General features: G+C 64.1%; 107 protein-coding genes, 2 tRNA genes and 1 pseudogene (2 of these 110 running past the window's edge). 51 read left to right on the top strand and 59 right to left on the bottom strand.

Annotation, left to right across the window (positions count from 1 at the left end):
- From ACFPFW_RS08010 to rpoZ, 12 genes are all read right to left on the bottom strand, one after another.
- On the bottom strand, positions 1–145 hold the start of the coding sequence (locus tag ACFPFW_RS08010; protein ID WP_114956484.1) for a putative quinol monooxygenase. It extends 146 nt beyond the left edge of the window; the window shows 145 of its 291 coding nt (coding positions 1–145); it begins with the start codon at positions 143–145; the stop codon falls past the left edge of the window.
- 14 nt (positions 146–159) lie between these two features.
- The gene (recO, locus tag ACFPFW_RS08005) at positions 160–885 is read right to left on the bottom strand and encodes a DNA repair protein RecO (RefSeq protein ID WP_114956485.1); all 726 of its coding nucleotides are present in this window, start codon (positions 883–885) and stop codon (positions 160–162) included.
- Complete coding sequence (era, locus tag ACFPFW_RS08000) at positions 886–1,803, bottom strand: GTPase Era (RefSeq protein ID WP_114956486.1); 918 nt, start codon at positions 1,801–1,803, stop codon at positions 886–888. It lies immediately after the preceding gene.
- Positions 1,796–2,515: a ribonuclease III gene (rnc, locus tag ACFPFW_RS07995; protein WP_114956487.1), complete on the bottom strand. Its 720-nt coding sequence runs from the start codon at positions 2,513–2,515 to the stop codon at positions 1,796–1,798. Before rnc ends, era begins: the two co-directional genes overlap by 8 nt.
- Positions 2,515–3,261, bottom strand: coding sequence for a signal peptidase I (lepB, locus tag ACFPFW_RS07990; RefSeq protein WP_114956674.1), 747 nt, complete (start codon positions 3,259–3,261; stop codon positions 2,515–2,517). Before lepB ends, rnc begins: the two co-directional genes overlap by 1 nt.
- A gap of 85 nt (positions 3,262–3,346) precedes the next feature.
- Positions 3,347–3,763 carry a holo-ACP synthase gene (gene acpS, locus ACFPFW_RS07985; protein ID WP_114956488.1) on the bottom strand — a complete coding sequence of 139 codons (417 nt, stop codon included), beginning with the start codon at positions 3,761–3,763 and terminating at the stop codon, positions 3,347–3,349.
- Positions 3,760–4,518 carry a pyridoxine 5'-phosphate synthase gene (locus tag ACFPFW_RS07980; protein ID WP_114956489.1) on the bottom strand — a complete coding sequence of 253 codons (759 nt, stop codon included), beginning with the start codon at positions 4,516–4,518 and terminating at the stop codon, positions 3,760–3,762. The genes acpS and ACFPFW_RS07980 overlap by 4 nt, the downstream gene beginning before the upstream one ends.
- Positions 4,515–5,054 carry a DUF2062 domain-containing protein gene (locus tag ACFPFW_RS07975; RefSeq protein ID WP_114956490.1) on the bottom strand — a complete coding sequence of 180 codons (540 nt, stop codon included), beginning with the start codon at positions 5,052–5,054 and terminating at the stop codon, positions 4,515–4,517. The genes ACFPFW_RS07980 and ACFPFW_RS07975 overlap by 4 nt, the downstream gene beginning before the upstream one ends.
- 31 nt (positions 5,055–5,085) lie before the next feature.
- Positions 5,086–5,685, bottom strand: coding sequence for an orotate phosphoribosyltransferase (gene pyrE, locus ACFPFW_RS07970; RefSeq protein ID WP_114956491.1), 600 nt, complete (start codon positions 5,683–5,685; stop codon positions 5,086–5,088).
- A 23-nt stretch (positions 5,686–5,708) separates the two neighbouring features.
- Positions 5,709–7,916 carry a RelA/SpoT family protein gene (locus ACFPFW_RS07965; protein ID WP_114956492.1) on the bottom strand — a complete coding sequence of 736 codons (2,208 nt, stop codon included), beginning with the start codon at positions 7,914–7,916 and terminating at the stop codon, positions 5,709–5,711.
- 86 nt (positions 7,917–8,002) lie between these two features.
- The gene (locus ACFPFW_RS07960; RefSeq protein WP_114956493.1) at positions 8,003–9,205 is read right to left on the bottom strand and encodes a benzoate/H(+) symporter BenE family transporter; all 1,203 of its coding nucleotides are present in this window, start codon (positions 9,203–9,205) and stop codon (positions 8,003–8,005) included.
- Between the two features lie 75 nt (positions 9,206–9,280).
- Positions 9,281–9,664, bottom strand: coding sequence for a DNA-directed RNA polymerase subunit omega (gene rpoZ, locus ACFPFW_RS07955; RefSeq protein WP_114956494.1), 384 nt, complete (start codon positions 9,662–9,664; stop codon positions 9,281–9,283).
- A 248-nt stretch (positions 9,665–9,912) separates the two neighbouring features.
- Between rpoZ and ACFPFW_RS07950 the strand changes: the two genes are divergently transcribed.
- Both ACFPFW_RS07950 and ACFPFW_RS07945 read left to right on the top strand, forming a co-directional pair.
- Positions 9,913–10,506, top strand: a complete 594-nt coding sequence (locus ACFPFW_RS07950; RefSeq protein WP_114956495.1) for a LabA-like NYN domain-containing protein — start codon at positions 9,913–9,915, stop codon at positions 10,504–10,506.
- 3 nt (positions 10,507–10,509) lie between these two features.
- The gene (locus tag ACFPFW_RS07945) at positions 10,510–11,142 is read left to right on the top strand and encodes a uracil-DNA glycosylase (RefSeq protein WP_114956496.1); all 633 of its coding nucleotides are present in this window, start codon (positions 10,510–10,512) and stop codon (positions 11,140–11,142) included.
- 146 nt (positions 11,143–11,288) lie between these two features.
- Here ACFPFW_RS07945 and smpB read toward each other — a convergent pair whose 3' ends face one another.
- Positions 11,289–11,765: an SsrA-binding protein SmpB gene (gene smpB / locus ACFPFW_RS07940; protein ID WP_114956497.1), complete on the bottom strand. Its 477-nt coding sequence runs from the start codon at positions 11,763–11,765 to the stop codon at positions 11,289–11,291.
- Entirely contained in the window at positions 11,762–12,649 is an 888-nt protein-coding gene (gene dapA / locus ACFPFW_RS07935; protein ID WP_114956498.1) for a 4-hydroxy-tetrahydrodipicolinate synthase, read from the bottom strand. Before dapA ends, smpB begins: the two co-directional genes overlap by 4 nt.
- A gap of 258 nt (positions 12,650–12,907) precedes the next feature.
- Here dapA and ACFPFW_RS07930 point away from each other — a divergent pair, with 258 nt between their 5' ends.
- On the top strand, positions 12,908–15,061 hold the full coding sequence (locus ACFPFW_RS07930) for a lytic transglycosylase domain-containing protein (protein WP_114956499.1): 2,154 nt from the start codon (positions 12,908–12,910) through the stop codon (positions 15,059–15,061).
- A gap of 463 nt (positions 15,062–15,524) precedes the next feature.
- On the opposite strand, the gene ACFPFW_RS07925 is transcribed toward ACFPFW_RS07930, so the two are convergent.
- The 3 genes from ACFPFW_RS07925 to ACFPFW_RS07915 form a co-directional block, all read right to left on the bottom strand.
- Entirely contained in the window at positions 15,525–16,790 is a 1,266-nt protein-coding gene (locus ACFPFW_RS07925; protein ID WP_114956500.1) for a porin, read from the bottom strand.
- Between the two features lie 347 nt (positions 16,791–17,137).
- On the bottom strand, positions 17,138–20,212 hold the full coding sequence (locus ACFPFW_RS07920) for an efflux RND transporter permease subunit (RefSeq protein ID WP_114956501.1): 3,075 nt from the start codon (positions 20,210–20,212) through the stop codon (positions 17,138–17,140).
- 3 nt (positions 20,213–20,215) lie between these two features.
- The gene (locus ACFPFW_RS07915; protein WP_114956502.1) at positions 20,216–21,337 is read right to left on the bottom strand and encodes an efflux RND transporter periplasmic adaptor subunit; all 1,122 of its coding nucleotides are present in this window, start codon (positions 21,335–21,337) and stop codon (positions 20,216–20,218) included.
- Between the two features lie 223 nt (positions 21,338–21,560).
- Between ACFPFW_RS07915 and ACFPFW_RS07910 the strand changes: the two genes are divergently transcribed.
- Positions 21,561–21,634 (top strand) — tRNA-Gln (locus ACFPFW_RS07910).
- A 66-nt stretch (positions 21,635–21,700) separates the two neighbouring features.
- Here the strand turns inward: ACFPFW_RS07910 and ACFPFW_RS07905 are convergent.
- Together ACFPFW_RS07905 and ACFPFW_RS07900 are read right to left on the bottom strand one after the other, a co-directional pair.
- Positions 21,701–21,850, bottom strand: a complete 150-nt coding sequence (locus ACFPFW_RS07905) for a hypothetical protein (protein WP_379770192.1) — start codon at positions 21,848–21,850, stop codon at positions 21,701–21,703.
- Between the two features lie 33 nt (positions 21,851–21,883).
- On the bottom strand, positions 21,884–22,288 hold the full coding sequence (locus ACFPFW_RS07900; protein ID WP_114956503.1) for a hypothetical protein: 405 nt from the start codon (positions 22,286–22,288) through the stop codon (positions 21,884–21,886).
- Positions 22,289–22,545: 257 nt separating this feature from the next.
- On the opposite strand from ACFPFW_RS07900, the gene ACFPFW_RS07895 reads away from it, so the two are divergent.
- Both ACFPFW_RS07895 and ACFPFW_RS07890 read left to right on the top strand, forming a co-directional pair.
- Positions 22,546–23,724 carry an efflux RND transporter periplasmic adaptor subunit gene (locus tag ACFPFW_RS07895; RefSeq protein WP_162799625.1) on the top strand — a complete coding sequence of 393 codons (1,179 nt, stop codon included), beginning with the start codon at positions 22,546–22,548 and terminating at the stop codon, positions 23,722–23,724.
- A 9-nt stretch (positions 23,725–23,733) separates the two neighbouring features.
- Positions 23,734–26,901, top strand: coding sequence for an efflux RND transporter permease subunit (locus ACFPFW_RS07890; protein ID WP_114956505.1), 3,168 nt, complete (start codon positions 23,734–23,736; stop codon positions 26,899–26,901).
- A 212-nt stretch (positions 26,902–27,113) separates the two neighbouring features.
- On the opposite strand, the gene ACFPFW_RS07885 is transcribed toward ACFPFW_RS07890, so the two are convergent.
- On the bottom strand, positions 27,114–28,430 hold the full coding sequence (locus ACFPFW_RS07885) for an MFS transporter (RefSeq protein ID WP_379771426.1): 1,317 nt from the start codon (positions 28,428–28,430) through the stop codon (positions 27,114–27,116).
- A 190-nt stretch (positions 28,431–28,620) separates the two neighbouring features.
- On the opposite strand from ACFPFW_RS07885, the gene cyoA reads away from it, so the two are divergent.
- The 5 genes from cyoA to ACFPFW_RS07860 all read left to right on the top strand — a co-directional run bounded on the left by cyoA (position 28,621) and on the right by ACFPFW_RS07860 (position 33,545).
- A complete protein-coding gene (cyoA, locus tag ACFPFW_RS07880) occupies positions 28,621–29,754 on the top strand; it encodes a ubiquinol oxidase subunit II (RefSeq protein WP_114956508.1) in 1,134 nt (377 codons plus the stop codon).
- A gap of 11 nt (positions 29,755–29,765) precedes the next feature.
- A complete protein-coding gene (gene cyoB / locus ACFPFW_RS07875) occupies positions 29,766–31,769 on the top strand; it encodes a cytochrome o ubiquinol oxidase subunit I (protein WP_114956509.1) in 2,004 nt (667 codons plus the stop codon).
- Between the two features lie 2 nt (positions 31,770–31,771).
- On the top strand, positions 31,772–32,404 hold the full coding sequence (gene cyoC / locus ACFPFW_RS07870; RefSeq protein ID WP_379770186.1) for a cytochrome o ubiquinol oxidase subunit III: 633 nt from the start codon (positions 31,772–31,774) through the stop codon (positions 32,402–32,404).
- Positions 32,401–32,778 (top strand): cytochrome o ubiquinol oxidase subunit IV, encoded by a 378-nt coding sequence (gene cyoD / locus ACFPFW_RS07865; protein ID WP_114956510.1) that lies wholly within the window; start codon positions 32,401–32,403, stop codon positions 32,776–32,778. Before cyoC ends, cyoD begins: the two co-directional genes overlap by 4 nt.
- Positions 32,779–32,867: 89 nt before the next feature.
- Positions 32,868–33,545, top strand: coding sequence for an SURF1 family protein (locus ACFPFW_RS07860; RefSeq protein ID WP_114956676.1), 678 nt, complete (start codon positions 32,868–32,870; stop codon positions 33,543–33,545).
- On the opposite strand, the gene ACFPFW_RS07855 is transcribed toward ACFPFW_RS07860, so the two are convergent.
- Positions 33,524–36,439: an ATP-binding protein gene (locus ACFPFW_RS07855; protein ID WP_162799626.1), complete on the bottom strand. Its 2,916-nt coding sequence runs from the start codon at positions 36,437–36,439 to the stop codon at positions 33,524–33,526. The genes ACFPFW_RS07860 and ACFPFW_RS07855 overlap by 22 nt on opposite strands.
- A gap of 225 nt (positions 36,440–36,664) precedes the next feature.
- Here ACFPFW_RS07855 and ACFPFW_RS07850 point away from each other — a divergent pair, with 225 nt between their 5' ends.
- Entirely contained in the window at positions 36,665–37,078 is a 414-nt protein-coding gene (locus tag ACFPFW_RS07850) for a hypothetical protein (protein ID WP_114956512.1), read from the top strand.
- A gap of 400 nt (positions 37,079–37,478) precedes the next feature.
- On the opposite strand, the gene ACFPFW_RS07845 is transcribed toward ACFPFW_RS07850, so the two are convergent.
- Positions 37,479–37,943, bottom strand: coding sequence for a DUF2272 domain-containing protein (locus ACFPFW_RS07845; protein ID WP_379771423.1), 465 nt, complete (start codon positions 37,941–37,943; stop codon positions 37,479–37,481).
- Positions 37,944–38,287: 344 nt separating this feature from the next.
- On the opposite strand from ACFPFW_RS07845, the gene ACFPFW_RS07840 reads away from it, so the two are divergent.
- Positions 38,288–39,856, top strand: a complete 1,569-nt coding sequence (locus ACFPFW_RS07840; RefSeq protein ID WP_114956514.1) for a hypothetical protein — start codon at positions 38,288–38,290, stop codon at positions 39,854–39,856.
- Between the two features lie 55 nt (positions 39,857–39,911).
- Here ACFPFW_RS07840 and ACFPFW_RS07835 read toward each other — a convergent pair whose 3' ends face one another.
- Positions 39,912–40,553, bottom strand: a complete 642-nt coding sequence (locus ACFPFW_RS07835) for a L,D-transpeptidase (RefSeq protein ID WP_379770182.1) — start codon at positions 40,551–40,553, stop codon at positions 39,912–39,914.
- Between the two features lie 297 nt (positions 40,554–40,850).
- Here ACFPFW_RS07835 and ACFPFW_RS07830 point away from each other — a divergent pair, with 297 nt between their 5' ends.
- A complete protein-coding gene (locus tag ACFPFW_RS07830; RefSeq protein WP_114956516.1) occupies positions 40,851–41,846 on the top strand; it encodes a murein L,D-transpeptidase family protein in 996 nt (331 codons plus the stop codon).
- 26 nt (positions 41,847–41,872) lie between these two features.
- Here ACFPFW_RS07830 and ACFPFW_RS07825 read toward each other — a convergent pair whose 3' ends face one another.
- Both ACFPFW_RS07825 and ACFPFW_RS07820 read right to left on the bottom strand, forming a co-directional pair.
- Positions 41,873–42,769 (bottom strand): fructose bisphosphate aldolase, encoded by an 897-nt coding sequence (locus tag ACFPFW_RS07825; RefSeq protein ID WP_114956677.1) that lies wholly within the window; start codon positions 42,767–42,769, stop codon positions 41,873–41,875.
- Positions 42,770–42,872: 103 nt separating this feature from the next.
- Positions 42,873–43,082: a hypothetical protein gene (locus ACFPFW_RS07820; RefSeq protein WP_114956517.1), complete on the bottom strand. Its 210-nt coding sequence runs from the start codon at positions 43,080–43,082 to the stop codon at positions 42,873–42,875.
- Between the two features lie 202 nt (positions 43,083–43,284).
- Here ACFPFW_RS07820 and ACFPFW_RS07815 point away from each other — a divergent pair, with 202 nt between their 5' ends.
- From ACFPFW_RS07815 to uxuA, 6 genes are all read left to right on the top strand, one after another.
- Positions 43,285–44,121, top strand: coding sequence for a substrate-binding periplasmic protein (locus ACFPFW_RS07815; RefSeq protein WP_114956518.1), 837 nt, complete (start codon positions 43,285–43,287; stop codon positions 44,119–44,121).
- A 66-nt stretch (positions 44,122–44,187) separates the two neighbouring features.
- Complete coding sequence (locus tag ACFPFW_RS07810) at positions 44,188–44,853, top strand: amino acid ABC transporter permease (protein WP_114956519.1); 666 nt, start codon at positions 44,188–44,190, stop codon at positions 44,851–44,853.
- Positions 44,850–45,509 (top strand): amino acid ABC transporter permease, encoded by a 660-nt coding sequence (locus tag ACFPFW_RS07805; protein ID WP_114956520.1) that lies wholly within the window; start codon positions 44,850–44,852, stop codon positions 45,507–45,509. Before ACFPFW_RS07810 ends, ACFPFW_RS07805 begins: the two co-directional genes overlap by 4 nt.
- The gene (locus ACFPFW_RS07800) at positions 45,506–46,273 is read left to right on the top strand and encodes an amino acid ABC transporter ATP-binding protein (RefSeq protein WP_114956521.1); all 768 of its coding nucleotides are present in this window, start codon (positions 45,506–45,508) and stop codon (positions 46,271–46,273) included. Before ACFPFW_RS07805 ends, ACFPFW_RS07800 begins: the two co-directional genes overlap by 4 nt.
- 10 nt (positions 46,274–46,283) lie before the next feature.
- Positions 46,284–47,006 (top strand): GntR family transcriptional regulator, encoded by a 723-nt coding sequence (locus tag ACFPFW_RS07795; protein ID WP_114956522.1) that lies wholly within the window; start codon positions 46,284–46,286, stop codon positions 47,004–47,006.
- 22 nt (positions 47,007–47,028) lie between these two features.
- Positions 47,029–48,225 (top strand): mannonate dehydratase, encoded by a 1,197-nt coding sequence (gene uxuA, locus ACFPFW_RS07790; protein ID WP_114956523.1) that lies wholly within the window; start codon positions 47,029–47,031, stop codon positions 48,223–48,225.
- A 250-nt stretch (positions 48,226–48,475) separates the two neighbouring features.
- Here the strand turns inward: uxuA and ACFPFW_RS07785 are convergent, their stop codons facing one another.
- On the bottom strand, positions 48,476–49,993 hold the full coding sequence (locus ACFPFW_RS07785; RefSeq protein WP_379770173.1) for a UxaA family hydrolase: 1,518 nt from the start codon (positions 49,991–49,993) through the stop codon (positions 48,476–48,478).
- A 95-nt stretch (positions 49,994–50,088) separates the two neighbouring features.
- Between ACFPFW_RS07785 and ACFPFW_RS07780 the strand changes: the two genes are divergently transcribed.
- The 5 genes from ACFPFW_RS07780 to eda are packed head-to-tail and all read left to right on the top strand — an operon-like array spanning position 50,089 to position 55,296.
- Positions 50,089–50,802, top strand: a complete 714-nt coding sequence (locus ACFPFW_RS07780) for a GntR family transcriptional regulator (RefSeq protein ID WP_379771420.1) — start codon at positions 50,089–50,091, stop codon at positions 50,800–50,802.
- Between the two features lie 12 nt (positions 50,803–50,814).
- Positions 50,815–52,221 (top strand): glucuronate isomerase, encoded by a 1,407-nt coding sequence (gene uxaC / locus ACFPFW_RS07775; protein ID WP_114956526.1) that lies wholly within the window; start codon positions 50,815–50,817, stop codon positions 52,219–52,221.
- A complete protein-coding gene (locus ACFPFW_RS07770) occupies positions 52,218–53,714 on the top strand; it encodes a mannitol dehydrogenase family protein (protein WP_114956527.1) in 1,497 nt (498 codons plus the stop codon). Before uxaC ends, ACFPFW_RS07770 begins: the two co-directional genes overlap by 4 nt.
- Positions 53,711–54,658 carry a sugar kinase gene (locus tag ACFPFW_RS07765; protein ID WP_114956528.1) on the top strand — a complete coding sequence of 316 codons (948 nt, stop codon included), beginning with the start codon at positions 53,711–53,713 and terminating at the stop codon, positions 54,656–54,658. The genes ACFPFW_RS07770 and ACFPFW_RS07765 overlap by 4 nt, the downstream gene beginning before the upstream one ends.
- Positions 54,655–55,296 carry a bifunctional 4-hydroxy-2-oxoglutarate aldolase/2-dehydro-3-deoxy-phosphogluconate aldolase gene (gene eda / locus ACFPFW_RS07760; protein ID WP_114956529.1) on the top strand — a complete coding sequence of 214 codons (642 nt, stop codon included), beginning with the start codon at positions 54,655–54,657 and terminating at the stop codon, positions 55,294–55,296. The genes ACFPFW_RS07765 and eda overlap by 4 nt, the downstream gene beginning before the upstream one ends.
- Before the next feature lie 11 nt (positions 55,297–55,307).
- On the opposite strand, the gene ACFPFW_RS07755 is transcribed toward eda, so the two are convergent.
- Positions 55,308–56,012 (bottom strand): GntR family transcriptional regulator, encoded by a 705-nt coding sequence (locus ACFPFW_RS07755; RefSeq protein WP_114956530.1) that lies wholly within the window; start codon positions 56,010–56,012, stop codon positions 55,308–55,310.
- A gap of 109 nt (positions 56,013–56,121) precedes the next feature.
- Between ACFPFW_RS07755 and ACFPFW_RS07750 the strand changes: the two genes are divergently transcribed.
- From ACFPFW_RS07750 to ACFPFW_RS07725, 6 genes are read left to right on the top strand one after another with little or no spacing between them, the layout of a single operon-like run.
- Positions 56,122–57,099: a TRAP transporter substrate-binding protein gene (locus ACFPFW_RS07750; protein WP_114956531.1), complete on the top strand. Its 978-nt coding sequence runs from the start codon at positions 56,122–56,124 to the stop codon at positions 57,097–57,099.
- Positions 57,100–57,158: 59 nt separating this feature from the next.
- Entirely contained in the window at positions 57,159–57,695 is a 537-nt protein-coding gene (locus tag ACFPFW_RS07745) for a TRAP transporter small permease (RefSeq protein ID WP_379770167.1), read from the top strand.
- A gap of 4 nt (positions 57,696–57,699) precedes the next feature.
- Entirely contained in the window at positions 57,700–58,983 is a 1,284-nt protein-coding gene (locus ACFPFW_RS07740; protein ID WP_114956532.1) for a TRAP transporter large permease, read from the top strand.
- A gap of 35 nt (positions 58,984–59,018) precedes the next feature.
- The gene (gene kduI, locus ACFPFW_RS07735; RefSeq protein WP_114956533.1) at positions 59,019–59,858 is read left to right on the top strand and encodes a 5-dehydro-4-deoxy-D-glucuronate isomerase; all 840 of its coding nucleotides are present in this window, start codon (positions 59,019–59,021) and stop codon (positions 59,856–59,858) included.
- Positions 59,855–60,613 (top strand): 2-dehydro-3-deoxy-D-gluconate 5-dehydrogenase KduD, encoded by a 759-nt coding sequence (gene kduD, locus ACFPFW_RS07730; RefSeq protein ID WP_114956534.1) that lies wholly within the window; start codon positions 59,855–59,857, stop codon positions 60,611–60,613. Before kduI ends, kduD begins: the two co-directional genes overlap by 4 nt.
- Before the next feature lie 17 nt (positions 60,614–60,630).
- A complete protein-coding gene (locus ACFPFW_RS07725; RefSeq protein WP_114956535.1) occupies positions 60,631–60,963 on the top strand; it encodes a cupin domain-containing protein in 333 nt (110 codons plus the stop codon).
- Positions 60,964–60,966: 3 nt separating this feature from the next.
- Here the strand turns inward: ACFPFW_RS07725 and ACFPFW_RS07720 are convergent, their stop codons facing one another.
- The gene (locus ACFPFW_RS07720) at positions 60,967–62,010 is read right to left on the bottom strand and encodes an HD domain-containing phosphohydrolase (RefSeq protein WP_114956536.1); all 1,044 of its coding nucleotides are present in this window, start codon (positions 62,008–62,010) and stop codon (positions 60,967–60,969) included.
- A gap of 356 nt (positions 62,011–62,366) precedes the next feature.
- Between ACFPFW_RS07720 and ACFPFW_RS07715 the strand changes: the two genes are divergently transcribed.
- The 4 genes from ACFPFW_RS07715 to ACFPFW_RS07700 all read left to right on the top strand — a co-directional run bounded on the left by ACFPFW_RS07715 (position 62,367) and on the right by ACFPFW_RS07700 (position 64,110).
- Positions 62,367–62,492, top strand: coding sequence for a hypothetical protein (locus ACFPFW_RS07715; protein ID WP_379770160.1), 126 nt, complete (start codon positions 62,367–62,369; stop codon positions 62,490–62,492).
- A 123-nt stretch (positions 62,493–62,615) separates the two neighbouring features.
- Entirely contained in the window at positions 62,616–62,771 is a 156-nt protein-coding gene (locus tag ACFPFW_RS07710; RefSeq protein WP_162799628.1) for a hypothetical protein, read from the top strand.
- A gap of 79 nt (positions 62,772–62,850) precedes the next feature.
- Entirely contained in the window at positions 62,851–63,723 is an 873-nt protein-coding gene (locus ACFPFW_RS07705) for an aldose 1-epimerase family protein (protein WP_114956537.1), read from the top strand.
- A gap of 51 nt (positions 63,724–63,774) precedes the next feature.
- Positions 63,775–64,110, top strand: a complete 336-nt coding sequence (locus ACFPFW_RS07700; protein ID WP_114956538.1) for a hypothetical protein — start codon at positions 63,775–63,777, stop codon at positions 64,108–64,110.
- A 109-nt stretch (positions 64,111–64,219) separates the two neighbouring features.
- On the opposite strand, the gene ACFPFW_RS07695 is transcribed toward ACFPFW_RS07700, so the two are convergent.
- A complete protein-coding gene (locus ACFPFW_RS07695) occupies positions 64,220–64,783 on the bottom strand; it encodes a type 1 glutamine amidotransferase domain-containing protein (protein ID WP_114956539.1) in 564 nt (187 codons plus the stop codon).
- Between the two features lie 58 nt (positions 64,784–64,841).
- Positions 64,842–65,837, bottom strand: coding sequence for a threonine ammonia-lyase (locus ACFPFW_RS07690; RefSeq protein WP_114956679.1), 996 nt, complete (start codon positions 65,835–65,837; stop codon positions 64,842–64,844).
- 72 nt (positions 65,838–65,909) lie between these two features.
- Here ACFPFW_RS07690 and ACFPFW_RS07685 point away from each other — a divergent pair, with 72 nt between their 5' ends.
- Positions 65,910–66,788, top strand: a complete 879-nt coding sequence (locus tag ACFPFW_RS07685; RefSeq protein WP_114956540.1) for a MurR/RpiR family transcriptional regulator — start codon at positions 65,910–65,912, stop codon at positions 66,786–66,788.
- Here ACFPFW_RS07685 and ACFPFW_RS07680 read toward each other — a convergent pair.
- From ACFPFW_RS07680 to ACFPFW_RS07665, 4 genes are all read right to left on the bottom strand, one after another.
- Positions 66,785–67,213 (bottom strand): CBS domain-containing protein, encoded by a 429-nt coding sequence (locus ACFPFW_RS07680; protein ID WP_114956680.1) that lies wholly within the window; start codon positions 67,211–67,213, stop codon positions 66,785–66,787. The genes ACFPFW_RS07685 and ACFPFW_RS07680 overlap by 4 nt on opposite strands.
- Positions 67,214–67,289: 76 nt before the next feature.
- A complete protein-coding gene (locus ACFPFW_RS07675) occupies positions 67,290–67,811 on the bottom strand; it encodes a Dps family protein (protein ID WP_114956541.1) in 522 nt (173 codons plus the stop codon).
- A gap of 161 nt (positions 67,812–67,972) precedes the next feature.
- Entirely contained in the window at positions 67,973–68,872 is a 900-nt protein-coding gene (locus ACFPFW_RS07670; RefSeq protein ID WP_114956542.1) for a c-type cytochrome, read from the bottom strand.
- A 57-nt stretch (positions 68,873–68,929) separates the two neighbouring features.
- Positions 68,930–69,787, bottom strand: a complete 858-nt coding sequence (locus ACFPFW_RS07665; protein ID WP_114956543.1) for an isoaspartyl peptidase/L-asparaginase family protein — start codon at positions 69,785–69,787, stop codon at positions 68,930–68,932.
- Positions 69,788–69,918: 131 nt separating this feature from the next.
- Between ACFPFW_RS07665 and ACFPFW_RS07660 the strand changes: the two genes are divergently transcribed.
- From ACFPFW_RS07660 to ACFPFW_RS07650, 3 genes are read left to right on the top strand one after another with little or no spacing between them, the layout of a single operon-like run.
- Positions 69,919–70,506, top strand: coding sequence for a PadR family transcriptional regulator (locus ACFPFW_RS07660; protein ID WP_114956544.1), 588 nt, complete (start codon positions 69,919–69,921; stop codon positions 70,504–70,506).
- A complete protein-coding gene (locus ACFPFW_RS07655; protein WP_162799629.1) occupies positions 70,506–71,672 on the top strand; it encodes an efflux RND transporter periplasmic adaptor subunit in 1,167 nt (388 codons plus the stop codon). The genes ACFPFW_RS07660 and ACFPFW_RS07655 overlap by 1 nt, the downstream gene beginning before the upstream one ends.
- On the top strand, positions 71,669–74,791 hold the full coding sequence (locus ACFPFW_RS07650) for an efflux RND transporter permease subunit (RefSeq protein ID WP_114956546.1): 3,123 nt from the start codon (positions 71,669–71,671) through the stop codon (positions 74,789–74,791). The genes ACFPFW_RS07655 and ACFPFW_RS07650 overlap by 4 nt, the downstream gene beginning before the upstream one ends.
- 121 nt (positions 74,792–74,912) lie before the next feature.
- Here ACFPFW_RS07650 and ACFPFW_RS07645 read toward each other — a convergent pair whose 3' ends face one another.
- The 5 genes from ACFPFW_RS07645 to ACFPFW_RS07625 form a co-directional block, all read right to left on the bottom strand.
- Entirely contained in the window at positions 74,913–75,641 is a 729-nt protein-coding gene (locus ACFPFW_RS07645) for a sulfite exporter TauE/SafE family protein (protein WP_114956547.1), read from the bottom strand.
- A gap of 22 nt (positions 75,642–75,663) precedes the next feature.
- Positions 75,664–76,551, bottom strand: coding sequence for a CDP-diacylglycerol--serine O-phosphatidyltransferase (pssA, locus tag ACFPFW_RS07640; RefSeq protein WP_114956548.1), 888 nt, complete (start codon positions 76,549–76,551; stop codon positions 75,664–75,666).
- Between the two features lie 50 nt (positions 76,552–76,601).
- Positions 76,602–77,306, bottom strand: a complete 705-nt coding sequence (locus ACFPFW_RS07635; RefSeq protein WP_114956549.1) for a phosphatidylserine decarboxylase — start codon at positions 77,304–77,306, stop codon at positions 76,602–76,604.
- Between the two features lie 237 nt (positions 77,307–77,543).
- The gene (locus ACFPFW_RS07630) at positions 77,544–79,541 is read right to left on the bottom strand and encodes an ABCB family ABC transporter ATP-binding protein/permease (protein WP_114956550.1); all 1,998 of its coding nucleotides are present in this window, start codon (positions 79,539–79,541) and stop codon (positions 77,544–77,546) included.
- 214 nt (positions 79,542–79,755) lie between these two features.
- On the bottom strand, positions 79,756–80,922 hold the full coding sequence (locus tag ACFPFW_RS07625) for a LysM peptidoglycan-binding domain-containing protein (protein WP_162799630.1): 1,167 nt from the start codon (positions 80,920–80,922) through the stop codon (positions 79,756–79,758).
- Between the two features lie 152 nt (positions 80,923–81,074).
- Here ACFPFW_RS07625 and ACFPFW_RS07620 point away from each other — a divergent pair, with 152 nt between their 5' ends.
- Positions 81,075–81,680 carry an LOG family protein gene (locus ACFPFW_RS07620; protein WP_114956552.1) on the top strand — a complete coding sequence of 202 codons (606 nt, stop codon included), beginning with the start codon at positions 81,075–81,077 and terminating at the stop codon, positions 81,678–81,680.
- Positions 81,681–81,763: 83 nt separating this feature from the next.
- Here the strand turns inward: ACFPFW_RS07620 and ACFPFW_RS07615 are convergent.
- The 4 genes and pseudogenes from ACFPFW_RS07615 to cysS form a co-directional block, all read right to left on the bottom strand.
- Positions 81,764–82,143, bottom strand: a pseudogene (locus ACFPFW_RS07615) (endonuclease domain-containing protein).
- Positions 82,144–82,240: 97 nt separating this feature from the next.
- Entirely contained in the window at positions 82,241–83,842 is a 1,602-nt protein-coding gene (gene cimA / locus ACFPFW_RS07610; protein WP_114956555.1) for a citramalate synthase, read from the bottom strand.
- The gene (locus tag ACFPFW_RS07605; RefSeq protein WP_114956556.1) at positions 83,839–84,318 is read right to left on the bottom strand and encodes a GFA family protein; all 480 of its coding nucleotides are present in this window, start codon (positions 84,316–84,318) and stop codon (positions 83,839–83,841) included. Before ACFPFW_RS07605 ends, cimA begins: the two co-directional genes overlap by 4 nt.
- Positions 84,315–85,652: a cysteine--tRNA ligase gene (gene cysS, locus ACFPFW_RS07600; protein WP_114956557.1), complete on the bottom strand. Its 1,338-nt coding sequence runs from the start codon at positions 85,650–85,652 to the stop codon at positions 84,315–84,317. Before cysS ends, ACFPFW_RS07605 begins: the two co-directional genes overlap by 4 nt.
- A 297-nt stretch (positions 85,653–85,949) precedes the next feature.
- Between cysS and ACFPFW_RS07595 the strand changes: the two genes are divergently transcribed.
- Positions 85,950–87,155 carry a DUF2865 domain-containing protein gene (locus tag ACFPFW_RS07595; protein ID WP_114956558.1) on the top strand — a complete coding sequence of 402 codons (1,206 nt, stop codon included), beginning with the start codon at positions 85,950–85,952 and terminating at the stop codon, positions 87,153–87,155.
- Positions 87,156–87,167: 12 nt separating this feature from the next.
- Here the strand turns inward: ACFPFW_RS07595 and ACFPFW_RS07590 are convergent, their stop codons facing one another.
- Together ACFPFW_RS07590 and ACFPFW_RS07585 are read right to left on the bottom strand one after the other, a co-directional pair.
- The gene (locus tag ACFPFW_RS07590; RefSeq protein WP_114956559.1) at positions 87,168–88,835 is read right to left on the bottom strand and encodes an NAD+ synthase; all 1,668 of its coding nucleotides are present in this window, start codon (positions 88,833–88,835) and stop codon (positions 87,168–87,170) included.
- 55 nt (positions 88,836–88,890) lie between these two features.
- Positions 88,891–89,520 (bottom strand): flavodoxin family protein, encoded by a 630-nt coding sequence (locus ACFPFW_RS07585; RefSeq protein WP_114956560.1) that lies wholly within the window; start codon positions 89,518–89,520, stop codon positions 88,891–88,893.
- Between the two features lie 85 nt (positions 89,521–89,605).
- On the opposite strand from ACFPFW_RS07585, the gene ACFPFW_RS07580 reads away from it, so the two are divergent.
- Positions 89,606–89,977 carry a winged helix-turn-helix transcriptional regulator gene (locus ACFPFW_RS07580; RefSeq protein ID WP_114956681.1) on the top strand — a complete coding sequence of 124 codons (372 nt, stop codon included), beginning with the start codon at positions 89,606–89,608 and terminating at the stop codon, positions 89,975–89,977.
- Positions 89,978–89,984: 7 nt separating this feature from the next.
- Here the strand turns inward: ACFPFW_RS07580 and ACFPFW_RS07575 are convergent, their stop codons facing one another.
- Positions 89,985–90,383, bottom strand: a complete 399-nt coding sequence (locus ACFPFW_RS07575) for a winged helix-turn-helix transcriptional regulator (protein ID WP_114956561.1) — start codon at positions 90,381–90,383, stop codon at positions 89,985–89,987.
- 127 nt (positions 90,384–90,510) lie between these two features.
- Here ACFPFW_RS07575 and ACFPFW_RS07570 point away from each other — a divergent pair, with 127 nt between their 5' ends.
- Positions 90,511–91,524, top strand: coding sequence for a zinc-binding alcohol dehydrogenase family protein (locus tag ACFPFW_RS07570; protein WP_114956562.1), 1,014 nt, complete (start codon positions 90,511–90,513; stop codon positions 91,522–91,524).
- 7 nt (positions 91,525–91,531) lie between these two features.
- Here the strand turns inward: ACFPFW_RS07570 and ACFPFW_RS07565 are convergent, their stop codons facing one another.
- From ACFPFW_RS07565 to gor, 4 genes are all read right to left on the bottom strand, one after another.
- A complete protein-coding gene (locus tag ACFPFW_RS07565) occupies positions 91,532–93,121 on the bottom strand; it encodes an FAD-dependent monooxygenase (RefSeq protein WP_379770141.1) in 1,590 nt (529 codons plus the stop codon).
- A 71-nt stretch (positions 93,122–93,192) separates the two neighbouring features.
- Entirely contained in the window at positions 93,193–94,578 is a 1,386-nt protein-coding gene (locus ACFPFW_RS07560) for a class II 3-deoxy-7-phosphoheptulonate synthase (protein WP_114956564.1), read from the bottom strand.
- 154 nt (positions 94,579–94,732) lie between these two features.
- The gene (locus tag ACFPFW_RS07555) at positions 94,733–95,791 is read right to left on the bottom strand and encodes a methyl-accepting chemotaxis protein (protein ID WP_114956565.1); all 1,059 of its coding nucleotides are present in this window, start codon (positions 95,789–95,791) and stop codon (positions 94,733–94,735) included.
- Positions 95,792–95,910: 119 nt separating this feature from the next.
- Positions 95,911–97,299, bottom strand: coding sequence for a glutathione-disulfide reductase (gene gor, locus ACFPFW_RS07550; protein WP_114956566.1), 1,389 nt, complete (start codon positions 97,297–97,299; stop codon positions 95,911–95,913).
- 162 nt (positions 97,300–97,461) lie between these two features.
- Here gor and ACFPFW_RS07545 point away from each other — a divergent pair, with 162 nt between their 5' ends.
- Genes ACFPFW_RS07545 through ACFPFW_RS07535 form a run of 3 tightly spaced genes read left to right on the top strand, consistent with a single transcriptional unit; the run spans position 97,462 to position 100,424 of the window.
- Positions 97,462–98,415, top strand: a complete 954-nt coding sequence (locus ACFPFW_RS07545; protein WP_114956567.1) for a Bug family tripartite tricarboxylate transporter substrate binding protein — start codon at positions 97,462–97,464, stop codon at positions 98,413–98,415.
- Positions 98,415–98,900, top strand: a complete 486-nt coding sequence (locus tag ACFPFW_RS07540; RefSeq protein ID WP_114956682.1) for a tripartite tricarboxylate transporter TctB family protein — start codon at positions 98,415–98,417, stop codon at positions 98,898–98,900. The genes ACFPFW_RS07545 and ACFPFW_RS07540 overlap by 1 nt, the downstream gene beginning before the upstream one ends.
- Before the next feature lie 9 nt (positions 98,901–98,909).
- Positions 98,910–100,424 carry a tripartite tricarboxylate transporter permease gene (locus tag ACFPFW_RS07535; protein ID WP_114956568.1) on the top strand — a complete coding sequence of 505 codons (1,515 nt, stop codon included), beginning with the start codon at positions 98,910–98,912 and terminating at the stop codon, positions 100,422–100,424.
- Between the two features lie 36 nt (positions 100,425–100,460).
- Here ACFPFW_RS07535 and ACFPFW_RS07530 read toward each other — a convergent pair whose 3' ends face one another.
- From ACFPFW_RS07530 to ACFPFW_RS07520, 3 genes are all read right to left on the bottom strand, one after another.
- Positions 100,461–100,997, bottom strand: a complete 537-nt coding sequence (locus ACFPFW_RS07530; protein WP_162799632.1) for a DUF2059 domain-containing protein — start codon at positions 100,995–100,997, stop codon at positions 100,461–100,463.
- A 21-nt stretch (positions 100,998–101,018) separates the two neighbouring features.
- Positions 101,019–101,711 carry a ribose-5-phosphate isomerase RpiA gene (gene rpiA / locus ACFPFW_RS07525; protein ID WP_114956683.1) on the bottom strand — a complete coding sequence of 231 codons (693 nt, stop codon included), beginning with the start codon at positions 101,709–101,711 and terminating at the stop codon, positions 101,019–101,021.
- Positions 101,712–101,895: 184 nt separating this feature from the next.
- Complete coding sequence (locus ACFPFW_RS07520; RefSeq protein ID WP_379770134.1) at positions 101,896–102,267, bottom strand: hypothetical protein; 372 nt, start codon at positions 102,265–102,267, stop codon at positions 101,896–101,898.
- An 84-nt stretch (positions 102,268–102,351) separates the two neighbouring features.
- On the opposite strand from ACFPFW_RS07520, the gene ACFPFW_RS07515 reads away from it, so the two are divergent.
- Both ACFPFW_RS07515 and ACFPFW_RS07510 read left to right on the top strand, forming a co-directional pair.
- On the top strand, positions 102,352–103,035 hold the full coding sequence (locus ACFPFW_RS07515) for an HAD-IA family hydrolase (RefSeq protein ID WP_114956571.1): 684 nt from the start codon (positions 102,352–102,354) through the stop codon (positions 103,033–103,035).
- Positions 103,032–103,157 carry a hypothetical protein gene (locus tag ACFPFW_RS07510; RefSeq protein ID WP_379770131.1) on the top strand — a complete coding sequence of 42 codons (126 nt, stop codon included), beginning with the start codon at positions 103,032–103,034 and terminating at the stop codon, positions 103,155–103,157. Before ACFPFW_RS07515 ends, ACFPFW_RS07510 begins: the two co-directional genes overlap by 4 nt.
- A 56-nt stretch (positions 103,158–103,213) precedes the next feature.
- Here the strand turns inward: ACFPFW_RS07510 and ACFPFW_RS07505 are convergent, their stop codons facing one another.
- From ACFPFW_RS07505 to ACFPFW_RS07490, 4 genes are all read right to left on the bottom strand, one after another.
- A complete protein-coding gene (locus ACFPFW_RS07505; protein ID WP_114956572.1) occupies positions 103,214–103,555 on the bottom strand; it encodes a hypothetical protein in 342 nt (113 codons plus the stop codon).
- A 192-nt stretch (positions 103,556–103,747) separates the two neighbouring features.
- Complete coding sequence (locus ACFPFW_RS07500) at positions 103,748–104,416, bottom strand: outer membrane protein (RefSeq protein WP_114956573.1); 669 nt, start codon at positions 104,414–104,416, stop codon at positions 103,748–103,750.
- A 107-nt stretch (positions 104,417–104,523) separates the two neighbouring features.
- Positions 104,524–104,868, bottom strand: a complete 345-nt coding sequence (locus tag ACFPFW_RS07495; protein WP_162799633.1) for a thermonuclease family protein — start codon at positions 104,866–104,868, stop codon at positions 104,524–104,526.
- A gap of 277 nt (positions 104,869–105,145) precedes the next feature.
- A tRNA-Val gene (locus ACFPFW_RS07490) sits at positions 105,146–105,220 on the bottom strand.
- 290 nt (positions 105,221–105,510) lie between these two features.
- Here ACFPFW_RS07490 and ACFPFW_RS07485 point away from each other — a divergent pair.
- The 3 genes from ACFPFW_RS07485 to ACFPFW_RS07475 all read left to right on the top strand — a co-directional run bounded on the left by ACFPFW_RS07485 (position 105,511) and on the right by ACFPFW_RS07475 (position 109,733).
- Entirely contained in the window at positions 105,511–106,092 is a 582-nt protein-coding gene (locus tag ACFPFW_RS07485) for a L,D-transpeptidase (RefSeq protein ID WP_114956575.1), read from the top strand.
- Between the two features lie 263 nt (positions 106,093–106,355).
- Positions 106,356–108,302, top strand: coding sequence for a PAS domain-containing protein (locus ACFPFW_RS07480; protein WP_114956576.1), 1,947 nt, complete (start codon positions 106,356–106,358; stop codon positions 108,300–108,302).
- A 93-nt stretch (positions 108,303–108,395) separates the two neighbouring features.
- Positions 108,396–109,733 (top strand): PQQ-dependent sugar dehydrogenase, encoded by a 1,338-nt coding sequence (locus ACFPFW_RS07475; RefSeq protein ID WP_114956577.1) that lies wholly within the window; start codon positions 108,396–108,398, stop codon positions 109,731–109,733.
- Here the strand turns inward: ACFPFW_RS07475 and ACFPFW_RS07470 are convergent.
- Together ACFPFW_RS07470 and ACFPFW_RS07465 are read right to left on the bottom strand one after the other, a co-directional pair.
- Positions 109,730–110,740, bottom strand: a complete 1,011-nt coding sequence (locus ACFPFW_RS07470; RefSeq protein WP_379770124.1) for an ABC transporter ATP-binding protein — start codon at positions 110,738–110,740, stop codon at positions 109,730–109,732. The genes ACFPFW_RS07475 and ACFPFW_RS07470 overlap by 4 nt on opposite strands.
- A protein-coding gene (locus tag ACFPFW_RS07465; protein ID WP_114956578.1) for an ABC transporter permease crosses the window boundary here: on the bottom strand, positions 110,737–112,235 show its 3' portion. It continues 13 nt past the right edge of the window; only the last 1,499 of its 1,512 coding nucleotides appear in the window; its start codon lies beyond the right edge, outside the window; its stop codon occupies positions 110,737–110,739. Before ACFPFW_RS07465 ends, ACFPFW_RS07470 begins: the two co-directional genes overlap by 4 nt.

Below are 112,235 nucleotides of genomic sequence, written 5' to 3'. Positions count from 1 at the left end.
CCCAGATAACGTCCGAACTTTCGGCGTCCTTCGCCACGATATAGCTGACGCAACCGGGCATTCCGGCGCTGCCGGCGAGAACCAGGTCGATCAGCGCGTCCCTGTGGCCGGGAACCGCGATCATCTTGGCGATCAGACCGTACATTCGAACCCCCTCTACTAAACCATGGCCGCGGCTGCGATATATGCTGCCCTTACGTCGGGAACAGGAATACCGCGCGGTTCATAGACATCGCGCGACAGGAAAAAACCGGTGAGCTGAAAACCGGCGTCTATGTCCTTGTCGTCAGGCGCGGCATTGCCGCCCGAGCCGACCAAGAAATCCGGAAGCTTCAGGAGGCGGTCCGCATAGGGAGCGCCGGCCATAGCGCTGACGGCCCTGCCCGACTTCGGGGACACCCAGACCAGATCGGCTGATGTACCGGTCGCGGCACATGACGACAGATCAAGACCGAAGCCGAGCTCCGACAGCATGGCCAGTTCGAACCGGATCAATAGCGCCGGAGCGATCTCGTTGTCTTCGAGATGGTCGAGGACGAGGCCAAGCGTTTCGAACACGGCCGGATGCGGGTCGCGCTCGGGGAGCAATCGCGTGAGCGACGACAGCCAGGAGAGGCCGAATACGGAAGCGCGTGCCTCCATCAGCCGGGCGGCCCTGAGCGTCAGGCCCTCCAGCGCGAAATTGCCAAGATGCTCGTCGAGCCGAGCCCGCCATTCGGCTCGGACCAGATTGCCCGGCTGAAGCACCGGCCGCTGGGTGCGCGAACGACCGCCTCTGACGAGACCGAGATGGCGGCCGTGGTCGCGCGTCAGAAGTTCGACAATGACGCTGCTCTCGCCGTGGGGACGGGCGGAGAGAATTACGCCTTCGTCGGTCCAGTGCATCTAGCGCGGGAACTCCAGTCCCATTTCTCGGTAACGTTCGGGATCGTCCGACCAGTTCTCGCGCACCTTCACGAACAGGAACAGGTGGATCGGCTGCTCGGCGATTTCGGCGATCTCGTCGCGCGCGGCCATCGAGATCGACTTGATGGTCTGGCCACCCTTGCCGATGACGATCTTCTTTTGGCTTTCGCGCTCGACATAGATCGTCTGCTCGATCCGCGCCGAGCCGTCCTTGCGGACCTCCCAGAGCTCGGTCTCGACGGTCGAGGAATACGGCAGTTCCTCGTGCAGACGCAGGAACAGCTTTTCGCGGGTGATCTCGGAGGCCAGCATACGCAGCGGCAGATCGGAGAGCTGATCTTCCGGGTAAAGCCACGGCCCTGGCGGCATCTCGCCAGCTAGCCATTGCTTGAGATCGTCGACGCCGTCGCCGTTCTGCGCCGAGATCATGAAGACGCGAACGAAGGGATGCTTTTCGCTGGCATCCTGGGTGAGCTTCAGGAGTTGCTCGCGTTTCACGAGGTCGATCTTGTTGAGGATGAGGAAGACCGGCTTCTTCACCTGTCCAAGCCGTTCGAGGATTTCGAGCGCTTCGTCGTCCAGCCCCTTGCGGGCGTCGACGAGGACACCGGTCAGGTCGGCGTCCTTCGCACCGCCCCAGGCGGTTGCGACCATGGCCCTGTCCAATCGCCGCTTCGGCGCGAAGATGCCGGGCGTATCGACGAAGATGATCTCGCTGTTGCCCTCGATGACGACGCCGCGCACCAGCGCACGCGTCGTCTGCACCTTGTGCGTGACGATCGACACCTTGGCGCCGACAAGGGCGTTCAGGAGCGTGGATTTGCCGGCGTTCGGCGCGCCGATGAGCGCGACGAAGCCGCATTTCGTATCTGCAGGCGGTGTCTCGATGTCAGTCATGTACCGCCTCGTTGGTCCAAATTCCCTCGCGGATCAAGAAGGCTTCCGCGGCTGCCTTCTCCGCGACGCGCTTGGTGCGCCCCTCTCCCCTCGCCGGTTCCCCGCCGCTGACGAAGACCTCAACCTGGAAGACCGGATGGTGATCCGGGCCGGTGCGGCCGATCTCGCGATAATCCGGCGTCGCCAGCCCCCGGCCGTGCGCCCATTCCTGCAGCGCCGTCTTGCCGTCACGCAGATGCTTGCGCGGACGGAGCATGCGGCCTTGCCAGTTGCGATGGATCAAATCTCGCGCCGGCTCAAGTCCACCGTCGAGATACACGGCCGCTATCACGGATTCGCAGACATCCGCCAGCAGCGCCTTCTTCTTGCGTCCACCGCTGCGAGCCTCGCCCTCGCCCAGCTTGACCGCCTCTCCAATACCAAGTTCGGCGGCAACCTGAGCGCATGTCTCCGCGCTGACGAGTTCCGACAGACGCTGCGACAGCTCCCCTTCCGGAACATCGGGAAAGGTCTTGAACAGCAGCTCGGCCACGACGAGACCAAGGACACGATCGCCGAGAAACTCAAACCGCTGATAGCTGCCCGTCCGCGGATTGTCACCCTTCACCGCCGAGACATGCGTCAGCGCATGGTCGAGGAGTGCAGGATCGGCGAACTGGTAGCCGAGCCGCGCCTCCAGACCCGAGCGGGCGGCGGCACGAGGGTTCTTCATCAGAGCGTATTGAAGATCCGCGACCAACGGACAGTCCAGGGCCAATTCCAGAAAGCCCAGGCATGTTGTCCCTCTTCCACCGAGAAGAAGATGACCTGCGCCTTGCCGACCAGGTTCTCGTAGGGGACGTAGCCGACCGCCGAGAGGACACGGCTGTCGGTCGAGTTGTCGCGGTTGTCGCCCATCATGAAGTAATGGCCTTCCGGCACCTCATAGACGGGCGTGTTGTCGTAGAAACCGTTTTCGACGAGATCGAGCGTCTCGTAGACGACGCCGTTCGGCAGCGTCTCCTTGTAGCGCGGAACGCGGATCGGACGGCCGGCGTCGTATTCGACGTAGTCGTCGATCCGCTCCTTCGGTACCGCCTTGCCGTTGATGTGCAACACGCCGTCGAGCATCTGGATCTTGTCGCCCGGCAGGCCGATCACGCGCTTGATGTAGTCGGTCGAATTGTCGGTCGGCAGCTTGAAGACGACGACATCGCCGCGCGTCGGTTCGGCACCCCAGATGCGACCCGAGAAGATCGGCGGCGAGAACGGGATCGAGAAGCGGCTGTAGCCGTAGGAGTATTTCGAGACGAACAGGAAGTCGCCGACAAGCAGCGTGTCCTTCATCGAGCCCGACGGAATGCTGAAAGGCTGGAACAGGATCGTCCGGATGATGACCGCGATGATCAGCGCATGCGCGACGACCCGGAGGGTTTCGAGGATCCCCCCCTCGCTCTTCTTCTCGGTAGTCACGCTCATATCGCCTCGCATCACGCTGCTCGCATTCTCAGGGGTTCGAGACGGCCGCACCACGCCGGTCTCTGATAGACGTTTGCAATCCGCCTCACAACGATTCGGCCGTTTCGGCTGGTACGGCGCTGATCATCACGAACGCCTGCGCCATCGGGAATTCGTCCGTGATGGTCACATCTATCCGCGCCCGGTAGCCCGGGGGAATCATTCTTTCGAGATGAGCCCGCGCGCCGCCGGTCAATTCCATGGTGGGCCGGCCGCTCGGAAGGTTCACGACGCCCATATCGCGCCAGAACGTCCCGCGACGAAAACCGGTGCCGAGCGCCTTCGAGCAAGCTTCCTTGGCGGCGAAGCGCTTGGCGTAAGTGGCGATCCGCTCGGCACGGCTCTCGGCCTTCTTTTGTTCGAGCGGCGTGTAGATCCGCTGGATGAAACGGTCGCCGAATTTCTCGATCGTCTTCTCGATGCGGCGGATATCGACGAGATCGGAGCCGATACCAAGGATCACGCGGCGGATCCCAACCGGGCACGGCCAGCGTTCATGGCGGAACGCATGCGGGCAATGGAATTGCCGAGACCGACGAAGATGCCCTCTCCGATCAGGTAATGGCCGATATTCAGTTCCGCGATGTCCGGAAGCTCGGAAATGGTCTCGGCCGTCGCATAGTCGAGGCCATGACCGGCATGAATTTCAAGCGACAGTTCAGCGCCTAGGAGCGAAGCGCTCTTGATCCGCTCGAACTCGGCAGCAGCCTGCGCGGTATGGCCTGCGACCACCGCCTCGCACCACGTTCCGGTATGCAGTTCGACGACCGGCGCCCCGAGTTCGGACGATACGCGCAGCACGTCGGGGGATGGCTCTACGAACAGCGAGACTCGGATGCCGGCCTTGTTGAGCGCGGCGATGGCAGGGGCCAGCGAATTTCGCTGTCCGATGACATCGAGCCCGCCTTCAGTCGTCCGTTCCTCGCGTCGTTCGGGGACGAGACAGCAGGCGTGCGGCTTCAGACGCACCGCGAGAGCGACCATTTCGGGCGTCGCGGCCATTTCCAGGTTGAGCGGCGCGGACAGTGCGCGAAGCCGCTCGATATCGTCGTCACGGATATGCCGACGGTCTTCGCGGAGATGAGCAGTGATGCTGTCGGCACCTGCCTGAATCGCCAGAGCGGCTGCGCGGACGGGGTCCGGCAATGATCCGCCACGCGCATTCCGTATGGTCGCTACGTGGTCGATGTTGACGCCGAGGCGGATGGGTCTGGTCATGCAGCCCCCCGTGCGCGAATGGCGCGAAGAGCGAGCTTCCTGTCGTGCTGAACAGTCATGAGCGAGCGAACGATGAAATAGGTCACGGCGCCAAGCACCGCGCCGAGGATGACGCTGCCGATCAGAAGCGGCGCGATGAACGGCTCGAGCGCCGCCCATGAATGCTGTTCGATCAGGTCCTTGGCGGAGAAATGATGTGCGCCGTGGACAAAAAGACGACCGACTTCATATGACGCGGCCCAGAACAACGGAAGCGTCAGCGGATTTGCCAGCGTCGTCACCGCAGCCGCGGCAATGATGCTGCCACCAAGCACATAAGCGACCGCGCAGGCGATCACGTAATGCAGGCCGAACAATGGGCTGAACGCCGCGAAAATGCCGGCAGCCGTTCCAGCAGCGACGGCATGTGGAGATCCCGAAAGCCGCATCAGCTGAAGGCCGCGATATTTCAAGGCTCGTTTCCACCCCATGCGCGGCCAGACCGCGTCCTGAACGCGGGCCGAGAACGGCTTCTTGGTGCGGCTCTTGAATTTCATCGCGGGTCTATGCGGGCCGCCGGTGTCAAAGTCATGGCGCGAACGCGCTCTTGCCAAGCCCGCGGCTACCGGGCTTCGTCGCCGGGATCGCGGCCAGTTCGGGCGGCAAGTCGTCGGCGTGATAGGTCGGGATTTCCAGCGTCGCCAGCGCGACCAGCGGCACGCCGAGGTCGGCATTGCCGCCCGAGCGATCGATCAGGCAGGCCGCGCCGAGGATACGGCCGGGCGTGTCGCGGATCGAAGCCAGGCATTCGCGAGACGACAGGCCGGTCGTGACGATGTCCTCGACCATGACGACGCGCGCATCGCGCCGGATCTCGAAGCCGCGACGAAGGCGGAACACGCCGTCCTCGCGCTCGACGAAGACCGCCTTGGCACCGAGATGACGCGCGGTCTCGTAACCCGGAACGATGCCGCCGACCGCCGGTGAGACCACGACGTCGACCTTGCCGAAGGCAGCCTCGATCTTCCGGGCCAACGCCTTGCAAAGGACTTCGGTACGGACCGGGTCCTGGAAGATGAACATCTTCTGCAGGAAGACCGGGCTGTGCAGGCCCGAGGACAGGACGAAATGTCCTTCGAGAAGCGCGCCCGCCTCCCGGAAATTCTGCATCACTTCGTCCTGCGTCATCGCTCTTTCCCGTCTTTGCCGCGTTAGCCGTTCACCCGCTCGACGCTGCTGATCACAGTCGAGCGTTTGAGATCGCGGACGATGTCGTTGAGGTGCTTCAAGTCGTGCACACCCAGATCCAGCGTGATCTCATGGAAGTCGGACGAGCGCGCGACAAGTGAAATATCGTCAATGTTGCCGTCGTTCTGCGCGATCGTGCCGGTGATATAGGCGAGCGAACCCGGCTCGTTGATGCAGGTCACCAGCAGCCGCGCCGGGAAACGCAGGATCGACGCCGCATCCATGTCCCAGCGCACGTCGAGCCAGCGCTCGGGCTGGTCTTCGTATTGGGCGAGGACCGGCGACTGGATCGGGTAGATCGTCACGCCCTCGCCCGGCGTCATGATGCCGACGATACGGTCTCCTGGAACGGCGCCGCCATCCGGGGCGAAACGAACCGCGATGTCGGTACGCAGGCCCAGGATGGGCAACATCGAACCATTGTGGCCCTCGATCCGGCCGGGCTCGATCGAACGCAAAGTCGAGCCGTGCTTGACCGCCTGCGCTCCGGGGACTTTCGAGGTGCGGCGCGCGGCCGGACGATCGGCTTTCACTTCGGGATAGACGGCGCGGACGACATCGTTGGCCAGCATCTCGCCGCGCCCGACTTCCGACATCACCTCCTCGACCGAATGACGCGCCAGGCGCGGCAGCGCGAGCTTCAGCATGTCGTCCGAATAGGCCTTCTCGGCGCGCTCGAAGGCGCGTTCCACGATCTGGCGGCCGAGACCGGCATATTGGGCGCGGACGGCGGCCTTGGTGGCGCGGCGGATGGCGGCGCGCGCCTTGCCCGTACGTACAAGCGATTCCCATGCCGCCGGTGGCTGCTTTGTCGCGGCGCGGATGATCTCGACCTCGTCGCCATTCTTCAGCTCCGAAACCAGCGGCGCGTTGCGGCCGTTGATCTTGCAGCCGACGCAGGAATTGCCGACGTCGGTGTGGACCTCATAGGCGAAGTCGATCGGCGTCGCGCCGCGCGGCATGGCGATGAGGCGGCCCTTCGGCGTGAAGCAGAACACCTGGTCCTGAAAGAGTTCGAGCTTGGTGTGCTCGAGGAATTCTTCCGGGCTGTCGCCCTCGGCGATGATCTCGATGGTCCGCCGCAGCCATTCATAGGCGCGGCTGTCCTTGGTCAGGGCGGCGCGATCCTCGTCGGTCGTTCCGTCCTTGTAGAGCGGATGCGCGGCGATGCCGTATTCGGCGACCTGATCCATGTCCTCGGTGCGTATCTGCAGCTCGACGCGCTGGTGGCCGGGTCCGATGACCGTCGTGTGCAGCGAACGGTAATCGTTCTGCTTCGGCGTCGAGATGTAGTCCTTGAAGCGGCCGGGCACAGTCGGCCAGGTCGTATGGACGATACCGAGCGCGCGGTAGCAGTCCTCGGTCGAATCCGTGATGACGCGGAAGGCAAAGATGTCGGAGAGCTGCTCAAAGGCGATCGCCTTGCGCTCCATCTTGCTCCAGACCGAATAGGGCCGCTTCTCACGTCCCTTGATCTCCGCCTTGATACCGTATTCCGCCAGTTTCTTGTCGAGCGCGCTCTCGATCTTGGCGATGAGATCGCTCGACTTCTCGCGAAGCGTGAGGAGCCGCTCGGTGATGGTCTTGTGTGCTTCCGGAAAGAGATGCCGGAACGCCAGATCCTCCAGTTCCTCGCGCATTTCCTGCATGCCCATGCGACCGGCGAGCGGCGCATAGATGTCGAGCGTCTCCTCCGCAATGCGGGCGCGCTTCGCCTCCGGCACGTAATGCAGCGTGCGCATGTTGTGGAGACGGTCGGCGAGCTTCACCATCAGGACGCGAACGTCTTCCGAGATGGCGAGAAGGAGCTTGCGGAGATTCTCGGCCTGCGCTGCCTGCTTGGAAACGAGATCGAGCTTCTTGAGCTTGGTCAGGCCATCGACCAGACGGCCGATCTGCGTGCCGAACAGCCGATCCACCTCATCCTTGGTGGTATCTGTGTCTTCGATCGTGTCGTGCAGGAGGGCCGCGACGATCGACGCGTCATCAAGCCGGAATTCGGTGAGAATGCCAGCGACTTCAAGGGGATGGGAGAAGTACGGATCGCCCGATGCGCGCGTCTGACCGCCGTGGGCCTTCATCGCATAGACATAGGCGCGGTTGAGAAGCGCCTCGTCCGTATGCGGGTTGTACTTCCGGACGCGATCGACGAGTTCGTATTGACGGATCATACCTTACCTGGCGGCATAACCCGCCGCCGCATCTCCCGGTCGTATATGAGGTTTCGCCAGAGCCTTCGGCAAGGGCAAACACATGGTCAGACGGCAGACCTTCGTTTGGCAAGGAGCGCACGGGCTCCCAGCGCAATAAATCCGACAACGAGCCCCCAGAAGGCCGAGCCGATGCCGAACAGAGCGACACCGGACGCGGTTGCCGCAAAGGTAAGGACCGCCGCCTCGCGATCCTCGGGCACGGCGACCATGTTGACCACCGCATTCGTCAACGGACCGAGCAGAGCGATGCCGGCGATCGCGGCGATGGTCTCGGGACGCATGGTCATGAACAGGCCGATCAGCGGCGCGGAGAAGAGCGCGAGCAGGACATAGAAGCCCGAATAGATGATGCCGACGACCCAGCGGCGTTGCTTGTCGGGATGAGCGTCCTCGCCCGTGCAGATCGCGGCGGTGATGGCGGCGAGGTTCGTGCTGTGGGCGCCGAAGGGTGCGAGCACGAGCCAGAGCAGGCCGGTCGTGAGCAGGATCGGCTCCGGGCGCGGCTTGTAGCCGGCGGAGCTCAGCACGACGAGGCCAGGCAGGTTCTGCGAGACGAGCGTCACCAGGAACAACGGCACGCCGAGGCTGATGATGGCGCGTGGATCGAATTCGGGCGTCGTCCATTCCAGCATGCCGAACAAAGATGATGAGGACAGCCCGCTCGCATCCCCTCGCCCGATGACGATGCCTACGGCGACGACGAGCACGATTAGCATGGCGTAGATCGGCAACCGCTGGCGCACCACGACGAAGACCAGAAGCAGGGTCACCGCGACCAGGAGATCCGACTGCAGGGTGCGGAACAGATTGAGGCAGAACGGGAGGAGCACTCCTGCCAGCATTGCGGCGGCGATCGAGGACGGAATACGCGCCGCGAGCCGCCCCAAAGCGGGGATGAAGCCGAGCAGCACCATCAGCGTCGCCGCAAAGACGAAAGCGCCTATCGCGACCGGCCAGCCGGGACTGAGCGTGCTCGCGGCGATGAGCGCAGCACCCGGCGTTGACCAGGCGAGAACGATCGGCATGCGGAAGAACAGGCTCAGCCCGCTTCCGGCGATGGCAATTCCGAGGCAGAGCGCGGTAATCGAGGACGAGATGTCCGCCAGGCTGCCGCCCATGGCTTGCGCGGCCTGGACGTTGATGGCGACCGTACTGCCGAAGCCGACCAGAGCGGCGACGAGCGCTGACGTGAACGCCGAGAGCGGAACCAACCCGCCTGCCCTCTTGTCTTCTGCCTCGTCAGCCATGGCGAATGACCCAAAGCCGCCATAAAAAAATGTCCCCGCCGATGGGCGGGGACATGACGTTCAGTTCAGGACCGACTAGTCGGCGCCGTCGTCGTCGTTGCTGGTGTCGACCGGCGGGGCCAAGCCTTCGAGGCCGCGGAGAAGGTCTTCCTCGGTCATGCGATCGAAAGCGATATCGTCGTTGCCGCCGGCGGCAAGCATCGGAACGGGCTCCGGCTCGGGCTCGTCCACCTCAACATGCTTCTGCAGCGAATGGATGAGATCTTCCTTGAGATCCTCGGCCTTGATGGCGACATCGGCGATCTCGCGGAGTGCGACGACCGGGTTCTTGTCGTTGTCGCGGTCGACCAGCAGCGGCTGGCCGCCTGCAATCAGACGAGCGCGGTGGCCGGCGAGCAGGACCAGCTCAAAACGGTTTTCGACCTTGTCGATGCAATCTTCGACGGTAACGCGGGCCATGGGCGGCCTTTCTCAGGATTCGGATCGGGAGATTGACTCGTCACATAACCTGCATCTGCGTCAGGTTCAAGGCTGACGGGATAAGCCTGCCGCGCGCTTGACACATCTCGACGCGAGATCGACATCTTCAGAATGATTTCAAATCACGGACGCGGATTTTTCGTCCGACGGTTTTTCAGGCGATCCTTTTCTATTTGGTTGCGCTGATCTCGTCTCAAGGCCGCGTCCGGTAAACCATTGCCGGGACCATGACCCACAACGTGCCCAGGATCGCCCTGTTCATCGACGGCGCCAATTTCTATTCCAGCGCGAAAACTCTCGGCTTCGATATCGATTATCGCAAATTGCTCAAGGAGTTCGGCAGCTACGGCCAGCTGATCCGAGCCTATTATTACACCGCCATGGTCGAGGATCAGGAATATTCCTCGCTCCGGCCGCTGGTCGATTGGCTCGACTACAACGGCTACACGGTCGTGACCAAGCCGACCAAGGAATATGTCGACGGCTCGACGGGTCGCCGCAAATTCAAGGGCAATATGGACGTCGAGCTGACGGTCGACGCGCTCGAGATCGCTGAACGCGCGGATCACATCTATCTGTTCTCTGGCGATGGCGACTTTCGTTCCCTGGTGGCGGCGCTCCAGCGCAAGGGCGTACGGGTGACGGTCGTCTCCACGGTGGCGACCCAGCCGCCAATGATCTCCGACGACCTCCGCCGTCAGGCCGACGAGTTCCTCGATATCTCCGAGCTCAACACCAAGATCGGCCGACCTCAGGCCGACCGTCCGGATCGGCTGCCCCGCTTCGTGCGCGGGCCCTCGGCGGACGATGTCGAGGACTGACCCATCACTCCCGTTCAGCCACCGCACGATTGTCCGCTCTGCCCGCGTCTCGTTGCCTTCCGCGAGACGTGGCGCGAACGCGCGCCGACCTGGCACAACGCACCGGTCCGGAGCTTCGGGCCCGAAAATGCCGAGCTTCTGATCATCGGCCTCGCGCCGGGATTGCAAGGCGCGAACCGCACCGGCCGCCCTTTCACCGGAGACTGGGCCGGCGATCTGCTTTACGCGACGCTGCTGGAATTCGGCTTCGCCACGGGTGTTTACGACGAGCGGCCGGATGACGGGCTCGAACTCGTCGGCGCGCGGATCGTCAACGCCGTGCGCTGCGTGCCGCCGCAGAACAAGCCGGTCGGCGCCGAGATCAATACTTGCCGCCAGTTCCTGACCGGCGAGTTCGAAGGACTGCCGAACGTGAAGGCCGTCGTTCTACTGGGGCGCATCGCTCACGAGAGCACGCTTCGCGCGCTCGGTGCACCGATGAATGCCGCCAAGTTCGGTCATGGCGCCGAGCACGATATCGGCCGGATCAGGCTTTTCGATAGCTATCATTGCTCCCGTTACAACACGAATACCGGCCGGCTAACCACCGATATGTTCAGGGCGGTGTTCGCCCGGGTGCAGGAGTATCTGTGCTGAGGGAGTTTCGGTTTCGGTTAGTTCACCCAAACCTATGGATGATTCAGGACCGGGAGAGCGCCCGCTAGTTTAGTGGGCAAGAGCAATTCCCTCCCTGTTGCTCTTCTTGGCAGAAGCCCCGCCCCGCCTCCCGGCGGGGCTTCTTTTTAGCCTCGGTCCCTGAGCACTCGTGCTTTTTCGCGGTTCCAGTCGCGCTTCTTCTCGGTTTCACGCTTGTCGTGCAGCTTCTTGCCCTTGGCGAGCGCGATCTCGACCTTCGCCCTGCCCTGCTCGTTGAAATAAAGCTTGAGCGGAACGACCGTCATGCCCTCGCGCTGGACGGCATTGGCAAGCTTGGCGATCTGGCGGCGATGCAGCAGCAGCTTTCGCGGCCGCTTGGCCTCGTGATTGAAGCGGTTGGCCGCGAGATATTCCGGGATATAGGCGTTGTAGAGCCACATATCGCCATTCTTCTCGGCGGCGTGGCTCTCCGCGATCGTCGCCTTGCCGGTGCGCAGCGATTTGACCTCGGTGCCGGTCAGCACGATGCCGGCCTCGAAGACCTCGCCGATCTCATAGTGGTAGCGGGCCTGACGATGGTCGGCGACGAGTGTGCGCTTCTGCTCCGCCTTGGCGGCACTCATCCGTTTAACACGCCCGCATGCACCATCGCCTTACGGACGGCCTCTTTTGCTCCGACGGTGGCGGGCATCAGGGGCAAGCGGACTTCGTCAGCGACCCGGCCGAGAATCGACAGGCCGGCCTTGGCACCGGCAACGCCCGGATCCATGAAAACCGCGGCGTGGAGCGGGATGAGCTTGTCCTGGATATCAAGCGCCTTGGCGTAGTCGCCAGCCTGCGTCGCGAGCTGGAGCTCCGAGCAGAGGCGCGGCGCGATGTTCGACACGACGGAGATGCAGCCCTGCCCGCCGGCGGCGTTATAGGCGAGCGCGGTCATGTCCTCGCCCGAAAGCTGGATGAACTCCTTGCCCATCGCGGCGCGCTGCTGGCTGACGCGAGCGAGATTGCCCGTCGCGTCCTTCACGCCGACGACGTTCTTCAGCTCGAACAGGCGGGCCATGGTCTCGACCGAGATATCGACGACGCTGCGGCCCGGTATGTTGTAGATGAAGATCGGAATGCCGATGGCGTCGTTGATCGCCTTGAAATGCTGGAACACGCCTTCCTGCGTCGGCTTGTTGTAATAGGGCGTGACGACGAGAGCTGCCTGGGCACCGGCCTTTTCGACATAGCGGGCGAGCTCTACGGCTTCCGCTGTGGAATTGGAGCCCGCACCGGCGATGACCGGCACTCGACCGCGCGCTTCGTCCACGCACATGCGGATGACGGCACGGTGCTCCTCATGTGTGAGTGTCGGCGTTTCTCCGGTGGTGCCGACGGGAACGAGGCCGTGGGTGCCTTCCTCGATCTGCCAGCTCACCAGCTCACGGAACGCTTTTTCGTCGACGGCGCCGTCGCGAAAAGGCGTGACCAGAGCAGTGAAAGAACCCTTGAACGGGTGCGACATCTCGATGTTCCTCAGAATGGGCGGTAAGCTTTAATCCCGCCGAGCTTCCGGGGGAAGCCCCTCGCCGCTGAGGTGTAGGGTCACGCTTTTGCCCGCATTGCGGCCTACCTGACCGTGGCGGTTAGCGTTTCGTAAACAATCGCGCGTAAGACTTGGGGGCATCTACGGAGATATCGCGTGAGATCGAGACCGCTCGTTACCGGCCTCTCAATTCTGCTTTGCTCCACCGTGCTCGCCTCTGCGGCTGAGCGCGTTCCCATGCCCGCGCCCCGCCCCTCGACCGAGGCGACCTCATCGATTCCCGCGGCCACCACTCCGTCTGCCGTGGCTCCGCTGCCAACGCCCGCGCCGCGCCTGCAATCAACCGCATCACAGCCCGCTCCGGGCCCCGGCTCGCTCGGCATTCCGGCCCAGCTGTTCACGGCGCCGCCCGTCCAGGCCAACGCCTTCGCACCGAGTTCGCCCGCCGTCAGCAACGGTTTGTCGTCGCTGCTCGGCGCCTCGCGCGATTCCTCGACCGGCATCAACCAGTCGGACGTCGTGCTGATCAAGACCGCGATCGCCTATCTCGACGGCGGAAAGCTCGGCGATGCCCAGCCGATCCGCGACCAGCTTCGCGATCGCGCCGCCCGAACCTTGTTCGACTGGCTGACGATCCGTGCCGCGTCGCGCCAAGTCGGGTTCTCGGCCATGGCCGGCTTCCTGAACGACAATCCCGACTGGCCGGCCCGCGCGCTGATCACCCGTCGTGCTGAGGAAGCGCTCTACCTCGAGAACCTCGACGCGGGCACGATCCGCGCCTTCCTCAGCGGCCGCACGCCGCAGACCGGTCTCGGCAAGCTCGCCCTCGCCCGCATCTCCGACCGCAACGGTGCCGCGCGCTTGGTCAAATCGGTGTGGCGAGAGGAAGACCTGACACCGGACATTGAGTCGAAGGTGCTGGACGAGTTCGGTGGTTTGCTGACCGCCGACGACCATGGCGCCCGGGCCGACCACTTCCTCTACGACGGCGAGACCGCCAACGGCATGCGCAACGCGGCGCGGGCCGGCTCCGGCTATCAGGCGATCGCCAAGGCTCGCATCGCCGTGGCGCGCAAGACGAAGGACGCCGCGTCTCTGATGGCGGCGGTTCCTTCCAATCTGCGCAAGACGCCGAGCTACCGCTTCGCCCAGATCAACCTGCTCCTCGCGCAGAACAAGGACGAGGAAGCGGCAAAGCTGATGGTCGAGGTGACGCGCGATCCGATCGCGCTCGTAGACGAAGGCGCGTGGTGGGAAAAGCGCCGCTGGCTCGCCCGCGATATGCTCGATCTCGGCGATGCGAGAATGGCCTACCGCGTCGCCGCCGGGCACGGGAACGTCAAGTCGGCGGATATCGCCGACGCCGAATGGCATGCCGGCTGGATCGCTCTGCGTTTCCTGAAGGATCCCACGCTCGCCAAGAAGCATTTCGCTGAGATCGCCCGTGTCGGCCTGACGCCGATGACAAAGGCGCGCGGCGATTACTGGCTTGGCCGCGCCGAGGAAGCGTCCGGCAATATGGGCGCGGCGCAGTCCTACTTCGCGTCGGCGGCCCGCTACGGCACTTATTATTACGGCCAGCTCGCTCGCGCCCGGCTCGGCGGCAATCATCCCCCGATCCAGGCCATGCAGCCGTCGGCGCAGGCCCGCGACGCGTTCAACCGCAATCCGGGCGTCCGCGCCATCCGTATCCTTTATGCGGCGGGTGCGCGCGACAAGGCTATCCCCCTCTTCAAGGAAACGGCCGACGCACTTCGCGACACGGCCAGCCTGACGCTGTTGGCGGAAATCGCCGAGAGGAACAACGATCCGCGCGCCCAGCTTCTGGTCGGCAAGGCGGGCATCCAGAACGGCTTCCCGGTCGAGGTCGCGGCCTGGCCGACGAATGGCGTTCCCAAGTTCCAGCCCGTCGGCATGCCGGTCGAACTTCCGGTCGTCCACGCGATCGCGCGGCAGGAGAGCGAGTTCAACGCCAGCGCGGTCTCGCACGCCAAGGCCCGCGGGCTCCTGCAGATGCTGCCGGAGACGGCCAAACGCACTGCGGCCAAAGTCGGCGTGCCGTTCGATGCGAGAAAGCTGAACGACGCCACGTTCAACGCGACCCTTGGCGCGGCGCATCTCGGCGAGCTGATCGACAATTACGACGGCTCCTACATCATGACCTTCGCCGCCTACAACGCCGGCCCCGGCCGCGTGAAGGAATGGGTGGCGCGCTACGGCGATCCGCGCGACCCCAATGTCGACCCGGTCGACTGGGTCGAGCGCATCCCGTTCACCGAGACCCGCAATTACGTTCAGCGGGTGATGGAGAACGTGCAGGTCTACCGCATGCGGTTCGGAACGCGCGCACCGCAGAACATCGAAGCTGATCTCCGCCGCGGGCGGAGCTGATCTCTTTTCACATGACAGAGCCGTCATCCTCCGGCTCGACCGGAGCATCCATGTTGCGAGCTCCTGTGGATCCTCCGGTCAAGCCGGAGGATGACGAGCAATGGGCGCTGCAATAACCGCCGGCGGACGATGCAGGCGAGCGATACTCCGCTGCGTTCCCCGGACAAGTGCGCGGAGCGCACGCCGATCCGGGCCCAGTGCATGAGTGGCCGCAGGCGCTCAATAGCTGAAGTGCGGCTTCGCCGCGAGGAACGCTGGGTCCCGGTTCTCAAGATGCAGCTTTGCTGCACCCGGACCGGGACACGGCTGGTGTACGCGCACTCCTAGTCCTCCCCCATTGCATGAGGGGTGAGTGGCCTGCTTGGGCATCATGATGTCGAGGGACAAAAGAAAACCCCGGCGGTTGCCCGCCGGGGTTCTTGAACCTTGATCGGTTGGCTGATCGTGAGATCAGCCCGCCAGATCAGAAGTTGCGCTGGATACGCGACTGGATGCGGAGATCGTCTTCTTCGAAGTCGGTCGGGAAAGCCACGCCAGCGACGTCGAGACCGGTGAAGTCCGTGTGATCCACCGTGATGTACTCGCCTTCGAGGAAGATGTTCAGGTTCTCGACCGGCTTCCAGAGGATACCAACAGCAGCCTGGATCGCTTCGAACGAGCCTTCGAGACCGTCCTTACCATCGTAGTCGATGTAAGCAGCCGAACCGTACAGAGCAACGGTTTCCGTCGCCTGGAAGTTCACGCCACCGCCGACAGCCCACTGCTCAGTGGATTCGCCATCAAGATCGAAGTCCGCACGCGGAGTGAGCGTCTGCAGGAAAGTGCCGAGATAACCGTAGTCAGCGGCGCCCTCAGCGTAGGTGCCCTGCGCCCAAACGTAGGAACCTTCAACAGCGGTCGGCAGGTTGATGGCAACACCTGCCTGAACGGCCCAGCCGATATCGGCTTCGTCGGTCGTGACGATGTTGTCGTCGCCGGCGTTATCCTTGACAGCAGCCGACAACTGAGCCGAACCCCAAGCCTGCTCGACGCGAAGAGCAGCAATACCTGCCGGCGCATCGCGGGTGTTGTCCGTTCCCTCGATTCCATCGCCGAGGGGGGAGAAGTCGATAAGGGTAACCGGGCCGAGGAAGCGGCTAGCCGCGTTCTCGATACCGACCGTCGCCGAGAAGCCGTCGCCGAACGACCACGTATAGGCAACAGTATTGACCTGGTTATCCGAGAAGAAGTCGGCGACCGTAGCCGTCTGCACGAAGTCGTAGAACGACGAGGTGCGACCAACCGTGAAGCCGGCGAACTGGATGTAGGCGCTTTCGACGAAGTCGTTGCCGTCGCCACCGTTCTGGAACTCGTCGGAGTCAGCGTCCGAACGGAATTCGAGGAACGAACGCAGCGTGCCCCACTCGGTCTCGCTACGGGCATCGAGCTTGATCGAGAGACGGGCGCGGTTGCTGTAACGCTCCGAAGCTTCGTCGCCCGCGAACTCGTCTTCATCGAACGGCGAGAACGAGTCGCGATCGCCGAAGTCATAGCGCTGGTCGAAACGGACGAAGCCGCCGACCTTCAAGCACGTGTCCGTGCCCGGGATGTAGAAGAAGCCCTTGCCGTACGTGTCGCAGATCCTCACGTACTCGACCGGTTCCGCCATCGGAAGGTCGGCTGCCTGTGCCCCGGTGAACGCGACGAATGCTGCCGCCGAACCGAGAAGAAGGCTTTTCACCGTCTTCATATTAGTCCTCCAAAAGTTTCGAGACCCTCAGGGAAGCGGCTGGTCCGTCTCAGTGGATCCTGCCGTTTTCCCCCCGTATCCCACCTGACTGCACCAGGGCCACCAGACGAGACGACCCGGGGCAAACCCCTTCGTCGTGTGAGGACCATGACTTTTCGCTTGCCGCGTCGCAACAGGTTCCGCCGTCTCTTTGCCTCATTTGGGACGGGGTGTTGCACTGATGCCACTGTAGGTTTTCGGGGCGATTTGGAGGAGTTGCAGGCTGTCCCGTACGGACAGACCCGCTCGGAGAACCGCGCCGGAACCCAGCCGGCGTAATTGAAATAAGGCACTGAAAAAGCTGCGTTTTACTCGGCAGGCGCCGCGTGCTCGATGCCGGCTTCGGCCTCATGCCTGTGGCTACGCCCTATCAGCGAATAGACCGTCGGGACCACGAAAAGCGTCAACATTGTGCCGAGCGTCATGCCGCCGACGATGACCCAGCCGATCTGCTGGCGGCTCTCCGCGCCCGCTCCCGTGGCCAGCGCAAGCGGTACCGCGCCGAGCACCATGGCGCCCGTGGTCATGAGAATCGGCCTGAGTCGCAGCACCGCCGCCTCGACCACCGCCTCGATTCGCTCGCGACCGGCTTCCTGCTGCTGGTTCGCGAACTCGACGATGAGAATGCCGTGCTTGGTGATCAGGCCAACGAGCGTGACGAGACCGATCTGCGAATAGACGTTCAGCGTTCCTCCCGCGAACCACAGCGCGGCGAGAGCACCCGTCATCGAAAGTGGCACGGTGAGCAGGATGATGAACGGGTCGACGAAGCTTTCGAACTGCGCCGCCAGCACGAGGTAGATGAAGAGAATCGCCAGCACGAAGACGAGCGCGAGACTCTGGCTCGACGACCGGAATTCGCGGCTCTGGCCGCTGTAGTCGACCTGGGTGCCCCTCGGCAGGATCTCCTGCGCGGCGCGCTCGACGGCCTGGAGCGCACTGCCGAGCGTCGAACCAGGCGCGACGTTCGCCGTGATCGTGGCGGCGCGAAGCTGGTTGAAGCGGCGCAGCTCGCGCGGCGCGACCGATTCCTTCACCTGCACGATGTTGGAGAGCTGCACCATGTCGCCCGAGGCGGTGCGCAGATAAATGGTCGACAATGTCGACGGCGAGCCGCGGTCCTGGGCCGCGAGCTGGACCATGACGTCGTATTGCTCGCCATCCTTGTCGAATCGGGTGACCTGACGGCCGCCGAGGAGCGATTCCAGCGTGCGGCCCGCGACGGAAACGTCGATTCCAAGATCGGCGACCTTGGAGCGATCGAGTGCGACCTGGATCTCCGGCTTGTTGAGGACGAGATCGCTCTCGACGTTCTCGACGCCCGGCTCGCTTTCGAGCCGCGTCACCAACTGGTCCGCCATCTGGCGGAGGTCTTCATAGGTGCCCGAGCTCTGGATGACGAAGTTGACCGGCTTGTTGCCTAGCCCCTGCCCCTGGCCGAGCGAGGGCGGGTTCGATGCGAAGGCCTGCACGCCGGCGATCCGGCCGAGCTTGCGCTGGAGTTCGCTTGTGATCACCTGCTGCTTGCGATCGCGGTCGGCCCAGTCGTTCAACAGCACGAACCCGAACATATTGGTTACTTCCGGCGAGCCCGAATTGACCAGGAAGGCGCGGACATCGGCGGTTTGACCGAGGATACCTTCGACCTGACGCCCATAGCGGGACGTAAAATCGATCGTCGAACCCTCCGGCCCGCGTCCGAACAGGCGAATCGTGCCCCGATCCTCGACCGGCGCCAGTTCCTGGGACAGGTTCGTAAAGAAGTAGACACTGCCGCCGGCAACGACGACGCCTGCTAGGATGATCAGCGGCCGGACGCGCAGCGAGCCGCGCAGCACGGCGCGATAGCCATGCTCCACGCCGTCGAACACCCGCTCCAGCATGTTGAATATGCGGCCGTGTTTGGCCTGATGCTTCAGGAGCTTCGAGCACATCATCGGCGTCAATGTCAGCGCAACGAAGCCCGAGACCAGAACGGCGCCGGCAAGCGTCAGCGCGAATTCGAGGAAGAGGCGGCCGGTCCGACCCTCGGCAAAGGCGATCGGCGCGTAGACGGCGGCGAGCGTGATCGTCATCGCGACAACCGCGAAGCCGATCTCCTTGGCGCCCTTTAGAGCCGCCGGGACCGGCTTCATGCCCTCTTCGATGTGGCGATAGATGTTCTCCAGAACGACGATGGCGTCGTCGACGACGAGGCCAATCGCCAGCACCATCGCGAGCAGCGTCAGTGTGTTGATGGTGAAGCCCATCACATACATGATCGCAAAGCTCGCGATCAGCGAGACGGGAATTGTCACGATCGGAATGAGCGAGGCGCGGACCGAACGCAGGAAGAACACGATGACGAGGACGACGAGGAGCACCGCCTCGCCGATCGTGTGGAACACCGATTCGATAGAGCGGTCGATGAAGACCGAACTGTCGTAGCCGATCTCGACGTTCATGCCGGCCGGCAGGCTCTCACGCATGGCCGGCAGGATCTCGCGAACTCCGTTCGAGACATCGAGCGGATTGGCCGTCGCTTGCTTGATGATGCCGACCGAGATCGCCGATTTGCCCATGAAGCGGCTGGCGCGACGCTCGTCCTTGGCGCCGAGTTCGACGCGGGCGACGTCGCGCATCTTGACCTGATAGCCGTCGGCGAGCTTGACGACGATCGCCTCGAACTCCGCCGGCGTCTCGAGACCCGTGCGCGACAGGACGTTGAATTCGCGGTCAGTGCTTTCGATACGGCCGGACGGGATTTCGACGTTCTGGGCGCGCAGGGCGTCCTCGACGTCCTGGACCGTCAGGTTGTAGGCGGCGAGACGGGCGCGATCGACCCAGATGCGCATGGCATAGCGGCGCTCACCATAGATCTGGACGTCGGCGACGCCGTTGAGATTCTTCAGCCGGTCGACGACGAAGCGGTCGATATAGTCGGTGATCTCCAGCGGCCCTTCGCGGTCGCTGGTGAACGACATGAACATGATCGGCTGAGCATCGGCCTCGACCTTGGCGACGGTCGGCTCGTCGATCTCGTCCGGCAGATTGCGACGGACGCGGGAAACACGGTCGCGGACATCGCTCGCGGCGACATCGGGATCGACGTTCAGGTTGAAGCGGACGGTGATGCGGCTCGTCTCGGAACGGCTCTGCGATTCGATCGTGTCGATGCCGGCGATGCCGGCGATCGAGCCTTCGAGGATCTGAGTGACCTGGGATTCGATGATCTCGGCGGACGCGCCGGTATAGGTCGTCTGCACCGAGACGACGGGCTCGTCGATGTTCGGATATTCGCGGACCGATAGCCGGTCATAGGAGACGATGCCGATCAGCACCATCAAGAGCGTCATCACCGTCGCGAAGACGGGACGCTTGATGCAGATTTCCGAGATCCGCATGGCTCAGCTCGGCTCCGCCGCGGCGGCGATGACCTCGACGACCGCACCATCGCGCAGGCGGCCCTGGCCGGCGACCACCACCATGCTGTCGGCGGTCAATCCTTCAACCACCTCGACCTGTCCGGCGCGACGCTCGCCGAGCTTGACCTTGGATTCGAGCGCTTTGCCGCCCTCGACGCGGTAGACAAAGACGTCGTTGCCGCGCGGCACGATCGCGCCTTCCGGCACGACGACGACATTGCCGCGACTCGCGCCGGTGACGGTGACACGGGCGAACAGGCCGGGACGCAGCCGGTTGCCAGGATTCTGCAGGCGGGCGCGGATCTTCAATGCGCGGCCGTTGACGTCGAGTAGCGGATCGATCGCATAGACCTGCCCTTCATAGGTCTGGCCCGGATAGGCATCGACCGTGATCAGGACCGTCTGGCCAACATGGACGTCGCGCAGATTGATTTCCGGTAGGCGGAAATCGAGCTTAAGCGTGTCGATCTTCTCCAGGTTCATCAGCGCCTGGCCGATCTGGGCGTAAGCGCCGACCGAGACCGTGCGGATGCCGACCGTGCCGTCGAAAGGCGCGCGGATATTCATCTTGTCGAGCCGCACGCGCGCGAGCTCGACCGCGGCGCGGCCGGTTTCAAGCGCGGCAAGCGCTTCATCACGGGCGCGCTCGGTGCCGGCGCCGGACCGCGTCAGGGTCGTGGCGCGATCATAGTTCGATTGGGCGAGCCTCAGATTGGCCTCGACATTGGCCATCTCGGCGCGGGCGAGTGCGTCGTCGAGCTGGACGAGCGTGTCGCCCGTCTTCACCGCCTCGCCCTCCCTGGCGCCGATCGAGGCGATGCGGCCGGCGATCTCGGCGGCGACGCTGACCGACTCATCGGATGACAGCGAACCGACTGACTGCAGTTCGGTCATCGCAGGGATGGAGCGCGCCTTGGCGGTTTCGACCGGGGCGCCCTGTTTCGGCGCGGACGCTGTCGTCACCGGAGCAGCCAGGGCGGGCCCCTCGGTCGCCGTGGCGGTCCTCCAGATGCCCTCAAGGCCACCTTCGGTCTGCGACAGGCCATAAACGCCCGTCACCACGACGGCCAGTCCACCCAAAGCGATCAGTGATGCACGCTTCACCAGTCCAGCCCTTCCCGTCAAAAATCCCTCAGCCGCAACGCAATGGCCGAGCCATTTGACACGCGGATGATAACTCAGCCTTGAGCATTATACGCGGGCGAAGACGGTTCCCTGCGCGAGATTTAGTTCAATCTTCCGCGCGGGCTTGCAATGCCAAGCACCTCCGGTTATGTCCCCTGCGCTGGCCGGCCGGGCCTAGCGATTTGCGCGCCCGGCTCCCTGTTGGGGAATAGTTCAACGGTAGAACAGCGGACTCTGACTCCGTTAATCTTGGTTCGAATCCAGGTTCCCCAGCCAACTTCTATCGCCGGCTCCGGTCGCGATAGCGGCGGCCCAACTCGCCGCATAGCCTAGCTTTTCTCCTTAGCCGAACCTTCCGTGACCAAGAGGGTTGCGAAGCCGCAATCCGATCAGCACGCCGCCGGTGCAGAAGACCAGGAATAGACCTCCGGCAACTGCGCCGGCCTGGATGCCCGACAAGAGTACGCCGATCGTGCAACCGAGCGCGGTCATCGCGCCCGCCCCATCCCATGAATACGCCGCCGATCAATCCGCTGCCGATCTGCCTGCCGGTCGGCAAGGTCGGCTTGAACTGGCCGGCAGCGAAGGCCGCGGTCCAGGGCCGTACAGCGTGTCGGGCAACAGTCCCGCCGCCCCGCTCGCCGCCGTGCCGATCTGCGAGGTGACGCCAAGCGGTGCGAAGCGCAGGTAGGCGAATGTGCCTATGGCGGCGACAAGCACGCCGCTCAACACCGCCGGCCAGCGATGGACGAAGACCGCATTCAGGCTCGACCGAATCGAAAGCCGGTCGGCGGCTACGGTCTCGACCCGGCTGCGCGACAGGATCAGCAATGCAAGCCCGCCGAGAAGCGAGAGGCTCAGCACGAGCGAGCCTCCGTAACCGAGGTGATGCGGCAGCCAGAGCACCGGCCCCTTTGCGAGATCGGCCATGAAGAGCGAATTCCAGGTGAGAAAGCCGGATCAAGGGACACAAGAAGGAAGCGGCCGATAGCGGCGGCTCCTGAGAGCGCGAAATTGTATCGAAACGTATTCGTGGCCCCTGCCGCGACAGCCGACGACAATTTCGTGGTGCTCCTGGGAAGCCTCCGCGACATCAGCCGCTTAGTGTCATGAGGCGTGGGCGAACGTGCGGTTCCCCCTTGCATTGCCTCGACGCAGCCATCCGGCCGCGTTCAAAGGAGCACCGGATGGCGCGCATGCGTAGCATCGCGGCCGGCGGGATACTGATTGCGGCAGTATCCGGCGGGTCGATCTTCGGCTGGTATTCTTCCCAGACCTCTGCCTCGGCTACGATCGCCGCGGCCCCTCCTCCCTCGGTGGTCGTATCGGTTCCCCTGAAGCGGGAGATCACCGACTGGAACGAATTCGCCGGCCGTTTCGAGCCGAGCGCGAGCGTCGATATCCGGGCGCGCGTGACGGGGTATCTCCGGTCCATCGATTTTCAGGACGGCCAGATCGTCGAGGCGGGGCAATTGCTGTTCGTCGTCGACCAGCGTCCCTACCAGACTGCCCTGGCACAGGCGCGCGCGCAGAGGTCGAGCGCCCAGGCTGCCGTCGAACTTGCGAGCCTCGAACTTCGCCGCTCCGAACAATTGGTCGGCAGCAATGCAGTATCGCAGGCCAGCCTGGACCAGCGGCGCCAGCAGAAGAAGGACGCCGATGCGTCGCTGGAACTCGCCGAGGCTGCCGTCGCTCGCGCCCAACTCGATCTCGATTATACCGAGATCCGTGCCCCCATCGCTGGCCGCGTGTCCAACCGTCGGGTCGATCCAGGCACCCTGATCACCGACAGCGTGCTTCTCACCACGATCGTCGCGCTCGATCCCATCTACTTCGTCTTCGACGTCAGCGAACGCGACCTCCTTTCCTATCAGCGAGGTCTGAAAAAGGGCGAGATCGCACCGCTGAGGGACAAGAGCATGCCTGTCGAAGCGCGGATGCAGGGCGACGAGGACTGGCCTTATCGGGGCTCCATCGATTTCGTCGACAATCGACTGGAAGCGGGCTCCGGCACCATCCGCGCCCGCGCGACACTTCCCAATCCCGACCTCTTCATCACACCGGGGCAGTTCGGCCGGCTCCGAATGCCGCTGACCCGGCCTTACGAGGCGCTGCTCATTCCGGAGACGGCGACACTCAGGGATCAGGCGGACCGGGTCGTCCTCACGGTTGATGCCGACAACAAGCTGAAGGCAACCAAGGTCGAACTCGGTTCCAGCCAGGGACGCGGCCTGCGCGTCGTGCGTGGCGGCATCGGGCCGCAAGACCGCATCGTCATCAACGGCCTGATGCGCGCTCGCGCCGGTCAGGCCGTTTCTCCGCAAGCCGGCGAAATCGAGCCCAGCTCGACCGCGCTCGCGAACTGAGGCGGCGCCATGCGGATCGCCCATTTCTGCATCGAGCGTCCGATCTTCGCGGCGGTGATGTCCATCCTCGTCGTGCTGATCGGACTGGCCGGCTATACGACGCTTTCGGTCGCCCAATATCCGGAAATCGCGCCTCCGACCGTCGTGATTCAGGCGCAGTATCCGGGCGCATCGGCCGAGGTCATCAGCAACACGGTGGCGACGCCGATTGAGCAGGAAATCAACGGCGTCGAGGACATGCTTTACATGTCCTCGCAGGCGACGGGCGACGGGCAGTTGTCGATCACCGTGACGTTCGCGCTCGGCACCGATGTCGACGAAGCGCAGGTGCTCGTGCAGAACCGCGTCGCGGTCGCGGAACCCCGGCTTCCGGAGGACGTCCGGCGCCTCGGCGTCACGGTGCGGAAGAGCTCACCCGACATCCTGATGGTCGTCCAGCTGTTCTCGCCGGACAATTCGCGGCAGCAGCTCTATCTGGCGAATTACGCGACGCTGCAGATCAGGGACGCGCTGCTCCGGGTCCAAGGCGTGGGCGACGTCCGCATGCCGACATCGCGCGACTACGCGATGGTGATCTGGCTCGACCCGGATCGCGTCGCCGCCCGTAATCTGACCGCGGGTGAAGTGGTCGACGCGTTGCGTGCCCAGAACGTCCAGGTCGCCGCCGGCGTGGTGAACCAGCCACCGGTGCCGAGCCAGGGCGCTTTCCAGCTCAATGTGGAAACGCTCGGCCGGCTCTCCGACCCGGCGGAATTCGAAAACATCATCGTCAGGACCGACGCCGAAGGGCGGGTCACGCGCGTCAGCGACATCGCCCGCGTCGAACTCACCGCCCAGACATTCCGCGCGGTTGCCAACTTCAACGGCCAGCCGGCGCAGCCGATCCAGATATTCCAGCAGCCTGGTTCGAATGCGCTCGATACCGCCGAACGGGTGGTCGAGGAAATGAAGCGGCTGGGTACCCGGCTGCCGGCCGGCGTCGCCTACGACATCCCCTTCAACCCGACTGAGTTCATCGCGGAGTCGGTCGACGAGGTCTACAAGACCATCCTCGAGGCAGTTGCTCTCGTCGTTCTGGTCGTCATCCTGTTCCTGCAGACATGGCGTGCCGCGATCGTTCCGATTCTCGCGATCCCGATCTCGCTCATCGGCACCTTCGCCGTGATGGCGGCGCTCGGTTATTCGCTGAACAACCTGTCGCTGCTCGGCCTCGTCCTGGCGATCGGCATCGTCGTCGACGATGCAATCGTCGTCGTCGAAAATGTCGAGCGGCATTTAGCCGAGGGTCTCGCACCCAAGGAGGCCGCTCATCGCTCCATGGACGAGATCAGCGGCGCCTTGATCGCGATCGCGCTCGTCCTCTGCTCGGTCTTCATCCCGGCCGCCATGGTGTCGGGCATCTCCGGGCAGTTCTTCCGTCAGTTCGCGGTCACCATCGCATCGGCGACCGCGATATCGGCCTTCGTCTCGCTGACTCTCAGTCCAGCTCTGTGCGCCATGCTGCTGAAGCCGCATCGGCCGGATCATCATGAACCGCGCGGCCTGTTGTCGATGCTGCGGGTCGACCGTGCGTTCAGGGCCTTCAACGCCGGTTTCGACAGACTCTCGTCGGGATACGGCCGGCTGACGCGGCGATTGCTCCGCTATGCCGTGCTGATGCTGGTGCCCTACGCCGCTCTGCTCGGTCTGACCGGATGGCAATTGGAACGCGCGCCGACCGGCTTCATCCCGGAGCTCGACCAGGGATATTTCATCACCTCGGTTCAACTGCCGCCGGGCTCATCGCTCTCCCGGACGGAGGCCGTGATGACGAAGCTGTCGAACCGCCTGGTCGATCTCGATGGCATTGCGCATGTCGTCGCGATCGCCGGTCTGGACGGCGCGACCTTCACGAATGCTTCCGCTAACGGTCTCGCATTCATCATCCTCAAGCCCTTTTCGGAGAGAGCCGGTCGCGGTCTCGGCGTGGACGCGCTGATAGCCGGATTGCCAGCGAGGCTCGCGGATATACCGGAAGCCCGCTTCATTCCGATCAAGCCCCCCTCGGTGCGCGGCATCGGCAATGCGGGTGGCTTCAAGATGATGGTGCAGGACACGACCGGGGCGGGTCCGGTTGAACTGGAGCGCGTCGTTCAGAGCATGGTTTCGGCCGCCAGCGCCTCGCCCGGCTTCGTGCGGGTCTTCACGCCGTTCAATACCGCGACGCCGAAGCTCTATGCCGACATAGACCGCGTGAAAGCCGAGATGCTCGGCGTGCCGGCAAGCCGTGTTTTCGAGACGCTCGAGATCTATCTCGGCTCGTCCTACGTGAACGACTTCAACTTCCTCGGCCGCACCTTCCAGGTTCGAGCCCAGGCCGACGGCGTCACCCGCCAGGACATCGAAACGATCGGCAACTTCAAGACCCGCAGCGATTCCGGCGCGATGGTACCGCTCAGTTCCCTCGCCAATTTCGAGGAGCGCAACGGCCCGTATCGTATGCCCCGGTTCAATCTGCGTGCCGCCGGCGAAGTCCAGGGCGCCGCAGCGCCCGGTGTGTCGACCGGAACGGCACTCGATCGCATGGAGGAGATCGCCCGGCAGACGCTGCCGGAGGGCTACAGCTTCGAGTGGACGGAACTCGCGCTGCAGGAGCGGATGGCAGGAAGCTCGGGCATGATCGTCTTCCTTGCCTCGATCGTCTTCGTATTCCTGCTGCTCGCAGCTCAATACGAAAGCTGGGCCCTGCCGTTCGCGGTGATGCTGATCGTGCCGATGTGCCTTCTGGCCGCCGTGAGCGGGCTGCTGGTCATGGCGATGGACGTCAATATTCTGGCGCAGATCGGCTTCGTAGTGCTGATCGGCCTTGCCGCCAAGAATGCGATCCTGATCGTCGAGTTCGCGCGGCAAGGAGAAGACCATGGAATGACGCCCGTCGATGCCGCTGTCGAGGCGGCAAGGACAAGGCTACGGCCGATCCTCATGACCTCCCTGGCGTTCATCCTCGGCGTCGTACCCCTGGTGGTCGCAACTGGCGCCGGCGCCGAGATGCGCCAATCGCTCGGGACCACCGTGTTCTTCGGCATGGCGGGCGTCACCGCATTCGGGCTGATTTTCACCCCGATCTTTTATGTGATCAGCCGGCGGCTGGAGTTGTTGGCCAAGCATAAGCAGACCGCCGTGGCACCCGCCGAATGACCTCAAGGAAAGAGGTGGTTAAGGGCAGCGACGGGATGTGTTCAGCCAGCTGGGCTTTCGACGATGTTGTGAAGCAACCGGCCTTGCCGGGCAGCGAGCGCTGCATCGGGTCACCTAGGCTTGGAGGGATGGCGGACTTGGCTCGCCTTGCTGTGTTTTGGCCGTTCTTCCCGAAAAATCCGATCAGGATGGGCTTAGCGGCCTAACAAATTTCAGGAAGAGGGTCTTCCGCCGAGCGTGATCTGGCGGTTCCAGAGCAACGCAACGAGCGTGCACACGGCTCCGGACAGCAGATACGCACCGGAGGACATCAGTCCAAGGCGGCTCGACAGGAACAGCGCGACGAACGGCGCGAAGCCTGCGCCGAACAGCCAGGCAAGGTCAGTCGTCACCGCCGCTCCGGTATAGCGGTAGGTCATCGAGAAATTCGATGCAACCGCGCCCGAGGACTGGCCGAACGACAGGCCAAGTAGAACGAAACCGAGTATCATGAAAGTGGCCTCGCCGAGCCCGCCGGCATCAAGGAGCTGAGGCGCGAAACCGCTGAAGACAGCGATGGCGATGGCGCAGACGGCGAGCATGGAACGCCGTCCGAACTCATCCGCGAGGCGGCCCGACGCAACGATGGCGATGAGGCCGAACACCGCGCCGATCATCTCGATGGCAAGGAAGCGGCTCGTCCCCTCGTTCGTAAAGAGATAGATCCAAGACAGCGGGAACACCGTCACCATGTGGAACAGCGCGAAGGTGGCCAGCGGCGCGAAGGTGCCGATGACCACATTGCGCCCCTCATGCCGCAGCGTCTCGCCGACGGCGGCAGGTTCGAGCTCCTGCTTCTCGAAGAGCTCGGTGTATTCCGGCGTGACGACGATGCGTAGGCGGGCGAAAAGCGCCACGACGTTGATCGCGAAGGCGACGAAGAATGGATAGCGCCAACCCCAGCTCATGAAGTCGCCGGGCGACAGATTGCCGACGAAGAAGGCGAACAGGGCGCTGGCGACCAGAAGACCGAGCGGCGCGCCGATCTGCGGGATCATCGCGTACCAGCCGCGCCGGTCCTCGGGCGCGTTCAGGGCAAGCAGCGATGCGAGACCGTCCCATGCGCCACCGAGTGCGAGCCCCTGCCCGATCCGGAACAGCGACAGCAGCAGGACCGAGCCCCAGCCGATCTCCTGATAGCCCGGCAGGAACGCAACCGCGACCGTAGAACTTCCGAGCAGGAACAGGGCGATCGTCAACTTGACGCCGCGGCCATGGGCGCGGTCGACGGCGAGGAAGATGATCGATCCTACCGGCCGAGCGACGAACGCGAGCGCGAACACTGCGAAGGAATAGAGCGTTCCCGTCACCGGATCGACGAACGGGAAGACCAGCTTCGGAAACACCAAGACCGAGGCGATCGCGTAGACGAAGAAGTCGAAGAATTCCGAGGTCCGGCCGATGATGACGCCGACCGCAATCTCGCTCGGATCGACCCCGCCATGATGACGCGCGTGCATGGCGCGGACATCGCGCTCAAGGGTGGTCATCGGCACGGCTGGCTTCGCGTTCATCGTCAAATCTCAAGGAATTTTCAGTAATGACATAGTCGATTCCAACACGGCCGGTTCCAAAATACGTATTGGTCTTTAGTCGGGTTGGACAAACTGTCCAATGGTGCAGCAGTGCCAACGGCTCTAGCTCAAGCCCGAATTCACTCGCACCGACGAGATTCTCGCCTTGAACCGGTTCCGCATCCTCGCACTGCTTTCGCTCTCTGTCTTGCTGAGCGGTTGCAACGCGGTGGTGCTTGACCCTTCGGGAGATGTTGCTGGCCAGCAGCGCGATCTTCTCGTCGCCTCGACCCTGTTGATGCTCTTGGTGATCGTACCGGTGATTGCGCTGACCGTGCTGTTCGCCTGGCACTACCGGCAGTCGAACACGGACGCCCGCTACGAGCCCGATTGGGACCACTCGATCCATCTCGAACTGGTCATCTGGGCGGCCCCGCTCCTGATCATCGTCTGTCTCGGCGCGCTGACCTGGATGGGCACGCATCTGCTCGATCCCTACCGTCCGCTCGACCGCACCGCCGAGGGCAGGCCGGTGCCGGACGATTCAAAGCCGCTCGAGGTCGACGTCGTCGCCCTAGACTGGAAATGGCTGTTCATCTACCCGGAATATGGCATCGCGACTGTCAATGAACTCGCCGCGCCGGTTGATCGACCGATCAGCTTCCGCATCACCTCCTCCTCGGTGATGAACTCCTTCTACATCCCCGCCCTCGCAGGCCAGATCTATGCGATGCCGGGCATGGAGACGAAGCTCCACGCCATCATCAACAAGGCCGGCACCTACGAAGGCTTCTCGGCGAACTACAGCGGTTCCGGCTTCTCGGGAATGCGCTTCGCGTTCCATGGGCTCTCTAACGACGACTTCGCAAAGTGGACCGAAGAGGTAAAGGCCACCGGCGGTGCGCTCGGCCGCACCGACTATCTCGCGCTGGAACGCCCGAGCGAGAACGAGCCCGTCCGCAAATATGCGAGCGTCCAGGCCGATCTCTACAAGGCGATCGTCAATATGTGCGTCGAGCCCGGCAAGATGTGCATCAGCGACATGGCAGCGATCGACGCCAAGGGTGGGCTCGGCATGGCGGGCGTCAACAACGTCCTGCCGCTGACCTACGACAAATACGCCCGCCGTGGCTCGGTCCTCGGACCCGAGCAAACCTATGTCGCAGCGATCTGCGATACGGGCGAGCAGGCTTCCGCGCCCACGAACATGACGCCGGTGATCGAAAAGACCCCGCTGCGCCCTTCTTCCACGCCTTCCGAGACTCCCTCGACGACGCCCGTCGCCGAGCGGCCGTCCTGACGAGCCCCTAAATGCCCGCCGACCTCGACCTTCAGAAGCTAATCTTCGGCAGACTCACGATCGAGTCCCTGCCCCTCCACGAGCCGATCCTCGTCGCGACCTTCGCGGTCGTGGCGCTGGGCGGCGTCGCGGTCCTGGGCGCCCTCACCTATTTCCGGCTCTGGGGCTATCTCTGGAAGGAATGGTTCACGAGCGTCGATCACAAGCGCATCGGCGTCATGTACATGGTGCTCGGCATCGTCATGCTGCTGCGCGGCTTCTCCGACGCCATCATGATGCGCCTGCAGCAGGCGGTCGCGTTCAATGGTTCGGAGGGTTACCTCCCGGCCCATCACTACGACCAGATATTCACCGCTCACGGCGTGATCATGATCTTCTTCGTGGCCATGCCGCTCGTCACCGGCCTGATGAACTTCGTTGTGCCGCTGCAGATCGGCGCGCGCGACGTCTCGTTCCCATTCCTCAACAATTTCAGCTTCTGGATGACGGTCTCGGGCGCGGTGCTCGTGATGACCTCGCTGTTCGTCGGCGAGTTCGCTCGGACCGGCTGGCTCGCCTATCCGCCGCTGTCGAACATCGGCTACAGCCCCGATGTCGGCGTCGACTATTACATATGGGCGCTGCAGATCGCGGGCATCGGAACCCTGCTATCCGGCGTCAACCTGATCGCCACCATCGTCAAGATGCGCGCGCCGGGCATGACGCTGATGAAGATGCCGATCTTCACCTGGACGGCGCTCTGTACCAACGTGCTGATTGTCGCCGCCTTCCCGGTCCTGACCGCCGTTCTCGTCCTGCTCTCGCTCGACCGCTACATCGGCACGAACTTCTTCACGAACGACTTCGGCGGCAGCCCGATGATGTACGTGAACCTGATCTGGATCTGGGGCCATCCTGAGGTCTACATCCTGATCCTGCCGGCGTTCGGCATCTTCTCGGAAGTCACCTCGACCTTCTCGGGAAAGAAGCTGTTCGGCTACTCGTCGATGGTCTACGCGACGGTCGTCATCACGATCCTGTCCTATCTCGTCTGGCTCCACCACTTCTTCACTATGGGCTCGGGCGCCAGCGTGAACTCGTTCTTCGGGATCACGACGATGATCATCTCGATCCCGACGGGCGCAAAGATCTTCAACTGGCTGTTCACGATGTATCGCGGCCGCATCCGGTTCGAGCTGCCGATGATGTGGACGGTCGCCTTCATGATCACCTTCGTGATCGGCGGCATGACCGGCGTCTTGTTGGCGGTGCCGCCGGCCGACTTCGTGCTGCACAACAGCCTGTTCCTGGTCGCGCACTTCCACAACGTCATCATCGGCGGAGTGCTGTTCGGCCTGTTCGCCGGCATCAGTTTCTGGTTCCCGAAAGCGTTCGGCTTCAAGCTCGATCCGTTCTGGGGCAAGCTGTCGTTCTGGTTCTGGGTCTCAGGCTTCTACTTCGCCTTTATGCCGCTCTACGTTCTCGGCCTGATGGGCGTGACGCGCCGTCTGCGCGTGTTCAACGATCCGTCGCTGCAGATCTGGTTCGTGATCGCGGCGTTCGGTGCCTTCCTGATCCTGCTCGGCATCGCCTGCTTCCTGATCCAGATCGCCGTCAGCGTGATGCGCCGCGAACAATTGCGCGACACAACCGGCGACCCGTGGAACGGCCGCACGCTCGAATGGGCGACCTCCTCGCCGCCCCCCGCCTACAACTTCGCGTTCACGCCGGTCGTGCATGACAACGACGCGTGGTGGGACATGAAGGAGCGCGGCTACAAGCGGCCTCTCGACGGCTTCCGCCCCATCCACATGCCGAGCAATACCGGCACTGGCATTATCCTCGCGGGTATAAGCGTTGTCTTCGGCTTCGCGATGATCTGGTACATCTGGTGGCTCGCCGCGCTCAGCTTCATCACGCTGCTCACGGTCGCGATCGGCCATACGTTCAACTACAAGCGCGACTTCCACATCCCCGTGGAGGAGGTCGTGCGCAAGGAGGGCGAGCGGACGCGTCTCCTCGCCGCTGAGGCCTGACCATGGCGAGCAAAGCCGCCTCCGCCGTGATGACGGACGACGTCGTCTTCTATCTCGCCGACGAGCACGACCACGCCGAGGGCCGGAGCACGATGCTCGGCTTCTGGCTGTATCTGATGAGCGATTGCCTCATCTTTGCAGTCCTGTTCGCGACCTACGGCGTGCTCGGCAGCAATTATGCCGCCGGCCCCTCGCCCAGGGATCTGTTCGACCTGCCGCTCGTGGCGCTCAACACGACGATGCTGCTGCTGTCGTCGATTACCTACGGTTTCGCCATGCTGACGATGGTGAAAGGCCGCGTCGGCCAGACCCAGATCTGGCTCGCGATCACCGGCCTGTTCGGCCTCTCCTTCCTGAGTATCGAGCTCTACGAATTTGCCCACCTCATCCATGAGGGTGCGACGCCTCAGCGGAGCGCCTTCCTGTCGTCTTTCTTCACTTTGGTCGGAACGCACGGCCTGCATGTCACCTTCGGCATCATCTGGCTGGTGACATTGATGGTGCAGGTCGGCCGCTACGGCCTGATCGCCGCGAACCAGCGCCGGCTGATGTGCCTCAGCATGTTCTGGCACTTTCTCGACGTCATCTGGATCGGCGTCTTCACCTTCGTCTATCTGATGGGAATGCTGCGATGAGCGCCGAAACCCATGCCGATCACGGTTCACACGGCCACGAGGACGGCCAGAGCCACGGAACGCTGAAGAGCTATCTGATCGGCTTCAGCCTGTCGGTGGTCCTGACCGCGATCCCGTTCTGGCTGGTGATGACCGGCGCGCTCGGTGACCAGCAGGCGACGGCCCTGACGATCATGGGCTTCGCCTTCGCCCAGATCATCGTCCACATGGTGTTCTTCCTGCATATGAACGCCAAGTCGGAAGGCGGCTGGACGATGATGGCGCTGATCTTCACGCTCGTTCTGGTGGTGATCGCGCTCTCGGGCTCGCTGTGGGTAATGTACCACCTCAACGCCAACATGATGCCGATGCAGGACATGAGTCAAATGCCGTGACGGCCTTGGCCGGACACCACCTGTTGGACGACGGCCACCCGAAGCGGACTCGATCGAGGGCGGCGACGGTTCTGCTCGCGGCGGCGATCATGCTCGGGATCGCGGTACTCACCGCACTCGGAATCTGGCAACTCCAGCGCCGCGTCTGGAAGCTCGACCTGATCGCAACCGTCGAGCAGCGCATCCACGCGGCTGCCGTGCCCGCACCCGGTCCCGCCTATTGGCCTCATGTGGATGCGACTCATGACGTCTACCGGCGCGTCTCGGTCAGCGGCATGTTCCGAAACGACCGCGAGACCTTGGTTCAGGCGTCGACGGAACTCGGCGGCGGCTATTGGGTGATGACGCCCTTCAAGGCCGATGACGGCTTCGTCGTATTGATCAATCGCGGCTTCGTTCCGCCCGACCTGAAAGACCCGGCGAAACGCGCGTCCGGCCAGATCTCGGGCGAGACATCGGTGACGGGCCTGATGCGGATGACGGAGCCGAAGGGCGGGTTCCTGCGTTCCAACGATCCCGCGAGCGACCGCTGGTATTCGCGCGACGTCGCCGAAATCTCGGCGAAGCGCGGACTGGCCGACACCGCTCCCTATTTCATCGATGCCGAGGGTTCCGCCCCCGGTGGGCCGGTCGGCGGTCTCACCGTCGTCTCCTTCCCGAACAACCACCTCGTCTATGCGCTGACCTGGTTCGGTCTTGCGGCGCTCCTCGCGGTCTGGGCAGTGGTCCTGATCCGGGAAGAGCGTCAGCAACGCGCGCCGTCCTGAGACCGCAAGATACGCCCGGCCTCCCGGACCGCCTGCCCCTCCGTCCAGACCGATCCTTCCGCCTTCAATGCCGCGGCCTGGCCAGGCGTCATCGTGGCCATGCATGCGGCGGCTGCGTCGTAACTCACCTGTTCGGTGTGCTCGCGGCTGGCGGTGCCCTTGGCATAGAAGGCATCGCCGAAGCCGATCAGCCGGGCTGCCGTTTCCACGTCGCCGAGCCGGCAGCTGATCAGCGCACAATGTTCGACCATCCGCACGACGGCTGCCGGCCAACCCAGGCCCTGTGCTTCCCGGAGGGCATCGCTTGCGACAGTGATGGCCTCGTCATCCCGTCCGGTGACGAGGAGATAAGAGGTGAGATTACCCAGGCCGAGCACGATCTGACGGCGATTGGCCCGGTTTCCCTCCAGAACGCCGCGACCGACGATGACGGCCTGTTCCGGATTGCCCGCGACGAGTTCGAGTTCGGCAAGTGCGATCTGCGCGTTCACTGTGCCGTGGGTATCGCCGATGTCCTGGGCGAGACCGAGCGATTGGCGGATGAGTATCCGGGCACGGTCGAAATCGCCGTCGAAATACGCACCTACGGCCAGCGATCTGAGCCAGTCGCAGAGCTGCTTCGTTGGCCCGATCGGCTCGAGCAGCTCGCCCGCTTCCCGCAAACGGTCGCTCGCGGATGCCGTGTCCGACGGCCTCATTCTCGCGGCGCCGGCTTTCGCCAGCGCCTCCCCCTCTCCAAGGCTGTCGCCGACGAGATGATAGAGTTCGGCCGCTTTCTCGGCGGCCTGGATACTCGATTGATCGCCGTGCGCGCTGACCGAGGTGCGTCCCAGCCAAAGACGCGCGGCGGTGTCCGGATAATGGCCCTCGTCGAGCCGCGCGAAGGCCGTCTCCACCCACCGGCCTCGCTCCGAGAGAAGCGACAATTCGTTCCAGAGGCGGATGCCGTAGGCGGCGAGCTCGACTCCGAGCGTGGCATCGCCCTCCTCGCTGAAGGCCCATTCCAGCGTCGCCCGAAGATTGTCGAGCTCCGGCTCGTACCGTTCCCGCCAGACTGACGTGGACATGGTCGGCCAGCTCGCCTCGGCGGACGAGAAATAGCTGATCAGATATTCGGCGAAATGCCGACGAAGTCCCGTTTCCCGGGCCTCCACCAGTTTCGCCCAGCTGTACTGGCGCGTCGCTTCCAGCAGTTTGTAACGGGGTTCGCGCGACGAGAGGTCGACGACGACCAGGGATTTGTCGATCAGCGACGCCAGAAGATCGACGACGCTTCCCGGCTCCAATGGCTCTGCCGTGGCGACCCATTCGGCGGCTTCGAGGCGCCAGCCATCGGCAAATATCGACAACCGTCTCAGAAGTGCCTGCTCTTGCGAATTGAGCAGTCCATAGCTCCAGTCGAACAGGTTTTTCAGGGTCTGGTGGCGCGGCATCACTGTCCGGCTGCCGCTGGTCAGGATCGAGAACATGTTGTGCAGCTGATCCGCCAGCTGTTCGGGAGCCATGGCCCTCAACCGCGGCGCCGCGAGTTCGATCGCCAGCGGAATGCCGTCGACCTGCTGGCATATCCGGGCGATGGCCGGCGCATTCGCATCGGTAAGTTCGAAACGCTCGACCAGACGGGATGCGCGCTCCATCAGGAGCTGCACGGCGCTATGACGGCGCGCCTCGCTCGCGCTGATCCTGGAGCTTGGTGGAAAGCCCAGGTTCGGAATGCGGAAGGTTTCCTCGCCCGATATAGCCAATGGCTCCCTGCTGGTGGCGAGGATTCTGACGTCGGGACAGGACCGCGCGATAGCCTCGGCGATGGCGGCGGCTGCGGCGATCACATGCTCGCAATTGTCCAGGATGAGCAGAGCCCGGCGATGAGCGAGGAAATCAACCGCCGTATCGATAGCCGACCGGCCGCCCTGAGCCGGCACGCCCAACGTCCCGCAAATGCTTTCCGCGACGAGCTGCGGATTCTCGATCGCCGCAAGCTCGATCAGCCAGACCTCGTCATTGAAGCGATCAAGCAGATCGAAGCCGACCTGGATGGACAGCCTCGTCTTGCCGGCGCCTCCGGATCCGGTCAGCGTCACAACACGGGATCGTTCGAGCCTACGTGCGACCTCGCTTCGCTCGTCGTCCCGGCCAATCAAGGCCGCTAGCTGGTCGGGCAGATTGTTTTTCCGGACGGTCGCGGCGGGTTCGGGCTGTTGTACCGGCTTCTCCTTCGAGGCTGCGGAGACGATGGCCGGGCGAAGCATGGAGGCGGTGCGTTCGCTGGGGGCAACGCCCAGTTCCGACGACAGGAGGTCACGGCATTTCTTGAACTGGCGCGCGGCGAGCGCTCTTTGTCCCCTCGAGAGATAGACCGCGATCAGGGCGCGATGTGCTTCTTCGAGTACGGGATCGAGCTCCAGAGCCCTCCGGGCCAATCGTTCAACATCGTCGAAGCGAGCCTCGTCGATGGACAGATCCAGCAGTTTCTCGATCGCGCGTAACGCCGCGCTCTCCAGCTCCTGACGTTTCTGGAGCAGCCAGGCCTGCCCCTCCGGATCGGAGATCATCAGGCCGTCGAGCAGAGGCCCCGAGTAAAGCTCAACCGCCTCGCGGAGGAAGGTCGGATCGCTTTGTTCGACCAGCGCGCGGAATCGGGCGACGTCGATTTCAACCGCTGCTTCATTCAAACCGACAGACGTCAGATCGCCATCGAGAACGGCCATCGGACATTGCGCGAATGCCTTGCGGATCGAGGCGAGAGTCTGCCGCCCGCTTTGCCGAGCCTGCTCCTCGCTCCTGTCGCTCCAGAGCAGGGCATTCAGCTCTTCGCGACCGATCCGCGCGTTCGGCGCCAATGAGAGTACTGCAAGGGCGAGCTGCGCCTTCTTGAGGTTGAGGTCGAGCCGCACCCCGTCGGGGCTCCGAGCTTCGAAACGCCCCAGGAGCCTCAGACGCGCGCACGGCTCCTTCGGGACCATAACGCCGCTCCCAGATAACGAGCGTGAACTCTACCGACTTCTCTGCCGAGTGCGAATTTATTCAGAAATCACGCCCCGTCCCAGCCAAAAATCACGGTCGGATCACGGCACCCGACCACCATGCTCCCACTGAACACTCACCAGGGAGGACGAGTGATGAAGAATTCAACGCAATTCAACACCGCCTCGTCGGACGAGGATTACGAGAGTCGCAGCAGTGCCGGAGCGCATTTCTGGTACAATGTCCGGACGCCGCTACTCGCATCGGTTTTCGTGGCGCCGATGTTCGTCTGGCCCCTGTTCCTCGACCCGGCGGTGACCCCAACAACCGCCGCGCTGGATCCAGGTTCAACCGCACAGGCCTGTGTCGAGTGGGAAAACGCTTCCCTCGACGCACTGAACAAAAGGATGGACGGTCCAGAAGTCGGACGCGAAGCCTTCGAGCGCTCCGCCAATCGCTGGCTTGCGGAGGCTCGCCGCAATTGCTCGTCGGGCTCGCCGGCACGGGCCGCGCGCTCCTATCAGAAGATTATCGCGACCGCGAAAACAGAAATGGCCAGCGCACGATAGTGCAGTCTCGGAAGGTCCATCGTGCCGCTCGTGATGGACCTCCCGGAGAAGAAATAGATCCACGGAGTGCCCGACCGTGGCGGATCTGACGCTCGCACTGTTCGGCCTGTTCAACGCTCTACGACTGTTCTCCTACGTGCCGCAGATCATCCGGATTGCATGCGACCCGAATGGGACGACGAGCATATCCTACACGTGCTGGACGATCTGGATCGGCGCCAATTCCAGCACGGCCGCCTACGCGATCGTCAACGTCTACGATCCATGGCTCTCCGCGGTGAACGCCTTCAACGCCGCCTGCTGCGCTTTAGTGGTGGCGCTGACCCTTCTGGAAAAGACGCATGAGAACCGCCAGATGACCTCGCCGGCGATCGATATCGGGTGTTCGGGCCGCCCCGCGTTATCGTTCTCGCGCGCGCCGCGATACGGTGCGCTTCCGGTTCTCGATCACGCAGATATACGCCTCCGGCGAGCGCTGGACGACGAAGCCGGTCGGCGACAGCACATGCCGACGCTTGTCGACTGTATTGCCCTCGTTACCGCCCACGGTGAAGGCGACCCCCGGGCGAACGTCAACGACGATGGCGCTGTGCGAACTGTATCCGTTTTGGTTGGCCGCCTGATTGTAGGCTATCTGCCCCGTACCGGCATTGGCGCAGATCAGATCTCCGATCTTGGGCTTGTAGTCCCCAATCTTTCGGCCGCGGAAGACGCCCGTGCCTGCGAGCGCATTGCCGATGGTCCGCTTGATGAACATCGCGTGCCGAATCGAGAAGTCGAACTCGGCGTTCCTGACGCCGGCGTGAAGAAGGCACCACGACACGAACACGGCCGACCACGGCCAGGTGCTGATGTCCTCCGGCATGTTCCAGCCGAGGACATCGTTCGGATCGGCCTGCCTGAGAGCGGGCAGATAAGTCTGATTGACCCGCTTGCGCATACGGGAGTCGGTTTCGGGGATACCGCCGAAATCGTCGAATTCCTTGAGAGCAATGTTGGCGAGGTGCTGTGCGAATTCAGTCGGCATGCCGGCCTCCGGTGAACTGCTGTCACACACGGCGCAGGAAGCCGACGGCGATCGACGCAACTCTTGATTGCTCAATGGCCATCCTGCGCGTTGAAGGCTAATATTCGCGCGCCGTATCGGCAAGCTCGCACATCGCGCCACTGAAGGCTTGGCGGCTTCGTCCGCATTTGGAGGAGGAGTCGATGGGTACGAGAACATATGCCGCGTCGAGTCTCGCGTTCGTACTCCTGGTCGCCGGGGGAACGACCGCTTCCCGTTCCGCCAGCTACGACCTGGAACCCGCCGCCAGTCCCTCCTGCGGAGTGACCAATTCAACCTTCGCGTTCTGGGCCCGCGAGGCCACCAAGATCGTCAAGGAAAACACCGTCGCGACCGATCGGGCATGTCCGAATGTCGAGGTGCGGCAGACGAAGCCGATCAAGCGCGATTCCGCGATACCGCGGATCGTCCAGACGCGCGCGCAGCGCAACGCGCTGAAAACCTACACCGGCGGCAATGTGGTCGTGGTCGACGGGCTGCACTGGTGCGGCGAATTCAGCCCCTCCTCCTATGCCGGCTGCGAGGGCGCGGGTCCGATCATCGTGGTCAATCTCGACCGCTCGTTCCACTTTCCCGAACTCAGCCTGATCCACGAGATCGGGCACAATGTCGGTTTCGGCCACACGGCCTCGATCTGCCCGGTTCCCCGCCCCGCCGGGTCGGGTATACCGGACGCGGTCTACTTCAACATCATGTATTGCCGCGCCCACCGCGACCGGCGGGCCGTCAACGCCAACCAGTGCAGCACCCTGCAGGATGGTTCGATCGCCGACCTGCCGATGGTGGACGCGGCGCCCGCCCAGGGCGTCGCCCCCGCAACCGCGATGTCCACGCCCGCAGCTGTTGCCGATCCGGCGCCGACCCCGGCCGGACCCGAGGATATCGAGACATTCCTCATGGAAAGGTTCGCGCAGGGCACGCCTTATGAAGAGATTGAGCTGCTGTCACCGGACCAGCTCGATGAGGTTCGTCGGATCCTCGGCGCCGACAGCAAGCGCGCGCTATGGGCCAATGCCGTGGTGGTGCTCGGACTGCGCGGACAGGCATCCGATGTCGACCTACTCATCGACCTGTTCGAAAGGATCAAGGGTAGCAACGATCCGAGCGACCTGCGCACCCGGACAAGCGGCGCTTATTCGCTGGGAATGCTCGCCGGACGGGTTGAGGGGGAACCGAAAGGACGCGCGCTCTCCTTCCTGATCCGCGGTTTCCGAATCGACGGGGCGAGGCAGCTAGCGGCTCCCGAGGAGAGCGACAGTCTGGCCAGGAGCTTCGCCACCGGCATCGCGCTCTCCGGCGATCCGGTCGCGACCAAGGGCGTGATCGACGCTTCGATCGCGACAAGGCGCACTTGGGCTCCGCAGATCGAGAGCTATGCGAGGGAACTCGGCATCGACAGCGCCGCGCCGGCTGCCGCCGCCGAAGTGCCTGCGCTGGATTCGGACGAATTGCAGACGCTGTCCGATACGGCGATCGGCGTGAACGCGCGCGGCGTCCGAGCCATGCTTCAGGGTCAAGTTCCTGAATCGCAGGAACAGCAGCAGATCGCCCCCAATGTCGATCAGCTTCCCGCCTCGCTGAACAGGCTGAAGGATCTGGCGACCTCGGCGCCGGAAGTGCCGGCCGCCGCTCAGGCCCTGAGAAGCCTCGGACTACCGTCTCTCCGGCAGTGGCGGGAGACGCCGCTCAGGAACAAGCTCGGCAACCCGTGACGGGTCGCTTCCGGCGAACGGGTGAACGAGCCTTCTCGCCGGACGGCAGCCGGGTTCAGGTCGGGACCGCGCCTGCTCCGTTCGCCAATCCCGTCTGCATGACCACGACCTCGGTTCCGATCGGCACCCGCGTGTAGAGGTCCATGATGTCTTGATTGAGCAGACGGATACAGCCCGAAGACATCGCCTGGCCGATCGATTGCGGCTGCGTCGTTCCATGAATGCGGAAATAGGTGTCCTTGCCATTCTGGGCGAGGTACAGCGCGCGCGGGCCGAGCGGGTTGCCGATGCCGCCCGGCATCCCTTCGGGCCACTTCGCTGCTTCCGGATCGCGCAGCTGCATCTCCTTCGGCGGATGCCATTTCGGCCATTCCTGCTTGCGGTCGATGATCGCCCGGCCGGACCAGGCGAAACCGTCACGCCCTACGCCGACGCCATACCGGAGCGCGGAGCCATCGTCCTGCGTGAGATAGAGGAATTTGTTGGCGGTATCGACAACCACGACGCCAGCCCGCTCGCCGGTGATGTTCGGCGCGCTCTGGCGGAGAAAGCGCGGATCGATCTTCGTCGTGTCGATGGCCGCGACCGGGAACGGCTCCGTCACGATTGCGGCATAGCGCGGATCGACGACGCCCTTGAAAGCCTGCGGCGCGGCCGGAGAGGTCGAAGTAGGCGGAGGCGGCGCGATGCCGGCCATCGGTGCGGGCTCCCGCGTCCTCGAACTGCAGGCAGCCAGTGCAAACGGCAAGGCCGCCAGAACTACACGGCGCGTAGGGCGAATGCGGTCAGATGGCATCGCGGTTCTCCTCGGGAGAAATACTCTTCCGCCGATATGGCTATATTGTGCGGCTTGCGCGACGCATGCCTCGCACAGGCTCGGCGGCCTAAAATGAGCCGCAGAGTCCGGTCATGACCACGTCGGGCGCCCCGGATCGTTAACTGATCGTTTCTTTCCCTTCGGCAGAATGCAGGCAGTTCGTATCTTGAGTTCGCGATGATCACGATAAGGTTCTGCGTTGCCGCGATCGTGGCGCTTGTCCTCTCCGCCTGCGCGTCCTTCGACCGCGACGACCGGGGCGATGTGCCTATTCCGCCGAAGCTTGTCTCCGCGATGAAGGCGAAGGGCATGACCCCGCAGGATCCCATCATGATCCGGATCCACAAGCAGGAGAGCGAACTCGAAGTCTGGAAGCGCGACCGGACGGGCCGATACGCGCTCCTGAAGACCTATCCTCTGTGCCGCTGGTCCGGAAAGCTCGGCCCGAAAATGGCGCAGGGCGACCGGCAGGCGCCGGAAGGCTTCTATACGGTCAATGCCGGGATGCTGAACCCGCGCTCGCAGTTCAATCTCTCATTCAATCTAGGCTTTCCGAACCGTCTCGAGAAATCGCTCGGCTGGGAAGGATCGGCGCTGATGGTGCACGGCGCGTGCTCGTCGTCCGGCTGCTATGCGATGACCGACGACGGCGTCGCGGAAGTTTACGCAGTGGCTCGCGAGGCCCTGAAAGGCGGACAGGCCGCCTTCCAGGTCCAGGCGCTGCCGTTCCGCATGAATAGCCGCAACCTCGCGCTCCATCGTGGCGATCCCAACATGCCGTTCTGGCGGAACCTGAAAGAGGGGGCGGACCGCTTCAATGTGACGAAACAACCGCCGACCGTCGCCTATTGCGGCCGCCGCTATGCCTTCGACGAGCCGGCTGGTGCAATGCTCGACCCGATGGCTCCCTGCCCGGCGATCGAGGGCGATCCGTCGATCTCGCAGAAACTCGCCGATATCTCGAAGAGCGACGAGGCAAGCCTGCAGTCCTCGACGCCCGCTCCCGCGATGTCCTATTCGGACGGCGGCATGCACCCGGTATTCCGCGAGATCCTCGCCAAGTCCGGACCGGAGCGCCTGGCTAAGATGACGTCGACCAACGTCCCGGTCAGTCGGCCGGATGCGGCACTCGCGGATCCGTATGAGCCGATGATGACGGGCTCGACGCAGTAAGCGGAACCTCGCTGGCGGGCCCCGACTCAGGCCTTGTTCGCCGAGGCCTCATAGATCTCGTCGATCGACTGTTTCAGCGCCGTGTCGAACTCCGCATCGCTCATCTGGACCGTTAGGCCTTCCGTGAGCGCGCGCGAGAAGCTCGCGATCATGTCGTGGTTTTCGGCAAGGCGCCTGCAGGCTTCGGTACGCGTGTAACCACCCGAAAGCGCGACGACGCGGACGACGGACGGATGGGCAGCGAGCGACCTGTAGAGATCCGGCACGTCCGGGATGGTCAGCTTCAGCATGACCTTGCGATCGGTCGGCAGCATATCGAGCTGCTTGGCGATCTCGTCGCGGAGGATCGCTTCGGCGCCCTTCTTGTCCGGACTCTTGATCAGGACTTCCGGCTCGATGATCGGCACTAGACCGTGCGAGGCGACCTGCCCGGCGAGTTCGAACTGCTGAGCGACCACGGCGGCGATGCCGGTCTGCGAAGGCAGGTTGATGACCGAGCGTTCCTTGGTCCCGAAGATGCCGAGCTTCACGGCCCGGTCGAGTGTCGCGTCGAGGCCTGGGATCGGCTTCATCAGCTGGACACCGTCGGTCTCGGCTTCCAGCCCCTTGTCGATCTTGAGAAACGGAACGACGCCCCGGTCTTCCCAGAGATAGGAAGGCACCGGTCTACTCTTCGCCTCGCCGTCCATCGTCGCCTCGAACAGGATCGCGGCGATGACCTTGTCGCCGCTGAAGCCCGGGGACGTCATGATGCGCACCCGCATCTCGTGCACCAGCCGGAACATCTCGGCGTCGCCGCTATAGGCGCTGTCCGGAATGCCATAGAGCCTGAGCGCGCCGGGCGTCGAACCGCCGCTCTGATCGAGCGCCGCGATGAAGCCGGGCTTCTGGGACATCTGCTGCAACATCTTCTCGTCGGCCATGATCATCGGTCTCCGGGTGTCTCCGCCCATAAAAGCAGAGGTTTACATCCGGATTCCAACGAAACCGACGTCGACGCAAGCGGCGGAATGTCCGATGGGGTCTTCAATCGTGCGCCCGGTCCTTCTGCCTCGGGGAGGTGTTCGGAATCTTGAGGCCGTCGCCAGGCGGCGTCTTCACGAGATCGGCGGTATCCTGCACGAGAGAAGGGGTCTCCTTGGGAACCACCTTGTCGATGCGGTCTCGCCCGGCGCCTTGCCGGTTGCGCTCACGGCCGGCATCGATTTCCTGGGAAATCCGGGTCGCCTCGCCCATCCTGTTCCTCCTGTGCGGACTAGTTTCCCGTCCTTACAAAGCCGGGGAGGTAGATTTGGTTTCAGGGGACGGCAAATCGCGGTGTGACATCACATCGACCTTGTCCGCTCCAAACTTGTATACTAGGGTACTACCGTCTTCGGACCTACGATAATCGGCATCGGCCCTATTCGGTGACCAATGCCGGACAGGGAGATCAAGAATGTCTATCGGCCGGACAACCCGCCTTTTCGCTTCCGCAATTCTCAGTCTCGGTCTCATGGCGCAAGCCGCCGCCGCGCAGGACGTTCCGGTTCCGGGCACGAGCGCGCGCATCGATGCCATCAAGAAATCCGGCCAGCTTCGCGTCGGCGTTCTGTCGAACCCGCCATGGCTCCTCGAGAACACCACCAGTTCGGGCGATGCGTGGGTCGGCCCTGCGTGGACGCTCGCCAAGGAATACGCCAAGCGCCTCGGCGTTCAGGTGCAGCTCGTTCCGGTCTCGCACGAGACCAAGGTGCCGGTGCTCGCCGCCAACCAGGTCGACATGACGATCTCGCCACTCTCGGTCACCAAGGAGCGCCAGAAGGTCGTCGACTTCGTCACTTATTCGAAGACGAGCCTTTGCGTGTTCGGCCGCGCCGACAATCCGAAGGTCAAGAACGCCAAGTCCGTCGACGACTTCAACAGCCCGGACGTGACGATCGCCTATTTCACCGGCGGTGGTGAGGAGAACTGGGTGAAGTCCCGCTTCCCCAACGCCAAGCTGCGCGGCGTGTCGAGCGCCGGCACGGCGGCTCCGGTGGAGGAGATTATGGCCAAGCGTGCCGACGTGACCCCGATCAACCGCATTCCGTGGATCGCGCTGAACAAGAAGGTGAAGGGTCTGCAGGCGCTGCCGCAGGGCAACAACTGCCAGGACTCGACGGAGGCCGCGAACGAGATTGGCCTCGCCATCGACAAGAACCAGCCGGAATATCTGAACTGGCTGAAGGCCGTCGCCGAGCCCATGTTGCCGGCGCTGCAGGCCGAGGAAGAGCGCATCGTCGCGACGATGTAATGCGAACCGGGTCCGGGGCTTCGATGCCCTGGGCTCCCCTTCCCGCTCCGAACCTGAGCCCCAGCCATGGACTTCAATTTCGGCCCAGTCATTGAAAGCTGGCGCTTTCTCGCCGACGGCGTACGGATCACCGTCCTGCTGTCGCTCAGCGTCGCCGCGTGCAGTCTGACCTTCGGCACGCTCGTCGCGCTGGCGCGCCGCTACGGGCCGAAATGGCTGCAGGCGATCCTGATCTTCTACATCGACTCGATGCGCGCCATCCCCGTCCTCGTCGTGCTGGTCTGGTTCTATTTCGCCTTCCCGATCGCGACCGGCATCAACCTGCCGCCGTTCCTCTCGGCACTGGTCGCGCTCTCGTTCAACCTGACGGCCTATGTCGCCGAGATCGTCCGCGCCGGCATGGAATCCGTGCGTCCGGGACAGGTCCGCGCCGGTCTCGCGCTCGGCATGTCGACGCCGCAGATCGTGCGCAAGATCGTGCTGCCCCAAGCCTTCGTCCGCATGATGCCGGCGCTCGGAAACGTGCTGACGCTGACGGTCAAGGACACCGCGATCGCTGCCGTCATCGCGGTGCCGGAACTGATGCGCCGTGCCGACGCCATCGCCGGCCAGACCTACACTCCGGTCGAGGTCTTCTCGACCGTGATGCTCCTCTATTTCTGCATCATCTTCCCGATCACACGCGGCGTGGACATCGTCTACAAGCGCATCTCGTTCTTGGGGCGGTCATGACCCTCGACTGGTCCATCGTCCCCGCCAGCGCCGGCGCGCTCGCCCACGGCGCGCTGATCACCATCGCGCTCACCGTGCTGACCATGGCGGTCGCGGTGCCGTGCGGCATCGTCGTGGCCCTGCTCCGCGAATCCCGCTTCAAGCCGATCGCCTTCCTCGCCACCTGCTTCGTCGAGCTGTTCCGCAACCTGCCGATCATCCTCGTCGTCTACTGGGCGTTCTATGTGATGCCGGTGGTGCTCGACCTGTCGTTCTCGCCTTTCGTGACCGGCCTTGTCGCGCTCTGCCTGAACAACACCGCCTACAATTCTGAGACCTTCCGCTCTGGCATCCGCTCGATCCGCAAGGGTCAGACCGAGGCAGCGCTGGCGATGGGCATGAGCGAGGGGCAGGCGTTCCGGAAGATCGTGCTGCCGCAAGCCTGGCGCCGCGTCCTGCCGGTGCTCGCCACTACCTGGGTGACGCTCTTCAAGGACACATCACTCGTCTCGGTTATCGCGGTAGGTGATCTCGCGCACACCGCGATGCAGATCCGCTCGCAGAGCTTCCGCGTGATCGAAATGCTCACCGCCATGGCCGCCATCTACTGGCTGCTCGGTTATCCGCAGGCGAAGCTCGCGGATTGGATTCACAAGAAGTTCGGGGTCACAGAATGACAATCGCCACCGCGCCCCAGACCGCTGCGACGGTTCTCCAGTATCGCGATGTCCAGAAACTCTACGGCGATTTCGTCGCGCTGCAGGGCGTCTCGATGGAGGTGAAGAAGCAGCAGGTCGTCTGCCTGATCGGCCCCTCAGGCTCGGGCAAGTCCACCCTTCTCCGCTGCACCAATGCGCTCGAGACGATCGACGGCGGCGAGATCCTGTTCGACGGCGTGCGGCTGCCGAAGGACAGGACGGCGATCCGCAAGGTCCGGCAGCGGATGGGCATGGTGTTCCAGAATTTCGAGCTCTTCCCGCACAAGACGGCAATTGAGAACGTGATAATGGGTCCGTCGACCGTGCTCGGGCTCTCGGACGAGGCTTCGCGCGATCGCGCCGAGGCACTGCTCAAGAAGGTCGGTCTGGCCGACAAGGCGAAGAACTATCCGGCCAATCTCTCCGGCGGCCAACAGCAGCGTGTCGCCATCGCCCGCGCTCTCGCGATGGAGCCGGAAGTGATGCTGTTCGACGAGCCGACCTCGGCGCTCGACCCGGAGACGATCGGCGAGGTACTGAACGTGATGAAGGCGCTGGCAGACGACGGCATGACCATGATCGTCGTGACGCACGAGATGACCTTCGCCCGAAGAGTCGCCGACCATGTCGTCGTCTTCGAGCGCGGCGAGATCATCGAACAGGGTCCACCGAAGCAGATCTTCGAGGCGCCGACGACGGCGAGGACACGCGACTTCCTCGGCCATCTCGGCTGGGACGGCTGAGGAGCTATCCATGGCGCCGCTGACCGACACGACTTCCCCCTTCGCCCGCCGTGAGATCCTGCATCCCGGTGCGGCGCCGCTCAGCGTCTCGGCGATCCATGCCGCAATCCGCAACGACATCATCGTGCTCCGCCTCAGGCCCGGCACGCGCGTATCCGAGAACGAGCTCGCCCGCCGCTTTGGCACGAGCCGCACGCCGGTTCGCGAGGCGCTGTTCAAGCTCGTCGACGAGGGGCTGGTCGATGTCTGGCCCCAGCGCGGGACCTTCATCACCCACATTTCACTGCAAGCCGTGCGCCGCACCCGCTTCGTCCGGGAAGCCATGGAAGTCGCGATCCTGCGCCGCGCGGCGGAACAGGGCTTGCCCAAAGCCAGCCTCGACGCGATCGACGCCGCCCTCGCCGAGCAGGAGAAATCGCGCGACGATCCCGAGCGCTTCACCAACGCCGACGATGCCTTCCATCGCGCCTTCGCGGACGGGATCGATGTAGGCAATGTCTGGTCGGTGCTGGAGCGGGAGAAGGCACAGTTCGATCGCATCCGCTTCCTCAGCCTGCCGAACGTGACGCCCGTCGCGACCCTCATCGCCCAGCATCAGGCCATGGTGACCGCGGTCCGGGCAGGTGACATCGCAGCCGCCGAACAGGCGACGCGCGAGCATCTCTCCGAGGTGCTGAAGGTCGCCGAGGCGCTCGCGGCAACCCATCCCGAACTTTTCATCAAGGACGCCTGACGGCGGAAGGAGCGTCTCGCTCATGGAACAGACCTGGCGCTGGTGGGGACCGGACGACATGATCCGCCTCGATCATGTGGCGCAGACCGGCGCGACCGGAATCGTGAACGCGCTACATGAAGTGCCCGCCGGCCTGGTCTGGACGCGTGAGGCGATCCAGGCGCGCAAGGACTTCATCGAAAAGGACAAGACGCTCGGCCTGCGCTGGACGGTGGTCGAAAGCCTGCCGGTCCACGAGGCGATCAAGATCGGCGACGGCGACCTGGCCGAACTGTTCGACAATTACCGGACCTCGCTTCGCAATCTTGCGGACTGCGGGATCAGTACGGTCTGCTACAATTTCATGCCCGTGCTCGACTGGACGCGGACAGACCTCCACCACCCGCTGCCCGGCGGAGCCAATGCGCTTCGCTTCAACGCCGACCAGTACGCCGCTTTCGACGTATTCATGCTGAAGCGGGAAGGCGCGGAGGCCGATCACGATCCAGAGGTGCTTGCCCGCGCCACGGCGTGGTTCGAAAAGTCGTCGCAGGCTGACCGCGACCAGTTGCTTGCGAACATCATGGCCGGCCTGCCGGGCGCTTTCGACCGCTACGACATTCCCAGTCTTCGCGCGATCCTCGCGCGGTTCGCGCACGTGTCCGAGGAGAGGTTACGGGAGAATCTTGGTCGCTTCCTCGCCGAGATCATTCCGACCGCGGAGGAAGTCGGCATCCGCATGGGCATTCACCCGGACGACCCGCCACGCCCGCTGCTCGGCCTGCCGCGTATCGTCAGCTCGGAAGATCACCTCGCTGCGATCCTCGACCTTCATCCGTCGCGGGCGAACGGCCTGACCTTCTGCACCGGCTCGCTCGGCGCACGCCCGGGAAACGACCTGCCGAAGATGGTGGAGCGGTTTGCCGACCGCATTCACTTCATCCATCTGCGCAACGTCACGAAATTCCCTGACGGCTCGTTCATGGAAGCCGATCACCTCGGCGGCGACACCAACATGGTGGCTGTCGTCCGCGCGCTGCTCCGCGAACAAAAGCGCCGCTGCGATGCCGGAATGGACGACTGGCGCATCCCCTTCCGCCCGGACCACGGCCACGAACTGCTCGACGATGTCGGCAAACCAACCCATCCGGGCTATCCGGCGATCGGACGCATGCGCGGGCTGGCGGAGATCCGCGGCGTGATGATGGCGGTGTCGGAACTCGAAGGGCTGCCGGTCTAGGCGCCCCTCTCTCCCGTTTACGGGAGAGGACGACTCGAAAGCCGGGAGGCTTTCGAGCGAGGTGAGGGGAAGGCCACATCACGGACACCGTCATCCTCCGGCCTGACCGGAGGATTCACATCGAGGCGCCGCATGGTCGTCCGGTCAAGCCGGAGGAGGACGGCGGAAGCGCCGCATTGCCCTCACCCGGTTCGCCTTCGGCGACTCGACCTCTGCCGTAAACGGGAGAGGGGGAAGCCCTGCTGCGCCCTCACATCACCGCGCCGATCTGCCACGGGACGAACTCCGCATCACCATAGCCGAGCTCCTCCGACTTCGTCCGCTCGCCGGATGCGACCCGGAGCATGGTGTCGAATATCTCCCGCCCCTTGTCCGCCGGCGACACGCCGTCGAGGACGTCGCCGCAATTGACGTCCATGTCGTCGATCATCCGGCGATAGATGTCGCTGTTGGTCGCGAGCTTAAGTGACGGCGTGGGTTTGCAGCCGAAGGCGGAGCCACGCCCCGTCGTGAAGCAGATCAGGTTCGCACCGCCCGCCACCTGCCCGGTAGCCGAGACGGGGTCGTAGCCCGGCGTATCCATGAAGACGAAGCCGTGTTCGCGCACCGGCTCGGCATATTCGTAGACCGCTCGCAGGGTCGAGCGGCCGCCTTTCGCCACCGCGCCGAGCGACTTCTCGAGGATCGTCGTCAGCCCGCCGGCCTTATTACCTGGCGACGGGTTGTTGTTCATCTCGCCGCCGTTCTTCGACGTGTAGTCCTCCCACCAGCGGATGCGCTCGATCAGCTTCTCGCCGACCTCGCGGCTTGCGGCACGGCGGGTCAGAAGATGTTCGGCGCCGTAGACTTCCGGCGTCTCCGACAGGATCGAGGTGCCTCCATTGCGGACGAGAATATCGGAGGCGACCCCGAGCGCGGGGTTCGCAGTCAAACCCGAATAGCCGTCAGAGCCACCGCATTGCAGGCCCACGATGAGTTCCGAAGCCGGACGCGTCTCCCGCTTTGCCCCGCCTGCCTTCGGCAGCATCTCGCCGATCGCACCCACGATTGCCTCGACCGTGCGGCGCGTACCGCCGGTCTCCTGGATCGTCAGAGTGCGGAAGCTGTCGCTTTCCTCCAGCCCATAATCTTCCTTCAGCCGGCCGATCTGGAAGACCTCGCAGCCGAGGCCGACCATGACCACGCCGACGAAATTCGGATGGCTCGCATAGCCCCATTGGGTGCGGCGGAGGACGTCGAAGCCCTCGCCATAAGCGGCATGGCCACATCCGGTGCCGTGGACGATCGGCACGACGCCGTCGATGCCCGGATAGGCGGCCAGAATGTCGGAGCGCTCGATGGCCTCGGCGGCGAAGCGCGCGACCGAGGCGGAGCAATTCACCGAGGTCAGGATGCCGATGTAATTTCGCGTCCCGGTCCGTCCGTTCGGGCGGCGATATCCTTCAAATGTCGCTTGCAGTTCCGGTGCCAAGACATTGTCGGGACTCGCATCGCTGCCGAAGACGTAGTCCCCCGCGAGCCCGTGCAGCACGACATTGTGCTCGTGTACCCAGCCGCCCGGAGCGATGTCGGTTTTCGCCGCGCCGATGATCTGACCGAACTTGCGGATCGGTTCCCCCGCCGCGATCGGCTGCACAGCGACCTTGTGGCCCTTCAGCACCTTCTCGCGGACGGCGACGCCCTGCGCCTTGTCGCCCGGCTGAAGCACGTCAATCGCGACGGCGACATTGTCGACGGGGTCGAGCCGAACGGTTCTCGGATGTGCCACTGCTCTCGCCGATTTGTTCTTGCTGGGCCGATTGCCCACCTTCATACACTAATATATTAGTTTGTAGAGACCAATCTGGGAGAGTCGGTTTGACCGTGCAATTCGTAGGTCACGAACCCGTCCGTCTTCGCGCGGTCCCGGTCTCCGTGCGCATCCACGAACTGCTTCGCGAGCGCATCGCGAACGTCGAACTCCTCCCCGGCGCGGCGCTCTCCGAGAAAGAAATTTCCGAGAGCTACGGCGTCAGCCGGACGCCGGTCCGCGAGGCCCTTCTACGTCTCGCCGACGAACGGCTTGTCGACATCTTCCCGCAGCGCGGCACCTTCGTTTCGCGCATCAGGCTAGACAGCGTCCGCGACGGCATGGTGATCCGGCAGGCGCTGGAGCGCGCCTCGGTGCGGGAAGCCGCGCTTCGGGCCACTGCGGATGACATCGCGGACCTCCGCCTCCGGCTTGAGCGCCAGCGCACCAGCAACCGCGTGGCGGACTTCACGACCTTCCATTCCGAGGACGAGGGCTTTCACCAGAAGATCGCGTCCATCGCCGGCCATCCGAATCTCTGGCGCGTCGTGCGGCAGGAGAAGGTGCAGATCGACCGCTGTCGCGTCCTGCATCTGCCGATCTCAGGTCGCCGCGACGATGTGATCGGCGAGCACGTGGCGATCGTCGATGCGCTGGAGCGCAACGATCCCGACGCTGCTGAACGGGCGATGTACGCCCATCTCGCCGGTGTCTTTCCGGGGGTCGACGAGCTTCTAGCCAAGCACCCCGACTATTTCGAATCCCACACCGTTTCGTATCGCGTCTAGGAGCCCGAAAGCGTGCTGCATCCGGACCGCCTGTTCCCCGCCGAGCCCACGACCCGCGCCGTCGCGCGCCGCCTCTATGAGCGCGTCGCCGATCTGCCGATCGTCTCGCCGCACGGGCACACCGATCCGCGCTGGTACGCCGAGAACGAATCCTTCGCCGATCCGGCGACCCTGTTCGTCGTGCCGGACCACTACATTTTCCGCATGCTCTACAGCCAGGGCGTCGCGCTAGAGGACCTAGGCGTCCCTCCCCGCGCCGGAAGCGGCATCCGGATCGAGGCCGATCGCCGCAAGATCTGGCGTCGCTTCGCCGAGAACTGGCATCTGTTCCGCGGCACGCCCACGAGGATGTGGCTCGAACATGCCTTCGAGACTCTGTTCGGCCTCGACGCGCCGCTCTCGGCCAAGACCGCCGACTTCTATTACGACACCATCGCCGAGGCGCTCAAAAAGCCCGAATTCCGACCGCGCGCACTGTTCGAACGGTTCGGCATCGAGGTCATCGCGACCACCGAGAGCCCGCTCGACGATCTGCGCTGGCACCGGATGATCCGCGAGTCCGGCTGGAACGGCCGCGTCATCACCGCTTATCGCCCGGACCCCGTCGTCGATCCGGACTATGCCGGTTTCCGGGACAATCTCTCCCGGTTCGGCGAACTGACCGACGAGGACACGCTCACCTGGTCCGGCTACCTTGCCGCCCACCGCAAGCGCCGCGACTACTTCAAAAGCTTCGGTGCCACCTCGACCGACCACGGCCATCCGAGCGCGGCGACGGCCGATCTCGGCACGGCCGAAGCCGAGGCGCTGTTCCGGCGCGTGACCAACGGCAACACGGCGCCCGAGGACGCCGAACTGTTTCGCGGACAGATGCTGACCGAGATGGCGCGGATGAGCATGGACGACGGGCTGGTGATGCAGATCCATCCCGGCTCGGTCCGCAACCACAATCCGACCCTGTTCGACCGCTTCGGCCTCGACAAGGGCGCCGACATCCCCGCGCGGACGGATTATGTCCACGCGCTCAAGCCGCTGCTCGACCGGTTCGGCAATGAGCGCGACCTGACCATCATTGTCTTCACGCTCGACGAGACGGCCTATTCGCGCGAGCTGGCGCCGCTCGCCGGCCATTATCCGGCGCTCCGGCTCGGTCCGGCCTGGTGGTTCTTCGACGCGCCGGGCGGAATGCGCCGCTTCCGCGATCTGACCACCGAGACGGCCGGGTTCTACAACACCGTCGGCTTCAACGACGACACCCGCGCCTTCCCCTCGATCCCCGCCCGCCACGACGTCGCCCGCAGGTCTGACTGCTCCTTCCTGGCCGAACTCGTCGTCACCCACCGGCTCAGCGAAGACGAGGCGCACGAGACCGCGCACGACCTCGCCTACCGCCTCGCGAAAGAAGCGTATCGCCTATGACCGCCCGCCTCTCCCTGTCCACGCTCGACGACCTGCCCGCGGACATCGCCCGCCCGGGATACGACGTCGCGGGCCAGAAGATCGGCATTGTCCATCTCGGCATCGGCGCATTTCACCGCGCCCACCAGGCCGTCTATGTCGACGACCGACTAGCCGCCGGCGAACGCGACTGGGCCATCCTTGGCGCGAGCTTGCGTTCACCCGACACCCGTGATGCGCTCCGGCCGCAGGACGGCCTCTACACCGTGCTCGTGCGATCGAGCGACGCCATCCGCCCGCGCGTCATCGGCTCCATTCGAGAACTTCTCGTCGCACCAGACAATCCTGAAGCGCTCCTTAAGGCGATGGGCGACCCGAATGTCCGCATCGTCTCGCTCACCGTCACCGAGAAGGGCTATTGCCACGATCCAGCGACAGGGCAGCTCAGGGAGGATCATCCGGACATCCTCCACGACCTCAGCTTCCCGCTAACGCCCAAAAGCGCACCCGGGGTCCTGGTGGAAGCACTGCGCCGTCGTCGCGAAGACGGCATCGCGCCTTTCACCGTGCTCTGCTGCGACAACCTCCCGAGCAACGGCAAGACGGTCCGCCGCGTCGTCTCCCGTTTCGCCGAACTGCGCGATCCCGACCTCGGCCGTTTCGTCGCCGAAGAGGTCGCGTTCCCCTCGACCATGGTCGATCGCATCGTCCCGGCCACGACAGATGCCGACCGCGAACTCGTCGCCGAGCGGCTTGGCGTCACCGATAGCTGGCCGGTCTCGACCGAGCCGTTTAGCCAATGGGTGATCGAAGACCATTTCCCGACCGGAAGGCCGCGTTTCGAACTCGCGGGCGCCGAGCTCGTCGCCGATGTCGAGCCATATGAGGCGATGAAGCTTCGCCTGTTGAACGGTTCCCATTCGACATTGGCCTATCTCGGCTATCTCGCCGGCCACGAGACGATCTCTGACACCATGGCCGCGCCTGCCTTCGTCCGGCTCGTGCGCGGGCTGATGGACGAGGAAGTCACGCCGACGCTCCGCGTCCCGCCCGGCGCCGATCTCGCGAGTTACAAGAATTCGCTGCTCGCCCGCTTTGAGAACACCGCGCTCCGCCACCGCACCTGGCAGATCGCTATGGACGGTTCGCAGAAATTGCCGCAGCGCCTGCTCGGCACCGCGCGCGACCGGTTGAAGGCCGGAGCACCAATCGACCGTATCGCGCTCGGTGTCGCCGCGTGGATGCGCTACGTCACCGGCAAGGACGAGAAAGGCGCGGAGATCGATGTCCGCGACCCTCTGGCGGAACGTCTGCGCTCGCTCGCGAATGCCGCGGGTCCGGAGGCATCGCGCCTTGCCCCTGCTCTGCTCGACGTCCGCGAAATCTTCGGCGACGATCTGCCGAACGATCCGCGCTTCACGACACCGGTCCAGAACGCGCTGGCGACCCTGCTCTCCAAGGGCGCGGCCTATGCCGTCGAACACGTCGCCCGAATGCCGGAGACGGCGTCTTGAAGAACTTCGACATCCTCTGCATCGGCGAACCCCTGATGGAGTTTGCCGAGGTCACGCGGAACGACGAGCGGATGATGCTTCCCGGCTTCGGCGGCGACACGATGAATGTTGCGGTCGCGGCCGCCCGGCAGGGTGCGAACGTCGCAGTCTTCACCGCGCTCGGCGACGACACGTTCGGCCGTGATTTCCTGTCGCTCTGGGATCGTGAAGGCATCGACCGCTCGACGGTGATCAGCCGGCAGAACGGGCGGACGGGAGTCTATTTCATCACTTATAGACCGGACGGACACGAGTTCACCTATGCTCGCGCGGGCTCGGCGGCGAGCCTGATGACGGCGGACGAGTTGCCGTCCAACCTGCTTGCCGACACCCGAATCCTGCATGTCTCCGGCATCAGCCAGGCGATCAGCGAGAGCGCGAGCGACGCTGTCTCCGTCGCGATCGCGAAGGCAAAATCGGCAGGTGCGTTAATCTCTTACGACACGAACCTGAGACTTCGTCTCTGGTCGCTGGAGCGGGCTCGCGCGATCATCCACGAGGCCATCGCCCATGCCGACATCGCCCGCCCGGGCCTCGACGATGCTCGTCAGCTCACCGGCCTGAACACGCCAGACGAGATCGCCGATTTCTATCTTCGTCTCGGCCCAAAGATCGTCGCGCTGACGCTCGGCAGCGAAGGCTGCCTGGTCGCGACGCCGGACGAGCGGCGCGTCGTTCCCGGCATCAAGGTCGAGGCGGTGGATGCCTCCGGAGCCGGCGACACGTTCGGTGGCGCATTCCTCGCCGAATATCTCAGGAGCGGCGATCCCTTCACCGCCGCCCGTCACGCCAATGCGGCGGCGGCGCTCCAGACCCGAGGCCACGGCGCCGTCGCGCCCATGCCGACCCGACAGGAGGTCGAGACCGCCCTCACCGAACGAACCGCTTCCCGGAACGCATCATGACCGATCACAACAAAGCTCTTCTCGCATTGCTGGGCCGAGCACCGGTCATCCCGGTTTTGACCTTCGAGACGCCGGAAGAAGCGATCGATGTCAGCGGCGCGCTGGTCGCGGGCGGGCTCGACGTACTGGAGGTCACCCTGCGCACGCCCCGTGCGCTGGAGATTATCGAGGCTCTGGCGAAGGCATTTCCGGACGCCTGGGTCGGAGCCGGGACTGTGCTCCGGATCGCGCAGGCCGAGGCAGCTCATCGCGCGGGTGCCCGGTTCCTGGTGTCGCCGGGCAGTACGGATGCGCTGCTTCGCGACGGCGCGAATTTCGTCCTGCCCTGGTTGCACGCGGCAGTCACGGCGTCGGAAGTCATGCGTCTGCGCGAGCACGGACGCCGGGTGCTGAAGTTCTTTCCGGCCGAACAGTCCGGCGGCGTGGGCGTATTGAAGGCATGGGCGCCCGTGCTGCAGGACGTCACCTTCTGTCCAACCGGCGGCATCGATGCCGCCAAGGCTCCCGCTTATCTCGCTTTGCCGAATGTCGGCGCCGTCGGCGGCTCCTGGGTCGTCCCGGCCGATTCCGTGGCCAAACGGGATTTTGCCGGCATCACCGAACTGGCGCGGGCCGCGGCCGCGTTGAGTGCCAAATGACCCGGCCCGGCCTATTCGAACAGGTCGGGGTGCTCGGCTTCGAGTCGGGGCAGCGCGCGCAGGATTTCCTTCAGATGCGTACTCATCGCTCCCGCCGCCGCGTCCTCGTTGCGGGCGTCGATCGCGGCGATGATCGCACGGTGCTGCTCGACCAGGGGCAGCATCGCGTCCGCGCCCGGCAACGTCAGCTGGCAGATGCGGTCCATATGCGCCTTCATGTCCTGCGCGGTGTGCCAGGCGAGCGGGCAGCCGACGCCCTCGGCGAGTTCCTGATGGAACAGCTCATCGTAGCGCTTGAAGGTCGAGTGATCCTCGCGTCGGGCAACCTTTTCCTGCATGTCGAGCAGATCGTCGATCCGAAGCCTGCTCTGCGGATCGAACGAAGCGCAGGCGCGGCGGACGACCGCCGTCTCGATGGCTTCGCGCACGAACCGCGCTTCCATCATCTTCCGCACCGTGATCTTGGCGATGACCGTGCCGCGCTGCGGCAGGATTTCCACAAGCTGGCGATTGGAGAGAGCGATGAACGCCTCGCGCACCGGCTGGCGCGACACCCCGTATCGCTGCGCGATGTCCTGTTCCGAGAGGCGCGCTCCCGGCCGCAGCTCGAGCGTCATGATTCCCTGCCGCAGCTCCGCCTCGATGCGTTGCGCGGCCGATTGATGGAGGCCCGTACGTCGTTCGTCCAAAACAGACACCTCACCATTGCTCTGCATACTATTTCCTACTACCATACCAATAGCAAGGAGGACGTCGGGTTGCCGCCCGCGGCCAACCTTCAACAGGCGGTGCCAGAGAGCACCTCGCAGCGGAGGAACACAGTCCATGATCTCAAGACGCAGCCTCTTCGGCGCGTTCGTTGCCCTATCCGTCGCAACGACCGCCGCTCATGCACAGACCATCACGTTACGCTCCGCCGACATCCATCCGGACGGCTATCCGACCGTCGGGGCGGTCAAATATTTCGGCCAGCTTCTTGAGCAGCGCACCAATGGCCGGATCAAGGTTCAGGTCTTCCCCTCGCAGCAACTCGGCCAGGAGAAGGACACGATCGACCAGACCCGCTTCGGCGTTATCGATCTCAACCGTATCAACATGGCGCCGTTCAACAACCTAATCCCGGAAACCTTCGTTCCGGCGCTTCCGTTCATCTTCAAATCTGTCGTCCATATGCGTGCAGTCATGGACGGTCCGATCGGCGACGAAATTCTCAAGGCGTTCGAGCCGCATGGTCTCGTGGCCCTAGCCTTCTACGATTCAGGCGCGCGCTCATTCTATAATTCCAAGCGCCCGATCAACACGCCGGCCGACATGAAGGGGCTGAAGATCCGCGTCCAGCAATCGGACCTGTTCATCGATCTCGTGAAAGCGCTTGGCGCCAACGCCACACCGATGCCGGCGGGTGAGGTCTATTCGGCCATTCAGACGGGCGTTGTTGACGGTGCCGAGAACAATTGGCCGAGCTACGACAGCTTCCGTCACGCCGAAGTGGCGAAGTTCTATTCCAAGACCGAGCATTCGATGTCGCCCGAGGTCTTCGTGATGTCGAAGATCAGCTACGACAAGCTCTCGCCGGACGATCAGAAACTGATCCGCCAGGCGGCCAAGGACTCCGTCGGCAAGATGCGCGAGCTCTGGGAAGCGCGCGAGAAGACCTCGGAGGCGAAGGTCCGTGCGGCCGGCTCGCAGGTCAACGAGGTCGACAAGCAGGCGTTCATCGACGCGATGAAGCCCGTCTACGACAAATACGTCACCAATCCGAAACTCAAGGACATGGTCGCCCGCATTCAGGCGACCAACTGACCTCCCAGCCTGCCGGGCCGGCTTTGCCGGTCCGGCATTTTTGGATTCGGAGTGCCGACGTGACCAAACTCAAGATGATCCCGGATTTGTTGTCGATGCTGAGCAGGGCCGCGCTCTGGCTGTCGGGCATCGGACTTGTCCTCATGACCCTGTTCGTCGGCTGGCAGGTCTTCGGCCGCTATGTGATGAACGACTCTCCCAGTTGGACGGAGCCGGCGTCGCTGCTCCTGATGAGCTGGTTCATCCTGCTCGGATCGGCCGTCGGCGTCCGCGAAGGCTCGCATCTCGGCTTCGAGACGATCCTGCACTATTCGCCTGCTCCGCTCCGCCGCGTCATGCTCGCCGTCGGCGAGATTCTGGTCGCCGGCTTCGGCCTAGCGATGTCGTGGTTCGGCTGGATCATGACTGTCGATACATGGTCGTCGAACATGGCCGGCCTGCCGATCCCCCAGGGCATGGACTACCTTCCCCTCGCCATCGGCGGTGGCCTCATCGCGCTCTTCTCGCTGGAAAAGCTCGCCCGCCTTCTCATCGCTGATGAGCAGGTGCCGATGGTCGAACCCGATCAACCTCACCTTGTCGTTGTCCAGGAGTAGGCCGATGGAACTCTGGATTCTCTTCGGCGTCTTCTCGGTCCTGATCGTCATCGGAGTACCGGTGGCCTTCTGTCTCGGCATCGCCTCCCTTGCGACCGTTTTGTACATGGGCCTGCCGCCCATGGTGGTTTTCCAGCAGATCAATTCGGGAATGAACGCATTCTCGATGATCGCGATCCCCTTCTTCATCTATGCCGGCGACCTCATGGTGCGCGGTGGTATCGCCGAGCGTCTGATCCGCTTCGCGGCGAGCCTCGTCGGTCACCTGCGCGGCGGCCTCGGCCAGGTGAACGTCCTCGCCTCCACCTTCCTCGGCGGTGTCTCGGGCTCGGCCATCGCCGACGCATCGGCTGTCGGCGGGATCATGATCCCGCAGATGGAAAAGCGGGGCTACGGCAAGGATTATGCAGTTAACGTGACCGTCAACGCGGCGATCATCGCGCTGCTGATCCCGCCATCGCACAACATGATCCTTTATTCGATCGCGGCCGGCGGCACCGTTTCGGTCGCCGACCTTTTCACCGCGGGCATCATCCCCGGCCTGTTGCTTGCTGCGGCGCTGATGCTCACCGCCTATTGGGTCGCAGTCCGCCGAGGCTATCCCTCCGGCTCGTTCCCGGGCATCGCGGCCGTCGGCACCTATCTCCTCGCCGCATTCCCCGGCCTGTGCCTGATCTTCATCATCTTTGGCGGCGTCCGTTCCGGTGTCTTCACCGCGACGGAGAGCTCGTGCATCGCGGTTTTCTACGCCCTGCTCGTGACGACTCTTGTCTATCGCGAACTGACCTGGAAGGATTTCATCGAGGCCACCCTCGGCGCGGTCCGCACCACATCCATGGTGCTGCTCGTCATCGGCTGTGCCTCCGCATTCGGCTGGCTGATGGCGTTCCTTCAGGTTCCGCAGGCGACGATCGCGGCGATGCAATCGGTGTCCGACCATCCCATCGTCATCCTGATGATGATCAACATCATCTTGCTCGTTCTCGGCACCTTCATGGACATGGCGCCGATGGTGATCATCTGCACGCCGATCTTCCTTCCGGTCGTCTCCGCATTCGGCATCGACCCGATCCATTTCGGTGTGATCCTGATCCTCAACGCCGGCATCGGCCTCAACACCCCGCCCGTTGGCTCGGTGCTGTTTGTCGGCTGCGCGGTCGGCAAGATCAGTATCGGCGAGGTGATGAAGACGATCTGGCCGTTCCTCGGCGCCAGCGTCTTCGTGCTGCTTCTCATCACCTACATCCCGGCGCTCTCGCTCTGGCTTCCGAGCCTGTTCCACCACTGAGCGCACTTTCCGTCCCCACATAGATCGAGATCGCAATGACCATTGATGTCCGCCATGTCTGCCATCCCGATGCCGTCAAAGGCTTCGACACGGATGCACTCCGGCGCCATTTCCTGATCGAGAACCTGTTCTCGCCGGGCAAGATCCTACTGACCTACAGCCATATCGAACGCTTCATCGTCGGCGGCGCCTGCCCAACCGACGCTCCTCTGGAACTCCAGAGCGACAAGGCGACCATCGGCTCGCCGAACTTCCTCGACCGGCGCGAACTCGGCGTCTTTAATGTCGGCGGTCCGGGCAAGGTCGAGGTGGACGGCATCGCCTATGCGCTGAAGTCGCGCGACGCGCTCTATATCGCCAAGGAGACCGAGACCGTCCGCTTTCGCTCGGACAGCGCCAGCGACCCGGCCCGCTTCTATCTGCTTAGCACGCCGGCGCATGCCCGCTACGATACCAAGCTCGTCTCGGCGGCCGACGCCAGGAAGATGGAGCTCGGCGCGCAGGAGACCGCGAACAAGCGGACGATCTACCAGATGATCCATCCGGACGTCTGCACGACGAGCCAGCTCGTGATGGGCATGACCCAGCTCGAACCCGGCAATATCTGGAACACGATGCCGAGCCACGTTCACGACCGTCGCTCGGAGGTCTATTTCTACTTCGACGTGCCGGACTCCGCCCGCGTCATCCATCTGATGGGCGAACCGTCGGAGACGCGCCATCTCGTCGTCGCCAACGAGCAGGCGATTCTGTCGCCGCCGTGGTCTGTCCATTCCGGCGTCGGCACCAGCGCCTACACCTTCATCTGGGGCATGGGCGGCGACAATATCGACTACACCGACATGGACCCGGTGCCGATGGAGGCGCTGAGGTGACCTCGCTCTTCGATCTTAGGGGCAAGACGGCTGTCATCACCGGAGCCAATACCGGCATCGGCCAGGGCATTGCGGTCGCATTGGCGGAGGCCGGCGCGAACATCGTCGCCGTCGGCCGCTCGTCGATGAACGACACGGCGGAGCTGATCGCACCGCACAAGGTGACCTTTCAGGCTGTGGCGGCGGATCTTGGGTCGACGGAGCCTGTGGCGCACATCGTATCGGAAGCGCTCAAGGTCACGGGCCGCATCGACGTGCTCGTCAACAATGCCGGCATCATCCGCCGCGCCGACGCGCTCGATTTCACTGAGGCGGACTGGGACGCGGTGATCGACGTCAACCTGAAGGCCGCCTTCTTCCTCTCCCAGGCGACAGCCCAGAGCATGCTGACCGACGGGCGCGGCGGGAAGATCATCAACATCGCCTCCCTGCTCTCCTTCCAGGGCGGGATCCGGGTCGCGTCATACACCGCGAGCAAGAGCGGCCTTGCCGGCCTGACCAAGCTTCTCGCCTGCGAATGGGCGGCCAAGGGCATCAACGTCAACGCCATCGCGCCCGGCTATTTCTCGACCAACAACACCCAGGCGCTGCGCGAGGATGCGGATCGCAATTCGGCGATCCTCGGCCGCATTCCCGCGGGCCGCTGGGGTGAGCCGTCCGACATCGGCGGCGCGGCCGTCTTCCTTGCCTCACGGGCCTCCGACTACGTCCACGGCATTACCTTGCCCGTCGACGGCGGCTGGCTCGCGCGCTGATCTCGAAAGGACAGACCATGAAAGGCGACGCCTTCATCCAAGAATCCGCCCTGCCCTGGACGCCGACCGAACCCGGCGTGAAGCGCAAGGTCCTCGGCTACAACGACGGGATCATGATGGTCCGTGTCGCCTTCGAGAAGGGCGCGGTCGGCTCGCTGCACCAGCACGTGCACGTCCAGTGCACGCTGATCGAGAGCGGCGCCTTCGACGTGACAATTTCGGGCAAGACCCAGCACCTGACCGCGGGCGACTGCTTTCTCGTCCCATCGAACGAAATCCACGGTGTGGTGGCGAAGGAAGCAGGCGTCCTCGTCGATGTCTTCACGCCGATGCGCGAAGAATTCGTCTGACGCTCAGGCGGTCGGAAGGGCGAGCCGGGCGCCGATGCTCTGCTGCCGTGGCGGCGCCTCGGCAAGGAACGCATCGACGCAATTCGGATCAAAATGCGTGCCGCGATTGTCCGCGACGAAGTCGAGCGCCTCCTCGATGCTCCAGGCGTCCTTGTAGGGACGCTTGGAGGTCAAAGCATCGAAAACGTCAGCGACGGCGACGATGCGGGCCTCAAGAGGGATCTTCTCTCCTGCAAGGCCATGCGGATAGCCGCGCCCGTCGAAGCGCTCGTGGTGCGACAGCGCAATGCGGGCCGCTACATCGAGCAGAGGAATGCCGCTGCCGGCCAGAAGCTTGGCGCCGGCTGTCGTATGTTCCTGCATGACGAGACGCTCTTCCGGCGTCAGTGGACCGGGCTTCAGCAGAACCGAATCCGGAACCGACAGCTTGCCGATATCGTGCATGGGCGATGCCCAGTACACGTCGTTGCAGAAACGCGACGGCAGGCCGAGGCGAATCGCGATCTGGCGGGATGCATGCGCGACGCGGTCGAGATGGTCGCCGGTCGCAAAATCCCGGCATTCGGCGGCGCGGGCTAGCCGCAGAACGAGCTCATGCTCGCGGTCGACGATGGTCTGCGTCGCGACCTCGACTTCGCGGGCCAATGCCTCGGAGCGATTTTGCAGGTCGAGATGCGCGCGGCGAAGTGCCATCAGATTGCGAAGCCGGGCGTGGATGATCGTCGGCTCCAACGGCTTCAGAAGGAAATCGGTCGCGCCGGCATCGATCGCGGCGATCCGAATTTCGCGCTCGTTGCGGGCGGTGACCATGACGATCGGAATGTCGCGTGTGCGATTGTCCTGCTTCAGGGCGTGGATGAGCTCCACGCCATTCATCTCCGGCAGCGCATAATCGACCAAGGCGATGCCCACTTCGTGCGTGCGGGCATACTCGAGTGCATTGACCGGGTGGTCGAACGATACCACCCGGGAGGCTTCGGACTGTTCGCTCAGCTTTGCGAGCAGCTGACGGGTGGAAGTGTTGTCTTCGACGATCAGAATATCCATGGGACCAGTCTACCGGGAATTGTTTCACAAAGCCTGAAGCGTTGCCTCCGCCGCCATCAAATCCGCGCTGCCTTGGCCAGAGCTTGCGGAAGTTTCACGACGCGCCATCTTTTCGGCGCCCATGAGGTCGTAGTGTCGCGCGATCCCGAGCAGATGAAGCCCATCTCAACAGCTTCGACTTCATCCTCAACACGGTCGCCGCGCCACATGACCTCGACGCCTCACCGTCCTGTTGAAGCGGGACGGCACGATGACCCCCCTCGACGCCGCATCCCACCCCGAACGTCTTCAACCGGATCTTCCGCCGCAAGGCGATCGCCGGTTCGCTGATCGGCGGCATCAAGGAGACGCAGGAGATGCTCGATTTCTGCGCCGAGCACGGCATCACCTCCGACATCGAGATGATCGTAATGCAGGACATCGAGGCCGCCTACGCCCGCATGGTGAAGAGCGATGTGAAATACCGCTCGTCATCGACATGAAGACGCTCAGGGACGCCGCCTGAGCATTTGACGATCCGGCCCTGGCCGGATTACGCGTGAAGGGCTCGCCGTTCGGCGGGCCCTTTCCATTTATCGCCTGACGCGTTTGAACGAGGGAAAACCATGTCGATCGAAACCGCGAAGAATGCCGCTCAGGCAATCGTCCGCCAGCAGGACATCAACCTGATCGCCGCAGCCACCGCCAAATCGCTCCTCGACCTGATCGCCGAAGTCGAGCGCCTCCAGGCCGAGATCACCGAGCTGAAAGCCGGTAAATAGGTCGCACAACCGGTCATCTGTCTTTCGGCTGTCGGGCCGGCGCGCTAACCCTATAGGGGAAGCAGGCGAGGAGCAGTCGATGGCCACGATCTACACGCTCGAAAGCGCGGGCCTGCGCGCCGAGGTCTCGGACTTCGGCGCGGAACTGGTCCGCCTGCAGGATGGGGAGGGGCGCGATCTCCTCTGGGACGGCAATCCGGATTTCTGGACCGGCCGAGCGCCGCTGCTGTTCCCGATCGTCGGCAAGATGGCGAACGACCATCTCAAGCTCGGCGATTCGACCTATCCGATCCGTCAGCACGGCATCGCCCGCATCTCGCCGTTTGAACTCGTCGCCGCGTCCGGCGAGCGCTGCGAACTCCTCCTCCGTGCGAATTCGGAGACGCAGAAGGCCTATCCCTTCAACTTCGCACTCGACGTCATCTACAGCCTCGAAGGCAACGCGCTGACCATCGAGGCGAGCGCGATGAACCACGACAACCGCGTCCTGCCGGTCTCGTTTGGCTTTCATCCCGCCTTCCGCTGGCCGCTGCCTGATGGCGGAGCGCGCGAGGACCATGCGATCACCTTTGAACAGGCCGAACCCGCGCCGGTCCGGCGGCTTGCCGGCGGGTTGATGGATCCCGAACCGAAGCCGTCGCCGATCGACGGCGATCGCCTGCCGCTGCGCGACGACCTGTTCGCCGCGGACGCACTGATCCTCGATCAGCCGGCGAGCCGCAGCGTCATCTATGGCGGATCGGCCGGCGCGAAACTTCGCGTCTCTTTCCCGGACATGCCGCAACTTGGCCTGTGGTCGAAGCCGGGCGCCGGTTTCGTCTGCATCGAGCCTTGGTACGGCTATGCCAGCCCGGCGGGCTTCGACGGCGATATCAACGACAAACCGGGCATGGCACATATCCCGCCCGGCGGCGCGGCCGGGTTCGCAATGAAGATCGAACTGGTCGATTGAACCTCGAACGCGCCTGAAGCGACTGACGGGCAATTCACCGGAGATTTGCCCGTGCTTCGCCCCGCTCTCGCTTTCGCTGTCCTTGCCGCGACCACCCTGCCCGCGCTCGCCGTCTCCGAAGCGGAGATGATCGCGGAATCGATCAAGCAGACCCGCACGTCCGTGACGAAAGATGCCGGCTCCGGCGCGAGCGTGGAGTTCGGCAAGCTCTATGCGTCTTCGAACGGTGTGCCCGTCATCTGCGGCACCGCGATCATCACGAACAGCAGGAAGGTCGTGGACGGCGAGACCCGCTTCATGAATTCGATGGCGGGTCTGATGTTTGAGAAGGACGTCAACGCGGCGCAGCACATCCCGTTCGCACCATTGTGGAAGAAGTGGTGCTAAGCGATGATCATCGCTGTGTTTCTTATTGCCTGGCGCGTGGTCCGCGCCCGTAGCATCCCCGCTCGCGTCTGATCTGAAAGGGCGGAGCCGAAGCTCCGCCGCTTCCGCATCATTCAGCGGCTTGGGTATGACGGCCTTCGGCGAATTCCTCGATCATCTTGCGATTGAACGCCGGGATGTCGTCGGGCTTGCGCGAGGTGACGAGGCCATTGTCGGTTACGACTTCCTGGTCGGTCCATTCCGCGCCGGCATTCGCCAGATCGGTCTTCAGGCTCGGCCACGACGTAACCCGCCGTCCCTTCACGCCGCCGGCGTCGATCAACGTCCAGGGACCGTGGCAGATCGCGGCGATCGGCTTGCCGCTCGAGACGAAGTGGCGGACGAACCCTATAGCCTTCTCCTCGAGCCTCAGCGCGTCCGGGTTTATCACGCCGCCCGGCAGGACGAGCGCATCGAACTCGTCCGGCTTCGCCGCATCGAGCGTGCGATCGACCGGGATCATGTCGCCCTTGTCGTGATGCTTGTAGCCCTGGATTTGACCGCTCTTGGGCGAGACGACCGCGACGTCGGCGCCGGCTTGCTTCAGCGCCTTCACCGGCTCGGTGAGCTCCACCTGTTCGAAACCGTCCGTCGCGAGCACCGCCACGCGGCGGCCCTTCAGTTCGTTAGCCATTGAGGCCTCCTGATTGTGGGATGGGTACCCGGTCAATGCAGGAGGCGGAGTCTTGTTCCTACCGGTTCTGGTCCAAAGCCCGCGCCAACATCGGCGCGTCGATATTGCCGCCGCTGAGCACGACGCCGACCGTCTTGCCCGCGACGTCCAGCTTGCCGGCGAGCAATGCCGCCAGCCCAACCGAGCCGCCCGGCTCGACCACCAGCTTCAACGCGTTAAAGGTGAAGGCCACCGCAGTCAGAGCTTCATCGTCAGTGACGGCAAGCATGCCGGCAAGGTTCCTGCGGTTTATCGGAAAGGTAAGTTTGCCCGGCGTCTGGGTCAGCAGTGCGTCGCAGATCGAGCGCGCGTCCGGATCGACGGTCTCAAGGCGACCGCTCTCGAACGAACGGCCGGTATCGTTGAAATCCTGCGGCTCGACACCCCAGACCTTCGTACCCGGCGATTTGCCTGCGAACGCCGTCGAAACACCCGCGACCAATCCCCCGCCCGAGGCGGGAACAAGCACGTCATCAAATGTTGTGCTCAACTCGGCGGCTTGCTCGATCATCTCAAGCCCCGTCGTACCCTGACCGGCAATGACGTGCGGATGATCATAGGGTGGAACGACAACGCAGCCGCGCTCCTCTGCGATTGCCAAGCCGATGCCTTCGCGGCTCTCGGTCCAGCGGTCGTAGAGGCGGACCTCGGCTCCGAGGCGCTTGGTGTTCTCGATCTTCGCCTGCGGTGCATCCGCAGGCATCACGATGACCGCCTTGGTTCCGAACAGCGCAGCCGCATAGGCCACCGCCTGCGCGTGATTGCCCGACGACCAGGCGACGACGCCTCTCGCCCGCACATCCGGATCGAGCGCCGCCAAAGTGTTGTAGGCCCCGCGGAACTTGAAGGCGCCGATATGCTGGAGGTTCTCGGCCTTCAGGAACACCTTTGCGCCGAGACGCTCGTCGAGCCGGGCATTGTTCAAGAGCGGGGTGTGGACCGCGTGGCCCTTGATGCGGGCGGCGGCGGCTTCGACATCGGAAATGCCGATGGCGAGAGACGAATCTGTAGTCATGCCGAGCACCATAGCGTGTCCGGCATGAAACATCTGTTGCAAAAAGCGCAACATTGGCCATAAGGCTCCGCCATGGCTGACTCCTACTCAAGTCTCGTCGATCGTATCCGCGCGCGCTTTGTCGATCTGAGCCCGCAACAGCGCATCGCCGCCTCCTTCGTGCTGAAGCGGCCGGAAGATGTCGCCATCGTTTCGATGCGCACCCTCGCCGCCCATGCCGGCGTGCAGCCGGTCACCTTCGTTCGCCTTGCCCGCACCTTGGGGTTCTCGGCATGGGAAGATTTCAAGGAGCCGTTCGTCGAAAGAATGCGCGTTGCGCCGGCGCTTTATTCCGATCGCGCGAAGCGGCTGGCCGGCGTCGACCCGAGCGAGGTCCATCGCAGTCATCTGAAGACGCTTGAGGCGACCCAGACGCTGAACGACAATTCGGTCTTCGCCGCCGCCGCCGAGGCGTTCGAGCGCGCCGACAACGTCTTCGTCGCCGGCTTTCGTGCCTGTTTCGGGCCGGCCCACGCTTTCGCTTACGTCTACCGGCTGTTCCGACCCGACGTCGTGCTTCTCTCGGGCATGGGCGGCAGCCTCGAATCCGAACTTCGCGCCGTCGAGGAAGGTGATCTCGTCTGCGTCATGGGCTTCCGGCCCTATTCGCGAGAGAGCGTCATCGTAGCCGAACACGCGGCGCGGCGCGGCGCCACCTTGATCGCAATCACCGACAGTCCGCTCGCTCCCTTCGCCCGCGATGCCAAGGTGGTGCTGACCTTCTCGACCGAAGGACCGAGCTTCTTCCCGTCGCTCGTCTCGGCATGGGGCATCGTCGAGCAATTGCTCGACGTCATCGTCGCGCGAGGCGGCGAGCCGGTGCTGGAGCGCCTGAAGTCAGCCGAGGCGCAGCTTCAGGCGCTGGGCGTATTCGTCCCTGCCTACGGCACCGAGGAAAGCAGCCCAGGCTAGGCCGCCTGGCTGTGCTTGCCGCCGCGCCGCGAAATACCGGCGAGTGCCTCGTCCGTCCGGTTGCTCTTGTTGGCAAGGTCGCCGAGAGAGACGACGCCGACCAGACGCTTGTTGCGGTCGACGACTGGCAAACGGCGGACCTGGATCTCGCCCATATTGTCGAGGACATGATCCACTTCTTCGTCCTCGAAGCAGTATTTCACGTCGGTCGACATGACTTCCTGAACCTTGACGTTCGGCCCACGACCCTTTGCGACGCCGCGTACTGCGATGTCGCGGTCGGTGATCGTTCCGACCAGACGCTCATCGGTGCCGACGGGGAGAAAGCCCATGTCGAGCTCCGCCATGGTTCCGGCGGCCTCCTGGATCGTCTCTTCCGGGTTCGCGACGCGGACTTCGCGCGTCATCACTTCACTGATTTTCATGGCGGCCTCCCACATTTTGCTCGATAGCCGAGCCTCGAATTGAACGCCGCCATGAAGGGTCTGTTCCGGGGAAGGTTCAGGCGCCTCGGGCTGCCTCGAACAGGAACCACATCCGCCGTTCGGCCTCATCGATCCAGTTCTCGATCAGGCTTGCGGTCGCGACGTCTTCATATTCGTCACAAAGGTCGTGGACCTCGCGCAGGATCTTGACCATCTGCTTGTTGTCTTCGCGAAGCTCCGCGAGCATGTCCTGCGGCGTGACGAAATCGGCATCGTTGTCGGACAGGCGCTGCAGGCGTCCGATATGGCCGATTGAGCGAATCGTCGTGCCGCCGATCTTCCGCACGCGCTCGGCCATGTCGTCGATCGTGGCGAATATCTGCTCCGCCTGCTCGTCGAGCATCAGATGATAGTCGCGAAAGTGCGGTCCGCTGACATGCCAATGGAAGTTCTTCGTCTTCAGGAACAGCGCGAACGTGTCGGCCAGCGCGGCGTTCATCGCGCCCGAAATGTCGCGCGTGGCATTACTGCCGAGATCGGTGGGTGTCGCGAGTGCCGCCATGCGCTTGGCCTTCGCATCGTTGTCCTTCTTGCCCATCGATTCTCTCCCTGGTGTACATCGATACATTACCTTGCGCGGCAAGGATGATGGTCAAGGAGGCTAGACAAAAGACTGAGCGTTCTACCCACAGTCGATGGGCTCAAGGATCGGGGACGTACCCACAGCTTTCACGCCAGGAAGCGACCGGCGTCGACGCCTCACTCGCTGTCGATCGGCGTCAGGGTCTTGAGGTAGGCCGCCATCGCCTGGCGATCGCCGTCGGGCAGATGCGCGGTGTTCTTGACCACCCTCGCCATTTCGCCGCCCAACACGTCGCCGTCCGGCGTGCTGCCATCCTGGAGTGAGAACGCGATGTCCTCCTCGTTCCATTCGCCGATGCCGCCTTTGCCCGGCGTGATGTTCGGCACCTTGCCCTTGCCATTCGGGTTCGGCCCGCCGGCGAAACGCCGACTATCGACGATGCCGCCCGTCCAGTCGCGCGGACTGTGACACTCGGCGCAATGGCCGAGCGACTCGATAAGATAGCGGCCGCGCGCGACCGGATCGCCTGAATCGTCCATCGGAGCGCGGTGCTCGTAATTCATGAGCTTCCACAGACCCACCCCGCGCCGCACGATCGGGAAATCGAGTGGGATTTCGTGGCCCGGCTGCACGTCGCTGGAAGCCGGCAGCGTCTTCATAAACGCGAAGAGATCGTGCAGATCCTTCGGCTTCGCCGATGCATAGGTCGTATATGGGAAGGCCGGATAAAGGTGCCGTCCTTCCGGCGACGTGCCCTTCGTCACCGCGGTGACGAACTGCTCTTCGGTCCAATTGCCGATCCCCGCTTTCGGGTCCGGAGAAATGTTCGGCGCGACGAAGGCGCCATATGGGCTCGGTAAATTGAGACCTCCACCGAGCAGAAGTTCGTTCGGCTGGTTGGGTGTCGCGTGGCAGGAAGCACAGCCGCCGGCGTAAAAAACGAGACGTCCGTTCTCGACATCGGCCGGACCGTTCAGGATCATCGAGGGATCGGCACGCTCCGGCATCGTCAGCAGCCAAAAAGCCGCCGCGAGGAGCAGCGCGGCCACTCCGCCGACAAACGCAAATCGCCGCATCCGCGCACCTCGTTGGTGCAGGAATCTAACCCGGCGGATGAATTCAGTAACTGCGGCTCAATAGCTCGCGACTGATATGTCGCGGTCGTGCGTCACATATCCCCGATGCATTCCGCGATCGGTGAACGCCAACGCGACTTCGGCCTTGGCATTGACAGCAATCATTCCACCCCAGCCGCCCGACGCCTTCACCCGGTCGAACAGGGTCGCGTCAAGCGCCTCGCCCAGCGGAGTGCCCGAATAGCGGCAGCGCGCAACCACGTCATAGGCGGCGACATTGCGGATGAAATATTCGCCATGGCCGGTAGAGCAGACTGCCACATCATCGCCCGCAAAGATCGAGGCTCCGACGATAGCTGGATCGCCGACGCGGCCTTCCAGCTTGCCGCTGGTGCCGCCGGTCGAGACCGCCGAGACGAGATGGCCGCGCACGTCCAGTACCACCGCCCCGACCGTGCCGTGCGATGTCTCGGCTTCCATCGGCTCGGTGCTGACGAAATAACTCGTCGGATCGACCGTCTCGAGGCCGTGCCTGGTCAGGAAATGATCGGCACCCGGCCCTGTCAGCATCACATGCCGGGTCTTGTCCATCACCGTGCGGGCGCAGGCGATCGGATTGCGGAAATGCGTCAGCCCAGCCACCGCGCCGGCCTTGCCGCTCGCGCCGTCCATGATCGAGGCATCGAGCTCGTAATAGCCCGCGGTGTTCGGGCCGGCGCCCTTCCCCGCCACGTAGAGGCCGGCATCTTCCAGTCTCTTGACCGCATCGACGGCAACATCGAGAGCCGCTCCGCCCGAAGCAAGGGCCGCGCGGCCAGCTTCGAGCACGCTCCGCATGTGAGCGTATTGTTCGGAATAGTCGCTTTCCGTCTGGAAGGCGCCGCCGTGGATGACGAGTGCAAAAGGCTGGGTCATTTGGGGTTTCTAAGCCTCCGATCCGAACTTTGCCAACTTCGGGAGGCTTAAAAGCGCCGCGACCAATCGCGCCTTGAAAGCGCCTATATCGGCCCGATATATGCCGGCCTGTCATACAGGCTGGGATTACGATGAACGTTCGCACCGTGTGCCTCGCGCTGCTCGCCCATGGCGAAGCGTCAGGCTACGACCTCAAGACGCGCTGGACCGACGGTCCTTTCCTTCATTTCGTCGATGCGAGCTTCGGCTCGATCTATCCGGCTTTGGCCAAATTGCAGGCCGAAGGGCTCGTCAGCCTTCGCGAGGAGAGCCAGCCCGGCAAGCCGCCTCGCAAGGTCTATGCGCTCACCGAGACCGGCAAAGCGGCCTTCATAGAGGCGATGAGCCAGCCTCCGGGCGAGGACATCTTCCGCTCGTCCTTCGCGATGATCGCGCTCTGCGCGCCTTTCCTCGACCGCGAGGTGATTGCCCGCGCAGTCGACACCCGTCTGGCCCAGCAGAAGGCGGAACTCGCGGAACTCGAACAGGCGCTCCAGGCCAAATGCGGCGGTCCGATCGGCTGGCTGCTCGATTGGGGTGTCACCCATTTCAAGAACGACATCGCGCATGTCGAGGCGACACGCAAAGCCCTGGAAGACATGGCAGGCGGCACCGAGCCCGGCACCGAAGTCGCCTTGCCCGTATGCGCCTGCCAGGCCGAAATGACGGAGCAGGCATAATGCGTCGATATATCATCGCCCTCGTCACAGTCGCGATCGGCGCCGGCATCGGCGGCTGGTTCTTCCTGTCGAACACACCGGAGCATGCGGGCGCCTCGACCTCCAAGGAGGTCGTCCGCCGGCCGCCTTCGGTCACCGTCGCGCGCGTCGAGACGCGCGAGATCGCCGAGGAGGTCCACGTCTCGGGATCGCTCGTCGCCCGCGAAGAGGTGATGGTTGCGCCCGAGGTCGAAGGCCTCGCGGTCACCGAAATCCTCGTGGAGGAAGGCGATCACGTCGAACACGGCCAGGTGCTCGCCCGTCTATCACGCTCGGCCATCGACGCAGAGGCCGCGCAGGCGTCCGCCGCCATCGCACAGTCCAAGGCATCCATCGCCGAGGCCGAGGCGAACGTGCTCGAGACCAAACAGGCGCTCCAGCGCAGCGAGACGCTCCGCAAATCCGGAACTGCCAGCGCGCAGCAATATGATCAGGCGCTTTCCGCCGCGCAGGTTGCCGATGCGCGCCTCAACGCAGCCAAGGAAAACCTGAAGGTCGCCGAAGCCCAGCGCGACCAGGTCGAGGTCCGCCGCGTCCGCACCGAGATCAAGGCACCCTCCGCCGGTGTCGTGAAGCGTCGGAACCTGCGCCTCGGCGCCATCGCCAGCATGGCGGCGGAACCGGCGTTCCGGCTGATCGAGGACGGCGATATCGAACTCGAAGCGCAGGTCGTCGACGTGACGCTCGCACGGTTGAAGCCGGAGCAGATCGTCCGCGTCACGCCCGCAGGCTCCAACGACACCATTCAGGGTCAGATCCGCCTGATCTCGCCCGAGATCGACGCCACGACCCGCCTCGGCCGCGTCCGGGTCGCATTGCCGGAAAGTGCCCATGTTTCGGTCGGCTCGTTCGCTTCGGGCCTCGTCGAGATTGGCCGCCATACCGCCCTCACCGTTCCTACCTCGGCGATCACTGTCGAAGACGGCAAGAACACCGTCCAGGTTATCGCCGACGGAAAAGTGCAGAGCCGGGAAGTCGAGCTTGGCCTTCGCGCGCCGACACGCGTCGAAGTGAAGTCCGGTCTCGCGGAAGGCGATGAAGTCGTCGCCCGCGCCGGGTCGTTCCTGCGCGATGGAGATGCCGTCACGCCTGTCGAGCCGAACGTCGTGGAGGGCGTGCGCAAATGAGGCTGAACATCTCGGCGGCGTCGATCAAGCGCCCGATCCCCGGTATCGTCCTGTTCGTCGTGCTGAGCATTCTCGGCATCTTCGCCTTCAACGATCTGCCGATCACGCGCTTTCCGAACATCGACGTTCCGCTGGTCTCGATAAAGGTGACCGAATCCGGCGCGGCGCCGTCCGAGCTCGAGGCCCAGGTCACCAAGCAAATCGAGGATTCGGTCGCGAACCTGACCGGCGTGAAGCACGTGACCTCGACCGTTTCCGACAGCCTGTCGACAACGATGATCGAGTTCCAGCTCGAAACCGATACCGACCGCGCCGTCAACGATGTGAAGGATGCGATCGCCAAGATCCGCGCCGAGCTTCCGCGCACGATCGAGGAGCCGGTCGTCGAGCGCATTGATGTCGAAGGACAGTCGATCGTCTCCTATGCGGCGTCCTCACCCGGAATGACACTGGAACAGCTGTCCTGGTACGTCGATGACGTCGTGAAGCGGCAGCTTCAGGGCCTCAAGGGCGTCGGCCGGGTCGAGCGCATCGGCGGCGTCTCGCGCGAGATCCGCGTCGAGCTCGATCCTGATCGCCTGATGGCGCTTGGCGTCACGGCAGCCGACGTCAATCGCCAGATCCGCGCGACGAATATCGACCTCGCCGGCGGCCGCGGCGAGATCGGCGGTCAGGAACAGACGATCCGCACGCTCGCCGGCGCGCGCAACGTCGAGACCCTGTCCGATACCAAGATTTCGCTCGCCAACGGTCGGCAGATCCGCCTGTCCGAGCTCGGCCAGGTCATCGATGGAGCCGAGGAGGAGCGTTCCTTCGCGCGCCTGAACGGCCAGCCGGTCGTCTCGCTGATGGTCTACCGCACCAAGGGCGCGAGCGACGTCTCGGTCGCGCGCGTGGCCGAGGCCAAGCTGAAGGAGATCGAGGTCGCGAACCCAGACGTCACCTTCACGCAGATCGACGATTCCGTTGGCTTCACTGAGGGCAATTACGAGAGCGCGATGCACACCCTGATCGAGGGCGCCGTGCTCGCGATCATTGTCGTCTTCATCTTCCTACGCGACTGGCGGGCGACGATGATCGCGGCCGTCGCGCTGCCGCTTTCGGTCATTCCGACTTTCTTCCTCGTCGACCTGATGGGCTTCTCGCTGAACCTCGTCAGCCTGCTCGCGCTCACCCTGGTGACCGGCATCCTGGTCGACGACGCGATCGTCGAGATCGAGAACATCGTCCGCCATATGCGCATGGGCAAATCGCCCTATCGCGCGGCGATGGAAGCGGCCGACGAGATCGGCCTCGCCGTCATCGCGATCACATTCACCATCATCGCGGTGTTCGCGCCTGTCAGCTTCATGGGCGGTATCGCTGGCCAGTACTTCAAGCAATTCGGCCTGACGGTCGCCGCGGCCGTCATCATTTCGCTCCTCGTCGCCCGCCTGATCACACCGCTCATGGCCGCCTATCTTCTGCGGCCACACGCGCATGTGGAGGAGAAGGACGGCTGGCTGATGCGCTGGTACACCGGCGCGCTCGCCACCTCGATCCGGCATCGCTGGCTGACATTGATCGCCGGTTTCGTCCTGTTCGCGGTCTCGATCTGGAGCACCGGCCTCCTGCCGACCGGCTTCATGCCGGATGAGGACCATTCGCGCATCGTCGTCTCAGCTGAACTCCCTCCGGGCGCTCGTATCGAGGACACCCGCGAGGTGTCCGACGAGCTAACCCGCAAGATCGGTGCGCTGCCAGAGGTCGAGTCGATCTTCGTGATGGGCGGCACGTCGCCGACCGGCACGCTCGAGACCCGCAAGACTTCGGTTATCGTCCGCCTCGTCCCGAAGACCGAGCGCTCGTTCACCCAGAAGCAGCTCGAGGCCAAGGTTTCCGAAATCGTCTCCACCGTGCCCGACGTCCGCGCCTGGTACGTCAACGAGCGCGGCGAACGACAGCTCTCGATCACCGTCACCGGTCCGAACTCCGACGACCTCGCCAGGGGCGCGGCCTCGCTCGAGAACGGCATGCGCCGCGTGCCCGAATTCATCAACGTCGCGCCATCGACCGGCCTGTCGCGTCCCGAACTCTTCGTCCAGCCGCGTCTCGATCGCGCCGCCGATCTCGGCGTCACGACCGACATGATCTCGGAGACGATCCGTGTCGCGACCATCGGCGATGCCGATGCGAACCTCGCCAAGATGAACACCGGCGAGCGCCTGATCCCGATCCGCGTCCAGCTCGACGAGAACGCCCGCACCGATGCCGGCGTGCTCGGAACACTCGCGGTGCCCGTCGGCGACGGCAAGTCGGTGCCCCTCTCGGCCGTCGCCGATGTGGGCTTCGGTCAGGGCCCCTCCTCCATCGACCGCTACGACCGCCAGCGCCGCATCGTGCTCGGCGCCGACCTGACGGGCGGCATGCAACTCGGCGATGCCGTCAATACCGTGCTGAACCTGCCGGAAGCGAAAGATCTGCCGAAGGGCGTTCGCATCGTCCAGGGCGGCGACACCGAGATCATGAACGAGGTCTTCACCGGCTTCGCCCTGGCGATGGGCGCGGGCATCATGATGGTGCTCGGCGTTCTGGTCCTGCTGTTCGGTACCGTGTTCCAGCCGATCACCATTCTGGCCTCGCTGCCGCTGTCTATAGGCGGCGTCATCATCGCCCTGCTCGTCACCGGCAATTCGGTGTCGATGCCGGTCGTCATCGGCATCCTGATGCTGATGGGCATCGTCACGAAGAATGCGATCATGCTGGTCGACTTCGCGGTCGAGGCGGAGGGCCGCGGCGCCTCGCGCGACGAATCGATCATCGATGCGGGCAGGAAGCGCGCCCGACCGATCGTCATGACGACCATCGCGATGATCGCAGGCATGATCCCATCCGCGCTCGGCATCGGCCAGGGTGGCGAGTTCCGCGCCCCGATGGCGATCGCCGTCATCGGCGGCCTCGCCACCTCGACGGTCCTGTCGCTGATGTTCGTGCCGAGCTTCTACACGATCATGGACGATCTCGGCCGCTTTACCGGCCGCATCTTCGGCCGCTTCATCGGCCCCGGTGAAGAGGGTGAAGCCGACCACGTCCCCCATATCGTGGCAACGCGCGGACCGTTGTCCGAGGCTGCGGAGTAACAACCTGTGTTCCGGGCCGCGGAGCGGAGCCCGGAACCCATACACCGCAGCGCCTCGCTTCCATCATCAACACATGGGCTATGGAATCCCGGGCTCGGCTTTGCCGCTCCCGGATACGCTATCAACGAGCCGCGGCAGCCCACAGCATCGACGTACCGGATATCAGCAGCATCCCGTCCAGCACATGCTGGAACATCTCGACGCTCATCCGCTGCACGACCTGCTTGCCGAGGAACGTTCCCGCCATGACGGTCACGCCGACGATGAGACCGCTGACGATAACCTCGTCCGGCAGCGCGCCCATGCTCCGGAAGGTCGTGACCTTGGCGATGTAGACGAGGAGAGAACTCATCGCTTCAGTCGAAATAAATGGCCCCTTCGCCAGGCCGTAGGCCGCGAAGGCGGGCGCATTGAGCGGCCCGGTCGACATCACGATGCCGGTCAGAAAGCCGATGATGGCACCGATGACCGCGAGCACCGGCAGGCCGATCTTCAGATCGCGCCGTCTCAGCCAGCGCCGCGCGGGGATCATCAGGATGAAGAAGATGCCGAGGAAAAGCTCGACCAGATGCGGCGGCAAAGCGAGCAGCGTCCGCGCACCGAGCGCTGCAGCCGGTATTCCCGGCAGCGCGAAGGTGAGGCAGGCGCGCCAGTCGATCTCGCGCCACCAGGCGGCGACCTTGCCGACATTGGAGAACAGCGCCGAGATCGCCATGATTGGCACCGCCTGTTGCGGGCCGAAAGTCAGGACCAGGACGGGAAGCAGAAGGACGCTCGCGCCCGCGCCGACAATGCCGCTCAGGCAGCCTGCCGCAAGGCCGACGACGAGAACAAATGCGTAATCGGCCATCTGTCCCGTCGCTTACCGACCCTTAGTGGAGGCGGACTTTCTCGTCGTCCTCGGCGCTTGCTTCGTCAACCGGCGGCACGGCGTCGTCCACCGGCTCGTCGCCCGCTTGCCCCGCTTTGTAGCGGCGGGCGAGGCGCTGATAGGTCATGAAGGCCAGGGGCAGCGCTGCGAGATAGGCGAGCGCGCCGAGCGTCAGCACTTCCCATGTGTAGCTGACGAGAAGCGCGATGAAGAGCACGGCGCCGACGAAGACCGGAGCCACCATGTCGCGCGGCACGCGGGACGCGGATTTCTTGAATGACCAGGTCGGCAGCTTCGAGACCATCAGAAGCGCAATCGCGATGCAGTAGATCAGTGACACGGAAGCGCTGACGACCGGCAGATCGATCGAGCCCAACTGGCCCATATAGATCGGCAGCATCACCAGCAGCGCGCCCGCGGGCGCCGGCACGCCGACGAAGAAGTCCTGCGCATAATCCGGCTTCGGCGTATCGAGAGCCACGTTGAAGCGTGCCAGCCGGAGTGCGGCCGCGACCGCGAAGACGATGGCCCCGGCCCAGCCGATCGAGCTGAGATCGTGCAGGGTCCAGATATAGAGGAGCACAGCCGGAACGACGCCGAAATTGACGAAGTCGCAGAGGCTGTCGAGCTCGGCGCCGAAACGCGACGTGCCCTTCAGCAGCCGTGCCAGACGTCCATCGAGACCGTCGAGCACCGCCGCGACGACCACCGCGTAGACCGCGAGTTCCATCCGGCCTTCCATGCCCATCCGGATCGCGGTCAGGCCGATGCTGATGGCCAGCAGTGTGATCAGGTTCGGTATGAGCAGCCGCATCGGCACCGCGCGAAAGCGGCGGACTTTCGACTCGTTGTGCTCGGGCTCGAAGGGCGGGAAAAAGCGGCCGGCCATGATTTCTCCTCGCGTCGACTAAAAATCTAACGCGCAAGCGGGCGGAAAGGCTACTCGGTGCGGAAGTCGATCCGCGCCGGAACGCGCGACAGATCGGCGATGACGGTCTCGCCGCCGATCGCCGTCTGGCCGATCGCCGACATCGGCACCGCACCTTCCGGCAGATAGACGTCGAGGCGCGAACCGAAGCGGATTAGACCGAAGCGCGCACCGGGAAGAGCGACATCGCCCTCGTCCGCCCAGCAGACGATGCGGCGTGCGATCAGGCCCGCGATCTGCACCACGCCGACATCGCCGGACGCGCTGGCTATGACCAGGCTGTTGCGCTCGTTATCCTCGCTCGCCTTGTCGAGGTCGGCATTGAGGAACTTGCCCGGCCGATAGATGACACGGCGGATCGTACCGCCCACCGGCACGCGGTTTACGTGGACGTTGAAGATCGACAGGAAGATCGAGATGCGCAGGCGCGGTTCGAGGCCCATTCCGAGTTCGGCTGGCGGCACGAACGGCCCGACCGCGGTGATCAGACCGTCGGCCGGCGAGACCACGAGGTTAGAGGCCATCGGCGTGACACGGATCGGATCGCGGAAGAAGAACGCGACATAGACCGTCAGGATCAGACCGATCCAGCCGAGCGGTTCCCACAGGAAGAACAGAAGCAGCGCCGCAACGAAGGCGATGCCGATGAATTTGTGGCCTTCGCGATGGATCGGCGGGATGAACTTGCGGATGGAGTCGAGAACGGAATTGAGCATTCAGGGCCTCGTGGGGCCCGGTGGATAGCACGAATGCGGGCTATGCCTAGAGTCCCTAGTTCCCGCGTTCCCGGACAAGCGCGCGAAGCGCACGCCAATCCAGGGCCCAGCGCATATGCGCGCCGCAGGCGCTCCATAGATAAAGTGCGGCTTCGCCGCGAGAAAGCGCTGGGTCCCGGTTCTCGGGATGCGGCTTCGCCGCACCCGGACCGGGAAACAGGCGTTCACTGAAGACAGTCAGCCCAAAGTCCCCGCCGCCGCAGCGATGACAGGCGGCTTCTCGACATGTTCCTCGACGACGACCTCGCCATGGGTGTCGGGCGGAGCACCCTCCTCGCCGGTACGCGCCAGCTTCTCGCGCGCCTCGTCGGCTTCGCGCTGGCGGTCCCACATGCCGGCATAGAGCCCGCCCTGGGTCAGAAGCTCGGAATGATGGCCGCGCTCCACCACCTCGCCTGCCGAGAGCACGATGATCTCGTCGGCATTGATGATGGTCGAGAGGCGGTGGGCAATGACGAGCGTGGTGCGGCCCTCCGAGACGCGCTCCAGCGCGTCCTGAATTTCCTTCTCGGTGTAGCTGTCGAGCGCCGATGTCGCCTCGTCGAGGATCAGGATCGGCGGCCCCTTCAGGATCGTGCGGGCGATGGCGACGCGCTGCTTCTCACCGCCCGAGAGCTTCAGGCCGCGCTCGCCGACTTCGGTATCGTAGCCCTTGGGGAGCATCTGGATGAACGGGTCGATCTGGGCGAGCGCCGCCGCCTGCTCGATCTCCTCGTCGGTCGCGTCCCAGCGGCCGTAGCGGATGTTGTAGCGGATCGTGTCGTTGAACAGGACGGTGTCCTGCGGGACCATGCCGATGGCGTTGCGCAACGTCTTCTGCTGGACGTCGCGCACGTCCTGCCCGTCGATCGTCACGCGGCCCTCGCCGACATCGTAGAAACGGTAGAGCAGCCGCGAAATCGTCGACTTGCCCGCGCCAGAGGGACCGACGATCGCGACCGTCTTGCCGGCCGGCACCTCGAAGGAGACCCCTTTCAGGATCGGCCGGTCGGGATCATAGGAGAAGCGCACGTCTTCAAAACGGATCGTGCCCTCGCGGACATCGAGCGGCTTCGCGCCGGGCTTGTCCTCGATCTCGGGATCCTCGGCCAGCAACTTGAACATCGCCTCGATGTCCGTCACCGCCTGCTTGATCTCGCGATAGACGAAACCCATGAAGTTCAGCGGCTGGTAGAGCTGGATCATCATGGCGTTGATCAGCACGAAATCGCCAACCGTATTGCGGCCCGCGCGCACGTCGACCGCCGCCATGCCCATGGCGACCGCGAGGCCGAGCGAGAAGATCACCGCCTGCCCGGCATTCAACCAAGAGAGCGAGGTGTAGGTCTTCACCGCCGCCTTCTCGTAGCCGGCCATCGCGCGGTCGTAGCGGGCGGCCTCGCGCTCCTCGTTGCCGAAATATTTGACGGTCTCGTAGTTCAGCAGGCTGTCGATCGCCTTGGCGCTGGCGTCGGTGTCCTGGTCGTTCAGGGTGCGGCGCAGGCCGAGCCGCCACTCGCTCGCGACGAAGGTAAACCAGGTGTAGGCGACGAGCGTCGCCGCAACAACGGCCACGTAGCGCCAGTCGAACTGCCAGGCGAGCACCGCGAAGACGAGGCCGAGTTCGATGATCGTCGGCACGACGGTCAGAAGTGCGGTGCGGGTCAGGGTCTCGATGGCATTGCGCCCGCGCTCGACGACGCGCGACAGGCCGCCGGTGCGGCGGCCGAGATGGAAGCGCAGGCTGAGTCTGTGGATGTGCTCGAAGACGCGCAGCGCCATCCGCCGCACGGCATGCATGACGACCGCGGCCGTCAGACCGTCACGCACCTGCGCCAACGCCACCATCAGCACGCGGCCGATGCCGTAGATCGCCACCATCAGAACCGGCGCACCCATTGCGAGCGCATGCCAGGTACCGCCGTCGAGCGACGTCCTGCCGGCTTCCGAAAGCGTCAGCGCATCGACGGCCCATTTGAAACCGTAGGGCACCGCGATGGTGATCAGCTTGGTAAAGACCAGGAGAACCAGCGCGAGCGCGATGCGCGCCTGAAGGTCCGGCCGGTCGCCCGGCCACATGAAGGGCTGGAGGTCGCGGAACGTGCTGAAGAACTTGCCGCCTTCGGCACTCACCTCGCGCTTGGGCACGGGAGCCTGCGTGCGCGCAATAGACTGCGCGGGATTGGTGAGCGACATATCAAAGCCTGGGGTGCGTTTGGCGCTCCATATAGGAGCGGATCGCGCGATCCGCGACCCCTTTGACGGGATGTTCTGTCTGGCGGAAGCCTCGCCACTACTCCGCTGCGGGCCGATTTGTCGTCATGCTCCGGCTTGACCGGAGGATCCACATCACGAGGTCGGCTTGGATGCTCCGGTCAAGCCGGAGCATGACGACCCAACTAGCACGGGATCACCCCTTGGGCGGCATCACGAATATCTGACCTGGATAGATCCGGTTCGGATCGCGGATCTGGTCCGCATTCGCTTCGTAGATCGTCGAATAACGAACGCCCGCGCCATAGATTTTCCGGCTGATGCGCCAGAGATTGTCGCCGCGCTGGACCTCCAACGTATCGAGCTTCGTGACGATCGGATTGGCCGATTGAACCGCACCCGTCGTCGACGGTGCGTCCGCCGGATTGGTCGAGGACGAGGCGAGTTCGCTCGGCTTCGGTGCATCGGCTGGCGGCATCGCTTTTAACGCCGCGAACGGCACTTCCGCGCGCGCCACGACCTTGCCGCTCTCGCCGAGTTGGTCGACGCGTACCTTGTAATTGCCGGCCGCCACGCCCTTTTCGATTTTGAGCGACCACTTGCCGTCGTCGCCAACCGTGGCTTCCGCGAGAGGCGAGTCGTTGAGATAGATCTGCGCCCGTGCACCCTCCGGACCCGTGCCCTGCACGAACAATTTGCCGCCCTCCGCCTCGACCGCGCCGATACGAAGCGGCAATTCAGGAGCGGCCTCCGCGGTCTGCGGCGCTACCGGAGGCGTTATCACGGCGGGGCTCGGAATAGCAGGCGAACCCACGGTGGCGGTATGAGTCGCGGGCGACCCGGCCTGCACGACCTGGGAAGGCTTGCCCGGCTCGCCCACCACGACCAGAACCTCGCCCTTGCCGGGCTCAGGTATCGCCACCGTAACCGACTGCTTGGAGCCGCCCGCATCGGGCGTCCGCAGCGTCAGTTCATAGCTGCCCTGTGCGAATGTCGGCGGCATCATCACGAATTCGCCCGCCTCATTGGCTTTGGTGCGATCGATGACTCCTCCGTTCGACAGCAATTCCACCTCGGCGCCCGGCGCCGCGCGGCCTGCGATGATGGCATCGCCCCTGGGTTCGACGCGTACGATGTCGAAACTCGGCACGATCGTCGCGGCTGTCTTGCCGTCGGCCGCATTCTTCGATGCCGTGTCCGACGGTGGCGTCGACGGCGTACCGGGTGTGACCACCTGCGGAGCGGACTGGGACAAAGCAGCGGTATCCTGGCGCTGCACTTCGCGGCGCGCGACGACACCGATGCCGATCGCCAGGATGACGATCAGCCCCAGCGCCAAGATTTGGCGTGCGCGAGCATTCATCGAACCAAGTCTCCCCCGACCGGCAAGCCGGCCCATTAACACCATTCCCCGGTATTTATTGTCGCCTGTATGCGGTCACGATCAAGTGGTGAAACAAGCTTGAAGGAATTTCGGGCTATGTTTGCCACATCTAAAGGCAAGAGAAACAAAGAATGTCATTCATCAAATCAGTCTGCGTCTATTGCGGCTCGGGGCTGGGCCGCGATCCAAGGCATGAAATCGCCGCCCGGACCTTCGGCCAGATCCTCGCCGAGAACGGCGTCGGCCTCGTCTATGGCGGCGGCGGCCTCGGCCTTATGGGAACGGTCGCGCGGAGCGTGCTCGACCATGGCGGCCACGTCACCGCGATCATCCCGGAATTCCTGGTCCGCCGCGAGCACATGCTCGAAGCGGCGCAGGAGCAGATCGTCACCGAGGACATGCATGAGCGTAAACGCTTGATGTTCGAGAAGGCCGACGCCTTCGTCGCGCTGCCCGGCGGCATCGGCACGCTGGAAGAACTCGTCGAACAGCTGACCTGGGCACAGCTCGGCCGCCACAGGAAGCCGATCCTGATCGCCAATATCTCCGGCTATTGGGAACCGCTGCTGGCCATGCTCGAACACATGACGGCACACGCCTTCATCCGCGAAAGCCTGTGGGTGCCCTACCAGATCGCCGATAACATCGAGGACGTCCTGCCGACGCTCGAACGCGCCGCGCGCGACGCGCAGGAACCGGACCTGCCCTACAAGGTGGCGCCGGTCGGTAAGATGTAAGGACTTTCGAAGCCCTCTCCCGGGGGGAGAGGGCCGACTCGCACCGAGAGGTGCGAGCGGGGTGAGGGGTAAGGCCTTCCGGTTCAATCCAGCCGCGGTAAAGACGGTCGAGGTTTGAGTCCCTGCGACACGTCGAGAGACCGGCCGATCTCCTGCATCACCCAATCGAGGCGTCCACGAACATCAACGTTCGTAAATCGAAGCTCCACGAAGCCCTTGCTCTCGATCACCGTCTTGCGTCGCTTGTCTTGATCTATCTGATCCAGATGGTGTGCACCATCACCTCGATGATCAGCTTCGCGTCCCAGCAACAAAAGTCGACGACAAAGCCCTCGATCGGCATCTGCCGCCTGAATTTCCAGCCTTCGAAACGCCGATCGCGCACGGCGTTCCAGATCAGATCTTCCGCAGAGGTCTGATCTAAACGGAGTTGACGAGCGAGCTGTGTTCGGCGAGGTGGCATGGCGAGAGGCTAATCGCCGGAGCTTTTATTCGCGAGGCCTTACCCCTCACCCGGTCGCCTTCCGGCGACTCGACCTCTCCCCTGGGAGAGGCGCATCTCAAGGCGCCGGCGCGCCGCTCCGCATCAGCTTGTAGGTCACGCTGTCGACCAGCGCCTGGAACGACGCATCGATGATGTTCGCGGAGACGCCGACAGTCGTCCAACTGTCGCCGCTGTCGTCGGCGGACTCGATCATGACCCGCGTCACGGCCTCCGTGCCGCCGTCGAGGATACGGACCTTGTAGTCCGTCAGCCTGAGATCCTGGATGTAGGGCTGATAGACGCCGAGATCCTTGCGGAGCGCGAGGTCGAGCGCGTTGACCGGGCCGTTGCCTTCGGCGACCGACATCAGGCTCTCGCCCTGGACTGTCAGCTTGACCACCGCCTCGCAGACGGTCGCGAGCGCGCCCTGCGAATTGTGGCGGAGCTCGACCGAGGTGCGAAAGCCGTCGACATCGAAATAGGCCGGCACGGTGCCTAGCAGACGGCGCGCCAGGAGTTCGAAGCTCGCGGCGGCGCCCTCATAGGCATAGCCGACGTTCTCGCGATCCTTCACCTCGTCGAGAAGACGACCGAGGCGGGGATCGTCCTTCGACACCTTTAGGCCGATCCGGTCGAGTTCCGCCAATAGGTTCGACTTGCCGCCCTGGTCGGAGACGAGAAGGCGACGCTTGTTGCCGACCGCTTCCGGCGGCACGTGCTCGTAGGTCTTGGGGTCCTTCAGGATCGCCGAAGCGTGGATGCCCGCTTTGGTCGCGAAGGCGTTGACGCCGACATAAGGCGCGTGGCGGTCGGGATTGCGGTTCAGGATCTCGTCCAGCATACGCGACAGATGGGTCAGGTTGCGCAGGCCCTCATCCGACACGCCGGTCTCGAACCGGTCGCGGAATTCCGGCTTCAGCTTCAGCGTCGGGATCAGTGATACGAGATTGGCGTTGCCGCAGCGCTCACCGAGGCCGTTCAGCGTGCCCTGGATCTGGCGGACACCCGCGCCGACCGCCGCGAGTGCGTTGGCGACGGCGCAGCCGGTGTCGTCGTGCGGATGGATGCCGAGATGGTCGCCGGGGATGTGGACCGTTACTTCGGAGACGATCTTCGCCACCTCATGCGGAAGTGCGCCACCATTGGTGTCGCAGAGCACGATCCAGCGCGCGCCCTCCTCGTAAGCCGCCTTAGCGCAAGCCAGCGCATAATCCGGATTGGCCTTGTAGCCGTCGAAGAAATGCTCGCAATCGATCATCGTCTCGCGGCCGGCGGCGACGCCTGCGCGGACAGTCTCTCGGATTGAGTCCAGGTTCTCGTCCAAAGTCGCACCAAGCGCGACGTCGACATGATAGTCCCAGGTCTTGGCGACGAAGCAGAGCGCATCCGACTTTGCGGTCAGCACGGTCTGCAGGCCCGGATCGTTCGAGGCCGAGCGCCCTGCCCGCTTGGTCATACCGAAGGCCGTCAGCCGTGCCGACTTCAAGGCACGCGCCTCGCCGAACAATGCCGTGTCGGTCGGGTTCGCGCCCGGATAACCCGCCTCGACATAGTCGATCCCGATCCCATCGAGCATGGCGATGACTGACAGCTTCTCCTCGATCGCGAAGTTCACGCCGGCCGTCTGGGCGCCGTCGCGCAGGGTCGTGTCGAACAGGTAGAGCCGTTCGCGGGTCATCGGGTCTGGTCCTTCGGCGGCCACGCCTCGGTGTCGTGGTCCGGATGCTGGTAGCTTGTGAGATCGTGCAGGAAATCCGGCACCTCGCCACCGAGCGTCAGGCGCTCGGGAAGGCCGGGAATTCCGTCGACATAGGGTAGTTTGCGTTCGGTGCCGTACTGGATCACCGGGGCGACCGCCTCGGGATGGTCGAACGCACCAATCGCAAGGCAAAGTTCGCCGGGCGCCTCGTAGGTCAGCGGCGTGCCGCACATCGCGCAGAAGCCTCGGCGGACATGTTCCGAACTCTGGAAACGAGCAGGTTCGCCACGCGTCCACGCAACCCTGGCCTCGCCGACATTGACGAGCGGTGCGTAGAAGGCGCCGAACGCCTTCTGGCACATCCGGCAATGGCAGACCGACGGTTTTCCGAGTTCACCCTGGACGCGGAATCGCACCGCACCACACTGGCAGCCGCCGGAATGAGTCTCTGTCATCGCGCCACGCTCCAGGTCGAGCCCTCCGGTCCGTCTTTCACGATGATGCCCTGTGCCGCGAGGTCGTCACGGATGCGGTCGGCCTCGGCGAAATTCTTCGCCTTGCGCGCGTGCAGCCGTGCCGCGAGCAGCCGCTCGATCTCGTCCGGCGGCAGCGCGGGCTCCGGAGCCGTCGCCATGCGCCAGTCCTCGAACACCTTCGGCCGGAAACCCAGGAATTCCAGCGTGCCTGCGAGCGCCTTCCGGGATGCCTGCCCGCGCAATTGATGCAGTTCGGCGATCATCTGCGGTGTGTTCAGATCGTCGCTAAGCGCTTCCAGCACGGCGGGCGCCGGGCGTGCGTCGGCGCCCGATCCGGCAGCCTCGAACCAGGCCGCCAGAGCCTTCTCCGCGTCCTGAAGGCTCCGCAGCGTCCAGTTGATCGGTTGGCGGTAATGGGTGCCGAGCATCGCCAGCCGGATCACGTCGCCTGGCCAGTCGTGCAGCAGTTCGGCTATCGTGACGAAGTTGCCGAGCGATTTCGACATCTTCTCGCCCTCGACCTGCAGGAAGCCGTTGTGCATCCAGACATTGGCCATCACGTCATGGCCGAAGGCGCAGCAGGTCTGGGCGATCTCGTTCTCGTGGTGCGGGAAGACGAGGTCGATGCCGCCGGCGTGGATGTCGAACACCTCGCCGAGATGCTTCCACGACATCGCGGAGCACTCGATGTGCCAACCCGGACGGCCACGGCCCCACGGACTCTCCCAACCGGGAAGGCTCGGCTCGGACGGCTTCCACAGCACGAAGTCCATCGCATCGCGCTTGTAGGGGGCGACGTCGACGCGCGCGCCGGCTTCCATCTCGTCGAGCGTACGGTTTGCAAGCCTGCCATAGGACGGCATGGACGGGACGTGGAAGAGCACATGCCCTTCCGCCTCGTATGCGTGGCCGCGCAGGATCAGCATCTCGATGAGCGTAATCATCTCGACGATATGTTCTGTCGCGCGCGGCTCGACCGACGGCAGCAGCACGCCGAGTTCGGAAGTGTCGTCGCGGAAATCCTTCGCCGTCCACTCGGTCAGTTCGCGGATCGAGACCCCACGTTCGGCGGCGCGCGCGTTGATCTTGTCGTCCACATCCGTGATGTTGCGGACATATTTGACCCGGTCGTGCCCATAGAGATGGCGCAGCAGGCGGAACAACACGTCGAACACAATGACCGGGCGCGCATTGCCGATATGGGCGCGGTCATAGACCGTCGGGCCGCAGGCGTAGAGACGCACATTGCCGGCATCGATCGGCGTGAACTCAGCCTTGGTCCGGGTCAGCGTGTTGTAGAGCCTGAGCGACATGAAATATCCCGTGCCTTGGGGTCTGCCCTAGCCGGCCCCGGCAGTCGCGCTCTGTTTTTGATTTGGTCAGACAGATACGGCCGCGGCCAGCGTGAGCGCTAACCGCAGATAATGACGATCCGGCTAATGGCGGAAGCGTTGATCTGCATGGGGCGGGACAATGGTGAGCGCGACGATCAGCGTCAAGTGATAAAGAGGACGGGCTCGAATTTCGCGGGGAATCGCGCCAATGGTCCACACTTAGGCCAGATTTCGCCGCTCTACCGGCACGGCCCTTCGGGCTCACAGGTTTCTTGAATGTTCAAACGGTCCCGGTTTGTCGCGTTCGCGGTGCTGGCTCTCCTACCGGCAACGCCGGTTTTGGCGCAGGTTCCGCAGCAGTGCCTGCGTCTCGAAGCGCAGCTTGCGGCGCTCGACCAGCAGCCGCGCAGCGCGGACGCCGGTGCGGCGCAGCAGGCCTATGCCCAACGCCGGGCCGACCTCGACCGGATGATCGCCCGTTCGCGCGGAATGGGCTGCGGCCGCACCTTCCTGTTCGGCCCGCGTCCGCCGGCCGAATGCCGTGACCTCGATGCACAGATCAACCGCAGCCAGCAGCAGCTCGACCAGCTCGAAGCCCAGATCAGCCGCGGCCAAGGCGATGCCGGCGTCCGCGAGGCTCGCCGCCGCGACCTGATCACGGCGCTCGCCGCCAATCAGTGCGGTGCGCAGTATCAGGCGGCATTGCCACCGCCTCCGCCCCAGCAGCGCTCGGGCGGCCTGTTCGGCCTTCTCTTCGGTGGCTCCCGCAGCGAGAGAGCGCCGCAGGAAGCCTATCCCGGCCAGCCGCAGATGGAGGTTCCGCAGACCTCGACCTTCCGCACGGTGTGCGTCAGAACCTGCGACGGCTTCTTCTTCCCAGTCAGCTACGCCACGGTTCCCGGCCGTTTCGCGCAGGACGAGGCGATGTGCCGGAAGACCTGCCCCGGAACCGAGGCGGAGCTGTTCTCCTATCCGAACCCCGGCGGCTCGATCCAGCAGGCCACGTCCGCCACGGGCGTCCCTTACGCGCAGCTTCCCAATGCTTTCAAATATCAGAAGGAATTTGTGAAGGACTGCTCGTGCAAGCCCGCGAATATGAGCTGGACCGAAGCGCTGTCAGGTGCAGACGACGACACCGTCCAACGCGGCGACATCGTCGTCGACGAGGAGCGCGCCAGGCGCATGTCGCAGCCCGGCACGGACCGCACCTCACCGGCAGACGCAGCGCGCGCGGCGCAGGATAGTGCCAATTCGGTCACCAGCGAGGGGGTTGTGGACGGAGGCACCGACGCGCCTCCGCCGCCAGAAGGAGCCCTCGCTCCACCTCCGTCACAGGCCCAGGCGGCTCCGCCTCCCGGTTATTACGAGGGTCCGCCGCCGCCGGTCTACGAGGCTCCCCGCGCACCACCGCCGCCGGTCTATGCGCCGCCGCGACAGCAGCGGGCACCGCAGCCGCTGCCGCGTGAGCGCGAAAACCGCTGATACAGCTGTAGCTTAGAGCCCGTCACGGAACCGGTTCGTGATCGGATAGCGCCGGTCGCGGCCGAAGTTCTTCTTTGTCACCTTCACACCCGGCGCGGCCTGACGTCTTTTGTATTCTGCCAGATAGAGAAGGCGCTCGATCTTCCTCACCGTCTCCGGGTCATACCCATCCGCAACGACGTCAGGCACGCTCATCTCCTGCTCGACGAGGCGCTCTAGGATACCGTCCAGGATGTCGTAGGGTGGGAGCGAATCCTGGTCCTTCTGGTTCTCGCGCAGCTCGGCCGTCGGCGCCTTGGTGATGATGTTCGACGGGATCACTTCGCCGGACGGTCCCATCGCATCTGACGGCTTCCAACGATTGCGCAGCGCGGACAGCCGGTAGACCTCGGTCTTGTAGAGATCCTTGATCGGATTGAAGCCGCCATTCATGTCGCCATAGAGCGTGGCGTAGCCGACCGACATCTCCGACTTATTGCCGGTCGTCACGACCATCGGCCCGAATTTGTTCGAAACCGACATCAGGATCGTGCCGCGAACGCGCGACTGCAGATTCTCCTCCGTGATGCCGCGATTGGTCCCGACGAAGAGCGGGCCAAGTGCCGCCTCGAATTGCTCCACGGGGCCGGCGATCGGCACAGTGTCGTAGCGGATGCCGAGTGCCTTGGCACACGCCGCCGCGTCGCCGAGGCTCTCCTCCGATGTGAAGCGGTACGGCAGCATGATCGAGTGGACCCGATCCGCTCCAAGCGCATCGACCGCGATCGCGGCGCAGAGCGCAGAATCGATGCCGCCCGACAGGCCGAACACGACACCTGGAAAGCCGTTCTTGTTCACGTAGTCGCGGAGACCGAGCACACAGGCGCGGTAATTGGCCTCGTCGTCCTCGTCGATGATCTCCTTCGGACCCTCGACGCAGCGCCATTCGTCGCCGGTCCGCTCCCAGCGGGTCAGCGCGATCTCCTCGGTGAAGGCGGACATCTGGAAGGCGAGCGAGCCGTCCGGGTTCAGCGCGAACGAGGCGCCATCAAAGATCAGGTCGTCCTGACCGCAGATCTGGTTCGTGTAGATGAAGGGCAAATGCGTCTCGGCTACGCGCAGTGCGGCGATGTTCAGCCGCTCGAGCTGCTTGCCGCGCCAATAGGGCGAGCCGTTCGGCACGATCAGCATTTCCGCACCGGTCTCGGCCAGGCATTCGGTGACCTGCGTCTCCCAGATGTCCTCGCAGATGGGAATACCAAGCAGGACGCCGCGCCAGTCGATCGGCCCCATCAGCGCGCCCGGCTCGAAAACACGCTTCTCATCGAACGGCCCGTAATTCGGCAGTTCGACCTTGAATCTCAGCCCATGAACCTTGCCGCCGTCGAGCAGCGCCGCGGCGTTATGGACGCCGTGCTTACCCGGCCAGGGAGAGCCGATCATGACGGCCGGCCCGCCATCGCCGGTCTCGGCCGCGAGTTCCTCCACGGCGGCCTGGCAGGCCTTGATGAAGCTCGGTTTGAGGATGAGGTCTTCCGGCGGATAGCCGGAGATGAAAAGTTCGGTGAAGGCGACGAGATCCACGCAGAGTTCAGCGGCCCTGGCCCTACCCTCGCGCGCCTTCTTTAGATTGCCGGCGACATCGCCAACGGTCGGATTGAGCTGCGCGATGGCAATGGAAAGTTTTTTTGGCCGGTCCATATCCGCGATTTAAGGCGACGAGGCCGCTTCGGCAAACATATTGATGCGCCTTGCCTTATGCCCAGACGCGGCCGGAGCGCGGCGTGTCGATCTGATAGTCCGTTGCGAGCCGGGAGAAGAACGTGCGGCCGAAATGCCTTGCACGGCCGGCCGGGTCGGACGGGTCGTGGGCGATCTCTCCGCGCGCATTGCCATAGCCCTGAACCGCGCCGACGAAAACCGAGTGGGTGTAGCGGCAATATTCCTGCATCTGATGGACAATACCCGCCGCGGCCGTCGGAAACGTCTCCTCGGAACTGAGCAGGAGTCCCACCCGCTTGCCCGCCATTTCCTCGACCGTCGCCGGCGACCGAGGATGGGACGCGGCGACGTAACAGAACATCCGGTCGAAGAACGTCTTGAGCTGCGCCGACATGCCGTACCAATAGATCGGCGTCGCCGCGATGAAGCCATCCGCCGGCAGGAACCTGCCGAGAAAGGCGTCGCGAAAGCCGTCCTCGATTGAGCACTCACCATCTGTCCTGCGGCAAATCCGGCAATCCCGCAGGAATGCCGAAAGCACGTCATCGGCGAAGACGATCTCGGCACCATGCCCGGCTTCGTTGAGCCCCGAGCACGCCGCCCGCGCGAGCATCGCGGAATTCCCGTCGCGCCTTGGGCTCGCCGCCAGAATGAACGTTTTCATCACTGCCCTCCGTTGCCGAGGAAGAGGATTTCGTCTCTAGTAACCGAAAGGCAAGTACGCACCTTCTAGTGCCTATAGGGGTTTGATGATACGCGAGCGGAAGCCACCTCCAAGCGTCTTCGACGAGACCTGTTCGGCGCGGCATGCACTGGAATTGATCGCCAGCAAATGGACGATGCTGATCCTGCCCGCGCTCGCCGAGGGGCCGATGCGCAACGGCGCCCTGTTGCGCCGTATCGGCGGTATCTCACAGAAAATGCTGACGCAGACGCTGAAGGATCTGGAGCGGAACGGCCTCGTCATACGCGAGGACCGTCAGACCGTGCCGCCGCATGTCGAATACCGGTTGAGCGAGGTCGGCCGTTCGCTCAGCGATACTTTGGCCGTGCTGGATCGCTGGGCAGAGCAGAACTTCCTCGAACTCGATGCCGCGCGAGAACGGTTCGACGCGCGCTGACGGACACTTACTCGGCGGCAACCGGTTGCAGCGGTTCCCTCGCGCCCGGCTCAACCACCGCGGACGCCCGTCGCGCCTTCATTTCCTCGAGATACTCAGCGCCCCAATCGCGCAGAGCGGCTATGACCGGAGAGAGAGAGCGGCCGAGTTCCGTCAGCTCGTAGTCGACGCGTGGCGGAATGCTCGGCGTCACGGTCCGTGAGATCATGCCGACGGCCTCCAGTTCGCGAAGCTGGCGTGTCAGCACGCGCTGGGTTGCGCCCGGGATTTGCCTGCGCAACTCGTTGAACCGCACCGGCCCGTCGATGAGGTTATAGAGGACGACGCCTTTCCAGCGGCCACCGATGAGATCGAGGGTCGCCTCGACCGGACATCCGGCTTTGCAATTGTATTCGCGAGCCTTCATCGCACTCTCCCGGTGGACAGAAAGGATACTACCCGACCGTTTTGTACCTTCTTGAGCCTGCCCGGACCCATGCCGATGTTCCGGCCATGAACGTCCCGCCGGGGCACCTAGATCAGGAACCGCAGACATGAAGGCCACAGGTTATATCAATCCGCTTCCGATATCCGATCCGAACTCCCTGTCCGACATCGAGATCGCGGCGCCGAAACCGGGTTCGCGCGATCTCCTGGTCGAGGTCAAGGCAGTTTCGGTCAATCCAGTCGATACCAAGATTCGCCGTGGGCGCCGCAGTGGAACGGCCGACCAACCGGTCGTGCTCGGCTGGGATGCCGCGGGCGTGGTCACGGAAATCGGTTCCGAGGTCACGCTGTTCAAGCCCGGCGACGAAGTGTTCTACGCCGGCGCGATCGAGCGGCCGGGCACCAATGCCGAATTGCACGTGGTCGATGAGCGCATTGTCGGCAGGAAGCCGAAGAGTCTCGACTTCGCAGACGCGGCGGCTCTACCGCTGACCGCGATCACCGCCTGGGAGATGCTGTTCGACCGGATGCGGATCGAAAGGGATGGTGGAGAAGGCGACACGATCCTGATCATGGCCGGTGCCGGCGGCGTCGGTTCGATCGCGACCCAGCTTGCCCGTAAGCTCACCCGCCTTACCGTCGTCGCCTCGGCCTCGCGTCCGGAGACGATCGAGTTCGCTAAGGCGCAGGGTGCGCATTTCATTGTCGACCATACCAAGCCGCTGGCCGAACAGTTCAAGGAGCAGAACATTCCTGCCCCACGCTACATCTTCAGCACATCGTCGACGGCAAGAGACCTGCCGCGATTCGTCGAGATCGCCAAGCCGCAGGGAATCATCGGCGCGATCGATGATGACGAGACGGTCAATGTCGCGTCGCTCAAGGGCAAGGCTCTCGGCTTCGTCTGGGAGATGATGTTCGCGCGCCCCCTCTATCAGACAGAGGACATGATCGAGCAACATCGCCTGCTCAATGCCGTTTCGGAACTGGTCGACAAGGGTGTCATCAAAACGACAGCGAACGAGCGGCTGCAGGGCATCAACGCGGCGAACCTGAAGACCGCGCACGCCAAGCTGGAGAGCGGCCGGACGATCGGCAAGATCGTCCTCGAAAGCTTCTGACGCCGTTTCAGGTTTTCAGTCGAACATTGCGGGTGAGGTAGGAAACGACCTCGCCCTCCGACCATGACGGCATGTAGAGCCCGACATAGCCGTCCGGCCGGACCAGCCATGCCTCGGCCTCCTGCCCCCCCAATGTCGCGGCAAAGTCCCCGGCTTCGTCGCGGATGATCGTGATCCCAAAGGGATCGGCCACCGACGTGCCCGCGGGGAGAATTGCGACCACGCGCACCACGCCTCCGAAACGCTCGCGAAGATTTTCCCCGAGACGCTCGATCGACCCGATATCTCCGGCCTGCGCGGTGATGAGGAGAACGAAGTTCGTCCCCTTCAGAACATCGAACAGGCGCAAGGGGAATCCGAATCCGGACCGGCGAAGGCCCTGCGCATCGGGGCAGCGGTCACCGGCAACCACATCGTCGCCGTCCGGCCCGATCGACAACGGTCCGTTGGTGTAGGCGACCAGCACCTGGGTATCCTCCAGTCGCTGGTCGGTCTTCGTGTCCTCGCTCCCGAGATTGACGCTCGCCTGCGTGGTCCTCTCGATCACGTCCATCGCCACCGGCCGGCGCTCGGCCTCATAGCTGTCGAGGAGACCATCGCTCGCCCGGCCCCTGGAAACCAGCGCGAGCTTCCAGGCGAGATTGTAGGCGTCCTGGATGCCGGTGTTCATGCCCTGCCCGCCGGTCGGCGGGTGAATGTGGCAGGCGTCGCCCGCAATGAAGGCATTACCGACTCGGTACGTCGCGGCGAGTCGCATGCTGATCCGGAAGATCGACGACCATCGCATCCCGGTCAGCTTCGGCGGGTCGGGAATGAGCCTGTCGGCCACTTCCTGCAGATCGGCGAGCGTCGCGCCCGGCCGGTCGGACTGGATGCCATGCTCCGTTCCACCCGGCGCGCGCAATCTCTCCGGAGCCAGCATCGATACGCGGTAGCGCCCGCGTTCGGGCAGCGGCACGGCCACGAAAATGTCCGGCGGCCCACCCTCTGCCGGCTTGATCGCGCGCAGGGAGAACCCTCGTGGCAGGTCCCAATCGATGCGGACATCGCCGAGCATGAAATCCCAGGGAAAGGCCTCTCCCTCGAAGTCGATGTCGAGCGCCTTGCGGACCGCGCTATGGGCGCCGTCGCAGCCGACGACATGGGAGAAATTGGCGACGGTCCGACCGGCCGGACGTTCCAGCGAAACCAGGACTTCGCCCTCCGATTGCTGAAGTCCTGCGAAGGTGACGCCCCGCTCGACCACCACGCCGTAGCTGGCGAGATGGGCTTCGAGGATCGCCTCGGTCGCATATTGGGGAATACCCAATCCGCCATAAGGCAGGTCGGAAAGGTCGCGCACCATGTCGGCCGGCGGCCGGCCGTCAAGCAGCGCGCGCATGCCCGTAATCCAAAGGCCGGCGTCCACGATCTCGCGCGCCACGCCCATGTCCTCGAACACTTCGAGCGTTCGTGGCGTCACGCCGATGGCCCGGCAATGAGGGGATCGTTCAGTGCGGCTGTCGATAATACGGACAATCGCGCCGTGCCGCGCGAGCTCCGCTGCGAGTGTCAGGCCGACAGGACCGGCTCCGACGACAAGTATTGTCTTGTTCATTGGCACCCTGACGTTTCTTCCCGGCCGCATTGTCACGCGCCGGGAAGAAACCGTCTATGGGGGTGCGAGTATTACTCCGCCGCGACAACCCGGACGCGTTCGCGGCCGGCCTTTTCCTTCTTCAGCTCTTCAGCCAGGAGGAAGGCGAGCTCGATCGCCTGCTCGGCGTTGAGGCGCGGGTCGCAATGCGTGTGGTAGCGGTCCTGCAGGTCCGCGTCCGAGATGGCGCGGGCGCCGCCCGTGCATTCCGTCACGTTCTGGCCGGTCATCTCGATATGGATGCCGCCTGCATGGGTGCCTTCCGCGCGATGCACCGCGAAGAAGTCGATGACCTCCTTCAGGATGCGCTCGAACGGACGGGTCTTGTAGCCGCCGGCCGTGATCGTGTTGCCGTGCATCGGATCGCACGACCAAACGACGTTCCTGCCCTCGCGCTTCACGGCGCGGATCAGGCCCGGCAAATGGTCGAACACCTTCTCATGCCCGAAGCGGGCGATCAGGGTCAGGCGACCGGGCTCGTTCTCTGGGTTGAGAATGTCGATCAGTTCGATCAGCTCGTCCGCCTTGAGCGACGGACCGCATTTCAAGCCGATCGGGTTCTTCACGCCCCGGCAGAATTCGAGATGCGCATGATCCTTCTGGCGCGTGCGGTCGCCGATCCAGAGCATGTGCCCGGAGGTCGCGTACCAGTCGCCCGAGGTCGAATCCACGCGGGTCAGCGCCTGCTCGAAGCCGAGCAGCAGCGCCTCGTGCGAGGTGTAGAGATCGGTCGTGCGCAACTCCGGATGGGCCTCGGGGTCGATGCCGCAGGCGCGCATGAAGTCGAGCGACTCCGTGATGCGATCCGCGATCTCCCTGTAACGGCTCGACTGCGGGCTCTCCTTGACGAAGCCCAGCATCCACTGATGCGCCTGGTCGAGATTGGCGTAGCCGCCGGTTGCGAATGCGCGCAGCAGGTTCAGCGTCGCCGCCGACTGGCGATAGGCCATCAGCAGGCGATGCGGATCCGGAATACGGGCCTCGGGCGTGAACGCCGCATCATTGATGATGTCGCCACGATAGCTCGGCAGCGTCACGCCGTTGATCGTCTCGTTGTCGGACGAGCGCGGCTTGGCGAACTGACCGGCAACGCGGCCGACCTTTACCACCGGCAGCGAACCGGCATAGGTCAGCACCACGGCCATCTGCAGCAGGACGCGGAAGAAGTCGCGGATGTTGTCGGCGCGGTGCTCGAGGAAGCTCTCGGCGCAATCGCCGCCCTGGAGAAGGAAGGCCTCGCCGGCGGCAACCTTGGCCAGATTCCGTTTCAGCTTACGCGCCTCGCCTGCAAAAACGAGCGGCGGGAAGGTCGCGAGCTGCGTCTCCACCGCGGCCAGAGCCGCTTCGTCGGGATAACCGGGAACCTGGACGATCGGCTTCGATCTCCAGCTGTCCGGTGTCCAACGCTCCGTCGTCATTGCTTTATCCTCCACTTCGGACGCAGGTCCCGTCCGGAAAGCGGGGTATATAGACCTCGCTTATCCCGCGCGCAAAGCATCAAGACGCAATGATTGGCTGTCATGCGTGCAAGAAAGCTCGCCTGGCTTCGACAAGTTGTTCGGGATCAGTGAATTAGGAACGATCCTGCACGATCACGCCGTACCAGCCGAGGCCGCGATAGGTTTCGTAGCCGGGCGTTGCGTGGAACGCGACGAGTGAGCCGTTCGGCGCGGTGTAATAGCCGCTCTCGCCTCCACGGATATCGAGCGACAGCCGTTCCGACAGGACACCTCGCCCGTCGGAGGATGCGAGAATCCGCTGATCGGCATCGACGAGCATCACCCTCGAATGCGCCTTCTCGTCTTCGGACAGCCGCACGCCCTCGACGATCGTCTTCGCCTGCGGCGCCCAGTCGAAATGTGCGGCGAGCACGCCGATCGGCTTTCCGTTCGCCTTGCCGCCTTCGCAGATCTGCGCCGAATAGGTGGCACTGGTTCCATTACCCAGCAAAGGCTGCACCGCGATATCGTCGACGGCGAAGGCATCGCCACCACGGAGTGACATGGCCTGCTGGAACCAGCTCTCGCGGGAGACATCCGCGCCGGCCACCTGGTAACGGCCCGGGCGGCCGTTCGCGAGAATCTTGCCGTCGGTGCTGCAGAGCCAGAGGTCGAGATAGACGGTATAGGCATCGAGGATCACGCCCAGCCGTTCGCTGGCATAGGCCTTCGCGCCGTCGTCCTTGGCTGCCGCACAATCGACGACAGCGGAATCCGTCGCCCACCAGCGCACGTCGCATGTGCGCTCATAGAGATTGCGATCGATGATCTCGATGGCGTTGAGCGCGAGATCGACGAGACGGGCGCCCTGCGCCTGCCGGGCCATGATCGCGGTCAGCCGTTCGAGCTCGGTGATCTGACCGACCAATTCTTCTTCGAGACTGCCGGCGACCGTCGCCACCTCGCCGCCGACGCCGCGAACTTCCTGCGCGACGATGGCGAAGCCGCGTCCCGCATCCCCTGCCCGGCCGGCCTCGATCATGGCGTTCAGCGCGAGGATGCGCATACGGCTCGTGATCTTCTGGATGTCCTGGATCTTGCGATTGGTCAGCGTATTGACGGCCGTCGTCAGGCTGGCGACATCCGCCAGCGAGACTGCCGCCTCACCTTGGGCTTTCTGACTAGCGAACATTGAGCGCCCCCAGCACCCGCATCGCAGGATCGGTCAGTAGCCTTAGCAGTTCATCGTTTCCGCAAGCTTAATACGCCGAAACTGCTCATAAAATTGCTTGAGATGTAATTATGCCTGCATCAGGCGCCGCCGGGATTGGTCGTGTTCATCTTCTCGCGGAGCGTGACAAGTTCCTCCGCCGCCGTCGGATGCACGGCGACGGTACGGTCGAAATCTGCCTTCGTAGCGCCCATGCCGACGGCGATCGCGGCGATCTGAATCATCTCGCCAGCGTCCTCACCCATGATGTGGACGCCCAGCACCTTGTCCGACTTGGCGTCGACCACGAGCTTCATGAAGGTGCGTTCCTGACGGCGTGTCATCACGTGTTTCAGGCTGCGAAAGCGCGTTTTGTAGATATCGACCGCCACCATCATCTCCTCGCGCGCCTGCTGCTCGGTCAGGCCGACTGTGCCGATCTCGGGCGTCGAGAACACGGCCGTCGCCACTAGCGAATGGTCGGGCACCCACTTCTTCTCGCCAAACAGCATGTCAGCCAGCGCGTGCCCCTCGCGGATCGCGACCGGAGTGAGGTTGACGCGGTCGGTCACGTCGCCGACGGCGAAGATGTTCGGTACGTTCGTCCGCGAATTCTGATCGACCTTGATCTCGCCATTCGCGCCGAGCGCCACCCCCGCGGCCTCGAGACCCAGCCCTTTCGTGTTGGGCGAGCGGCCGGTCGCGAAAAACACGACGTCGAAATCGTCGGTGTCGCCGGCCATATACTCGACGCGACGGCAATTGTTCTCGATCGCCTCGATCTTCGCGACCGTATTGTTCATCTTCACCGTGATGCCCTCGGCCGCCAAGGCCAGCATCAGCTCGTCGCGCAGATCCTCGTCGAAGCCGCGCAGCACCTTCTCGCCACGATGAATGAGCGTCACCTTCGAGCCGAGCCGCTGGAATAGGCAGGCGAATTCGAGCGCGATATAGCCGCCGCCGACGATCAGAATCCGGTTCGGCAGCTCCGGAAGATCGAACGCCTCGTTGGAGGAGATCGCCAGTTCCGCGCCCGAAATGTGCGGCGCGACGGGGTGACCGCCGGTCGAGATCAGGATGTTCTTCGCGGTGATCGTCCGGTCCTCGCCGATGAGGCGCACGGTATGAGCGTCGACGACTTCCGCCCGGGTCTGATGAATCTCGACGTCGGTGCGCTCCAGATTGCGCTGGTAGATTTCCGAGAGCCGCCCAATCTCCTTGTCCTTCGCGTCGCGCAGCGCGTTCCAGGAGAATTCCGGCTTCTTCGGGATGGTCCAGCCGAATCCCGCAGCATCGTCAAAGGCATCGCGGAATCGGCTCGCGAGAACCATGATCTTCTTTGGCACGCAGCCACGGATCACGCATGTGCCGCCGATGCGGTATTCCTCGGCGATCGCGACCCTGGCGCCGTAGCCCGCCGAGATTCGCGCCGCCCGGACGCCGCCTGAACCCGCACCCACCACGAACAGATCGACGTCGAACTCGCTCATCTGGCTCACCTCTTTCGGAGCGCAGAGGTGTTTGTTCGGCGCGCGAAGGTCAAGCGGGAAGCGAAGCGAACAGACTAATGACACTCTCGACTTGAAGAAGGTCCCGTCCCAAGATACGGACCTCGCGGTTCAACCCGCCAAGGAAAAATGGGGAGGAAACGTATGCGTGCGTTCACTCAGGCGCTCGCCGGCATTCTCGTTGCCGGCGCGCTCGCGACACCGGTCTTCGCTCAGGAGCTCAAGATCATGGCTCCTGCCGCTCCGGGCGGCGGCTGGGACCAGACGGCGCGTTCCCTCCAGCAGGCGCTGCAGACCGAAGGCCTCGCCAAGGGCGTCCAGGTCAACAACGTTCCGGGTGCCGGCGGCTCGATCGGCATCGCGCAGTTCGTCAACCAGTCGAAGGGCGATCCGAACGCTCTCATGGTCGGCGGCTATGTCATGGTCGGCGCTCTCATCGCCAACAATTCGCCGGTGAAGCTCGATCAGGTCACGCCGATCGCGCGCCTGACCGGCGAGTACGAAGCCATCGTCGTTCCGACGAGCTCCACCATCAAGACGATCGGCGATCTCGTCGCGCAGCTGAAGGCCGATCCGGGCACGGTCAGCTGGGGCGGCGGCTCGGCCGGCGGCACCGACCACATCACGGTCGGCCTGATCGCCAAGGCGGCCGGCGTCGATCCCACCAAGATCAACTACATCCCGTTCTCGGGCGGCGGCGAAGCCCTCGCGGCCATCGTCGGCGGCAAGGTCACGGCCGGCATCTCCGGCTATGGCGAGTTCGAAGGCCAGGTGAAGGCCGGCAAGCTCCGCGTCCTCGCGGTCTCGGCTCCCGAACGCCTCGCCGGCGTCGATGCGCCGACGCTGAAGGAAGCCGGCATCAACGTCGAGGTCCAGAACTGGCGTGCGATCTGGGCCGCTCCCGGCATCACCCCCGAGCAGAAGGCCAGCCTGATTTCCACCTTCGAAAAGCTGCACGGCTCGAAGAGCTGGAAGGATACGCTGGCGGCCAAGGGCTGGTCCGACACCTTCCTGGCGGGCGACACCTTCGGCGGCTACGTCACCAAGGAGGTCGAGCAGACCACGGCGGTGCTCAAGGATATCGGACTGGCCAAGTGATCGATGGCAATCAGGCCCCCGTTTCTTCCCGGGCTGACAAGGCGGCGTTCCTCATCGCCGCCGGTCTTTTCGCCCTGGCCGGGGTCGTTGCGTGGGACGCGGCGCATCTCAACGCCGCCGTCGCCACCTATTCGCGCGTCGGCGCCGCCGCCTTCCCCTACGGGATCGCGGCTGCGCTGACCGCTCTCGGTCTCGGCACCGTGGCGGCCGCGATCAAGGGCGAGTTTCCGGATCGCGAGGAGCTTGAGCTTCATCGCGTCGGCTGGATCCTCGGCGGCCTGATCGCCCAGATCGTCCTGCTCGGCTTCGCAGGCTTCTCGATCGCGACCGGCGTGCTGTTCGCGTTCACCGCGCGCGGCTTCGGCGGCAAGCCGCTCTGGGCCACGATACCGATCGGCATCGTGCTCTCCCTCATTCTCTATCTCGTCTTTTCCAAAGGCCTGGAGCTCGGTCTGCCGCAAGGTCCTCTCGAGCGTCTTTTCTGAGCACCCATCATGGATAGCTTCGCTTCCCTGCTTCACGGCCTCTCGGTTGCGATGCAACCGGGCAATCTCCTCTACGCCTTCATCGGCGTGACGCTCGGCACCGCCGTCGGCGTGCTGCCGGGCATCGGCCCCGCGCTCACCGTGGCGCTGCTCCTGCCGATCACCTTCAAGCTCGACCCGGCCGGCTCGCTGATCATGTTCGCCGGTATCTACTATGGCGGCATGTATGGCGGCTCGACCTCGTCGATCCTGCTGAACACGCCGGGCGAAAGCGCCTCGATGATCACGGCGCTGGAAGGTAACAAGATGGCCCGCGCCGGTCGCGGCGGACCGGCGCTTGCGACGTCGGCCATCGGCTCCTTCGTCGCGGGCATGATCGCGACGATCGGATTGGCCTTCCTCGCGCCGCTCGTGGTCGATCTCGCGTTGAGCTTTGGCCCCGCCGAATATTTCGCGCTCATGGTACTTGCCTTCACAACCGTGTCGGCGGCGTTCGGAAACTCAGCCCTGCGCGGACTGACGAGCCTGTTTATCGGCCTGGCGCTGGGTCTCATCGGCATCGATTTGCAGACAGGTCAGGCTCGCCTTGCCTTCGGCATTCCCGATCTGCTCGATGGCGTAGAGGTGACAACCGCTGCCGTCGGCATGTTCGCCCTCGGCGAGACGCTCTACGTCGCCGCAACCGCTTCGAGGTCGCCCGACAAGATCGAGCCGGTCCGCGGCTCGCTCTGGATGACGGCCAGCGATTGGGCGCGTTCGTGGAAGCCGTGGCTGCGCGGAACCCTCCTCGGCTTCCCGATCGGCGCCCTGCCCGCGGGCGGCGCGGAGATCCCGACCTTCCTCTCGTATTCGATCGAAAAGCAGCTCTCGCAGAATCCCGAGGAATTCGGACAGGGTGCGATCGAGGGCGTCGCCGGCCCGGAAGCTGCGAACAACGCCTCCGCCGCCGGCACTCTCGTACCGCTGCTGACACTCGGCCTGCCAACCTCGGCCACGGCCGCGATGATGCTCGCCGGCTTCCAGCAATACGGTCTCCAGCCCGGCCCGCTGCTGTTCACCAGCAATCCGGACCTCGTCTGGGGCCTGGTCGCTAGCCTTCTGATCGCGAACTTCATGCTCCTGGTGCTGAACCTGCCGCTAATCGGCCTCTGGGTGCGCCTGCTCGCGATCCCGCGTCCGTGGCTCTATGGCGGCATTCTGGTGTTCGCGACGCTCGGCACTCTCGGCGCGAATCCGTCGGCGTTCGAGCTCGGTATGCTGGCCGTTCTCGGCGTGCTCGGTTTCGGGATGCGCTATTTCGATTACCCGGTCGCGCCCGTCATCATCGGCCTGATCCTCGGCCCGCTCGCGGAGCAGCAGCTCCGCCGAGCGCTGGCAATCAGCCAGGGTAATCCGTCAGCCCTGGTCGAGACGCCGCTTGCGATCGGCATCTACGTCATCTGTGCGCTGATCGTGGTCGGCCCGCTGGTCTGGCGGATGGTGAGCAAGAAGCCGCTGCCGGTATTGGCAAGCTCGGAAGACTGACAAAAAAGGCCGCGATCACATCGCGGCCTTTTCCCATCAGAGCTCGTGGCCCTTCTTTTTCATCTCGGCGCGGACCTGGTTCATGATCTCGACGCTCATCTGCTGCGACCATTCGCGGGCGAGGCCGTAGCTCTCGCGCAGGATGTCCGGCATGGATGCCGTCATCTTCTGGCCGGCCGGCGACTGATAGAACGCGACGATGTCCTTCAATTCGGCCTCACTCAGCTTCTGAGCGTAGACGCCGGCGATCTTGTTGATCAGCTCGTCGTCCGAATTCTTCATCTTGTCGTTCAGCGTCGTGATGACGAGATCGAGATCGGGCTGAAGCGTCGGGTTGGTCCGGATGATCGACTGGCGGGCATCGACCAGGAGCTTCGTCACCACAGAGTCGAAGCTCCTGCCTGCACCGGTGAAATCGAGGACCGCGCGGGCAAGCGCCAGATGCTCGGGCGACACCGGCTTCGTGGCGGTTGCGGCCGGCGCCGCGGGCTTGGTCTGCGCGGCTGCCGGGGCTGCCATCGCGCACGACAGGAGAAGTGCCGAGGCGAACCGGCGAACAAAGAGGGACGTCATCGATCGTTCTCCAAAAAACATTCAGCGTGAAATGCGCTCGATACCGGACGGCCCGGCAAGGAAGGCATCGCTGGCCAGCCCAAGAAAAAGCCCATGTTCGACGACCCCCGGGATCGCCGATAAACCAAGCGCAAGCGCTTCGGGATCCGGAATCCGGCCCAAAGCGGCGTCGAGGATGAAATGTCCGCCATCCGTGACCAAAGCATGGCCGTCCTTCAGGCGGAGGGTGACCGCGCCGTCGCAGCCGGCGGCGATCATCGCCTTGACGATGCAGCGCCGCGTCGATTCCAGTCCGAACGGGACGACTTCGATCGGAAGCGGAAACGCCCCCAGCACGTCGACCTTTTTGGCGGCGTCCGCGATCACGACCATGCGTGTACTGGCATTGGCGACGATCTTTTCGCGGAGCAGCGCAGCGCCACCGCCCTTGATCAGGCGAAGCCGGGAATCGAGCTCGTCCGCGCCATCGACCGTGAGATCGAGTTCCGGTGTCTCGTCGAGCGTAGTTAGTCGGATGCCCGCCTTTTCGGCCTGAACGTGAGTCGCCTCCGACGTTGGAATGCCGACCACGTCGAAACCGGCTCTCACCTTCTGACCGAGCAGATCGACGAAATGCGCGGCGGTCGACCCCGTGCCGAGGCCCAGCCGCATACCCGGTTCGACGAGTTCCAGGGCGGCCGCGGCCGCCTCGCGCTTCAAAGCATCCACATTCATGTGTTCAGCCTTCGGCGACATGGCCTTGGAGGTCGTCAGCGGGGAGGCTCCCTGCCCGGTCCAGGCACCATAGGTTTGGCGGTGCTGCCGCCGCCCGGGCGTTCGCGAGGTTCATCTCGTCTCCTGACGCGCTCTTGGGCGGCGGTCTAGCAGGTCTTCCGCGAAAGGGCTATCCGGCCCTTCGTCAGCGCGCCTGCGGCGTACAGACGACGCGTTCGGTCAGCACGTAGCAGATCGAGACCTCGCCGGTGCGCACGTTCACCCGGAAAACGCCGCCCTCGCGCTCATGGTTCGAGCGGACGAGATCGTAATCACCCGGGATCGGCTGCGGCCCGCCGCCTTCGCCGGCCGGATAGCAAAGCGCCACGCCGACCGTGTTGTCCTTGATGGCGTACTGGCAGGCGCCCATTTCGCCGGTCAGCCGGTTCACGCGGTAGACGCGGTTGAGATCGATCTGCGGCGCCGGCATGAAACGGTATTCGTCGGCAACCGCCGTCCCCATGCCCGCCACGGCCAGCGCAAGCGCCATACCTGCAATCACTCTGGATCGGCTCATAGTCCCCACCCCAGCACGACTCGCGTGTCTCGTGATGGTATAGCCAGTCTTCGATCCGTCCTCAAAATCCAACCGGGAAGCCTCATGACCGGCCGCACCATCGTTTTCGACCTCGACGGCACGCTCGTCGACAGCGCCCCCGACATCATCAATGGCTTGAACGTCTCGCTGGCGCTCGAGAACATCGACCCTGTCACGCCGCTCGAACTGCGTTCCCTGATCGGCGGCGGCGTCCGGCTCCTGCTCTCGCGGGGCCTGAAATTGAGAAAACACGAGGTCTCCGAGCCCCGCTTCGAGGAGCTCGTCGCGACCTTCCTCTCCCATTACGAACTGCACATCGCCGACGAGACGACGCTCTATCCGGATGTCATCGCCGTGCTCGATCGGCTGGCCGCCGACGGAAACCGCCTCGCGATCTGCACCAACAAGCCGATCAAGCTGACGCATCTTCTGCTTGATGCCCTGAACATCCGCGACCGCTTCGCCGCCGTCACCGGTGCCGATACCTTCCCGGTGCGGAAGCCGGACGCCGCCCATCTCACCGGCACGATCGAACTCGCCAAGGGCAACCCGGCCAATGCGATCATGATTGGCGATTCAAAGACCGACCTCGATACGGCCCGCAACGCAGGCCTGCCGATCGTCCTGATGGATTACGGCTACACCGAGATCCCGGCCTCCGAACTCGGCCCCGACCGTCTGCTCTCCAATTTCAGAGATGTACCGGGCGCCATCGACGACCTGCTCGGCGCGGCGGTGTCGCGATGAACAAGCTGATCGTCGGAAGCTTCGTCGCGGTACTCGTCGTCTTCACCGCGATCGCGCTCTACACGAATCTCAAGCGGGTGAACGACATCCCCCCGCCGCCGGCAAATACCCAGCCGCAATAGCAAAAGAAAAAGGGCGCCAGAGGCGCCCTTTTCTTCAGGGTCCTTCGGGGAGAGGGTCAGTTCCCGAGCGAAACCCGCTTCAGCGTCGTCTCGGCTTGGCCGGTCGGGAGGGCGACCGTCATGTACCGATGGGCTGCTTCCGTCGCCATGGCATGGGCGGCAGTGATGCGCTCGATGGAACCATCCCGATCAACCGAGGCCGCGCCACTGAGACGGACGCCGACAGCCAGTCGATCGCCCTTGGCGGCCAGATTGGAATTCGTGGTGGTCGACGCCGTTGCCGGGGTCATTTCAGCGACCGCGACGGCGCTTGCCGTGCGCGACTGATCTGCGAAGGCCCACGCGCCTAGCGTGATTGCCGAAACCAGACCGAGTGTCGTTGCGAAACCGCGGAACATTGTCGTTAACCCCTTGCGAGCACCTGATGACAACTTTCTTAACCAAGCTTTGTTTCACGCGTAGTTCGTGAAATGTTTCGTCGAGGTTACGTCGCTGGGTTGCGCGGACACGAAAAAGCCCCGCCAGGCTGTCGCCTGACGGGGCGTTAAGTTGAGGAACCGGCGAGAGGTCGGACCGGCCCTCCCCCCAGATCAGTTGAAGAGGCTGTCGAACTTCACGTTCAGGCGGCCGCGAACGACATCATTGCTGAGACCGATGTTGGTGTCGGGCGGAAGAACTCCATCCCCGATCTCCTCGTCGTCGAACTCATAGTGGAGATATTCGACGCCGATCGTGACGTTATCGGTGATGGCATATTCGATACCGCCACCGGCAACCCAGCCGAAGTAGTCCGCATCATCGTCGAAGCCGACGGCGTCAAACGAAAGACCCGTGAAGGCGGCACCACCGGTACCGAACAGCAGGAAGCGGTCGACCGCGAAACCAACGCGGCCACGAAACGAGGCCAAGAAGTCCTGCTCGACGCCAAAGGGAAAGCCGCCGCCATCAACGAAGTCGTCATCGTTGTTCACGAAGGAGCCGTCACCTTCGAGACCTAGCACCCAGGAATCCCATTGCCAGTTGTAGCCGATCTGGCCGCCGACGACGAAGTTGTCCATGTCGCCGAGGAAGCCCAGAGCGGCATCCGGGTCGGTCTCAGCCCAGTTCCAGCCGCCATGAGCACCGATGTAGAAGCCTGTCCAGCTGAACAGCGGCTCGGGCGCAACCGTCTCTATCGGCGCGGGAGCAGGCATGTCCGCGGCATAGGCTGCGGGAGTTAGGCCAGCCAGTACTGCGCCAGCCAACACAATCTTGCGCATTCGGAAGTCCCTCCAGTTGGAGAGCGCAGCTTCTCATTGATTCGCGCGCAATGCTGTATCAAACACGCAACACGTGTAGAGAACGCGCATTACACAACCGGGGAAGGTTAGCGACACCAGAATTCGTCGCCGTCCGGCCATCGACGGGCAAGTCCTTCTCCGATCAATACCTCTCCGAGGTCGCGCCCGCCCGCCCGCACGAGCACTAGAGTCCGGCCATATCTGTCGTGTCCGGTTCGCGTCACAGCCAGCGGCCCGCTGTTGAGAAGTTCCGCCAGCCGCAGCCCGGCCTTGCGGCCCAGCCCGATCTCGCGCTGCCCTCCGCAGAGATTCGTGTGTATCTCCGGCGTGTCGATGCTTTCGATCCGCATTCTCTCGCCGTTCAACCGGAACGTATCGCCGTCGACGACGCAGGTCGGGGCCGAACCGGGTCCGCATATCGAGAAGCTCATGCGAGGAAGCGCCTCGCTCGGCTTGGGCCCGACGATCTCGCCTAAACCGCAATAGGCAGCCAGCCCCAGGACAGCCGCCCATAGCAAGCCCGGCAGGCTGCGAAGTAGATCACTCCCAACGCGGGACGAACGACCAACTGGAGAACGACTGACTGGAATCGTGGAAGCAGGCTTGTAGCGCATGCACCACTGCTAGCGCCAAGGGTGCTGACAAATTGTAAGCGGCGCGCGGGCGCGGCCGGAGTCGCGCGGAGGATGCAACTATGAGGAGCAAGGATGGTGGGCACGACTGGGATTGAACCAGTGACCCCTCCCGTGTGAAGGGAGTGCTCTCCCGCTGAGCTACGCGCCCATCCTGCGCGGCTTGGTATGGGGAGTGGCGTGACGTGTCAAGGCGACGCCGGGCGAGCGGTCAACTATTGCCGCATCGGCGACCGCGCGCGTGCTGGCACCTCGCCAACCACGGCAAGCCTTCCCGCCGCCATCATTCGTGACGGCTTTGCAACACACCTGCGGCAACCTGCCCGCTATCCGGCCTGAAAAGCGGGCGCGTGGTTGAATTGCGGCGAAAGCTTGGGAATAACCGGGACACATCGTGGCGCGGTTCTCCCGACCGTGCGGCAATCTGGGGAGCTCACGATCATGCGTCTTGGGGCTGTTCTCGCAGTGGCGGGTCTCATCGCCACCCTCTCGCCGGCCTTCGCCGGCAAGATCATGTTCGATCCGGAAACCAAGGAAATCATCAATCCGCTGCCGGGCCGTGGCGGCGGCATGGCGGTGTCGCCGATCAAGCGCATGACGGTCCCGGCTCCGACCGGCTACAAGTCCGGCACGATCATCGTCAACACGACCGAGCGGCGCCTCTACCTCGTCCAGGCCGACGGTACGGCGCTGAAATACGGCATCGGCGTCGGTCGCGACGGCTTCCAGTGGGGCGGCACGCATTCGATCACGATGAAGAAGGAATGGCCGGACTGGCGTCCGCCGGAGGCGATGCTGAAGCGTCGTCCGGACCTGCCGCGCTTCATGCCCGGCGGCCCGAACAACCCGCTCGGCGCCCGCGCGATGTATCTCGGCTCGACTATCTACCGCATCCACGGCTCCAACGAGCCGCAGACGATCGGCCAGGCCGTCTCCTCCGGCTGCTTCCGGATGGCCAACGAGGACGTCATGGACCTCTACGAGCGTGTCAATGTCGGCACCCGAGTGGTGATTTTGCGCTGATCCAGCGGGGGCTGGGGGTCAGTTTGCGGGAAAGGCCGGCGGTTACGCCGGCCTTTTTCTTTGGCGCCGGCCAGTCGCGAAGCTTTATGTTCAAAGTCCGTTCGAGAGCTTTTGATCCCAGATCAGAACTGCTGGTCGTTTCGGATTTTCGAGGAAATTTTTGCTCGATTACGGTTGATTCACCGTGTTTCTGAAACCGGCCTTAAGGGAGGCCACTTAAAAGCAGCCGGGCTCAATCGCGCTCTCGTCTGGCTGCTATCGACATGTTCAGCGTACTTTCCCGAAATGATGGCGATTCACTCAAGAAAGCGGCCGATAAGTCGCTCGCGGTGATCAGTTTCGACCTCGAGGGCAAGGTCCTCGAAGCGAACGAAAACTTCCTGAAAACAGTCGGTTACACGGCAAGCGAGATCGTCGGCAAGCAACACCGCATGTTCATGCCGGACGACGATGCGCGTTCGCCCGCCTACACGGAATTCTGGAAGGCGCTTCGCAAGGGCAAGTTCCAGGAAGGCGAATTCCGCCGCGTCGGCAAGAACGGCAAGGAGATCTGGCTCCGCGCCAGCTACAATCCGGTGCTCGACCGCCAGGGCAATCCGATCCGCGTGACGAAGCTTGCCACCGACATCACCGCCGACAAGCTGCGGGCGATGGACGATGCCGGTCAGCTCGCCGCGATCGACCGTTCGCAGGCCGTCATTTCCTTTGCGATGGACGGCACGATCCTCGACGCCAACGCGAACTTCCTGAAGACGATGGGCTATCAGCTCAGGGAGATCGTCGGACAGAATCACCGCATGTTCGTCCAGCCGGAGGAAGCCTCGGGCGCGGCCTATCAGGCGTTCTGGAACTCGCTTCGGGCCGGCGAATTCCAGTCGGCGGAATATCGCCGCATCGACAAGGGCGGCCGCGCGGTCTGGATCAGGGCCGTCTACAGCCCGATTCCTGATGCGGGCGGAAAGCCGGTCAAGGTCGTGAAGTTCGCGACCGACGTGACGGCGGAGAAGCTTCGCAATGCCGACTATGAGGGCCAGATCGCCGCGATCGGCAAGACGCAGGCCGTCATCTCGTTCTCGCTCGACGGCATGATCCTGAGCGCCAACGAGAACTTCCTCGTCGCCACCGGCTACCGAGCCGAGGACGTCGTCGGCCAGCATCACCGCATGTTCGTCGACAAGACCTACGCCGCCTCGGACGATTACGCCGCGTTCTGGGCCAGGCTTGGTACGGGAGAGTCTGCCTCGGCGATCTATCCCCGGTTCGGCAAGGGCGGCCGGCCGATCTGGCTTCAGGCAAGCTATAACCCGATTTTCGATGGCGCCGGCAAGCCGGTGAAGATCGTCAAGTTCGCGACCGACATCACCGCCAGCATGGAAGCCCGCACCCGTGCCGTGGGCGCGGCGGAGGACACGCTTGGCAATGTCGAGCGCGTGGCCAAGGCGGCCGAGGACATGAGCCAGGCCGTCGGCGGCATCGTCGACAGCATGATCCGCTCGAAATCTTCCGTCGACCAGATCTACGAGCGCACCCAGATCGCCGACAGATCCACGGGCCAGCTCCGCCAGGCGGCGCAGTCCATGGACGATGTCGTCCAGCTCATCGCCAAGGTCGCCGAGCAGATCAATCTTCTCGCGCTGAACGCGACGATCGAATCCGCCCGTGCCGGCGAGGCCGGACGCGGCTTTGCCGTCGTTGCGCAGGAGGTGAAGAATCTCGCCGGACAGGCCAGCGCCGCCACCACCCGCATCTCCAGCGAGATCGCCGCCATGCAGTCGGTGTCCGACGAAGTGGGCGCCTCGCTGTCTTCGATCAGCGCCGCGGTCGGCGAGGTCCAGAGCTTCGTGGATGCGGCAACGCAGCAGATCAAGGACCAGAGCCTCGTCACACAGGACATCTCGGTCAACATGCAGACGGCCGCCGGCGGCGTCGCCAGCATCGGGCGGAACCTCGACAGCTGGATCATCGGCATGGAGGAGCGCCGGAGCGAAGAGCGCGTCCGCACCTCCAAATCAGCCTGGATCATCCTGCCTGGCGGACAAAAGATTTCCTGTTCCGTGCGCAACATCTCCAAGGGTGGCGTCAAGCTAGCCGTGTCGGAAGGCGGACAGATACCCGGCGAGTTCCAGCTCGATATCGCGGGCGATGGCGGTCCTCGCCGCTGTCATGTCGTGCGCCGCGCCGTCGGAGAACTCGGCGTTCAGTTCATCTGAGCATTGCTCGACCATGGTCTAGCCAGAGGCTAGGAACCGCGCCTGCCTGCCGCCGTTCCCCAATTGCTGGGGATGCGGAGAACCGGCCGGACCATGAAACCGCTTGCCTTTATCGCCCTGATCGGCCTCGTCGCGCTGCCGCTCGCGGGGTGCAACGAGAAGACCTCAATCCCGGAAGACCAGCGCTACGGCGCGAACCCGACCTTGCCCACGCCGCAGGCTCCGTCGTGGTTCCCGACGGTGAACATTGCCGTGGCGCAGGGTTGGCCGGAAGGCCAACAGCCGAAGCCCGCCGCAGGCCTTGCCGTCACCGCCTTCGCCACCGGCCTTCAGCATCCGCGCACCGTCTACACGCTGCCAAACGGCGACGTCCTCGTCGCCGAGACCGACGCGCCGCCGAAGCCCGATGATCGGCAGGGCATCAGGGGCTGGGTCATGGGTCTGATCATGAACCGCGCCGGTTCGAGCCATCCGAGCGCCAATCGTATCACCCTCCTCCGGGACGCAGACGGCGACGGCCGCGCCGAGATGCGCACCGTCTTCCTCGAAAACCTGAACTCCCCCTTCGGCATGGTCCTCGTCGGCCAGGACTTCTATGTCGCCAATACCGACGCGATCGTCCGCTTCCCCTATAAGGACGGCGACACGAAGATCGCCGATCCCGGCACCAAGCTGGCCGATTTGCCCGGTGGCACGATCAATCATCACTGGACCAAGGACCTAACCGCATCTCCGGACGGCTCGAAGCTCTATGCGACGGTCGGTTCCAACAGCAACGTCGCGGAGAACGGCATGGACGCGGAGAAGAACCGCGCCGCCGTGCTCGAAGTCGACCGAGCGACCGGCCAGTCCCGCGTCTTCGCGTCTGGCCTGCGTAACCCGAATGGCCCATCCTTCGAGCCGAAGACCGGCCAGCTCTGGGTCGCGGTCAACGAGCGCGACGAACTCGGCAACGACCTCGTCCCGGACTACATGACCCATGTCCAGGACGGCGGCTTCTACGGCTGGCCCTATTCCTATTTCGGCCAGAACGTCGATGTCCGCGTCGATCCGCCGAACCCGGACCTCGTCGCCAAGGCCATCGTGCCGGACTATTCGCTCGGAGCGCACACCGCCTCGCTCGGCCTGACCTTCAACACCGGAAACCTGTTCCCGGCGGACTATGCGGGCGGCGCGTTCGTCGGTCAGCACGGTTCGTGGAACCGCGATCCGCGCGTCGGCTACAAGGTCATCTTCGTTCCCTTCACCGACGGCAAGCCGTCAGGACCGCCGCGCGACGTGCTGACCGGCTTCCTCAGCGAGGACGGCCAGGCGCTCGGCCGCCCGGTCGGCGTCAGGCTCGACAAGGCCGGCGCACTGCTGGTTGCCGACGATGTCGGCGGCGCGGTCTGGCGCGTCTCGCCCGACCCGCAGAAAACGGCGGGCAATTAAGGGGCGTCGAAGGCGACACAATCGCAGTCGGCGCTGAGACGGACGATGTCGCCCGCGACGTGGCCGGGCGCTCGCACGGTCGCGGTGAAGTCCTGGCCCTGGACCACCAAAGTGGTGTGGTCGCCGCGAAACCGGCGCGCGATCACCTTCGCCTCGACGCCCGAACCGCCGATCGCGATCTGCTCCGGCCGCAACATCGCGACCGCCCTGCCGTCCAGCACGCCGTTGCGGACCTCGAACGTGCCGAGCGGCGTCTCGATGACCGAGCCGCGAACCACGCCCTCAAGGAGATTCGCCGTCCCCGTCAATCGCGCGACGACGGCATTCTCGGGCGATCCGTAAACCTCGCTTGGGGTATCGCATTGCATGATCCGACCGTCCTGCATAACGGCGACAAGATCGGCCGCGCCGAAGGCTTCGCCGGGATCGTGCGTCACGAAGATCGCCGTTGTGCCGGTCTGTCTGAGAAGCGCGATCACTTCCTCCGACACCGTGCGGCGCAGTTCGAGGTCGAGCGCGTTGAACGGCTCGTCAAGGAGGATCAGGCCCGACGCTGGCGCAAGCGCGCGGGCAAGGGCAACGCGCTGCTGCTGGCCGCCGGAAAGCTCGCGCGGATAGCGATCGGCGAACTCATCGAGACCGACCAGCGAGAGCATCTCGTCGACCCGCTTCGACTTCCGCTCCGCGCGCGGCAGCCCGTATCCGACGTTTCCGCGCACCGTGAGGTGGGGAAACAGCGCCCCGTCCTGCGGCACATAGCCGACGCGACGCTTCTCCGGCGGCACGAATGTCCGGGTCGATGCCACAACGCCTCCGTCGATCACGATCTCCCCGGCATCGACACGCTCGAACCCGGCAATCAGGCGCAGAAGCGTGCTCTTGCCGCTGCCGGACGGGCCGAGCAGCGCCAGCACAGTGCCGCGCGGCACATCCAGGTCGATCCCGTGCAGCACCTGCCGGGTAGGAAAGCTCTTCGAGACGCCGCTTATACGCAGGTGCTTGGTCACAGCTCGTAGAGCTCCAGTGTGCGGCGGGTGAAGAAGTAGACGGGCAATGCCGAAGCCGCGACGAGGAGCGCGGCGAAGGGCGCCGCCGCCGCGTATTCGCCGTCGGTCGTGTGCCCCCAGACGGCGGTCGCGAGCGTCACCGTGCCGGATGGCGCCAGCATCAGGGTCGCCGTCAGCTCGCGCATCAATTCGAGCGCCAGAAGCGCCAAAGCGGCGCCAATGCCAGGTGCGATCGCCGGCAGGGTGATCGAGGCGAAGGCGCCGAACGGACTGCGGCCGAGCCCGCGCGCCATCTCCTCCAGCCGCGCCGGAGCGAGTTCGACCGGCCCGCGCAGCGCCGACTGGGCGAGCGGCAGGAACATCATCGTATAGGCGACGAAGACGAGAACGACGGTCTGGTAGAGCGGGTGCGCGAAGCGGATCGAAAGGAAGACCAGCGCCAGGGCGACGACCAGACCCGGCAGGCCGTGGACGATATAGGGCAGCCTGTCGGCGATCTGCGCCAGCCTTCCGCCATGCCGCGACGAGGCCAGGACCAGCGGCAGGGCAAACAGGACCACGATCGCCGCGCCCGGCAGCGCCAGCGAGAACGAACCGCCGATCGCATCCCAGATCTCGCCACGGCCGTGACCGGCGGACGATCCGACCCGGAGCCAATAGACGAGCGTCCCCGTCGGCACTCCCAGCGCGAGCACGACCAGCGCGCCCAATGCCAGCGCGACCGGCCACCGTATCGGCCCCAGCGCCGCGAGCGGCGCGTGCCTCCTGCTGCCCTTGCCGACCCGCGCAACCTGCGTCTTCAGCCGAAGCCGCATCTCGCCATAGGCAGCCGGCAGGCAGAGCGCCATCAGCACCGCCGATTGCAATGCCGCGGTCGCGTTGTCGAACTGGAGTTCGTAGGACGCGAAGATCGAGGTGGTGAAGGTCTGCACCCGGAGCAGCGCCAGCGCGCCGAACTCCGACAAAGTGTGGGTCAGGACGAGGAGCGCTCCCGCCGCGAGCGCCGGGCGGATTTGAGGCAGAACCGCGCCGAAGAACGTCGCCCAGGGGCCACGCCCGAGCGAACGCGAGACGTCCTCGAAACCGGGATCGGCACTCCTGAGCGCCGCGGCGACCGGCAAGAGGACCAGTGGATAAGCCGACAGGGTCAGGATGAAGATCGCGCCCGGCATGCTTTCGAACGCACCGTCGATGGACGACCAGGCATAGCTCGCGACGAAAGCCGGGACCGCAAGCGGCAGGGTGACTACGATCCGCCACCATTTCCGCCCCGGCAGGTCCGAGCGTTCGATGCACCATGCGCCGACCACTCCGATCAGGCTTGACGCGACCGTCACGCCGAGCGCGATGACCAGCGTGTTGAGCAGAAGATCCAAAGTCCGCTGCCGCCCGAGTTCCGCAATGATCCCCGCAGGCCCCGCCTGCCCGGATCGCAACGCGACATAGGCGAGCGGCAGGCAGATCAGGAAGACGGGAATGGCGGCCGCGAACAGCA

Origin of the sequence: Flaviflagellibacter deserti (assembly GCF_042652085.1) — a bacterium.
In the GTDB taxonomy this organism is placed as follows: Bacteria; Pseudomonadota; Alphaproteobacteria; order Rhizobiales; family Methylopilaceae; genus Flaviflagellibacter; species Flaviflagellibacter deserti.
This window is presented reverse-complemented; position numbering and strand designations above follow the sequence as displayed.

Bases quoted from the DNA above. Each gene is read 5' to 3' on its own strand.
- recO (WP_114956485.1), bottom strand. From the start codon at position 885: ATGCACTGGACCGACGAAGGCGTAATTCTCTCCGCCCGTCCCCACGGC.
- era (WP_114956486.1), bottom strand. From the start codon at position 1,803: ATGACTGACATCGAGACACCGCCTGCAGATACGAAATGCGGCTTCGTC.
- rnc (WP_114956487.1), bottom strand. From the start codon at position 2,515: ATGAAGAACCCTCGTGCCGCCGCCCGCTCGGGTCTGGAGGCGCGGCTC.
- lepB (WP_114956674.1), bottom strand. From the start codon at position 3,261: ATGAGCGTGACTACCGAGAAGAAGAGCGAGGGGGGGATCCTCGAAACC.
- ACFPFW_RS07980 (WP_114956489.1), bottom strand. From the start codon at position 4,518: ATGACCAGACCCATCCGCCTCGGCGTCAACATCGACCACGTAGCGACC.
- ACFPFW_RS07975 (WP_114956490.1), bottom strand. From the start codon at position 5,054: ATGAAATTCAAGAGCCGCACCAAGAAGCCGTTCTCGGCCCGCGTTCAG.
- pyrE (WP_114956491.1), bottom strand. From the start codon at position 5,685: ATGACGCAGGACGAAGTGATGCAGAATTTCCGGGAGGCGGGCGCGCTT.
- ACFPFW_RS07965 (WP_114956492.1), bottom strand. From the start codon at position 7,916: ATGATCCGTCAATACGAACTCGTCGATCGCGTCCGGAAGTACAACCCG.
- ACFPFW_RS07960 (WP_114956493.1), bottom strand. From the start codon at position 9,205: ATGGCTGACGAGGCAGAAGACAAGAGGGCAGGCGGGTTGGTTCCGCTC.
- rpoZ (WP_114956494.1), bottom strand. From the start codon at position 9,664: ATGGCCCGCGTTACCGTCGAAGATTGCATCGACAAGGTCGAAAACCGT.
- ACFPFW_RS07950 (WP_114956495.1), top strand. From the start codon at position 9,913: ATGACCCACAACGTGCCCAGGATCGCCCTGTTCATCGACGGCGCCAAT.
- smpB (WP_114956497.1), bottom strand. From the start codon at position 11,765: ATGAGTGCCGCCAAGGCGGAGCAGAAGCGCACACTCGTCGCCGACCAT.
- dapA (WP_114956498.1), bottom strand. From the start codon at position 12,649: ATGTCGCACCCGTTCAAGGGTTCTTTCACTGCTCTGGTCACGCCTTTT.
- ACFPFW_RS07930 (WP_114956499.1), top strand. From the start codon at position 12,908: ATGCCCGCGCCCCGCCCCTCGACCGAGGCGACCTCATCGATTCCCGCG.
- ACFPFW_RS07925 (WP_114956500.1), bottom strand. From the start codon at position 16,790: ATGAAGACGGTGAAAAGCCTTCTTCTCGGTTCGGCGGCAGCATTCGTC.
- ACFPFW_RS07920 (WP_114956501.1), bottom strand. From the start codon at position 20,212: ATGCGGATCTCGGAAATCTGCATCAAGCGTCCCGTCTTCGCGACGGTG.
- ACFPFW_RS07905 (WP_379770192.1), bottom strand. From the start codon at position 21,850: ATGACCGCGCTCGGTTGCACGATCGGCGTACTCTTGTCGGGCATCCAG.
- ACFPFW_RS07900 (WP_114956503.1), bottom strand. From the start codon at position 22,288: ATGGCCGATCTCGCAAAGGGGCCGGTGCTCTGGCTGCCGCATCACCTC.
- ACFPFW_RS07895 (WP_162799625.1), top strand. From the start codon at position 22,546: ATGGCGCGCATGCGTAGCATCGCGGCCGGCGGGATACTGATTGCGGCA.
- ACFPFW_RS07890 (WP_114956505.1), top strand. From the start codon at position 23,734: ATGCGGATCGCCCATTTCTGCATCGAGCGTCCGATCTTCGCGGCGGTG.
- ACFPFW_RS07885 (WP_379771426.1), bottom strand. From the start codon at position 28,430: ATGACCACCCTTGAGCGCGATGTCCGCGCCATGCACGCGCGTCATCAT.
- cyoB (WP_114956509.1), top strand. From the start codon at position 29,766: ATGCCCGCCGACCTCGACCTTCAGAAGCTAATCTTCGGCAGACTCACG.
- cyoC (WP_379770186.1), top strand. From the start codon at position 31,772: ATGGCGAGCAAAGCCGCCTCCGCCGTGATGACGGACGACGTCGTCTTC.
- cyoD (WP_114956510.1), top strand. From the start codon at position 32,401: ATGAGCGCCGAAACCCATGCCGATCACGGTTCACACGGCCACGAGGAC.
- ACFPFW_RS07860 (WP_114956676.1), top strand. From the start codon at position 32,868: ATGCTCGGGATCGCGGTACTCACCGCACTCGGAATCTGGCAACTCCAG.
- ACFPFW_RS07850 (WP_114956512.1), top strand. From the start codon at position 36,665: ATGAAGAATTCAACGCAATTCAACACCGCCTCGTCGGACGAGGATTAC.
- ACFPFW_RS07845 (WP_379771423.1), bottom strand. From the start codon at position 37,943: ATGCCGGAGGACATCAGCACCTGGCCGTGGTCGGCCGTGTTCGTGTCG.
- ACFPFW_RS07840 (WP_114956514.1), top strand. From the start codon at position 38,288: ATGGGTACGAGAACATATGCCGCGTCGAGTCTCGCGTTCGTACTCCTG.
- ACFPFW_RS07835 (WP_379770182.1), bottom strand. From the start codon at position 40,553: ATGGCCGGCATCGCGCCGCCTCCGCCTACTTCGACCTCTCCGGCCGCG.
- ACFPFW_RS07830 (WP_114956516.1), top strand. From the start codon at position 40,851: ATGATCACGATAAGGTTCTGCGTTGCCGCGATCGTGGCGCTTGTCCTC.
- ACFPFW_RS07825 (WP_114956677.1), bottom strand. From the start codon at position 42,769: ATGGCCGACGAGAAGATGTTGCAGCAGATGTCCCAGAAGCCCGGCTTC.
- ACFPFW_RS07820 (WP_114956517.1), bottom strand. From the start codon at position 43,082: ATGGGCGAGGCGACCCGGATTTCCCAGGAAATCGATGCCGGCCGTGAG.
- ACFPFW_RS07815 (WP_114956518.1), top strand. From the start codon at position 43,285: ATGTCTATCGGCCGGACAACCCGCCTTTTCGCTTCCGCAATTCTCAGT.
- ACFPFW_RS07810 (WP_114956519.1), top strand. From the start codon at position 44,188: ATGGACTTCAATTTCGGCCCAGTCATTGAAAGCTGGCGCTTTCTCGCC.
- ACFPFW_RS07805 (WP_114956520.1), top strand. From the start codon at position 44,850: ATGACCCTCGACTGGTCCATCGTCCCCGCCAGCGCCGGCGCGCTCGCC.
- ACFPFW_RS07800 (WP_114956521.1), top strand. From the start codon at position 45,506: ATGACAATCGCCACCGCGCCCCAGACCGCTGCGACGGTTCTCCAGTAT.
- ACFPFW_RS07795 (WP_114956522.1), top strand. From the start codon at position 46,284: ATGGCGCCGCTGACCGACACGACTTCCCCCTTCGCCCGCCGTGAGATC.
- uxuA (WP_114956523.1), top strand. From the start codon at position 47,029: ATGGAACAGACCTGGCGCTGGTGGGGACCGGACGACATGATCCGCCTC.
- ACFPFW_RS07770 (WP_114956527.1), top strand. From the start codon at position 52,218: ATGACCGCCCGCCTCTCCCTGTCCACGCTCGACGACCTGCCCGCGGAC.
- eda (WP_114956529.1), top strand. From the start codon at position 54,655: ATGACCGATCACAACAAAGCTCTTCTCGCATTGCTGGGCCGAGCACCG.
- ACFPFW_RS07755 (WP_114956530.1), bottom strand. From the start codon at position 56,012: ATGCAGAGCAATGGTGAGGTGTCTGTTTTGGACGAACGACGTACGGGC.
- ACFPFW_RS07750 (WP_114956531.1), top strand. From the start codon at position 56,122: ATGATCTCAAGACGCAGCCTCTTCGGCGCGTTCGTTGCCCTATCCGTC.
- ACFPFW_RS07740 (WP_114956532.1), top strand. From the start codon at position 57,700: ATGGAACTCTGGATTCTCTTCGGCGTCTTCTCGGTCCTGATCGTCATC.
- kduI (WP_114956533.1), top strand. From the start codon at position 59,019: ATGACCATTGATGTCCGCCATGTCTGCCATCCCGATGCCGTCAAAGGC.
- ACFPFW_RS07725 (WP_114956535.1), top strand. From the start codon at position 60,631: ATGAAAGGCGACGCCTTCATCCAAGAATCCGCCCTGCCCTGGACGCCG.
- ACFPFW_RS07720 (WP_114956536.1), bottom strand. From the start codon at position 62,010: ATGGATATTCTGATCGTCGAAGACAACACTTCCACCCGTCAGCTGCTC.
- ACFPFW_RS07715 (WP_379770160.1), top strand. From the start codon at position 62,367: ATGCTCGATTTCTGCGCCGAGCACGGCATCACCTCCGACATCGAGATG.
- ACFPFW_RS07710 (WP_162799628.1), top strand. From the start codon at position 62,616: ATGTCGATCGAAACCGCGAAGAATGCCGCTCAGGCAATCGTCCGCCAG.
- ACFPFW_RS07705 (WP_114956537.1), top strand. From the start codon at position 62,851: ATGGCCACGATCTACACGCTCGAAAGCGCGGGCCTGCGCGCCGAGGTC.
- ACFPFW_RS07695 (WP_114956539.1), bottom strand. From the start codon at position 64,783: ATGGCTAACGAACTGAAGGGCCGCCGCGTGGCGGTGCTCGCGACGGAC.
- ACFPFW_RS07690 (WP_114956679.1), bottom strand. From the start codon at position 65,837: ATGACTACAGATTCGTCTCTCGCCATCGGCATTTCCGATGTCGAAGCC.
- ACFPFW_RS07685 (WP_114956540.1), top strand. From the start codon at position 65,910: ATGGCTGACTCCTACTCAAGTCTCGTCGATCGTATCCGCGCGCGCTTT.
- ACFPFW_RS07680 (WP_114956680.1), bottom strand. From the start codon at position 67,213: ATGAAAATCAGTGAAGTGATGACGCGCGAAGTCCGCGTCGCGAACCCG.
- ACFPFW_RS07675 (WP_114956541.1), bottom strand. From the start codon at position 67,811: ATGGGCAAGAAGGACAACGATGCGAAGGCCAAGCGCATGGCGGCACTC.
- ACFPFW_RS07670 (WP_114956542.1), bottom strand. From the start codon at position 68,872: ATGCGGCGATTTGCGTTTGTCGGCGGAGTGGCCGCGCTGCTCCTCGCG.
- ACFPFW_RS07665 (WP_114956543.1), bottom strand. From the start codon at position 69,787: ATGACCCAGCCTTTTGCACTCGTCATCCACGGCGGCGCCTTCCAGACG.
- ACFPFW_RS07660 (WP_114956544.1), top strand. From the start codon at position 69,919: ATGAACGTTCGCACCGTGTGCCTCGCGCTGCTCGCCCATGGCGAAGCG.
- ACFPFW_RS07655 (WP_162799629.1), top strand. From the start codon at position 70,506: ATGCGTCGATATATCATCGCCCTCGTCACAGTCGCGATCGGCGCCGGC.
- ACFPFW_RS07650 (WP_114956546.1), top strand. From the start codon at position 71,669: ATGAGGCTGAACATCTCGGCGGCGTCGATCAAGCGCCCGATCCCCGGT.
- ACFPFW_RS07645 (WP_114956547.1), bottom strand. From the start codon at position 75,641: ATGGCCGATTACGCATTTGTTCTCGTCGTCGGCCTTGCGGCAGGCTGC.
- pssA (WP_114956548.1), bottom strand. From the start codon at position 76,551: ATGGCCGGCCGCTTTTTCCCGCCCTTCGAGCCCGAGCACAACGAGTCG.
- ACFPFW_RS07635 (WP_114956549.1), bottom strand. From the start codon at position 77,306: ATGCTCAATTCCGTTCTCGACTCCATCCGCAAGTTCATCCCGCCGATC.
- ACFPFW_RS07630 (WP_114956550.1), bottom strand. From the start codon at position 79,541: ATGTCGCTCACCAATCCCGCGCAGTCTATTGCGCGCACGCAGGCTCCC.
- ACFPFW_RS07625 (WP_162799630.1), bottom strand. From the start codon at position 80,922: ATGAATGCTCGCGCACGCCAAATCTTGGCGCTGGGGCTGATCGTCATC.
- ACFPFW_RS07620 (WP_114956552.1), top strand. From the start codon at position 81,075: ATGTCATTCATCAAATCAGTCTGCGTCTATTGCGGCTCGGGGCTGGGC.
- cimA (WP_114956555.1), bottom strand. From the start codon at position 83,842: ATGACCCGCGAACGGCTCTACCTGTTCGACACGACCCTGCGCGACGGC.
- ACFPFW_RS07605 (WP_114956556.1), bottom strand. From the start codon at position 84,318: ATGACAGAGACTCATTCCGGCGGCTGCCAGTGTGGTGCGGTGCGATTC.
- cysS (WP_114956557.1), bottom strand. From the start codon at position 85,652: ATGTCGCTCAGGCTCTACAACACGCTGACCCGGACCAAGGCTGAGTTC.
- ACFPFW_RS07595 (WP_114956558.1), top strand. From the start codon at position 85,950: ATGTTCAAACGGTCCCGGTTTGTCGCGTTCGCGGTGCTGGCTCTCCTA.
- ACFPFW_RS07590 (WP_114956559.1), bottom strand. From the start codon at position 88,835: ATGGACCGGCCAAAAAAACTTTCCATTGCCATCGCGCAGCTCAATCCG.
- ACFPFW_RS07585 (WP_114956560.1), bottom strand. From the start codon at position 89,520: ATGAAAACGTTCATTCTGGCGGCGAGCCCAAGGCGCGACGGGAATTCC.
- ACFPFW_RS07580 (WP_114956681.1), top strand. From the start codon at position 89,606: ATGATACGCGAGCGGAAGCCACCTCCAAGCGTCTTCGACGAGACCTGT.
- ACFPFW_RS07575 (WP_114956561.1), bottom strand. From the start codon at position 90,383: ATGAAGGCTCGCGAATACAATTGCAAAGCCGGATGTCCGGTCGAGGCG.
- ACFPFW_RS07570 (WP_114956562.1), top strand. From the start codon at position 90,511: ATGAAGGCCACAGGTTATATCAATCCGCTTCCGATATCCGATCCGAAC.
- ACFPFW_RS07565 (WP_379770141.1), bottom strand. From the start codon at position 93,121: ATGAACAAGACAATACTTGTCGTCGGAGCCGGTCCTGTCGGCCTGACA.
- ACFPFW_RS07560 (WP_114956564.1), bottom strand. From the start codon at position 94,578: ATGACGACGGAGCGTTGGACACCGGACAGCTGGAGATCGAAGCCGATC.
- ACFPFW_RS07555 (WP_114956565.1), bottom strand. From the start codon at position 95,791: ATGTTCGCTAGTCAGAAAGCCCAAGGTGAGGCGGCAGTCTCGCTGGCG.
- gor (WP_114956566.1), bottom strand. From the start codon at position 97,299: ATGAGCGAGTTCGACGTCGATCTGTTCGTGGTGGGTGCGGGTTCAGGC.
- ACFPFW_RS07545 (WP_114956567.1), top strand. From the start codon at position 97,462: ATGCGTGCGTTCACTCAGGCGCTCGCCGGCATTCTCGTTGCCGGCGCG.
- ACFPFW_RS07535 (WP_114956568.1), top strand. From the start codon at position 98,910: ATGGATAGCTTCGCTTCCCTGCTTCACGGCCTCTCGGTTGCGATGCAA.
- ACFPFW_RS07530 (WP_162799632.1), bottom strand. From the start codon at position 100,997: ATGACGTCCCTCTTTGTTCGCCGGTTCGCCTCGGCACTTCTCCTGTCG.
- rpiA (WP_114956683.1), bottom strand. From the start codon at position 101,711: ATGAATGTGGATGCTTTGAAGCGCGAGGCGGCCGCGGCCGCCCTGGAA.
- ACFPFW_RS07520 (WP_379770134.1), bottom strand. From the start codon at position 102,267: ATGAGCCGATCCAGAGTGATTGCAGGTATGGCGCTTGCGCTGGCCGTG.
- ACFPFW_RS07515 (WP_114956571.1), top strand. From the start codon at position 102,352: ATGACCGGCCGCACCATCGTTTTCGACCTCGACGGCACGCTCGTCGAC.
- ACFPFW_RS07510 (WP_379770131.1), top strand. From the start codon at position 103,032: ATGAACAAGCTGATCGTCGGAAGCTTCGTCGCGGTACTCGTCGTCTTC.
- ACFPFW_RS07505 (WP_114956572.1), bottom strand. From the start codon at position 103,555: ATGTTCCGCGGTTTCGCAACGACACTCGGTCTGGTTTCGGCAATCACG.
- ACFPFW_RS07500 (WP_114956573.1), bottom strand. From the start codon at position 104,416: ATGCGCAAGATTGTGTTGGCTGGCGCAGTACTGGCTGGCCTAACTCCC.
- ACFPFW_RS07495 (WP_162799633.1), bottom strand. From the start codon at position 104,868: ATGAGCTTCTCGATATGCGGACCCGGTTCGGCCCCGACCTGCGTCGTC.
- ACFPFW_RS07485 (WP_114956575.1), top strand. From the start codon at position 105,511: ATGCGTCTTGGGGCTGTTCTCGCAGTGGCGGGTCTCATCGCCACCCTC.
- ACFPFW_RS07480 (WP_114956576.1), top strand. From the start codon at position 106,356: ATGTTCAGCGTACTTTCCCGAAATGATGGCGATTCACTCAAGAAAGCG.
- ACFPFW_RS07475 (WP_114956577.1), top strand. From the start codon at position 108,396: ATGAAACCGCTTGCCTTTATCGCCCTGATCGGCCTCGTCGCGCTGCCG.